This window comes from Paenibacillus sp. FSL K6-2862 (assembly GCF_038005125.1).
GTDB lineage: Bacteria > Bacillota > Bacilli > Paenibacillales > Paenibacillaceae > Paenibacillus > Paenibacillus illinoisensis_A.
Map to the genome: position 1 here is coordinate 5189209 of NZ_JBBOSN010000001.1, position 115343 is coordinate 5304551.

The 115343-nt window shown below is 48.1% G+C and carries 101 protein-coding genes, 9 tRNA genes, 3 rRNA genes and 2 other annotated features (2 of these 115 only partly in view); of the genes, 11 read left to right on the top strand and 102 right to left on the bottom strand.

Annotated features, from left to right (window positions below):
• From glcT to MHB82_RS23445, 8 genes are all read right to left on the bottom strand, one after another.
• Positions 1-193, bottom strand: the beginning of a protein-coding gene (gene glcT / locus MHB82_RS23410; RefSeq protein ID WP_095359764.1) for a glucose PTS transporter transcription antiterminator GlcT. The gene continues 662 nt to the left of window position 1, outside the view; 193 of the gene's 855 nt are visible here — the first part of the coding sequence; the start codon lies at positions 191-193; the stop codon falls past the left edge of the window.
• A gap of 166 nt (positions 194-359) precedes the next feature.
• Positions 360-1910 (bottom strand): flotillin family protein, encoded by a 1551-nt coding sequence (locus tag MHB82_RS23415; protein ID WP_341175990.1) that lies wholly within the window; start codon positions 1908-1910, stop codon positions 360-362.
• Positions 1911-1962: 52 nt separating this feature from the next.
• On the bottom strand, positions 1963-2499 hold the full coding sequence (locus tag MHB82_RS23420) for a protease (RefSeq protein ID WP_341175991.1): 537 nt from the start codon (positions 2497-2499) through the stop codon (positions 1963-1965).
• 214 nt (positions 2500-2713) lie between these two features.
• Positions 2714-3877 carry an iron-containing alcohol dehydrogenase gene (locus tag MHB82_RS23425; RefSeq protein WP_154896084.1) on the bottom strand — a complete coding sequence of 388 codons (1164 nt, stop codon included), beginning with the start codon at positions 3875-3877 and terminating at the stop codon, positions 2714-2716.
• Between the two features lie 91 nt (positions 3878-3968).
• Positions 3969-4556 carry an MSMEG_1061 family FMN-dependent PPOX-type flavoprotein gene (locus MHB82_RS23430; RefSeq protein WP_095359768.1) on the bottom strand — a complete coding sequence of 196 codons (588 nt, stop codon included), beginning with the start codon at positions 4554-4556 and terminating at the stop codon, positions 3969-3971.
• Between the two features lie 291 nt (positions 4557-4847).
• The gene (locus MHB82_RS23435) at positions 4848-6446 is read right to left on the bottom strand and encodes a UDP-glucose--hexose-1-phosphate uridylyltransferase (protein WP_341175992.1); all 1599 of its coding nucleotides are present in this window, start codon (positions 6444-6446) and stop codon (positions 4848-4850) included.
• 15 nt (positions 6447-6461) lie between these two features.
• A complete protein-coding gene (galE, locus tag MHB82_RS23440; protein ID WP_095359770.1) occupies positions 6462-7451 on the bottom strand; it encodes a UDP-glucose 4-epimerase GalE in 990 nt (329 codons plus the stop codon).
• A gap of 1 nt (position 7452) precedes the next feature.
• Positions 7453-8634, bottom strand: coding sequence for a galactokinase (locus MHB82_RS23445; RefSeq protein ID WP_341175993.1), 1182 nt, complete (start codon positions 8632-8634; stop codon positions 7453-7455).
• A gap of 153 nt (positions 8635-8787) precedes the next feature.
• Here MHB82_RS23445 and MHB82_RS23450 point away from each other — a divergent pair, with 153 nt between their 5' ends.
• Positions 8788-9750, top strand: coding sequence for an AraC family transcriptional regulator (locus tag MHB82_RS23450; RefSeq protein WP_255247930.1), 963 nt, complete (start codon positions 8788-8790; stop codon positions 9748-9750).
• Positions 9751-9909: 159 nt separating this feature from the next.
• Here MHB82_RS23450 and mgrA read toward each other — a convergent pair whose 3' ends face one another.
• The 6 genes from mgrA to MHB82_RS23480 form a co-directional block, all read right to left on the bottom strand.
• The gene (gene mgrA, locus MHB82_RS23455; RefSeq protein ID WP_095359772.1) at positions 9910-10917 is read right to left on the bottom strand and encodes an L-glyceraldehyde 3-phosphate reductase; all 1008 of its coding nucleotides are present in this window, start codon (positions 10915-10917) and stop codon (positions 9910-9912) included.
• Positions 10918-10998: 81 nt separating this feature from the next.
• Positions 10999-11739: an NAD-dependent protein deacylase gene (locus MHB82_RS23460; protein ID WP_341175994.1), complete on the bottom strand. Its 741-nt coding sequence runs from the start codon at positions 11737-11739 to the stop codon at positions 10999-11001.
• Between the two features lie 30 nt (positions 11740-11769).
• The gene (locus MHB82_RS23465; protein WP_110822894.1) at positions 11770-12546 is read right to left on the bottom strand and encodes an HAD family hydrolase; all 777 of its coding nucleotides are present in this window, start codon (positions 12544-12546) and stop codon (positions 11770-11772) included.
• Between the two features lie 28 nt (positions 12547-12574).
• Positions 12575-13339: an alpha/beta fold hydrolase gene (locus tag MHB82_RS23470; RefSeq protein ID WP_341175995.1), complete on the bottom strand. Its 765-nt coding sequence runs from the start codon at positions 13337-13339 to the stop codon at positions 12575-12577.
• An 89-nt stretch (positions 13340-13428) separates the two neighbouring features.
• Positions 13429-14094: a bifunctional 2-keto-4-hydroxyglutarate aldolase/2-keto-3-deoxy-6-phosphogluconate aldolase gene (locus tag MHB82_RS23475; protein ID WP_095359776.1), complete on the bottom strand. Its 666-nt coding sequence runs from the start codon at positions 14092-14094 to the stop codon at positions 13429-13431.
• 87 nt (positions 14095-14181) lie between these two features.
• A complete protein-coding gene (locus MHB82_RS23480) occupies positions 14182-15147 on the bottom strand; it encodes a sugar kinase (RefSeq protein WP_341175996.1) in 966 nt (321 codons plus the stop codon).
• Positions 15148-15369: 222 nt separating this feature from the next.
• Between MHB82_RS23480 and MHB82_RS23485 the strand changes: the two genes are divergently transcribed.
• The 3 genes from MHB82_RS23485 (at position 15370) to ilvD (ending at position 18780) form a co-directional block, all read left to right on the top strand.
• Complete coding sequence (locus tag MHB82_RS23485) at positions 15370-16410, top strand: acyltransferase family protein (RefSeq protein ID WP_341175997.1); 1041 nt, start codon at positions 15370-15372, stop codon at positions 16408-16410.
• A 121-nt stretch (positions 16411-16531) separates the two neighbouring features.
• A complete protein-coding gene (locus MHB82_RS23490; RefSeq protein WP_095289530.1) occupies positions 16532-16783 on the top strand; it encodes a KGG domain-containing protein in 252 nt (83 codons plus the stop codon).
• 311 nt (positions 16784-17094) lie between these two features.
• Positions 17095-18780, top strand: coding sequence for a dihydroxy-acid dehydratase (ilvD, locus tag MHB82_RS23495; protein ID WP_095289529.1), 1686 nt, complete (start codon positions 17095-17097; stop codon positions 18778-18780).
• A gap of 135 nt (positions 18781-18915) precedes the next feature.
• Here the strand turns inward: ilvD and MHB82_RS23500 are convergent, their stop codons facing one another.
• On the bottom strand, positions 18916-20340 hold the full coding sequence (locus MHB82_RS23500; RefSeq protein WP_341175998.1) for a polysaccharide deacetylase family protein: 1425 nt from the start codon (positions 20338-20340) through the stop codon (positions 18916-18918).
• A gap of 171 nt (positions 20341-20511) precedes the next feature.
• On the opposite strand from MHB82_RS23500, the gene MHB82_RS23505 reads away from it, so the two are divergent.
• Positions 20512-21708: an AI-2E family transporter gene (locus MHB82_RS23505; protein WP_341175999.1), complete on the top strand. Its 1197-nt coding sequence runs from the start codon at positions 20512-20514 to the stop codon at positions 21706-21708.
• Here MHB82_RS23505 and MHB82_RS23510 read toward each other — a convergent pair.
• The 16 genes from MHB82_RS23510 to MHB82_RS23585 form a co-directional block, all read right to left on the bottom strand.
• A complete protein-coding gene (locus MHB82_RS23510) occupies positions 21687-23495 on the bottom strand; it encodes a peptidoglycan D,D-transpeptidase FtsI family protein (RefSeq protein ID WP_341176000.1) in 1809 nt (602 codons plus the stop codon). The two genes, MHB82_RS23505 and MHB82_RS23510, sit on opposite strands and share 22 nt — an antisense overlap.
• Positions 23496-23627: 132 nt before the next feature.
• Positions 23628-25868, bottom strand: a complete 2241-nt coding sequence (locus MHB82_RS23515; RefSeq protein WP_255247932.1) for a methyl-accepting chemotaxis protein — start codon at positions 25866-25868, stop codon at positions 23628-23630.
• 228 nt (positions 25869-26096) lie between these two features.
• The gene (locus MHB82_RS23520; RefSeq protein ID WP_110822898.1) at positions 26097-27425 is read right to left on the bottom strand and encodes a peptidase U32 family protein; all 1329 of its coding nucleotides are present in this window, start codon (positions 27423-27425) and stop codon (positions 26097-26099) included.
• Between the two features lie 17 nt (positions 27426-27442).
• Complete coding sequence (locus tag MHB82_RS23525) at positions 27443-28372, bottom strand: peptidase U32 family protein (protein ID WP_341176001.1); 930 nt, start codon at positions 28370-28372, stop codon at positions 27443-27445.
• A 15-nt stretch (positions 28373-28387) separates the two neighbouring features.
• A complete protein-coding gene (gene mltG / locus MHB82_RS23530) occupies positions 28388-29428 on the bottom strand; it encodes an endolytic transglycosylase MltG (RefSeq protein ID WP_341176002.1) in 1041 nt (346 codons plus the stop codon).
• A 75-nt stretch (positions 29429-29503) separates the two neighbouring features.
• Positions 29504-29818, bottom strand: a complete 315-nt coding sequence (locus tag MHB82_RS23535; protein WP_095289524.1) for a DUF1292 domain-containing protein — start codon at positions 29816-29818, stop codon at positions 29504-29506.
• A complete protein-coding gene (locus MHB82_RS23540; protein WP_095289523.1) occupies positions 29819-30118 on the bottom strand; it encodes a DUF1292 domain-containing protein in 300 nt (99 codons plus the stop codon). It lies immediately after the preceding gene.
• A gap of 12 nt (positions 30119-30130) precedes the next feature.
• A complete protein-coding gene (gene ruvX, locus MHB82_RS23545) occupies positions 30131-30547 on the bottom strand; it encodes a Holliday junction resolvase RuvX (protein WP_095289522.1) in 417 nt (138 codons plus the stop codon).
• Positions 30548-30673: 126 nt separating this feature from the next.
• A complete protein-coding gene (locus MHB82_RS23550; protein ID WP_024633073.1) occupies positions 30674-30934 on the bottom strand; it encodes an IreB family regulatory phosphoprotein in 261 nt (86 codons plus the stop codon).
• Between the two features lie 132 nt (positions 30935-31066).
• A complete protein-coding gene (gene alaS / locus MHB82_RS23555; RefSeq protein ID WP_341176003.1) occupies positions 31067-33685 on the bottom strand; it encodes an alanine--tRNA ligase in 2619 nt (872 codons plus the stop codon).
• A 433-nt stretch (positions 33686-34118) separates the two neighbouring features.
• Positions 34119-35186 carry an AI-2E family transporter gene (locus MHB82_RS23560; protein WP_095289520.1) on the bottom strand — a complete coding sequence of 356 codons (1068 nt, stop codon included), beginning with the start codon at positions 35184-35186 and terminating at the stop codon, positions 34119-34121.
• Between the two features lie 275 nt (positions 35187-35461).
• Positions 35462-35671, bottom strand: coding sequence for a hypothetical protein (locus tag MHB82_RS23565; protein ID WP_095289519.1), 210 nt, complete (start codon positions 35669-35671; stop codon positions 35462-35464).
• Between the two features lie 10 nt (positions 35672-35681).
• Complete coding sequence (locus tag MHB82_RS23570; RefSeq protein WP_095289518.1) at positions 35682-36203, bottom strand: PRC-barrel domain-containing protein; 522 nt, start codon at positions 36201-36203, stop codon at positions 35682-35684.
• 165 nt (positions 36204-36368) lie between these two features.
• Positions 36369-37520, bottom strand: a complete 1152-nt coding sequence (locus tag MHB82_RS23575; protein WP_095359786.1) for a cysteine desulfurase family protein — start codon at positions 37518-37520, stop codon at positions 36369-36371.
• A 125-nt stretch (positions 37521-37645) separates the two neighbouring features.
• Positions 37646-38065: a cysteine metabolism transcriptional regulator CymR gene (cymR, locus tag MHB82_RS23580; RefSeq protein WP_076287765.1), complete on the bottom strand. Its 420-nt coding sequence runs from the start codon at positions 38063-38065 to the stop codon at positions 37646-37648.
• A 33-nt stretch (positions 38066-38098) separates the two neighbouring features.
• Positions 38099-38227, bottom strand: coding sequence for a hypothetical protein (locus tag MHB82_RS23585; RefSeq protein WP_341176004.1), 129 nt, complete (start codon positions 38225-38227; stop codon positions 38099-38101).
• Positions 38228-38381: 154 nt separating this feature from the next.
• On the opposite strand from MHB82_RS23585, the gene mnmA reads away from it, so the two are divergent.
• Positions 38382-39506: a tRNA 2-thiouridine(34) synthase MnmA gene (gene mnmA, locus MHB82_RS23590; protein ID WP_341176005.1), complete on the top strand. Its 1125-nt coding sequence runs from the start codon at positions 38382-38384 to the stop codon at positions 39504-39506.
• A 132-nt stretch (positions 39507-39638) separates the two neighbouring features.
• Here mnmA and crcB (MHB82_RS23595) read toward each other — a convergent pair whose 3' ends face one another.
• From crcB (MHB82_RS23595) to MHB82_RS23610, 4 genes are read right to left on the bottom strand one after another with little or no spacing between them, the layout of a single operon-like run.
• Positions 39639-39998: a fluoride efflux transporter CrcB gene (gene crcB / locus MHB82_RS23595; RefSeq protein ID WP_127538635.1), complete on the bottom strand. Its 360-nt coding sequence runs from the start codon at positions 39996-39998 to the stop codon at positions 39639-39641.
• Positions 39995-40393, bottom strand: a complete 399-nt coding sequence (crcB, locus tag MHB82_RS23600; RefSeq protein WP_341176006.1) for a fluoride efflux transporter CrcB — start codon at positions 40391-40393, stop codon at positions 39995-39997. Before crcB (MHB82_RS23600) ends, crcB (MHB82_RS23595) begins: the two co-directional genes overlap by 4 nt.
• Before the next feature lie 28 nt (positions 40394-40421).
• A complete protein-coding gene (locus MHB82_RS23605; RefSeq protein ID WP_341176007.1) occupies positions 40422-41729 on the bottom strand; it encodes a replication-associated recombination protein A in 1308 nt (435 codons plus the stop codon).
• Positions 41730-41780: 51 nt separating this feature from the next.
• Positions 41781-42659 carry a LysR family transcriptional regulator gene (locus MHB82_RS23610; RefSeq protein WP_341176688.1) on the bottom strand — a complete coding sequence of 293 codons (879 nt, stop codon included), beginning with the start codon at positions 42657-42659 and terminating at the stop codon, positions 41781-41783.
• 138 nt (positions 42660-42797) lie between these two features.
• Here MHB82_RS23610 and MHB82_RS23615 point away from each other — a divergent pair, with 138 nt between their 5' ends.
• Together MHB82_RS23615 and MHB82_RS23620 are read left to right on the top strand one after the other, a co-directional pair.
• Entirely contained in the window at positions 42798-43541 is a 744-nt protein-coding gene (locus MHB82_RS23615; RefSeq protein WP_341176008.1) for an SDR family NAD(P)-dependent oxidoreductase, read from the top strand.
• On the top strand, positions 43538-44476 hold the full coding sequence (locus tag MHB82_RS23620) for a DMT family transporter (protein ID WP_341176009.1): 939 nt from the start codon (positions 43538-43540) through the stop codon (positions 44474-44476). The genes MHB82_RS23615 and MHB82_RS23620 overlap by 4 nt, the downstream gene beginning before the upstream one ends.
• Positions 44477-44573: 97 nt before the next feature.
• Here MHB82_RS23620 and MHB82_RS23625 read toward each other — a convergent pair whose 3' ends face one another.
• From MHB82_RS23625 to MHB82_RS23675, 11 genes are all read right to left on the bottom strand, one after another.
• Positions 44574-46760: a HelD family protein gene (locus tag MHB82_RS23625; protein ID WP_341176010.1), complete on the bottom strand. Its 2187-nt coding sequence runs from the start codon at positions 46758-46760 to the stop codon at positions 44574-44576.
• 174 nt (positions 46761-46934) lie between these two features.
• Complete coding sequence (locus MHB82_RS23630) at positions 46935-48746, bottom strand: ABC transporter ATP-binding protein (protein ID WP_341176011.1); 1812 nt, start codon at positions 48744-48746, stop codon at positions 46935-46937.
• 70 nt (positions 48747-48816) lie between these two features.
• A complete protein-coding gene (locus MHB82_RS23635) occupies positions 48817-50115 on the bottom strand; it encodes an NCS2 family permease (RefSeq protein ID WP_095359794.1) in 1299 nt (432 codons plus the stop codon).
• 170 nt (positions 50116-50285) lie between these two features.
• Entirely contained in the window at positions 50286-51041 is a 756-nt protein-coding gene (locus MHB82_RS23640) for a tRNA threonylcarbamoyladenosine dehydratase (RefSeq protein WP_095359795.1), read from the bottom strand.
• Between the two features lie 18 nt (positions 51042-51059).
• A complete protein-coding gene (gene aspS, locus MHB82_RS23645; protein ID WP_095289507.1) occupies positions 51060-52838 on the bottom strand; it encodes an aspartate--tRNA ligase in 1779 nt (592 codons plus the stop codon).
• Between the two features lie 215 nt (positions 52839-53053).
• A complete protein-coding gene (gene hisS / locus MHB82_RS23650) occupies positions 53054-54307 on the bottom strand; it encodes a histidine--tRNA ligase (RefSeq protein WP_095359796.1) in 1254 nt (417 codons plus the stop codon).
• 723 nt (positions 54308-55030) lie between these two features.
• The gene (locus MHB82_RS23655; RefSeq protein ID WP_341176012.1) at positions 55031-55477 is read right to left on the bottom strand and encodes a hypothetical protein; all 447 of its coding nucleotides are present in this window, start codon (positions 55475-55477) and stop codon (positions 55031-55033) included.
• An 87-nt stretch (positions 55478-55564) separates the two neighbouring features.
• On the bottom strand, positions 55565-56071 hold the full coding sequence (locus MHB82_RS23660; protein WP_095289487.1) for a type 1 glutamine amidotransferase domain-containing protein: 507 nt from the start codon (positions 56069-56071) through the stop codon (positions 55565-55567).
• A 325-nt stretch (positions 56072-56396) separates the two neighbouring features.
• Positions 56397-56564, bottom strand: coding sequence for a hypothetical protein (locus tag MHB82_RS23665; protein ID WP_153979744.1), 168 nt, complete (start codon positions 56562-56564; stop codon positions 56397-56399).
• Positions 56565-56653: 89 nt separating this feature from the next.
• Complete coding sequence (gene dtd, locus MHB82_RS23670; RefSeq protein ID WP_341176013.1) at positions 56654-57100, bottom strand: D-aminoacyl-tRNA deacylase; 447 nt, start codon at positions 57098-57100, stop codon at positions 56654-56656.
• 12 nt (positions 57101-57112) lie between these two features.
• Positions 57113-59290, bottom strand: coding sequence for a RelA/SpoT family protein (locus tag MHB82_RS23675; RefSeq protein WP_110822934.1), 2178 nt, complete (start codon positions 59288-59290; stop codon positions 57113-57115).
• 372 nt (positions 59291-59662) lie between these two features.
• Between MHB82_RS23675 and uraA the strand changes: the two genes are divergently transcribed.
• Positions 59663-60979, top strand: a complete 1317-nt coding sequence (gene uraA / locus MHB82_RS23680; RefSeq protein ID WP_110822910.1) for a uracil permease — start codon at positions 59663-59665, stop codon at positions 60977-60979.
• Positions 60980-61166: 187 nt separating this feature from the next.
• Here the strand turns inward: uraA and MHB82_RS23685 are convergent, their stop codons facing one another.
• The 6 genes from MHB82_RS23685 to MHB82_RS23710 all read right to left on the bottom strand — a co-directional run bounded on the left by MHB82_RS23685 (position 61167) and on the right by MHB82_RS23710 (position 67683).
• A complete protein-coding gene (locus tag MHB82_RS23685; RefSeq protein ID WP_095289483.1) occupies positions 61167-61679 on the bottom strand; it encodes an adenine phosphoribosyltransferase in 513 nt (170 codons plus the stop codon).
• Positions 61680-61715: 36 nt separating this feature from the next.
• On the bottom strand, positions 61716-64124 hold the full coding sequence (recJ, locus tag MHB82_RS23690; protein WP_341176014.1) for a single-stranded-DNA-specific exonuclease RecJ: 2409 nt from the start codon (positions 64122-64124) through the stop codon (positions 61716-61718).
• Between the two features lie 40 nt (positions 64125-64164).
• A complete protein-coding gene (locus MHB82_RS23695; protein ID WP_095289481.1) occupies positions 64165-65130 on the bottom strand; it encodes a cation diffusion facilitator family transporter in 966 nt (321 codons plus the stop codon).
• Between the two features lie 73 nt (positions 65131-65203).
• On the bottom strand, positions 65204-66112 hold the full coding sequence (secF, locus tag MHB82_RS23700; RefSeq protein ID WP_095359802.1) for a protein translocase subunit SecF: 909 nt from the start codon (positions 66110-66112) through the stop codon (positions 65204-65206).
• The gene (gene secD / locus MHB82_RS23705; RefSeq protein ID WP_095359803.1) at positions 66102-67352 is read right to left on the bottom strand and encodes a protein translocase subunit SecD; all 1251 of its coding nucleotides are present in this window, start codon (positions 67350-67352) and stop codon (positions 66102-66104) included. The genes secF and secD overlap by 11 nt, the downstream gene beginning before the upstream one ends.
• A 91-nt stretch (positions 67353-67443) precedes the next feature.
• Positions 67444-67683, bottom strand: a complete 240-nt coding sequence (locus MHB82_RS23710) for a post-transcriptional regulator (protein ID WP_095289489.1) — start codon at positions 67681-67683, stop codon at positions 67444-67446.
• Positions 67684-67910: 227 nt separating this feature from the next.
• On the opposite strand from MHB82_RS23710, the gene spoVB reads away from it, so the two are divergent.
• Positions 67911-69521 carry a stage V sporulation protein B gene (gene spoVB / locus MHB82_RS23715; protein ID WP_341176015.1) on the top strand — a complete coding sequence of 537 codons (1611 nt, stop codon included), beginning with the start codon at positions 67911-67913 and terminating at the stop codon, positions 69519-69521.
• A gap of 15 nt (positions 69522-69536) precedes the next feature.
• Here the strand turns inward: spoVB and MHB82_RS23720 are convergent, their stop codons facing one another.
• Positions 69537-70277 carry a DUF421 domain-containing protein gene (locus tag MHB82_RS23720; protein WP_095359805.1) on the bottom strand — a complete coding sequence of 247 codons (741 nt, stop codon included), beginning with the start codon at positions 70275-70277 and terminating at the stop codon, positions 69537-69539.
• 185 nt (positions 70278-70462) lie between these two features.
• Between MHB82_RS23720 and MHB82_RS23725 the strand changes: the two genes are divergently transcribed.
• Entirely contained in the window at positions 70463-70855 is a 393-nt protein-coding gene (locus tag MHB82_RS23725; protein WP_095359806.1) for a TIGR04086 family membrane protein, read from the top strand.
• Between the two features lie 88 nt (positions 70856-70943).
• On the opposite strand, the gene yajC is transcribed toward MHB82_RS23725, so the two are convergent.
• From yajC to MHB82_RS23970, 49 genes are all read right to left on the bottom strand, one after another.
• Positions 70944-71255 carry a preprotein translocase subunit YajC gene (yajC, locus tag MHB82_RS23730; protein ID WP_095359807.1) on the bottom strand — a complete coding sequence of 104 codons (312 nt, stop codon included), beginning with the start codon at positions 71253-71255 and terminating at the stop codon, positions 70944-70946.
• 66 nt (positions 71256-71321) lie between these two features.
• The gene (gene tgt, locus MHB82_RS23735) at positions 71322-72458 is read right to left on the bottom strand and encodes a tRNA guanosine(34) transglycosylase Tgt (RefSeq protein ID WP_095289474.1); all 1137 of its coding nucleotides are present in this window, start codon (positions 72456-72458) and stop codon (positions 71322-71324) included.
• A gap of 54 nt (positions 72459-72512) precedes the next feature.
• A complete protein-coding gene (gene queA, locus MHB82_RS23740; RefSeq protein WP_341176016.1) occupies positions 72513-73541 on the bottom strand; it encodes a tRNA preQ1(34) S-adenosylmethionine ribosyltransferase-isomerase QueA in 1029 nt (342 codons plus the stop codon).
• A gap of 7 nt (positions 73542-73548) precedes the next feature.
• Entirely contained in the window at positions 73549-75633 is a 2085-nt protein-coding gene (locus MHB82_RS23745; RefSeq protein WP_341176017.1) for a SpoIID/LytB domain-containing protein, read from the bottom strand.
• Between the two features lie 93 nt (positions 75634-75726).
• A complete protein-coding gene (ruvB, locus tag MHB82_RS23750; protein WP_110822920.1) occupies positions 75727-76737 on the bottom strand; it encodes a Holliday junction branch migration DNA helicase RuvB in 1011 nt (336 codons plus the stop codon).
• 56 nt (positions 76738-76793) lie between these two features.
• Positions 76794-77408, bottom strand: a complete 615-nt coding sequence (gene ruvA / locus MHB82_RS23755; RefSeq protein WP_095359811.1) for a Holliday junction branch migration protein RuvA — start codon at positions 77406-77408, stop codon at positions 76794-76796.
• Positions 77405-77908 carry a crossover junction endodeoxyribonuclease RuvC gene (gene ruvC / locus MHB82_RS23760; RefSeq protein ID WP_056701196.1) on the bottom strand — a complete coding sequence of 168 codons (504 nt, stop codon included), beginning with the start codon at positions 77906-77908 and terminating at the stop codon, positions 77405-77407. Before ruvC ends, ruvA begins: the two co-directional genes overlap by 4 nt.
• Positions 77909-78145: 237 nt before the next feature.
• Complete coding sequence (locus tag MHB82_RS23765) at positions 78146-78838, bottom strand: BofC C-terminal domain-containing protein (protein ID WP_341176018.1); 693 nt, start codon at positions 78836-78838, stop codon at positions 78146-78148.
• 156 nt (positions 78839-78994) lie between these two features.
• Positions 78995-79068 (bottom strand) — tRNA-Pro (locus MHB82_RS23770).
• 8 nt (positions 79069-79076) lie between these two features.
• A tRNA-Leu gene (locus MHB82_RS23775) sits at positions 79077-79155 on the bottom strand.
• 15 nt (positions 79156-79170) lie between these two features.
• Positions 79171-79247 (bottom strand) — tRNA-Arg (locus MHB82_RS23780).
• A gap of 8 nt (positions 79248-79255) precedes the next feature.
• A tRNA-Gly gene (locus MHB82_RS23785) sits at positions 79256-79330 on the bottom strand.
• A 133-nt stretch (positions 79331-79463) separates the two neighbouring features.
• Positions 79464-79541, bottom strand: a tRNA-Asp gene (locus tag MHB82_RS23790).
• Positions 79542-79568: 27 nt separating this feature from the next.
• A tRNA-Met gene (locus tag MHB82_RS23795) sits at positions 79569-79642 on the bottom strand.
• 17 nt (positions 79643-79659) lie between these two features.
• A tRNA-Val gene (locus MHB82_RS23800) sits at positions 79660-79735 on the bottom strand.
• Between the two features lie 7 nt (positions 79736-79742).
• Positions 79743-79814: transfer RNA gene (locus MHB82_RS23805), tRNA-Glu, on the bottom strand.
• Positions 79815-79817: 3 nt separating this feature from the next.
• Positions 79818-79893 (bottom strand) — tRNA-Asn (locus MHB82_RS23810).
• A gap of 82 nt (positions 79894-79975) precedes the next feature.
• Positions 79976-80092, bottom strand: a 5S ribosomal RNA gene (gene rrf, locus MHB82_RS23815).
• Positions 80093-80167: 75 nt separating this feature from the next.
• A 23S ribosomal RNA gene (locus MHB82_RS23820) occupies positions 80168-83095 on the bottom strand.
• Between the two features lie 308 nt (positions 83096-83403).
• Positions 83404-84955: ribosomal RNA gene (locus MHB82_RS23825) — 16S ribosomal RNA — on the bottom strand.
• The 16S, 23S and 5S rRNA genes sit together here with 9 tRNA genes alongside, the layout of an rRNA operon.
• A gap of 520 nt (positions 84956-85475) precedes the next feature.
• On the bottom strand, positions 85476-87095 hold the full coding sequence (locus MHB82_RS23830) for a LysM peptidoglycan-binding domain-containing protein (RefSeq protein WP_341176019.1): 1620 nt from the start codon (positions 87093-87095) through the stop codon (positions 85476-85478).
• 193 nt (positions 87096-87288) lie between these two features.
• Positions 87289-88173, bottom strand: coding sequence for a branched-chain-amino-acid transaminase (ilvE, locus tag MHB82_RS23835; RefSeq protein WP_095293327.1), 885 nt, complete (start codon positions 88171-88173; stop codon positions 87289-87291).
• Positions 88174-88314: 141 nt separating this feature from the next.
• On the bottom strand, positions 88315-89196 hold the full coding sequence (pheA, locus tag MHB82_RS23840; protein ID WP_095361440.1) for a prephenate dehydratase: 882 nt from the start codon (positions 89194-89196) through the stop codon (positions 88315-88317).
• On the bottom strand, positions 89193-90161 hold the full coding sequence (gene thrB / locus MHB82_RS23845; RefSeq protein ID WP_341176020.1) for a homoserine kinase: 969 nt from the start codon (positions 90159-90161) through the stop codon (positions 89193-89195). Before thrB ends, pheA begins: the two co-directional genes overlap by 4 nt.
• Positions 90158-91228, bottom strand: a complete 1071-nt coding sequence (gene thrC, locus MHB82_RS23850; RefSeq protein ID WP_095361438.1) for a threonine synthase — start codon at positions 91226-91228, stop codon at positions 90158-90160. The genes thrB and thrC overlap by 4 nt, the downstream gene beginning before the upstream one ends.
• A 114-nt stretch (positions 91229-91342) precedes the next feature.
• Positions 91343-92629 carry a homoserine dehydrogenase gene (locus MHB82_RS23855; RefSeq protein ID WP_095293333.1) on the bottom strand — a complete coding sequence of 429 codons (1287 nt, stop codon included), beginning with the start codon at positions 92627-92629 and terminating at the stop codon, positions 91343-91345.
• A 107-nt stretch (positions 92630-92736) separates the two neighbouring features.
• Entirely contained in the window at positions 92737-93174 is a 438-nt protein-coding gene (locus MHB82_RS23860; protein WP_024633956.1) for an ACT domain-containing protein, read from the bottom strand.
• A 242-nt stretch (positions 93175-93416) separates the two neighbouring features.
• Positions 93417-94727, bottom strand: a complete 1311-nt coding sequence (obgE, locus tag MHB82_RS23865) for a GTPase ObgE (protein WP_095361436.1) — start codon at positions 94725-94727, stop codon at positions 93417-93419.
• 15 nt (positions 94728-94742) lie between these two features.
• The gene (locus MHB82_RS23870; RefSeq protein WP_095361435.1) at positions 94743-95480 is read right to left on the bottom strand and encodes a Spo0B domain-containing protein; all 738 of its coding nucleotides are present in this window, start codon (positions 95478-95480) and stop codon (positions 94743-94745) included.
• 162 nt (positions 95481-95642) lie between these two features.
• Positions 95643-95954, bottom strand: coding sequence for a 50S ribosomal protein L27 (rpmA, locus tag MHB82_RS23875; protein WP_095293321.1), 312 nt, complete (start codon positions 95952-95954; stop codon positions 95643-95645).
• 23 nt (positions 95955-95977) lie between these two features.
• Positions 95978-96307: a ribosomal-processing cysteine protease Prp gene (locus tag MHB82_RS23880; RefSeq protein ID WP_341176021.1), complete on the bottom strand. Its 330-nt coding sequence runs from the start codon at positions 96305-96307 to the stop codon at positions 95978-95980.
• Positions 96308-96320: 13 nt separating this feature from the next.
• Positions 96321-96632: a 50S ribosomal protein L21 gene (rplU, locus tag MHB82_RS23885; RefSeq protein WP_095293319.1), complete on the bottom strand. Its 312-nt coding sequence runs from the start codon at positions 96630-96632 to the stop codon at positions 96321-96323.
• Positions 96633-96646: 14 nt separating this feature from the next.
• Positions 96647-96731, bottom strand: a sequence feature (ribosomal protein L21 leader region).
• A gap of 56 nt (positions 96732-96787) precedes the next feature.
• Positions 96788-98038 carry an Rne/Rng family ribonuclease gene (locus MHB82_RS23890; protein WP_095361434.1) on the bottom strand — a complete coding sequence of 417 codons (1251 nt, stop codon included), beginning with the start codon at positions 98036-98038 and terminating at the stop codon, positions 96788-96790.
• 106 nt (positions 98039-98144) lie between these two features.
• The gene (locus MHB82_RS23895; RefSeq protein ID WP_110822801.1) at positions 98145-99005 is read right to left on the bottom strand and encodes a M50 family metallopeptidase; all 861 of its coding nucleotides are present in this window, start codon (positions 99003-99005) and stop codon (positions 98145-98147) included.
• Positions 98998-99876, bottom strand: a complete 879-nt coding sequence (locus tag MHB82_RS23900) for a M23 family metallopeptidase (protein ID WP_341176022.1) — start codon at positions 99874-99876, stop codon at positions 98998-99000. The genes MHB82_RS23895 and MHB82_RS23900 overlap by 8 nt, the downstream gene beginning before the upstream one ends.
• 236 nt (positions 99877-100112) lie before the next feature.
• Entirely contained in the window at positions 100113-100907 is a 795-nt protein-coding gene (gene minD / locus MHB82_RS23905; protein ID WP_024633965.1) for a septum site-determining protein MinD, read from the bottom strand.
• Between the two features lie 3 nt (positions 100908-100910).
• The gene (gene minC, locus MHB82_RS23910) at positions 100911-101573 is read right to left on the bottom strand and encodes a septum site-determining protein MinC (RefSeq protein ID WP_095293315.1); all 663 of its coding nucleotides are present in this window, start codon (positions 101571-101573) and stop codon (positions 100911-100913) included.
• Between the two features lie 74 nt (positions 101574-101647).
• A complete protein-coding gene (gene mreD / locus MHB82_RS23915) occupies positions 101648-102181 on the bottom strand; it encodes a rod shape-determining protein MreD (protein ID WP_095361431.1) in 534 nt (177 codons plus the stop codon).
• Positions 102181-103056 (bottom strand): rod shape-determining protein MreC, encoded by an 876-nt coding sequence (gene mreC, locus MHB82_RS23920; protein WP_095361430.1) that lies wholly within the window; start codon positions 103054-103056, stop codon positions 102181-102183. The genes mreD and mreC overlap by 1 nt, the downstream gene beginning before the upstream one ends.
• Positions 103057-103241: 185 nt before the next feature.
• Positions 103242-104276: a rod shape-determining protein gene (locus tag MHB82_RS23925; RefSeq protein WP_095293312.1), complete on the bottom strand. Its 1035-nt coding sequence runs from the start codon at positions 104274-104276 to the stop codon at positions 103242-103244.
• Between the two features lie 185 nt (positions 104277-104461).
• Complete coding sequence (gene radC / locus MHB82_RS23930; protein WP_095361429.1) at positions 104462-105151, bottom strand: RadC family protein; 690 nt, start codon at positions 105149-105151, stop codon at positions 104462-104464.
• Positions 105152-105186: 35 nt separating this feature from the next.
• A complete protein-coding gene (locus tag MHB82_RS23935) occupies positions 105187-105798 on the bottom strand; it encodes a Maf family protein (protein WP_095361428.1) in 612 nt (203 codons plus the stop codon).
• Positions 105799-105889: 91 nt separating this feature from the next.
• Positions 105890-106132: a DUF4321 domain-containing protein gene (locus tag MHB82_RS23940; protein WP_095293309.1), complete on the bottom strand. Its 243-nt coding sequence runs from the start codon at positions 106130-106132 to the stop codon at positions 105890-105892.
• 144 nt (positions 106133-106276) lie between these two features.
• Positions 106277-107464, bottom strand: a complete 1188-nt coding sequence (locus MHB82_RS23945; protein ID WP_341176023.1) for an SPOR domain-containing protein — start codon at positions 107462-107464, stop codon at positions 106277-106279.
• A gap of 118 nt (positions 107465-107582) precedes the next feature.
• On the bottom strand, positions 107583-108902 hold the full coding sequence (gene murC, locus MHB82_RS23950; RefSeq protein WP_255248065.1) for a UDP-N-acetylmuramate--L-alanine ligase: 1320 nt from the start codon (positions 108900-108902) through the stop codon (positions 107583-107585).
• Between the two features lie 56 nt (positions 108903-108958).
• Positions 108959-110335, bottom strand: coding sequence for a bifunctional folylpolyglutamate synthase/dihydrofolate synthase (locus tag MHB82_RS23955; protein ID WP_341176024.1), 1377 nt, complete (start codon positions 110333-110335; stop codon positions 108959-108961).
• 78 nt (positions 110336-110413) lie between these two features.
• Complete coding sequence (locus MHB82_RS23960) at positions 110414-113080, bottom strand: valine--tRNA ligase (RefSeq protein WP_341176025.1); 2667 nt, start codon at positions 113078-113080, stop codon at positions 110414-110416.
• A gap of 58 nt (positions 113081-113138) precedes the next feature.
• Positions 113139-113427: a binding site (T-box leader), on the bottom strand.
• 160 nt (positions 113428-113587) lie between these two features.
• A complete protein-coding gene (locus tag MHB82_RS23965; protein ID WP_341176026.1) occupies positions 113588-115123 on the bottom strand; it encodes a LysM peptidoglycan-binding domain-containing protein in 1536 nt (511 codons plus the stop codon).
• Between the two features lie 138 nt (positions 115124-115261).
• A protein-coding gene (locus MHB82_RS23970; protein WP_341176027.1) for an RluA family pseudouridine synthase crosses the window boundary here: on the bottom strand, positions 115262-115343 show its 3' end. The gene runs 824 nt beyond the window's last position; only the last 82 of its 906 coding nucleotides appear in the window; its start codon lies beyond the right edge, outside the window; the stop codon is at positions 115262-115264.

The window sequence follows — 115343 nt, forward strand, 5'->3', positions numbered from 1 at the left end:
GCTGTTTGTACTGCTCTTGTTCCTGCTGGTTTTTCAAAATGAACATTTTCTCCACAGCCATCAAGGGAATGATGTCACCGGTTTTCCGGTTGAAGCCAATGCCTTTACCGATGACGACGACTTCACCATGTTCAGGATGCTGTGCAATAATTACATTATTATTTAACGCTTTGTTTACATGCAGGCTGCTCACTGTTTGCACCTCTTTTTTCATACCATCTGGAATGTGATGTCGTCACATCCTCGTAATGAACGAAAAGACGTCCGATGCGGGCAAACCGCGCCGAACGTCTCGCTTAAAAAGTAACAAAAAATCACGTTAAGGTCAATAGAGCTTCACGCATCGTTCACACCTAGTCTTAATCCTCTGCCCCAGTTCTTTCCACAATCTTGTCAATCACAGATGGAGTCGTTGGTGTCTCGCTCTGCTGAACAGCAACAGGTGCTGGTGTTTTGGACTTGGTCAAACCTTTAATTAACTGCTCTACATCGATGCCCGATACGCTTTTCAGCATCTCAGGAGCTGTAGACATCAGTTCGGTCACATAGTTGCTTACACGTGCTGCACCCTCACCCTTACCTGTATCTACAACCGTCAATTTATCAATGGATGAGATCGGCTCTGCAATTTTACCAGCAAGTTCAGGCAGCATTTTGACGATGATATCGAGTACTGCAGCCTCGCCAAACTTCTGGAACGCTTCCGCCAATTTTTCCTTCGCTTCAGCTTCCGCCAGACCGCGCAGACGAATGACTTCTGCATCCGCAGTACCTTTGGCCCGCTCTGCATCGGCCATAGCCTGACCTTCAAGCCGTTTTTGTTCGGCTGTTGCTTTGGCTTGGGTTTCGATGGAGTATTGTACTGCATCGGCTTCGCGCATTCTTTTTGCTTTATCCGCTTCGGCCGCCTGCTCGACAGCATAACGATCTGCTTCCGCTTTTTTCTTCACTTCCGCATCATACTGCTTCTCACGTACGGTAATTTCTTTTTCTTTCAGGTCAATCTCACGTTCTTTACGCACGAGTTCAACTTTCATCTGTTCTTCAACAACCGTCTGTTTCGCACGTGCTTCTTGGATATGATACGCTTGGTCCGCTTCGGCCTTAGCTGTATCCTGGTCGCGCTTAAACGCTGCCACTTTCAATTCCTTCTCTTTGGCTGCTTCGGCGATATTGGTATCACGGAGCAATTCCGCCTTTTGTCCTTGCTCTTCCGCATTCGCTTTTTGAATACGTGCATCTCTCATTGCTTCGGCTTCCGCAATTTCGGCATCCCGCTTCACGGCAGCAATTCTCGGTTTACCGAGCGCGTCCAGATATCCTTGTTTGTCACGAACATCCTTGATGGTAAAAGATACAATCTGCAGACCCATCTTCTTCAGATCTCGTGCAGCCACACCTTGAACCTCTTGTGCGAATCGATCCCGGTTCCGATAAACTTCCTCCACAGTCATGGTTCCGAGAATGGCCCGCAAATGCCCTTCCAGAACTTCCTGTGCTTCGCCTCGTAACGCTTCAACGGGTTTACCAATAAATTGTTCGGCTGCTGTTGCTACATCTTCCACAGCACTACCAACTTTGATAATTGCAACACCGTCCGCAATAACCGGAACACCTTGTTCCGTATATACTTCAGGTGTGGATACATCCAGCTTGTGAGACAGCAAGGAGATAAATTCCGATTGCTGGAACACAGGCCAGATGAAAGCACCACCGCCACGTACAATTTTAATTTTCCGACCGGACTCATCTTCGGAAATATTTTTATTACCCAGGAATGAACCCGTAACAATCATCGCTTCATCGGGTCCAACCGTTTTATATCTCGCCCAGAAGGCCAAACCAAGAACCAGAATGACACCTACAACAATTGCAGGAATCAACAACACATCCATATTCAAATTATCCATCCACATCTCTCCCCTTATTACAATGATGACAAAACAACTTCTCTCGTTCTACTCAAACGTCTTTAAGTACATCTTCATCCCATTCCGCCACACGAAGCACACCTTCAGTTACGTCCACCACGACAACGCGCACTCCCACCGCAATAGGACGATGTTCGAAACTGGATGCCGTATGAATCGTGTTACCGGAAGCAACACGGATCATGACCTCACCGAAACCCCTTTCAGGTACTGGAATCGTAATTTCTCCGATTTTCCCGGACAATTCCTTCATGGAAAATGCAATGGAAACCTCACTATTCCGCATCGGCTTGATATAAGCAAAGAATACCAGCATGGCAGCAGCAATACCTATAAGCAGGGATAAGATAAGACCCGCAATGGCACTTACCGAGCTATAACGTGTCAACATGATGCCAGCCCCGCCAAAGGCTGTAATAGAACCAGCAAGTACAACAGGTTTGAGAAAATCGATGCCTGGCAGTTCAAAGGCTCCATCCAGCATCCCGTCAATCAAATCACCCAGCACCAGGCTGACGATCGCAAATATGGCTCCTCCGATTAGACATCCCCAATAGATGGACTCCATTCCCCGTTCCTCCTCTCTTCTGCCGTAACACCTAACTCACTGGGCATTCCTCATGTAAATAAATACGTAGCTACCCGCAAAAAGTTTCAAAATCTTTCCTCATTTGTATTCCAGACCCGATAATGGTTATTCTACATGATATTTCACGCAAAAAGACCGCAAATCTCCATATTGTGGAGATTTGCGGTCTTTATTAATAATTAAATGCAGTTTATTACAGCGATGCTTTGTAAATGGATACAACATCCTCACGCTGCAGCTTCTTGAAGTTACCAAATGGGCCAAACAGCATTGCCTTGTCAGCCATAACATCAATCTGGCTGTCGTCAATATCATAGTCAGCAAGACGACTAGGCGCGCCAATAGACGTCCAGAATTTACGCAAGGCTTCGATGCCTTCCTCGGCTACCTGTTGGTCCGATTTGCCTTCCGGATTGACTTCGAAGACATTAATCGCCAATCGTTTGAAACGATCCACGTTTACGTCCAGGTTGTGTTTCATCCAGTTCGGGAACAGAATGGCAAGGCCCCCGCCGTGCGGGATGTCATATACAGCTGATACTGCATGCTCGATGTTGTGGGTTGCCCAGTCACCAGCAAGGCCCATGTTCAGTACACCGTTCAAGGCCATCGTACCACAGTACAGAATGGTTTCGCGCAGCTCATAGTTTTCCAGATCCTCTACCAAACGAGGTGCTGCATCCATAACGGTACGCAGAATTGTCTCACAGAAGCCAAGTTGTACTGGCGTATTCTCATCCAGATGGAAATAATGCTCCAATACGTGAGACATCATATCAACCATGCCGTATACCGTCTGATCCAAAGGTACGGTATATGTATTAACCGGATCAAGGATAGAGAACGCAGGGAACGAATACGCACTGCCCCAGCCCAATTTTTCCTGGGTATCCTGATTGGTAATAACGGAACCCGAGTTCATCTCGGAACCGGTCGCTGCCATGGTCAGTACGGTACCAAGTGGAAGTGCATCTTGGGCAACTGCTTTACGCTGAGCAAAGTCCCACATGTCGCCATCATATTTCGCACCTACGGCAATCGCCTTGGCGCAATCGAGCACACTACCCCCACCTACGGCGAGAATCAGCTCGATGTCCTGAGTTTTACAGATGTCTACTCCTTTATGGACAGTCGAAAGACGCGGGTTCGGTTCCACGCCCGCCAGTTCTGTAACTTCTGCTCCGATTTCCTTAAGCAATCCGATCACTTGATCATACAGACCACTACGTTTAATGCTGCCGCCGCCATATACAAGCAAAACCCGTTTGCCGTATTTCGGCACTTCGGTTTTCAACGCTTCCAGTTGTCCTTTACCGAAGATCAGACGGGTAGGGTTATAAAATTGAAAAGATCTCATAATCTATGTCGCCTCCATTGGAGTTAGAATGTTTGTACAACTCCAATTATAGTACCCCGATTTTATAAAAACAAATCCATAGTCACTCACTTTATAACAAGCCGTTGATTTGCAGATGGGCACGGAACATATCCATGCTGGAAGGCAGACTCTCCTTGTCCACCCAGGTCTCGGAAGACCACAATCCCGCCTGCTTGAAGGCTCTCGGGCAATGGATAAAGCATTCATTCACGTCTACAATAACCGCTGCCCCTATCGTTTTTCCCGTCCAGTCCATACTGTTAATAAACTCCTCATCCTTCGTAATAGAAGCTGTTCCATTGATGCGTAATACTTCGTTCATACCGGGAATGAGGAAGAGCATACCCACCCCAGGATTGTTTAGGATGTTTAACAGCGAGTCAATGCGGCGATTGCCTGGACGCTCGGGATAGACCAGACGATGTGGATCAAGAACCTTCACGAAGCCTGCTTCGTCTCCACGGGGGGATGCATCACTTCTACCTTCCCCATCGGAACTGGACAGAAAAAATAGGGGTGACATGGATAAAAAATGTTCAACATGGGAGTCCACAAACGATATCGCTTTGTTTCTCACGTGCTCATGAGGCTCACCCACCATGTTTTGCAATTCTGCTGCGTCGGTGATTAGCGGTATGTTCAGTGGCTTCTTTTGCATTTATTCGTCCCCGTTTCCTAAACTTCAAGTATTTGTTCAAGCCTATGATAATCATTCTCATATTATACAATGAACGACCCACCTCTGCCATGGCTCTGTGTTTATTGCTCAAGATAGAAAGATACTTTGGTTACTTGAGCTACATGAGTACAAATAACCATCGAACCACATACACAAGTAATTGCAAGTTGAATGATTTATTGTATTGAATAAAAAGGATAGACGAGCATTGCTGCTCACCTATCCTTTACAAATGATTATTCATAGCATCATATTACTGGCCACTTGTACTTATTCGGTATATCCCATGCTTTCTACAAATCGACGGAAACCCTGACGTCCGGCTTCATCATATTTGTAAACTCCGGCATGCTCCAAAATCTCGGAAAACTTAAGGCCTACTTCCTGCTGAATGAGAGCAACGGCCTGTTCCTTGTCCAGGTTGGAACCGAAACGTTCTTTCAGTTCTTCCGCCCAGCGAAGATGCTGGTTCAAAACATGATCAGAAGCCTGGGCAGCTTCCGCAAGCCGAGTGTCCCCTGCGAGAATATCAGCGATTCCGTCCAATTCTTCTTTTAATCGCCCTGGAAGGATCGCAAGCCCCATGACTTCGATAAGTCCGATGTTCTCTTTTTTCAAATGATGCATTTCACGGTGCGGGTGGAAAATCCCCTCCGGATGCTCTTCATTCGTACGATTGTTGCGTAGAACCAGATCCATCTCGTAACCACCGTCCGCACTGCGACGAACAATTGGCGTTACGGTGTTGTGAGGTACCTGCTCTCCATTCACCTCGCTGAACGCCTGGATCTGAACGGAAGGATCACTGTACAGTTTCCACGCTTCATACACGGCGTTACCCGCTTCGAGCAGCTCCGCTGGATCATGTGAAGCGAGCCGAAGAACGGACATTGGCCATTTTACCAGACTCAGGGTAAGCCCAGGTGCATCCGCATGACGGAATACCGCTTCAGGTTTCGCATTTTGGATGGCAAATGTATGGCGTCCACCTTGGAAGTGGTCGTGAGTCAGGATCGAACCACCCACGATAGGCAGATCTGCATTGGAACCAATAAAATAATGCGGATACTCGCCTACGAAGGCAAGCAGCCTGCGCAACGTATCTTTTGTCAGCTTCATAGGCACATGATCATGATGGAAAATGATGCAATGCTCGTTATAGTACACATACGGCGAGTACTGGAAGAACCAAGGTTCACCGTTTAATTCCAGCGGAATAACGCGCAGGTTTTGACGGGCCGGGTGGTTTACCCGGCCAGCATAGCCTACATTTTCCCGGCATAATTGACACTTCGGATACACCGGTGGCGGAAGCAGTTTGGCCATGGCGATTTCCTTCGGACTTTTCTCCGGCTTGGACAGGTTAATCGTAATTTCCATATCGCCATATGGCGTTTCCTGTGTCCAATACACATTCTTCGAAATTCGGTCCATACGAATGTAGTTGGAGTGAATCGACAGCTCGTAAAACTTCGCTGTGGCTGCTTCAATACCTTCTGTTTGCTCTGTGTGGCGGAACGCGCGAACCACCTCGGATGGACGGGCCATCAGCTGACCCATAATTTTCGCATCCAGCAAATCACGGTACGTATCGGTATTCTCCGGAATGAGTCCAATTGCATAACCATAGTCAATCAACGTATCCAGCAAAGATTGCGGTCCATCCGGTACAATCTCGTTCAGCGCTCCATCGTACGGCTCCGAAAATCCGAACTGTTCCAGCAGAAGGTTGCGGCTATAATCATAATCCGCTTCTTCAATCAGCTTGTTCTGCAAGGCAAATGCAACCAGACGTTCAATGGCATGCAGTGCTTCCTGCTGCTCCGGTGTCCGGTCTGTGGTGCCTGCAGCATTATGGGTCTGTGACATATTGATGTTCGCCTCCTAGTTTTTTCCGTAGCCGTTAGGATGAGATTGGTGCCAGCTCCAGGCACTCTGAATGACATCTTCCAGATTGGTCCGTGTCGGATTCCAGCCCAGTACGGATCTTGCTTTGGCAGACGATGCGACCAGTACAGCCGGATCACCTGCACGGCGCGGCTCCTGTACAACCGGAATATCAAGTCCGGTCACTTTTTTCGCAGTTTCAATCACCTGTTTAACCGAGAAGCCTTGACCATTACCCAGGTTAAACACGTTGCTGTTTTCCCCTTTGCGGAGATAATCTACCGCGCGCAGATGCGCATCTGCCAAGTCACTCACGTGAATATAATCGCGGACACAGGTTCCATCTTCTGTCGCGTAGTCATCGCCAAACACGGCAATGTGCGGACGTTGTTTCAGTGCGGTTTGCAGTACGAGCGGGATCAAGTGGCTCTCCGGCTGATGGTCTTCACCAATTTTACCGCTATCATGTGCTCCAGCTGCATTGAAGTAACGCAGGGACACATATTTGATCTCCTGTACTTTATCGAACCAGGACATCATGCGTTCCATCATCAGTTTCGTTTCGCCATACACGTTCGTAGGTTCAGTGCGGTCGCTTTCTTCGATTGGCACTTTCTCAGGCTCGCCATAAGTGGCGGCTGTTGAAGAGAATACGATCCGGCGCACATTGGCTGCATTCATCGCTTCCAGCAGGCACAACGTACCGAACACGTTGTTGTCATAATACTTAACCGGATCCTTCATGCTCTCACCGACCAGCGAGTTGGCTGCAAAGTGGATGACTGCATCAATGGAGTTTTCAGCAAACAGTTTGGCCAGAAACGCCTTGTCACGCAGATCTCCTTCATACAGTTTGCCGCCAAGCAATGCTTCCCGATGCCCTGTCTGCAAATTATCCAGAACCACAACTTCCTCGCCGCGTTCCAACAAAGCCGCTACCGTATGCGAACCAATATATCCTGCCCCACCTGTCACCAAAATTGCCATTTTACTTCGCCTCCTTCAATTCTTTGACACCGTCGCCTACTCCGCACACATAGAAGTCTCCTTTAAGACTTGTACGTGCTTCATAAGCTGCCCCCACTTCGCGGACAAAGCGTTCTACATCATCCTCATGTACCAGTGACACCGTACAACCACCGAATCCGGCTCCCGTCATGCGTGCGCCAAGTGTGCCTGGAATGCGCTGCGCTTCCTCAACCATCACGTCCAATTCCTCACAGCTTACTTCATACAGATATCGGAGCGATTCATGGGAAGCATTCATCAGCTTGCCAAACGTTTCCAGATCGTTATTACGCAGTGCTTCCACCGATGCAAGCACACGCGCATTCTCTTCCACAACGTGCTCAGCACGCTGTCTTACCTTCTCATCCTTGATGTGATCCTGCAGGGTTACAAATTGCTCCGGCGTCAGTTGCGCCAGATAATCAAGTGCAGGCAGCTGTTCCTTCAAAATGGCAAGTGCCTGCTCGCATTGGGAGCGCCGCTCGTTATAGGCCGAGTCTACCAGACCGCGACGTTTGTTCGTATTGCCAATGACCAGCTTATAAGAGCCTGTACGGAAAGGTACTTTCTCATATTCAAGCGTATCACACATGAGCAGAATGGCATGATCTTCTGCTCCGTTAGCCACGGCAAACTGATCCATAATGCCGCAGTTGACGCCAACGAACTCGTTTTCTGCTTTTTGGGACAGAAGCGACAACTGTACTGTATCGATCACTGATACACCTTCCATGGACTGAATTGAGTATCCTGTAAGCACCTCCAGCGAAGCGGAAGAGGATAGCCCGGCACCGTTCGGAATTTCACCGTGGTACAGGAAGTCATATCCTTTCGTTACCTTCACGCCTTTACCTTGCAGTTCAACCATGACACCAACTGGATAATCTGTCCACTCCCCTGTTTTCTCCTTGCCGATCGAGGACGTGTCCAGCACGCCTTCATAGGACATATTGGTGGAAGCCAGCTGCAATTTGTCGTCCTTCCGTTCCCGGATAACAAGTGTTGTACCGAATTCAAGTGCTGCCGGAAGCACGTACCCACCATTGTAGTCGATATGTTCCCCGATCAGATTTACACGTCCAGGAGCATGGAATACACGGAGATCCGCTTCACTCTCTCCGTACTTCTCAATAAACTTTTGTTTCAATTCATGTATGTTCATTGCTGCTGCACCTCATCTCAATGTTGTTGTTTTGTTAAGGTTATTATACAAGAAAGCGGTACCTCTTGAAATGCAACCATGTGTGTTTCATATGGATAAATGTGACCTTCCGTCATATAATGGAAAGATCACCACAGAAAGAAGGAACGGCACATGATTGATCAACACAAGGAACATTCAGCAGTAGATCCGATAAAAAACACCCAGGAATCCTCGGGGAAAAGTGGAGCAAAAACGTACTCCGTTGCCTCCAATCCGGTCTATTATGAAAAGGGGCCGTTACATGTCCTTTTTGCAGGCGCAAGCCAGACCCTTCCGGGTCATGCTCTTGGTCCAAAACTATACGATTACTATCTGCTTCATTATGTAGAAAAGGGCGCTGGTACATTCCGCACGGAACTCCATACCTACGAATTATCCGCAGGAGATTGTTTCCTCATTCATCCCGGGCAACTGGTAAGTTACCAGTCCGACGCCCGACGCCCCTGGGAATATCGATGGATGGCCTATACAGGCAGCCAGGCTGGGAAACACACGGAAGAAGCGGGATTTCGTCCGGAAAAATCCGTATTTCATGCTGGCCCGTCCTGCGGAATTGCTGACTGGCTATCCGTCATGCAAAATGCATTTGCCGAGCGCAAGGAAAGCTCTCATTTTACATCCATCGGTACGTTATATATGATTCTAGCCGAAGCCCAAAATCACCTTTCTCAGGGACAAACCCTGATTCCAGGTGAATCTTCAATTAGACGGACGGTAAAACAGATGATCCAATACATGTCTACCCAATATGCTCACCCCGTCTCCATTGAACAGATGTCTGCCAGTCTTGGCTACAACCGCGCTTATCTATCCCGGATATTCAAGCAGGAAACCGGTCTATCTCCGGTCACGTATCTGCTCAAGCTCCGCATTGACAAGTCACGGCAGCTGCTGCGTGAACGTCCGGATCTGTCCATTGAGCAGGTATCTGCATCCGTAGGACTGCCAGATGCCCTTTATTTCTCCAAACAGTTCAAACGTTTCCACGGAGAAGCTCCGACTCTCTATCGGGAAAACATTCTCTCCAGACCTCCAGCTCCGAGGCCCGGCATAACAGAACCAAACAAGAAATAACCCTTCAAGAAAAGTGTAAGTGGTTCGAACAACGTCTGGTTACTTGGGCACCATGCATGATATGATTGCAAATTATTGAAAAAGAAAAGAAGATGCATCTGCCATTACGGCTAACATGCACCTTCTTTTTTCATTTATTATAGGTTCTCAGTCACATGCTTATTTGTCATGATGTTCGGGACTAAGAATGGATTCAATTCGCTCCAGCTCTTCCGATGAGAAGTCCAGCTGATTGAGCGCGGCCACATTCTCCTCGATCTGCGATGTACGGCTTGCACCGATCAATGCCGACGTTACCCTACCGCTTCGCAAAACCCAGGAGAGCGCGAACTGCGCCAGACTCTGACCACGAGCTGCAGCAATCTGATTGAGAGCACGAACTTTGCGCAGCGTCTCAGGTGAGATATTGTTCTCGTTCAAGAAAACGGACGGCCCTTTTGCACGAGAATCCTCCGGAATGCCATTCAGATATTTGTTCGTCAGTACCCCTTGGGCCAAAGGACAAAATGCAATGCTGCCTGCACCATACTCATCCAGGACATCCTGCAGCCCATCTTCAATCCAACGGTCCAGCATGGAATACTTCGGTTGGTGAATCAATAGAGGTGTACCCAGACCTTTCAGAATTTCGGCAGCCTCTCTCGTCTGCTCTGCCGGGTAATTGGAGATGCCCACATACAGTGCCTTACCCGAACGAACAATATGGTCCAGAGCCATCATCGTTTCTTCCAGCGGTGTTTCCGGATCATAACGATGTGAATAGAAAATATCGACATAATCCAGCCCCATGCGCTTCAGACTCTGATTCAGGCTGGATACCAGGTTCTTGCGGGAACCCCATTCGCCATACGGTCCGGGCCACATATAATATCCCGCTTTGGTGGATATCACCAGCTCATCCCGATAGGGCTTCAGATCCTGGGCCAGCACCTGACCAAACAGCTGCTCTGCTGAACCTGCGGGCGGACCGTAATTGTTGGCAAGATCGAAATGCGTAATGCCCAGATCAAAGGATCGAGTAATCATGTTTCGACCGTTCTCCGCATTGTTGATGCCGCCAAAATTATGCCAAAGTCCAAGTGAAATTGCCGGAAGTTTCAACCCAGAACGTCCAACCCGGTTATATTTCATCGTTTCATAGCGTGTATCGCTGGCTAAGTAGACCATCATGAATCCCTTCTTTCCCCAGGTTCCGCTTCCTGCACTATGTTCGAGCGCGGGATAAGGCGGTTATTTCAGACAAACCGTTTAACCAAGAAGCTGGTCCACCTTAATCATTACCTCGCCAATCGGGTCAGTAATCAGCAAATCTGCCTGCCGGTCATACGCCGTTGGCGTGGCATTCAGTAAGACGGTGTGTTTTCCCCGAAAATACGTAATTAGCTGTGCAGCAGGATGGACGGTCAGTGAGGTACCGCCGACCAGCAGCAGATCAGCAGAAGAGATTGCGTCCACAGACTGGTATAGCGTGTTCTGGTCCAATTCCTCTTCATAGAGCACAACGTCAGGCTTAATGACCCCATGACAAGCTGCACAGCGGGGAACCGCATCCTTCGACCGAATGATGTCATCCAGCGGGTAGAAACGCCCGCAATCCATGCAGGCATTCCGATGAACGGACCCATGCAATTCGAGTACGTTGGTGCTGCCTGCTTTTTGATGCAACCCGTCGATATTCTGGGTAATGACCGCCTTCAGCCGACCTTCCTGCTCCAAACGTGCAAGGAGCTTATGACAACCGTTAGGTTCGGCATCGGGATGAAGCATTTTGCCCCGATAGAAATCATAGAAAATATCGGCATGCTGATCGAAAAAGTGACGACTCAGCAGTTCCTCTGGCGGATAAGGGGAATCCTGCTCTGTCTGATATAGGCCCGCGGCAGAGCGGAAGTCGGGAATCCCGCTTTCGGTCGACGTTCCTGCCCCTCCGAAAAATACAATATTCGAACTTTCCTGAATCCAGGAAGCCAGCTGTTCCACCCCGTTCATCCTCTCTCCTCCTTAGCGGAATAATCCCGTTCAGGCACCATCCGGACTCACCCGGATTTCATGATAATCCCCAATAACGACATCCGCATCCTGTAAATGTACTGCTTCCTTCCCAAGGGGACAAAAACCAATGACATGCGGAACTCCTGCGTTCAGTCCCATCTGCATATCCCCGTTGCTATCCCCTATAACGATTGCCTGGTTAGGATGAATATGTAATTCACGACATGCCAGCTTGGCAGTTTCTCCATTCGGCTTGCCTAAGGTAACGCGGTCACAGCCTACGATCGACGTAAAAAAAGATCGTATCCCCATCCATTCCAGATGCTCTTCGGCTGCTGACGTGCTGTCCGAGGTTACCACCGCCACCTTGATCGAAGCTGCTTGGCAGCTCTGCAAAAAAGAAACCAGTCCAGGCATAGGTTCAGCCTGCCGTTTGGAACGCACTTCCTGCATGGCTGAATTGGAGAGCTCACGGACTGTTGTGATCGCATCATTCCAAGGCATGCCTGCCGCATACAACTGTCCGGCCAGGAGCCCGGTACTCTCATCAACAGTAGCGATGGCCAGCGGACCCTGCCTGTCATAATCAACAATGTGTCCTTCGCTATCGTGGACTGTACCGAGTACCCTGCCTCTTTCCACCGTGAAACCAGTCCCCATGCCTGATAACACGGCTTCCAATTGATTTAGTAAGGAATCGGCCCACGGCCCCCATAATTGCAAAAATTCAAGCAGTGTCCCATCCTTATCGAACAAAATACCCTGGCAGGGAAGCTGCAGCCCCTTTACTTGAAGTATAGCCATAACCTTGCCGCCCCTCCTGGCAGATGTATTATTGGACACCTTCGAGCCATTCGGTAACCGCCTTTACCGTTTGAGACAACTGCTCTTCGCCCGTAATTTCAGGTTCTCCGTCACCACTCTGTTGCCCGTAGTCACCGAACTGCGAGTGGTTCCCTCCTTCAATGGTGTAGTACACCGTGTCTTCCGGCAGATAGGCGCGGCCGTTTTGGTATTTGGTCGCATTAACGACTTCGTCATTGGTACCCAATATGGATAGCGCCTGAATCCCCAATGACTTCACGCTGCCTTTTTGATCCGGATAGGACGCCAGGAAAAAGATACCTTGAAGCGCGCCCGGATGGGATGCTGCATAACGCGCAGCCATGGATCCACCCAATGAGTGTCCACCCATGACGAATGATTCGTCCGGATAAGCATTACGAATATCATCTGCCAGATTTTGTTTCAGTACTGCCAGATTGACCGGCATTTTGGCAATGATGGTATGGTGTCCGGCTTCAGCCAACTCGTGAGCCAGAGGAGCGTAGCTTTCCGGCTTCACCAAACCACCCGGATAGAAAATAACACTAATCCCTTCAGGTTTGTCTGGCATAAAATCAATCCAGTTTTCCTGTTCACTCACCGTAACCTGATCCGCTGTTTCCATAGCCTTCTGGGCCATTTCCTGCGGTCCGTACGGGGTAAATAGCTTCCAGGCAACAAACCCGCAGCCAATGATAATGAGCGCCAGAAGTACGAGCAGAAATTTTCCGATGCCCCTCTTCTTGCGCCCTGTATTATACCGGTTCCTCAACTTCAATCACCTTTCTTCACTTACCGCAGGTGCTGCGGCTTTTTGGGAAAGGAGCAAGGCTGAACCTGCTCACATTCCCCGCCTTGCCTCTATTCCGCTTTCGCCTTACGGTAAGCATCCATATATTGTTCCGCCTTGCGGCGAACATGACTTAAATCCCCTGTTTTCATTGCTTCGGAAGTCAGGTCGGACCCGATCCCCACAGCTACGGCTCCTCCCTTGATCCAATCGCCCAGATTGGACAAGGATACCCCGCCGGTCGGCATAAAATTCGCTTGAGGCATAGGCCCCTTCATCGTCTTGATAATGGATGGATCATACAGATTGCCTGGGAACAGCTTCACGATGTCCACACCAAGCTCAAGCGCACGTTGAACATCGGCAATGGTCATCACGCCAGGCAGGATCGGAATTCGATAGAGATTGCAGATCTGTACGGTATCCGGATTCAGCGATGGTCCGACAACAAACTCAGCACCTGACATGATTGCTGCTCTTGCTGTCTGGGGCTCAAGCACTGTACCTGCGCCTATTATGGCGAACTTTTCGGGATCCTGTGTGTTCCAATGGTAGACACGGCTCAGTTTCTCGATGGCTTTGAGTGCACTCGGAACCGTCATCGTTATCTCAATCACTTTGATTCCACCGGCAATGGCTTGCTCGGCCATGGCAATGACCTGATCGGCAGAGTCGGCCCGAAGCACGGCGACTACCCCGTTATCCGTTATTTTTTGCAGCAGCTGAAGCTTCTTCATTTCATTCTCTCCCTTATCAATGTGGTTGTTTATTACAAGCCTTACAATTGAAGAACGAAGATGAGACTTACATGATATCAGCAGCGACTAGCGCTCAACATGGGTTACGTTGTTCAGCTTGGCCTCGACTTGATCCCACGTCGGAAGCGCCTCCCAATCACCTACGGCCTGTATGACCATGGAGCCAGTTAAGTTCCCGAGCCGGGTAGCTTCCTGCGGAGAGTATCCCTTAAGCAGGCCTGATAGGAAACCTGCACAAAATCCATCTCCCGCGCCAACCGTATCCAGCACATGATCCGCCTGGAAGTACGGAACTTCCGTTAGGGTACCATTCACCAATACATAGGTCAAATCCGGTCCGCCTTTTACGATGGAGACGGCATTCAGAGCTGACAAACGCTCGAATATCTTCTGCTCATCCTGTTCGTTATACAGAAGCTTCATCTCGTCCAGGCCTGGCAAAAAGTAGTCAGCCTGCTCTGCCAGACGAAGCAAAACCGGACGAGCCTGCTCTGCTGACCAGAGTTTAAGACGCAGATTCGGATCAAAACTTACTTTTACACCAGCCTGTTTGGCTATATGTATGGCAGCTTCTACCGTAGACAAACCCGAAGAGCTTATAGCGGCAGTAATACCTGTAACGTGCAAAATCGCAGCCCCGGCAATATAGTCCGGATCAAGATCCTCCGGAGTCATCGCACTTGCAGCGGATAGTTTCCTATAATAATGTACAGAGGATTTCCCGGAAGCGTTCTCACGAATCATCAGACCTGTCGGTTCCGCGTCACTCAAGCTTGCTCTGGATACATCAACACCTTCACCACGAATCGCTTTTAAGATCATGTTGCCGATGGGATCCTGACCCAAGCGCCCAAACCAACCACTTGTATGGCCCAGACGGGACACACCGATGGCCAGATTGCTCTCTGCGCCGCCAAACGACTTGTCCAATGAAGCCGCGTATTCAAGACCTCTTGTATCCTTGGCTGTCAGCAAACCCATACTTTCACCGAATGTAACAATTTCAGGACTTTGGCGGGTATTCGTTGACATCGTTTCTTAGCCTCCTTATATTTACAATTCCTCATCTTCTTTTCCCATTGTCATCCTCTATGCAACCGTTGTCAATCCCGCCCGTTCATTTTGTTGTCACAGCTCCGGGAAAGGATAGCGCTTTCCATTGTGAATTATATCACAATGATTACTTCATATCCGTATTACCCTTATGAAAGATACAGATGGCCTCGAGCGTGAGGTCAACAGGAGGGTTACAACATGAACAACCGTACTGGAATCCGTGGTGATCAGGAATCATTTTTTTATAACTTGCGCTTTATGCTTATTGTCTGTGTACTCGTTGGAAATGCTCTTGAACCACTCATTACACGCTTTGCGGGAGCAGAGGCTCTGTTCCTATGGATATATACATTTCATATGCCGTTATTCGTATGGGTTACCGGATATTTTGCCAGACATGCACCTCAGGGTGCATCCGGACGCAAAGTACTTAAACAAATTGCGCTTCAGTACGTTCTGTTTCAATCGTTATATGCTCTAATGGATGTTACGGTGTTCCACACCCCGCACATGAAACTGTCCTTTTTTGCTCCTTATCTGTTGCTGTGGTTTCTGGCCAGCCACTTCTGCTGGAGGCTTCTGCTCAGAGTTACCTTATCATGGAAGCCGATCCATCGGCTTATCGCCTCCATTCTGCTGGGAGTAGTGGCGGGTTACTTGCCTGTGGACGGATTTTGGCTCAGCTTCAGCCGAACGTTTGTGTTCCTCCCTTTCTTCATGATCGGTTATGACTATGGAGCGTCCATCCGTTCTTATGTGCAAACAGGCTGGGGACGTCATGCCGCCGCAATATTATCTGCTGGTCTTTTGATATGGATAGGTTTGGGAGGACTTCAGATCTCCATAGGTTGGTTAATGGGCAGCATGACTTATGCTGAACTCGGTCACCGTGAATGGTATGCCGGAATCTATCGTCTTGCAATTTATGCCCTCGAAATGATCTCGGGAGCTTTATTTCTGGCCTGGGTGCCTTCCCTTACATCCAGACTGACCGATATGGGACGGCGTACACTGTATGTATTTCTCCTGCACGGATTTTTCGTTCGCCTTATGATCTGGTCAGGCGTTTATAATTATATCGAAAGCGGATTATATATTCCCGTGATCGTTGCCATTGCCGTAATGTTTGCTGTACTATTGGCCCAGCCCGCAGTACGTCATGCCTTTCGGCCCGTAATCGAACCGGATATCTCCCGGTTTTCCCTGCATCGCCGTGAAATATTCAAACGTTCTGCGTGAATGCTCATCTGCCCCTTATTCATTACCTTCTGTCGTAACGGCTTGTTTCAGGCTGGAAGCAACGTGGTAAGTAGGGATACGCGCTACAAAAAACAACTTATCCCTTAAGGAGTGATTTGTAATGGCACGTTCACAGACAGCTGGACAAAAGATGAGTCGTGAGGAAGCAGGCCGATTGGGTGGCAGAGCCACCTCCAAAAATCATGACCGCAGCTTCTACCAAATGATAGGCAAAAAAGGTGGAGAAGCGACCTCCGATGCTCATGATTCCGATTTTTACAAGGAAATTGGCCGCAAAGGTGGCGAAGCAACCTCCGAAACGCATACCAAAGAATTCTATCGTGAGATCGGACGCAAAGGCGGAAGCAACTAGCCTATTGCACCGAATCTTACCCGAATAATAACGAAACGTTATATTGCTGTTAAGAAAGCCGAACTCCATGGAAATGAGAGACGGCTTCTTTCTATTGATTGTAGAAATATGACGACGGTTGTGATAGACTCTATAAAAAACCGGGTTGTTCACGGGTTTAAAGCAGCAAAGAACTTCATAAACTACGGGAAGCTCGAAGCCGACCACGTCGGTTATTTTTTAGAGTACGGATGAAATTAAACGACAGATGTACTGCCATTTATATTTCCATTCATGTTGCTCAATATTATATATTTGGGGGGAAATACACCATGTCAGCCAATAAGATGCGTTCCGATATGATCAAAAAAGGTTTTGACCGTGCACCACACCGGAGTCTGCTCCGCGCAGCGGGCGTTAAAGAAGAGGACTTCGGCAAGCCGTTTATCGCTGTATGTAACTCTTACATTGATATCGTGCCGGGCCACGTTCACCTGCAGGAATTTGGTAAAATCGTAAAGGATGCTATTCGTGAAGCGGGCGGCGTTCCATTCGAATTCAACACCATCGGAGTAGATGACGGAATTGCCATGGGACACATTGGTATGCGTTACTCACTGCCAAGCCGTGATATTATCGCGGATTCCGTGGAAACGGTTGTATCAGCACACTGGTTCGACGGCATGGTCTGTATCCCGAACTGTGATAAAATCACGCCAGGCATGATGATGGGTGCACTCCGCTGCAATATCCCAACTGTATTTGTAAGTGGTGGCCCAATGAAAGCAGGTCGTGACAGCAATGGTAAGGCCCTGTCCCTGACTTCCGTATTTGAAGGCGTAGGTGCATTCCAGGCTGGTAAAATCGACGATAAGAGCTTGCTCGAGCTTGAACAGTTCGGTTGCCCAACTTGTGGTTCTTGCTCCGGTATGTTCACAGCAAACTCGATGAACTGTCTGGCTGAAGCGATGGGACTGGCTATGCCAGGTAACGGTACCATTTTGGCTGTAGCTCCTGAGCGTCGTGAGTTTGTTAAACAATCCGCGAAACAATTGATGGAACTCATCAAATTGGATCTGAAACCACGCGATATCGTTACGGTTGAAGCGATCGACAACGCCTTCGCACTGGATATGGCTATGGGTGGTTCAACCAACACTGTACTGCACACTTTGGCTCTCGCTCATGAAGCAGGCATCGATTATCCAATCGAGCGCATCAATGAAGTGGCTAACCGTGTACCTCACCTGGCGAAGCTTGCACCTGCATCCGACCTGCATATCGAAGATGTACACAATGCCGGCGGCGTAAGTGCAGTTTTGAACGAATTGCTGAAGAAACCAGGTGCGATCCACGCTGATTGTATTACCGTAACAGGTAAAACGATCCGTGAGAACGTAGAGGGACAAGAGATTCAGGATACGAATGTCATCCACAAGCTGGATAACCCGCATTCCGAAAGAGGTGGCCTTGCCGTATTGTTTGGTAACCTTGCACCGGAAGGTGCGATTATCAAAGTCGGTGCGGTTGATGCTTCGGTTGGCGGTTACCACAAAGGTCCTGCAATCTGCTTCGATTCACAGGAAGAAGCACTCGAAGGCATCGCGAACGGCAAAGTAAAAGAAGGACACGTTGTCGTTATCCGATACGAAGGACCAAAAGGCGGACCAGGTATGCCTGAGATGCTCGCTCCAACTTCCCAGATCGTAGGTATGGGACTTGGTGCCAAAGTCGGTCTGATCACAGACGGACGTTTCTCTGGTGCATCCCGCGGTATCAGTATCGGCCACATCTCTCCGGAAGCAGCAGAAGGCGGTCCAATCGCTTTTGTTGAAGAAGGAGATATCATTGAGCTGGATCTGAACAACCGCATCATCGAGCTGCACATCAGCGATGAAGAGTTTGAACGTCGCCGCGCAGGTTGGAAAGGCTTCGAGCCGAAAGTAAAAACAGGCTTGCTGGCTCGCTATTCCAAACTCGTTACCAATGCAAGTAACGGTGGGGTTTTGAAAATTTAATTTTTCATTTGTTTTGCTATCTGAAGCAAAATACAAAATAAAAAGGGTTGCTCCTCTGCCAGTAATGGCAAGGGAGCAACCCTTTTTGCATTGATTTACATGCAATCGAATTAGATATGAATAATACCCCGTTTATTAAACGGTTGGTGTGTTGTTCAGCTCAGCACCGGCCAGGACATCCGCTTCAGTCTCCACCAGATCTGTTTGCATCTGTTCCGTCGTTGCAGCTACAAGGGCATGTTGTCCGTAACGCTCCATTAATACACCCAGCGGCATAGCAATCATTTTCGGGACCAATTGTTCGGATCGCTGTTTCAGACGCTTGGTTCCTGAAGGATGAATTACGCTGAGCAATAGACTGAGATACACCTTGGAAGCCGAACTGAAAGGCCCAGGCGGCAGATCCTTAACGGTGAATCCGAATTTCTCAGGTCCCCGATTAATCATACTTACACCGTACACTGCTTTGGCAGAACGGAGTTCCGGTTCCGATGCAATCTGCCGAGCCAGATCGGGAAGCTGCTGTTCCATGGCCCGAATCATACGAATGGCCAGATGCATACTTGAGCGCGAGGTTATCCCGAGCTCGAATAATTTTTTATTATCAAAATGAAGTTCAATAACCGGGTCGCCGTTTCGGATGACTTGCCCCTCGCTCATTTCAACCAACGCACCGTGGTATACACGGGATCGATAATGAAGCATCGGGTCTTCCGGCGAAGCCGTGCGCAGATGGTACACCCAGTGGAACAACTTCTCCCAGCCAAGCCATAAAGCAACCACAATTCGTTTCCATGGGGATAATACGGTCTGAGCTGGACTCGTTTTTTGAGATTCACTCACTGTAATGCCTCCTCCCATCAAGGTATCGATGCGTACACTTTGCAATCCCTGCCGCTCGGCCTCTTGCAGTACCACTTCCAAGGCCTGAAGCATCTGTTCAGGTGCATGTGCGTCAGCCCCGATCGTGGTACCCCGGTCATGCAGCAGCATGACTTCTCCGCCTCTGAGCTCTTTCAACATGCGTTCTGTCAGTTTCTTCGCTCCGACACGACTTCTCCAATCCTCGAACATGGAAGACCACAGGACAATCTGGCGATCCTTTCTGCTGAAAAAATCAAACAGGTTCATGATCCCCCAAGGCGGACGGTAAAAACAGGTTCTTACCCCCGTGACTTCCTCAATAATCTGGCCTGTTCGCTGTATCTGATTTTTAACCGTACGCGGCCGCATTAACCAGTTTGTTTTGTGGATGTAGTTATGGATTCCGATCAGATGTCCTTGCTCATGAATGTGCTGGATAAGCTCCGGGTGACTTGCCGCATGCTCCCCAACCACAAAAAAAGTCGCCTTGGCATCGTATTGCTTCAGTAATCGGAGCAACCTTGGCGTATATACCGGATCTGGACCATCATCGAATGTTAACGCAAACTGTGTATCGCTTTTACCACGCCTGAACACGCGCAACCCAAAGAGTCTGCTGATCAAACTTGGTATAAAGGCGTAAAAAGATGAAATGTACAATGCCCATAAAAATAGGCTCTGAAATAAATTTGTCATGCTCTGATTCCCCACTTCTCTTGCTGAATGACTTCTCCCATCCATGTACTATGGAAAATAAATCGCCTTTAATTTTATCACAATTTAAACTTTTCTTGAATCCTGTTTTCCAAAAAACAAGTCAATCGTGTACAATAAATGGAATGAATGACGGATGAAGGAGCCCTGCCCATGTTACCCCTTTATAGAAAATATGGACGTACTGTTTTTGACATCGCTTTACTTGTGTTAACTGTATATTTGGTCATGTATGGCTTTAGCCGATTGTATCAATTGGCTGCACCTGTGTTTCTTTCATTTATCGTATACTGGATGATTGAACCACTGGCCCGTTTTTTGCATCGCCGAGGACTGCCCAAAACACTGGGAGCGGCGATATCCGTTTTGCTTTTTCTTGCACTGATTGTTGCTGCCTTTTTTGGCGTGGGTCTGATTATTATCTCTCAAATATCCAATCTGCAGGATAACTTCCCTCGATACGTAGAGCTGCTGCAGAGCGAGTTCACCAATCTCGCCTACTTTCTTCAGGACAAGTGGAACGCACTTCCTCCTGGTATTATTGAGAAGATAAACGATTATTTTGCAACACTTACCGGTTTCCTGTCCAACTGGGTGACCAGTGGCGCACAATTCATTATTGGATTTCTCAGTTCATTTTCATCATTTATCACAAACTTTGGGATTGCAATCATTCTTGCCTTCTTTCTCAGTATCGAGATTGAATCCTGGCGCAAGTTTGCCCGTGCCAAGACACCGAAAACATTGAAGCTCGCTATGGCTTTTATGCGCAACCATGTCTTCAAAACCATTCGTTCGTACTTGAAGGCACAGATGATCATGATGCTAATCACCTTTGTATTGATCTATGTTGGACTGCTCATTCTTGGAACCAATAATGCCTTTACGATCGCTGCAGTCTGTGCGGTATTTGATCTCGTGCCTCTTCTTGGGGTTCCGGTTATATTTATCCCATGGATTGTCTATCTGTTTATCATAGGGAACAGCAGCTTGGCCATTGGTCTAGTCGTCGTTCTCGTGATTACTATGCTGACACGCCAGCTGCTTGAACCGAAAATATCCGGCAACTCGATCGGAGTGTCTTCCGCATACCTGATGCTTTCATTTATGCTGATCTCACTCTCCATATTCGGCCTTGCCGGAGTTGTACTATCACCAGTGCTGCTGATCCTGTTAAAAGAGTTGTTGCAGCAAGGCTATTTACAGCGATGGATACATCTGCCCAAGGATGAATTCGATTCTTCTCCTTTAGTCATGGATACGCCTGTGGGTGAAGCCGCGAGCGTGAACACGGAATCATCTACCGAAGCTTCAACACAGACTGCAGATCAGGAAGATTCGGCCAAGTAATCCATCACACGGCGAAAGATATCTGTAGCCTGGTGGTGGCCGCCTGGTGTTACATTCTGGACCAAAACTGCTACTGCATATCGAGGCTTCTCTACCGGGCCATACCCGATAAACCATTGATTATTACGTTTCCGTCCTTTCTGCTCCACCTGGGCGGTACCCGACTTCCCTGCAACGTGCCACCGTGCATGCTGCAGGGTTTTTCCGGTTCCATCCGTTACAACCTTACGCATCCATCTCAGAAGCTGATGAGAGGTTGCGGGAGAGATCTGACCGGCTTCCGAAGGCGAGTGCTGCGGGGGCATTTCAAGCATCACATCACCATCAGCATATCGGATACGCTGAACAAGCCGCGGCGCATGAACACGCCCATCATGAAGCAGGGTCACAATGAGATTCGCCGCCTGTAACGGGGATACGCGGGTATCTCGCTGACCAATGGCTGTCTGTACCCGGGCTCCTTCATCCTCAGATGAGACTGTTGTTGTACGTACCCGCCCAGCATCTTCGTGATCAAAATGACGCAGCACCGGCATTCCGGCCACATCCTTCTTCTCCCAGCCGATCGTCCGTGCCAAGCCCAAAGCATTGGCAGTTCGCTCCAACTGCTCCATACTGAGGCGGCGGGCTGTTTCGGCAAAAACAATATTACAGGACTCAGCGAAGCCCTGTTCCAGCTTCAGATCACCATGTCCATGTTCTTTCCAGCAGGATAACCCATACTTTCCCCATTCTCCGCCACAATGAAAGGTTTCTTTGGTTGAAACAGCTTGTGATTCCAGAGCTGCTGCTGCCGTAACCATTTTGAATATCGATCCGGGGACAGCACTCTGCACAGCCCGATTCGCCCAGGAGGAGTTGGCCGGATCCACATGCAGCGGATCATAAAATGGAACTGAGACCATTCCACGTACATCTGCATTTGCCGTATCCAATACAACGATCGCCCCCTCTTCCATACCCGCTTCCTCTGCAATCTGTTCTACTCCTTGCTGTATGTCTGAATCGACTGTGGTCTCTACCTTTAAAGGATAGTGACTATTTCTCGGGGCAATTACCCTTGGTTCGTATTCGGGAATAACCTCTCCTGTGCCAGTAACCATTCGAGTCAGCAAGGTTGGTCCCATGCCTATCAATAGGGGATCAAGCGTCCTTTCCAGTCCAGCTGCACCCGACTTCAGCGCAAAAGGTTGTTTCACTTCAACTGTATGTTGATCTCTCACGCTCAGAACTTCAGGTTGTTCAGCCAGGTAACCTAACCATTGCCTTCCTGTACGACCCTTGTCATAACGTGACATCACGGGGTATACGCTGGCTCCATCTCCTTCGAATTCCTGAAGTTTCGCTAGTTGGGCCTTGTCCAATACCATCGGTTGATGCGTGCCTGCTGTCCAGAAATGAGGGGTGTCTCCCTGCTCCCACTCTTTAATGAGGTGTGTTGTATCCGTATGTAGTATGGCTGCCAGCCGCTTCAATCTGATGTTTGTCGTATTCATCACGGATTGGACATGCCTATGTCCAGAGTGCGGAAAAAGCACAACTCCCCACTGCAGGCTTCCTGTCAGTGATTTTCCCTTACGGTCTGTGATTTGTCCTCGGCCTGAATCAAGCATAACGCCCCGTTCACGCTGCAAAACAGACATCTCACGAACCGTTCGCTGGAATCCCGGCATGACTCGATTTACCTGAACCATCTGAATCCACCCGAGACGAAGAATAAGGATTGCAAAAATAACGGTCAGGAAGACACAACCAATATAAATTCTTCTTTTTAGTTGTAAATGCATGCTTCCTTATCCCTCCTCTCCCTTTTTCTGAATAGTATGCTTCTTCGCATCTGGAATTATCCGGAAAACAACAACAAACCTGCTCCAGAAACGGAACAGGTTTGTTGAAGATTTCACGCTTTTAGTAATTGGTTACACCGTAAAGCGTGACAGCGTATTCTTCAGTTCAGTGGATACATTCTCCAGCTTGTCGGACAAGTTCACCAACTGGTTGCTGATATTCTGCTGCTCGCTGCTCAAGGAAGCCACTTCTTCAGAGGTTGCAGAGGATTCCTCGGCAACTGCGCTTACATTACTCATCGCCTCAGACAATGTACCTTGAGACTTGCTCAGATCCCCGATGGAGTCCGTTACCATACCCAGCTTCTCTACAAATGCTCCCATCTGCTCTTGAACCGAAGCAAAGATCACATTGGTATCTTTAACGGCATCCATTTGCTCCCGGAATAAAGGATTGACATTGGACAATGCGGCTACCGTCTCGTTCATCTCATGCATGATTTTATCAGTAATCTCGCCCACCATGTCAATGGACTGTCTGGATTGCTCGGCGAGTTGACGAACCTCACCAGCAACAACCATGAATCCGCGTCCGGCTGCACCAGCACGTGCCGCTTCAATGGTGGCATTCAGTGACAGAATATTCGTCTGTTTCGTAATATTCTGGAGCACATCCAGAACTTTCAGAACGGAAGATGTACTCTCTTTCAGGGAGTCCACCTTGTTCACCAGAGCACCGATCATCTCTTCGGTCTTCTGTGTCTTCGTCATTAACTGATTCAAGTGCTGCGTTCCTGTCTCACTGGACTGCTCGACATGACGGGCGGATTGCCCCATTTCCTCATTCGCGGCAACAACGCTCTGCATCTGACGTGAGATATTATCAGTCAATTCATTGCCACGCTCGGCTTCCGTAGCCAGGCTGCTGGCACCACCTGCAATCTCTTCCGTTGCCACTGCAATCTCCGATGCAGAAATAGCTGTCTTCTTGGATGCATTGCTTAGCTCGGAAGCGGTATCCAGCACCTCTTGTGCGGAACGATTCGTTTGCTCAACCAGCTTCGTGATCTGTTCCATCATCAGATTGAAGGCGGCTGACAATTGACCAATCTCATCTTTGGAGGTAAATGGTGTACGTACCTTCAGATTTCCTTTGGCACCTTCCTGCATGAGGTCTTTCAATCTGCCCAGCGGACGGGCAATCATGCGTACCATCCATACCCCAATCAATACTGCAATTGCTGCATCAACCAATGCCATCCACAACGTCAGTGTCAAAATGCCTTTAGCATCCTTAACCAGCATGGAAGTAGGTACCATTCCAATCAACTTCCAATCTGACGTTTCCATCGTGCTGTAAACTACAAGCATATCGGTTGATTTCCCATCAACCGCATACTCTGCATTGGTACTGCCTGTCTTTTCAGTCAAATCACCATAAAAAGCGAGTTCTGTCTCCTTACCTGTGCGGTCAGCAATCGTTGAGGCAACCACTTTTTTATCCGGAGCAATGAGCTGAATTACAGCTCCCTCTCCCAGATTAAGCGATTTCAACTGTTCCTCCAAAACTTCCAGTTTCAACTCAATGACCAAGACATAGGACTGATTCGTCCCCTGCAGGTTTTTCATGGACCGGGCAATTCGGAACGTTGGTGCACTTCCGTCTTCTTTAATTTCTGTTGGAAGCCAGCGATATCCGCCGGACTGTACAATTTCGTTATACCAAGCTTCGCTGCGAATATTACCCATGGAAGAGCTGCTGCTGCCCGTTCCCATGGTGGACTTGTTTTCATCCGTTGGTACCAAATAAATCGCTTCCATAGATTTATTTGTAAAAGCAACATTGGATAGCTGTTTATTGATGGAGCTTGAATTGATGAACATATCATACGCTGTCAGGTCCTTATTAGACATGTTTTGCAACAAGGATTGCATTTCCGGATCAAAGAAGATCTGGGTTGATGTATCCACAAAACGCTCCAGAATGATATCCATTTTTTCTTTGGTTTGATCAATTGTTTCCTGGTTTGCCCGGGAGGCATTTTCCTCAATGGTGTTTTTGGCTTTCGAGTAGGATAATAGACCCAAACTAATAACAAAAATCATAATCCCCGCAAAAAAGATTAAGAATAGTTTGACCCCTACCGATTTAACCGGATTAGCCTTCCTGACCTGAGTTAACGTTGTCCCTCCCATCTTATTCCACTGGATCTTTTTCCAATCCAGCTTAAATGGCTTCTTGTTCGATGGTTTTTCCGTCTTGCTTTTGAAGAAGCTCAATTTCTTAAACTTTTGCTCTCTCGGTTTTTTTTCCTTCACTGGTTTCTTCACCTTTTCCCCACTGTCCTTCTGCTTCTTTTGAACCAATCCCATTCACCTGCCATTTTGCTAGTTGTTTTCTTTCTCTCCCCTATAAATATGTAATATTCGACAGTTTTCCCCTTTCCCCTTTTGTTTTTAAAAAATATTTTGCAACTTTTTTCCTATTTTCCTATAAAAAAAAGCCCCCCATATACCGATATACGGAGGGCTAAATCGTTAGATTCATAACAACATATTGTTAATTCATAACACAATTTTGTTGTTGATAGGCCATTTAACCTATTTCTTTTTTCTCATCATATCAAAATAAGATACAGGCTGGTCTACCTTCATTTTGATCAACTGCAATGGGTGTCGTGCTGCATCCAATACATTGCCTTCTTCATCCTGAATTTCACTTACAACCTGTTTGAAAAAGGTGCCGTTTGGACCGAAAAATTCGATCTCTTGTCCAGGCTTGAAATGATTCCGCTGCTGAATGGTGGCCATTCCTGTAGCTGCATCGTAGTCCATAACCAATCCGGCGAAATCATAAGGTACAGCTTTTTCTTCCGGCTCGTAGATGTGATCCTCATGGTCCGGTGTATCGTAGAAAAATCCGGTGTTTAACGGACGGTTGGCAGCCTTATTCATCTCTTCGACCCATTCCGGCTTCAACACATAGTTTTCCGGATCAGCCATGTAAGCATCGATCGCTTGACGATATACGTTCACGACAGTAGCCACATAGTGGATCGACTTCATGCGACCTTCAATTTTGAAGCTATCCACGCCCACATCAATCAATTCGGGAATATGGCCGATCATGCACAGATCTTTGGATCCCATGGAGAACGAATTATCCTGTTCCTGAAACAGGGGCAGCTGGTTCTCACCCAGCTTGAAAGGTGCCGGAGCCTGCATCTGCATTTCTTCCTCGCTTACCCACACCGCGTCTTCTCTGGCATCCTCAAACAAATCATACTTCCAGCGGCAGGATTGGCAGCAGCCCCCACGGTTGGAATCCCGATCTGTAAAGTGATTGGAGAGTACACAGCGTCCGGAATAGGAGGAACACATTGCTCCATGAATGAAGGCTTCAATCTCGATATCGACATTCGCCTTAATCTCTTCGATCTCCTCGAAGCTGGTTTCGCGCCCCAGAACCACACGCGGAAGCCCCTCGTCTTTCCAAAACTTCACGGCTTGCCAGTTCAGTGTGGACTGCTGTGTACTTAGGTGCACCTCAAGGCCGGGTACTGCACGCTGAGCGACTTCAATAATTGCTGGGTCCGCCACGATCACGGCCGCGATACCCGCATTGTACAAGTTTTGCAAATATGCCTCAATGCCCTCAATGTCTTCATTGTGTGCATAGATATTGGTAGCCACAAATACTTTGGCGCCGTATTTACTCGCAAATTCCACACCTTCACGCATTTCTTCAAAGCTGAAGTTGTCCGCATTGGAACGAAGTCCATAGGCCTGTCCGCCAATATACACAGCGTCAGCGCCGTAATGAATCGCAAATTTGAGCTTTTCCAGATTACCCGCCGGAGCAAGAAGCTCCGGTTTATCCAGACGGTTACGTTTACCCGAGAACTTCCGCTGTACCGCCACTGTTTCCATTTCGTTCACCTCGTCTATTAATACACCTGTTCTTTGTAGAAAAAGCCAAATGACAGCTCCCGTTCAGGATCCTGCAATTGGCGGACCTCATCCAGCCACTCATCCGAAAAAGCATATGCATCCGCATCTGCTGCATAACAATCAATAGCCTTCCGGTATGCCCGGACAACAGCCTCATTATAAACTAGCGGTTTGAGAATACCTTCAATCTTGAAGCTATGAACACCTGCCTCCATCAACAGATGTAGATCCTCCAAAATGCAAATATCTTCAGAGCTCATAATGTGCGTACCATTGACATCTTCATAAATCGGGAATTTCTCATCCCGGCGTTCTGCCTCAATCAGAAATAACCCGCGTTCTTTACCAAGGTGTCCCTCTACCGGGCGCCCCTGATGAGCCATATAGCTTTGAACCAGACTGCGTTTGGAATGATAAATATTCGTCATGCCATGCACCTGGACCTGAGCTTCAACTTTTAGAAAAGGAACCATCTCCGTCAGCTCATCCATATTCAGCTCTCTGGCGAGTACAACACGACTGGCACCTTTATTGCCCCAATAGTTGGCGGTTGCATAGTTCGTTGAAGTCATCTCCGCATTCCAGTGCAGCTGAATATGGGGAGCATACTCCTTAATCGCAGCCAGCACGGATGGATCGTTAAATTCTACGGCATGAACCCCAATGCTGCCCAGAGCCTCAACATACTCAGGGAGCTCCTTCAACAGCTCGTTGGACATCAAGTTATTCATGGATACATAGACACGAGCCTGATGTTTGGCAGCAAGGGCAACCACTTCTGCTGTCTCTTCCACAGTGAAACTGCCAGGTAAACGCATGCCGAAGCGATCATCCCCAATTAATAAGGCATCTGCTCCGGCCTGTAGCAGTACTTCTGCTTCATTTACATTTGCTGCCGTAACCAGCAGTTCATGTTTCTTACTCATATACATCCCCTCCGCTTATTGCGCAGCCTTACTTTTGGCTATATTTTGCTGATGTTCCTTATACGTTTTGGCAAACAGGTGCCCGGATGAACCATCCTTCTTCGTAACATAGAACAGGTAGTCTGAAGCTTCCGGTGCCAGAGCAGCCTCAATGGATTCCAAACTCGGGCTTGCAATCGGCCCTGGCGGCAGTCCCTTGTTGAGATACGAATTGTATGGACTCTTCACCTTCAAGTCTTTGAACAATAATCGTGCCTTGGGCTTGTCCAGCAAATATTGAACGGTCGCATCAATCTCCAGCTTCATGTCCTGCTTGATCCGGTTATCAATAACGCCTGCAACCAGCGCACGTTCCTCATCCACCACAACTTCTCGCTCCACAAGGGAAGCGATCGTAAGCAGCTCATGCAAAGAGAGATTTCGTGCATTCAGTTTGGATTCCAGATCCGGTATGGTATTGATTTTGGTCTGAAATTCTTCAAGCATTCGCTGCATGACGTCATGGGTGGAGCTGCCCTTTTTGAGCTCATAGGTTTCAGGGAACAAGTATCCCTCCAAGACGTAACGAAGTTCTTCGTCCACAGGAATGTCCTTAATGATATCGACATCGAAGGAAGACGGATCATTCGCCAGCTTGATGAATTCCTCACGATCTACAACACCTTCTGCAGCTAATTTATCCGCCATTTGCAGCACGGTATATCCTTCAGGAATCGTAAATTTCACCATTTCTTCGGGTACCACTTCACCGCTGTTCAGCTTGCTAATAATCTCATCGTATGACACGCCAGGATTCATCGAATATGTACCTGCCATAAAACTCGATCCTTGTTTCTTCCATTTCAAGTATCCCTTAAAGGCTAAACCACTTCGAATCAGCCCCTCTTGTTCCAGCTGATCGGCAATTTGGGATGTCCCTGATCCGCTTTTGATCTCGAATACGACTGGATCTGCCGAAGTTGCAACGGGACGCATCATGTTCCAGACCGCAGCACCCGCTCCTCCAGCTGCAATCACAATGATCAGCAGAACGACTAGTATGACTTTCCCTTTCAAAAAAGACACAACTCCTTTACACAACCAAAAAGAGCGGACTTCTCCGCCCTTCCGGTTTCTTCAATTTGAAGCTGGTTAATCTTCGTCAATAGGGAGGGTACACTCGTCGTACAATTCCGAGATGTTCTCCCATTCATCGTCATCATCAATCGTAACTAACTCCGGCATGATCTGGTCTTCGCTTCCCGGCAATACCCGCAGAAGTTCAACCTCGTCATAAGGACGCAATGAACTGCGGAGTACCGCGTACTGTTGACCATGCACTTCAAATTCAGCCAACAAATCATACGGTTGCGATTTACCGTTCTCTTCCTCGAGCTCAACATGAGCACCGAATGCCAGACGCAGTGAATCTGTCCATTTCAGGTCTTTGCGGCTATATTCCGTCATTTAGTTCGCTTCCTCTTCATCTTCAGCTAAAAATGTATTAAACGTCTCCTCGACAATATCCCATTCGGCATCATCTTGGATGACGAAAAGTTTAATATCGTCGCCATCTTCTTCGTAACGGAATGCATATACATCCGTTTCGCCATCTTCAGGTTCAACTGGAGCAACCATCATATACTTGGCCTCCGACCCATCCACTTCAAACTTCATGATGACTTCAAATTCTTCTTCATTGCCCTCGTCATCCGCGATGTAAATAATCTCCGATTCTTCTTCCATACCCAGTCGATCTTCAGCCATTGTTGATCCCCCTCACCTTTTACTGTTCGCATCCAAATAATTTTGCAAAATCAAGCTTGCGGCCATTTTGTCCACAACCTGCTTGCGTTTTTTCCGACTGACATCCGCTTCAATCAGCGTTCGTTCTGCTGCCATGGTTGTCAGCCGTTCATCCCAAAGGTGAACAGGTAAATTCAGTTCGCCCCGCAGGCGTTCGGCAAAAGCAATGCAAATTTCACCACGCGGCCCTACGGTGCCGTTCATGTTTTTGGGGAGCCCGACAACGATCTCGCTGATTTCGTGCTCACGCACAAGTTCAGCAATGCGACCGAACTCACCTTCATCCCGGCGGCGTTCAAGCACTTCTAATCCCTGGGCAGTCCAACCGAAGGCGTCACTGACGGCAACTCCGATTCTTCGGTCCCCATAGTCCAAACCTAATATTTTCATCCATGCTCTCCCATCCTCAAGCCCGTGCGGGAAGATAAGTTTCTTCCCTCCTCAAGCTTCAGGCTGTCTTCTGTCGGTTCATTTCCCGCTGCAGGCATGGCTGCATCACAGCGGAAGCGGTATACATTACCGGTGATTGGCCAGATAAGAGCGTACAAGCTCTTCAATCAGCTCGTCGCGCTCCTTCTTCCGGACCAGACTGCGTGCGTTGTTATGACGAGGAATGTATGCAGGGTCTCCCGAAATCAGATACCCGACAATCTGGTTGATTGGATTATACTCCTTATCCACCAGTGCATCATACACCGTAAGAAGAATCTCTTTCGAGGATGCTTCCTGCTCGTCAGCTTTCACATTAAATTTAACCGTCTTATCCATGGAGTCCATTGATGACACCTCGCTCCTGCATGAACATGGGGACCATGTCCTGCCGAATTGATTTCTGCTTATATAATAACATATTCTGACTGCCACGAGTAAACAAAGGAGAACGCAATTGTGTTTTTTGCTTGTCCGTTATTAACCAATGAGTGAAACGGCCAGTTTCAGCGCTTCATCCAGCTTGGACGCATCCTTGCCTCCGGCTTGTGCCATGTCTGGACGTCCGCCGCCGCCACCGCCGCATACTGCTGCAACTTCCTTGACGATTTTACCGGCATGAAGACCTTGCTTCACTTTCTCAGCAGGAACAGCAACCACGAAGTTCACTTTGCCATCTGCAGGAGCACCCAGAACGAGCACAGCATCAGGCAGCTTCACTTTCAATTCGTCGGCAACGGTACGCAGAGCATCCATGTTCGGCGCGTCCACGCGGGCTGCGAGTACTTGTGTATCTCCTACCTGTACCACTTGATCCGTCAACGAGCCTGCTTCCATGGCACTCAGCTTACTTTGCAGCGATTCTGTTTCTCTCGCAGCTTCTTTTAGCTGTTGGTTCAGACCTTCGATCCGTTTAGGCACATCTGCAACATTGGCTTTGAGCAGGGCTGCGGATTGCTTGAGCAGCTCCAGTTGACTTTCAACGAAGAGGTACGCACCACGACCTGTTACAGCCTCGATCCGGCGTACACCGGAACCAATGCCGCTCTCGCTGACAAGTTTAAACATGCCAATCTCCGATGTATTGTTTACGTGACAGCCGCCACAAAGTTCCAAACTGTAGTCACCGATTTGTACGACACGTACAATATCTCCATATTTTTCACCGAACAATGCCATAGCGCCCATTTCTTTGGCTTCATCAATGGCCTTCAATTCAATGTTTACATTCAGGCGATTCCAGATCTGCTCATTCACCTGACGTTCAATCTCTGTCAATTCTTCCGGCGTAATGCTGCCGAAGTGAGAGAAGTCAAACCGCAGGCGCTGTGGCTCCACAAGGGAACCTGCCTGATTGACATGCGTGCCCAGCACATCCTTAAGCGCTTTGTGCAGCAAATGGGTAGCTGTATGGTTTTTGATAATATCTCCGCGCTTGGACGCATCCACTTCCGCTTGAATCACATCACCTACACGCAATTCGCCCGACTCTACGCTTACCATGTGTACGTGCTGTCCTTGCGGAGCTTTGAACAGCCCTTGTACTTTGGCAGTAACGCCTGCTCCGCGCAGCAAGCCCTGATCGCTGACTTGTCCGCCACTCTCTGCATAGAACGGAGTTTTGCCCAGGATCACCTGACAGGTTTGTCCCTCGCTTACTGAGTCGACAAGGGCATCGCCTGCAACGATGGCAACCACTTTTGCTTCCGTCAACAGGTCAGTATAACCAACAAACTCGCTTTTAACCTCCAGATCAGCAAGTGGTCCGCCTTGAACCTTCATGCTTTCGCTTTCCTGACGGCCTGCACGTGCACGATCACGTTGTTCTTGCATGGATGCATCGAAACCTTCACGATCAACAGTCAAGCCATGCTCTGCAGCATAATCTTCTGTAAGGTCAAACGGGAAGCCATATGTGTCATACAATTTGAATGCTTCCGGACCACTGATCACCGTACGACCTTCGGATTTAGCAGCAGAACTGATGTCGGCCAAAATCGCCAATCCGTCACTAAGTGTTTCGTGGAACCGTTCTTCTTCGGTTTTGATAACCTTGGCGATAAATTCTTGCTTGTCTACCACCTCTGGGTAGTATACGCCCATGACTTCACCGACTGTTGTTGTCAGTTCATAGAGGAATGGACGGTCCAATCCGAGAACCTTTCCGTAGCGTACAGCACGGCGCAGCAAGCGGCGGATAACGTATCCACGTCCTTCATTACTTGGCAGAACGCCATCGCCTACTGCAAAAGCAACGGTACGGATATGGTCAGCAATAACTTTCAGCGCTACATCAATTTCAACGCTGTCGTTGTATTTCACACCGGCAAGTGCCGCTGTTCTTTGAATCATCGGTTGGAACAGGTCTGTGTCAAAGTTGGAATCCACGTTCTGCAGAATGGACGCAAAACGTTCCAAACCAGCACCTGTATCAATGTTTTTGTTAGGAAGCGGTGTATAGCTGCCGTCCTTGTTGTGATTGAACTGGGAGAATACCAGGTTCCATACTTCAAGATAACGTTCGTTTTCCCCGCCTGGGTACATTTCCGGATCGTTCATGTCATTGCCGTAGGCTTCACCGCGGTCATAAAATATTTCGGTACAAGGTCCGCATGGACCTTCACCGATATCCCAGAAGTTCTCATCCAGTTTGATGATGCGTTCTGCCGGCAATCCCACTTTTTCGTTCCACAGTTTGAAAGCCTCTTCGTCTTCCGGATAAACCGTTACCGACAGACGCTCTGGATCGAATCCGATCCATTCCTTGCTCGTTAGGAATTCCCATGCCCAAGTAATGGTTTCTTCTTTGAAGTAATCTCCAATGGAGAAGTTACCCAGCATTTCGAAGAACGTATGGTGACGGCGTGTTTTGCCGACATTCTCGATATCGTTGGTACGAATACATTTTTGGGAGTTCGCAAGACGCGGATTCTCCGGTTTCTCACGTCCGTCAAAATACGGCTTAAGCGGCGCCATCCCCGCATTGATCCACAAAAGGGATGGATCGTTGTGAGGTACGAGCGATGCGCTTGGCTCGATTTTGTGACCTTTACTTGCAAAAAACTCTATCCATTTGGAACGGATTTCACTGGCTTTCATACGGACTGCCCCCAATTAATTATAATGGTCCGGTGCGATTTGCCCCGGTTGGTAAACATTGCTTTTGTAAAAACAAACACAAAAAACGCCCCTGAAATATCAGGGACGATGTTATCGCGGTACCACCCTGGTTATTGCTACCTGTCCCTTGTTACGGGTCAATCAGCAATCTCCTCGTTGATGCGAATAACGGTCGCGCCCGGCAGGGTTGTCCTGCACTCCGAAATCAGCTTTCCGCCGCTTCAACTTTCAAGACTCTTCCAGCCATCGGTCAGATCTGAATCTGATCCGAAGAAGTCTATTCTCTGAGGAAAGGAACCCCCGGCGTACTTCATTTCATCATCGATTTCATTTTTTTAAAACATGTGACTTCATTATATCGGTACGCCATGCGAGTGTCAATGTACCCCCAGGACACCTCACCCTTGGGCCCTTAATCCGTCCTTCGCTTGATGTAGTAGGCAAAAAAGTGCTGCACGATGACTTTCAGAACCGCAAAAACTGGCACCGCCAAAATAAGACCTACAATACCAGCCAGTTCTCCACCTACTAGCAGTGCAAAAATAATCGACAACGGATGTAGATGCAGGGTCCGCCCTACAACTTGCGGGGAGATGACGTTGCTCTCCAGTACCTGACATAACGTGTTTACGATGACCACTAGGAGGACCATTTTAACAGATACGGTTGAAGCCATGACTACAGCTGGCGCCGCACCAAGGAAAGGCCCTAGGTATGGCACAATATTAAATACGGCCACAATGCTTGCCAGCAGCAGCGCGTAAGGCATATCAATAATCACATAACCGATATAGGCGAAGATGCCAACAATCACACAGACGATGAACTGACCCCGAATATAATTACCGAGTGCCGTATCAATCTCCTTCATGACCGAAACGATGGCTTTGCGGCGAGATCGCGGCAGATATGCAACGACCGTGCGTTCGAACACCTCAAAGTCTTTTAACATATAGAAAATGAGAAACGGCACAATAAATACGTTAAACAGCACATTGATCGTGGCTCCGATATTGTCCATCAGCATCGTTATGCCTTGGGTAAGACGATCTTCCATCTGGAAGAACCAGCTGTTCATGCCTGTGCGTACACTTGGTGGCATCAATTTATGATCCATGCTGTTCATTAGGCTCTGCGCGCGCATCGACAATTCAGGCATATGCTCGTTCAGTTCTTCAAGCTGTTCAATCAGTACCGGAATGACATTCATGAGTATGACGCCGATACAAGTGAGAAAAAAAGCATAGATCAGCAAAACAGCGATGGAGCGTGGCACCTTCCGTCCGCCCAACATACTTACAATGGGATTAAGCACATAGGAAATAATGAGGGCCACGATAAACGGTGCCAGAACGGTTTTCAGGAATCCGTATATATGAAGCAGCAAGGGTCTTAACAGCCATATAAAATATAGAATAATCAAGCCGAGCAGCAGCCAGATGGCATAACGGAACAGCTTGTTTTTGGTTAATTGCTCCACTTGCATCTCTCCCCTTTGGACTGGCTCTGAGAGTCAGTATATGTAGGAAAGGGAATATTTATTAACCCGGCACAGATGTGGAAAAGAAGAAAACGAAAAAGCGCCCCCTTCACTAAGGAAGGAGACGCATGTTGAGACCTGCCCCAGCATACATTAATGCAGGCTGGACAGACTGCTATGTAACTGTCATCTATACACATCTGTCGTCGCTTTGCGACATGGTCCGTGACGTTCATTGTCACAAAACCGCATATAGAGGAAGTTTCACTCGCATTTTAAGAAGATGCGTGCAAGTGCGGGAAGTCCTGTGGCAGCTCTTCCCCGAAGAATAGATCGTCAAGCGAGCTGAGCGTTCCATCTTCTTCAACTTGATATACAGACATTTTCTCACCGTTTACGTTCAGTTCAATAAAGCAACCCCAGCAATAGAACTGGTGGGAACCAATTTTCCCGATATCTTTGGAACTACAATTTGGACATTTCATATACATTCACCTATCCATTAACAGAATGAATGGCATTTTCCAAGCGCTGTTCACTCAGTGGAGGTACCATAATGGCACTTTCCCCGATAGACATATCGCTTGTACATGGCAGCCATTTACGGCCCTCGATCAGATCGGACACAAAACCGTCCGTAATTTCAATCCCTATTATTGTATTTCCCAACTCTTGGTCAAAATAAACATCGGAGACTCGTCCAAGCAGCAAACCTTCCTCGGTCAGCACGGACATCTCTTTCAATTTAGACTGGCCAAGAAGATACGTGTGTTTTATGTCGTCGGCTCCCGTCTTGCGGACAGCCTGTTGATTGCGGATCATGACGGCATCTTCGCCGTAGGCAACAATGTCTTGCCACTGCACGATTTTGACATGATTGGTAAACAGGCCTTTGTTCTCAAGTTCAATGCCTTCAATTTTCCAATCGTCACTAACAATGAAATCCTGGATCTTACCGACCTGTTTTCCGTCCTCGACATCAAAAACGGCTAGTCCGATCATTTCCTGAAGCTTCATCGCAGGGTCCTCCTCATCTTCTTATCATTAAATAGGCGCGGCGCTATTGCTAGGTATGCCCAAAGTTGATGAGTGGCAATCAGACGCCGATCATCAAAACCGCTTCTATCTAACCGATGAAATGGAACTTCTTCCCTCCTTTTGTTCCATGTGCAAAAGAGCCCCTTAGGGTCTATTACGCAATCGTTCAAGAATGGTTCCAATTTTTTCGGCGGTTTTCATGATTTCTTCCGTAGTATTACCCAATCCCCAGCTAAAACGAATCGCTGAATGCAAAAATGCCTCCGGCAGCATCATTGCTTTGAGTACATGAGATACCTCGAGAGAGCCTGATGTACATGCAGAACCGCTCGCAACCGCGATGCCTTCCATATCCAGATTCATTAACATGGTTTCTGTAGATACCTCAGGAAAACTGATATTCAGAATGTTGGGCAGCGTATATTCGGGATGACCGTTCACATGAAAATGGGCTTTGCCCACATGGATTTCCAGCTGTTTTAACAGTAGCTTCCGTAATTCCAGATCATGCTGACGATGCGTCTCTGCTTGCGCTGTCGCAATGTTGAGAGCCTCTGCAAATCCGGCAATTCCTGCGATATTCTCCGTACCTGCTCGGCGCTGACGCTCTTGCAGCCCTCCATGGGATTTGGCTTCCAGTACGATGCCACGACGCACATAAAGTGCCCCTACACCTTGGGGCCCATTAATTTTATGCGCAGAGAAACTGATCAAGTCAACCGGTAGATCTTTACAAGAGATGTTTTGGGTGCCCAGAGCCTGCACTGCGTCGGTATGAAATAAAATCTGATGCTTCCGTGCCAGCTCCCCTATTTCGCGGATGGGCTGAATCGTTCCTACCTCGTTATTGGCAAACATCATCGTAATCAGTACCGTATCCGGCCGAATAGCCTCTTGAAGCTCATCCAAACTTATTCTTCCATGCTCATCTACAGGCAGATAGGTAACTTCATAACCTTGACGTTCAAGCTCCTGGCAGCTGTGAAGAACCGCATGATGTTCGATCACCGTTGTAATCACGTGTTTCCCCTGCTCTTTTCGTGCAGAAACGGCACCAAAGATTGCCAGATTATCACTTTCCGTGCCACCACTCGTAAATACGAGTTCATCCGGGAAACAGTCCAAGGAAGCCGCAATACTGTCCCTTGCTCCGCTAACCGTCCGCTTCGCATCCCGTCCAAAAGAATGTATGCTCGAAGCATTGCCATATTGGCCAGTCATGACTTTCATCATCGCTTCCGCTACCTGTGGATGCATGGGAGTGGATGCAGCGTGGTCCAAATAAATTCTGTTCATTGAATTCACCCCGTTATATGTTGAAATTCCATTTGATTTATTAGTATAAAATGTTGCTTTGCATGGCTAAAGCCCCCATAATGGGGGCTTTAGTGTATGGCTGAATGTTCCATAATCAACCTTGATTAGATGTAGAACATGTAGCTGTCTTTTTGTTCCTGATCTTGGAATGTAATCAGGTCTTTGAGCGTTGTAGAATCCAGCACCTCTGCAATGCTGTCACGAATGCGCAGCCACAGATCCCGTTTGGCTGGGTCATCTTCCTCGGTGAAGTCTACTGGGGAGATCGGCCCCTCCAGAACACGAATCACGTCACCTGCAGTTACTGTCGCAGGATCTCCTGCCAAAATATATCCACCATATGCTCCACGGATACTCTTGACGAGTCCGGCATTGCGTAACGGTGCGATTAGCTGCTCCAGATAATGTTCCGAGAGCTGGTTGCGCTCCGCGATGCTTTTAAGGGATGTAGGGCCTTCGCCAGTTCTGGCTGCCAGCTCCATCATGATAGTTAGCCCATAACGGCCTTTTGTCGATATTTTCAAAGGAGTCACCTCTTTCAATTTTCAGAAAAACAATTACACTATATACTTGGCGTGATGCAAGACCGTATTATTCATGATCCGCCACAGCGGGATATGAATAATACAGATCTCAAGCACGTAATCCTCCGTATTCCGATCATAACCCTCAGCTAATGTTAACATATCTGCAAGCTTTATGGAAAAGAAAGATTGACGATATTCCAAATTGTGCGCCTGGAGTGGACACTATCCAAAATTGGCCGGGTGTATCGTAACTTGAGTCCGGTTATGCTAGAATAGAAACGAAACACATTTATATATAGAAATGGTGATAACGATGTCCAAAACAATTGAGAATACTCGGGTCGTCGTTGGCATGTCCGGAGGTGTCGATTCTTCCGTTACCGCCTTGCTGCTGAAGGAGCAGGGATACGATGTCATCGGCATTTTTATGAAAAACTGGGATGACACGGACGAGTTCGGCCACTGTACCGCTGAAGAAGATTCAGAGGACGTTCGCCGGGTTTGTGAACAGATCGGCATTCCTTATTACACTGTCAACTTCGAGAAAGAGTACTTTGATAAAGTATTTACCTATTTCCTTGATGAATATAAGTCAGGTCGGACTCCAAATCCAGATGTCATGTGCAATCGCGAGATCAAGTTTGGCGAATTCCTGAACAAGGCGCTTGATTTGGGCGCAGACTACGTTGCCACAGGGCACTATGCTCGCCTTATCGAAGAAGACGGCACGTTCAAACTGCTGCGTGGCATGGATAGCAACAAGGACCAAACCTACTTCCTTAATGCACTAAGCCAGAACCAGCTGTCCAAAGCGATGTTCCCGATCGGCCATCTTCCTAAACCGGAAGTACGGAAGATTGCTGAAGCGGCAGGTCTGTACACGGCTAAGAAAAAAGACAGCACAGGCGTATGCTTTATTGGCGAGCGCAACTTCAAGGAATTCCTGAGCAACTACCTTCCTGCGAAAGGCGGAGACATGGTTGATATTGTAACGGGTGAAGTAAAAGGCCGTCATGACGGACTGATGTATTACACCCTCGGACAGCGCCAAGGTCTGGGTATTGGCGGTTCCGGCAATGGTGAACCATGGTTCGTGGCCGATAAGGATCTGGAGAAAAATCAGCTGCTTGTGGTTCAAGGCGATGCGCACGCGAGTCTGTACTCAACAGGTTTGACGGCAACTGGCGTTAACTGGATTGCTGGTGCTGACCAAGTGCCTAACGTACCTTTCCGCTGCACCGCCAAATTCCGTTATCGTCAGCCGGACCAAGGCGTCACTCTGACTTGGCAGGAAGACGGAAGCGTCGATGTACAGTTCGATCAACAACAAAAAGCGATTACCCCGGGACAAGCTGTTGTATTCTATGATGGTGATGTTTGTCTCGGCGGTGGCACGATTGATCAGGTTCAAAAAGTACCTGTACCAGCTTTGCAATAATCAGGAAAGCCTCCAATATGTATAGATGATGTGGAATACCCTGTATTCCCATCATAAAAGCCATCTTTCATGTATACCATGAAGGATGGCTTTTTTCCTGCTTTTTCCTGTAAAAACATTTAAAATTTTTAGTTATGCCGTGAACCAAACGCCAGCAAAGGAGGCAGCTACACCCAGTAAAACGGAACTTACTACATATAGAATAGCTGATGGATAACGTTTCATGGTGAGCAATTGAATCGTTTCATACCCGAAGGTCGAGAACGTTGTATAGGCTCCACAAAATCCGGTGCCCCAAACAACCCAAAGTCCATCCGAGATCATCTCCGATTGATGCCATCCATATAACAAGCCCAGCAGCAGAGAACCACTGATATTAATGATCCAGGTCCCCCATGGGATAGCTGTACCCAATTTTCCTGAGATCCATCGCCCCAGACTGTAACGAAGTATGGCCCCTAAAGTACCTGCAAGTCCAATCCAGATCATCATGCTGCACCATCCTGTGACGATTTACCCCGCATAAACTGTCCAAGCCGGATTCCCAACGTACAGAGCAGCAAACCCGCGAGCAAACTCGCCACGATATAAATTACGGCCTTCGTCCACATGCCGTTCTCGGATAGGCGGACAATATCCAGCGTAAACGTAGAAAACGTAGTAAATGCACCTGTAAATCCGGTACCTATCGCAAGACGAAGTTGTGGTGTTATTTTGTCCGGGACGGCGATGGTAAAGAACCAGCCTAAAAACAGGCTGCCAATCGCGTTAATCAGCAGCACTGCCCAAGGAAAGCCCACATTGGCAGTTGGTATCCCCAATTGAATGGCATATCGGGTCAGTGTACCCAGAAATCCGCCAGCGCCTATATACAGAAGCTCTTTCATGTTGTATGCATCCCCCGGGTCATCAATCTTACAGCTCTTTTCTCCGCTGTTGGTTCAGCCTGATTTTCGACTCATTGCCTTGCTCTGTTGCTTCATAGAATACTCTTCGCGAGAGCTGTTTGGGCAGATATTCCTGCTTCACATAGTGCCCAGGATAATTATGGGGGTATTGATAACCTTCATGTCCCAGCTTCACTGCTCCTGAGTAATGGGTATCCCTTAAATGGAGCGGTACCTCAGCCGACTTCACCTCATCGATGGCGCTCATCGCCTTCGAAATGGCTGTGTATACCGCATTCGACTTCGGACTCTCCACTGCGAATAAAATGGCCTGTGCAATATTCAGCTTCGCTTCGGGCCATCCGTTGTTACGGTAGGCATCCAGAGCACCTATAGCCTGGGTCATCGCTTGTGGATTCGCCAGACCGATATCTTCGCTGCTCGCGGCAATCAGACGCCTGATAAATGTCATCGGGTCCATGCCCAGCTTCTCTACGGCGTACAAAAACCAGAACAACGCAGCATCACTGGAACCGCGAATGCTCTTGTGAAAAGCAGACAGCACATCATATTGTGTGGACTCATCGGCCTTCACAATTGGACGGCGGATCGATTCCTCCGCAACAGCAAGCGTAATATGAATGGACCCATCCTTCTCAGGCGGCGTGGTCAACGCAGCCAGTTCCAGCGCATTTAGAGCACGCCGAATGTCTCCATTGGCCATGGTGGCAATATGATCCAGAGCTTCGTCATCTGCCTGTAGTTCCATGAATCCGAGCCCTTTATCGGAATCCGCCAACGCACGGCGCATCGCAATAAGCGAATGTGCCTTGTTCAGCGACTCGAGCTGAAAGAGGGTTGAACGGCTCATCAAGGCACCATTCACATAGTGAAATGGATTCTCTGTCGTCGCACCGATAAATATGATGGTGCCCTTCTCCACTGCTGGCAGCAATGCATCCTGACGGGAACTGTTGAAGCGGTGTACCTCATCCAAGAACAATATGGTTTTGGTTCCGTATAGCTGCTTGTTTGTGTGTGCCTGCTCGATAACTTCACGAACGTCCTTCACCGAGGCGTCTACTGCGTTCAGACGAACAAACTCTCCCTGTGTATGCTTGGAGATGATGTGGGCAAGCGTCGTCTTCCCGCAGCCGGGAGGACCGTATAACAAGATGGACGAGATCTGGTCCGCTTCAATCGCACGCCGCAGCAGCTTACCTGGTCCAATAATATGTTCTTGTCCAATATATTCATCAAGATGCTCTGGTCGCATGCGATCAGCAAGCAGTCTTGCCTGGGGCTTGGAGTCCTGTTGAAACGAAAATAAATCCACTGCTCATCACTTCCTTAACGGATTACCTATCCTAGATTGGATCTAAACATCTCAATATTCTCTACTCTCTATCATATCATAATCCCGCGGCAGCATAGCCATAAATGCACCGAGCGCACTACTGACAAACGCATCCTTGCGTGTAATAAAACGAGTCATCATCCGGCTCATGCCCGCGGGAAGCGAATGCTTGCGAAGTAAGCCGCTACTCATCTGCTGACGAATAACAATCTCCGGCAACAATGAGATGCCCATCCCCGATGATACGCCACTGATAATGGCTTCCAATGTGCCAAATTCCATGATTATAGGGCGATTTACCCCGCAGGATAGCAACCACTCCTCTAACGTCTGGCGGTAGGAACATCCCATGCTGTAAACAAGGATCGGTTTACGAGTAAGCTCATCTTCTGGCATTACACCAGATGAAACCACAAACAGTTCTTCATCGAATACATCCAGAGATGTGATCTCGGGATGATCGCAGGCACAACCAATAAATGCACCTTCCAATTCATACCCGATAACTTGGTCTATAAGCTCTTGCGAATTCCCAGTAGTCAGTGACAAGGACACGTCGGGATATCGCCTATAATATTCTGCAAAAAGTTCGGGCAATCGCACCGCTGCTGCAGTCTGCGTAGAGCCTATTCGCAATGGACCCGATGGCGCACTTGTCGCCTGAAGCGCTTTGGAAGCATCGTTCAGCAGACCAATGATTTTATCTGCATAACTCATTAGCATCTCTCCCGCTGGAGATAACGTCATTCCCCGGTTGTGACGAATGAACAGCTTAGTGCCCACCTCTGCTTCCAGATGTCTGATCCGGGCCGTGACGTTGGATTGCACATATCCCAGCTTCGAAGCAGCTTTCGTCAAGTTTCCTTCCTGTGCCACACATTGAAATATTCGAAGATCTCCGCTCTCCATCTTATCCCCCACTTCTGACATCATTCAAAATGATGGCCAGTTCACTAACAATCATTATACTCCATGCGCAAACAGGACTACAATTCATGTAGATTCCAAACCAGTTCACCTGCTGGATGATGATAAGGAGTGTTCAACATGACATACTGGAACAACAGAGTAGCCTTAATTACAGGCGGCGGAACAGGCATTGGACGTGCGGTAAGTCTGCTGCTGGCTCAAAAGGGAGCATTGGTCGCTGTCAACTACTCCCGGTCGTGGGAGGCGGCAGAAGAAACAGTTCAACAGATCGTGGATGAAGGAGGTCAGGCATTCACTGTTCAAGCCAACGTTGCTAGTGATATGGAAGTCCGGCAGATGGTGGCCACAGTTACCGAAACGTATGGCCCCATAACTGCCCTTGTGAACAATGCCGGAATCACCCGGCACATTCCTCTGCAGGATCTGGAATCCGTTACGGAGGATATTTGGAACGAACTGTATGATGTGAACGTGAAGGGCATGTTTTATTGCGCTCGTGCAGTGACAGAGGGAATGCAGCAAGCAGGCGGCGGCTCCGTTGTGAACCTGGGCAGTATTGCGGGCAGCACAGGTTCCGGCTCATCCCTCCCTTATGCAGTTTCCAAAGCGGCAGTTCACGGCCTGACCTTATCTCTTGCCCACGCACTCTCACCGCTGATTCGGGTGAATGCCATCGTCCCTGGCGCCGTTGCAACCCGTTGGTGGGCCGGAAACGAGGAACGAATGAATCGTCTCGGTGGCTCGCTGTTATTACAGAGAATTTCCTCGCCTGAGGATATTGCGCACATGATATGCGCTGCGCTTGAACAGCCATCCATGACCGGACAGCTGATTACCGTAGATGGCGGTCAGACGTTATGAGCCCCGGTACTCAAGCTGACAGCCCCGCGATGAAACCATTGAAATATACAATATGGATCTTGTTAACGACATTCATTATGGGTACTTCTTTTCCGGTTGGCAAAATCGGCATGTTGTATACTCCACCGTTCCTGCTCATGGGCATGCGTTACGTACTGGCAGGGGGCCTGATGGCCTGGTTTCTGCGGAAACGCCCTCTACCTGCAGGATGGCAAGCCTGGCTAAGAATCATTTTAATTGGTCTGTTCCAATCTGCCGGAGTGATGGGATGCGCCTATTACAGCATGAACTGGATTACATCCGGTGAATCTGCCATTCTTACCTTTACCAATCCGTTGCTGGTCATTATCATCAGTGCTTTATTGTATCGGTTAACGTATCGCTTCAGCCAGTGGATGGGGGTTATCCTCGGCCTTGCTGGCGTCCTGTTAACCTTTGGCTCGCATATGAGTTTTAGCCCCGGAACCTGGATTGGAATTGGTGGTGCGGTTTCCTTCGCAGTCTCCACATTACTTATTAAACGCTGGGGTGATCGTTACGACACCTTTGTGCTTACCGCGTACCAGATGCTCGCGGGAGGCGCAGTACTGCTTTTGCTTAGCACATGGACTGAACAGCCTTATTTTATTGTGAACCCCACCTCGGTTGCAGTGCTGTTCTGGTTGACCCTTGTATGCTCCATAATCCAGTTCTCACTCTGGTTCTATTTGCTGCAGCATAGTGACCCCGCCCAAACCAGTTCCTATCTGTTTCTGACACCGTTCTTTGGAGTATTGTCAAGCTGGATTTTGCTGCAGGAACAGGTCCAGTGGTTCGTTGGTGCTGGGGGCATACTCATTGGTGTTGGTATTTTTCTGGTCAATCGTCGTTCATCTGCACAGAATACGAAGGAACGCTCATCTGAAATCCGCAAGCATTCTTCTCCAGTGAGTTGAGATTGCCACACACCAGCAGAAAAAGGCATGCGCTCATGGGATTCCCCATAAACGACATGCCTTTTATATTCTTGATATTACATTGTTCTACCCATGTTTATTCGGTGTCACTATCCGGCCAACCCTGAATGGTTACCGATTCGCCTTCCGAATGGTGTGTTGCTGCCGCATAAGACGGTAGGTCACCATCATGGAACAGCCACAACTCGTGCAATGCCCTTGTACAGCCCACATACAGCAGCTTGGCATCGCCCGCATTAGACAAATAATGCTGCTCATCCGCGTCTGCCACAATAACCGCATCAAACTCTAGTCCCTTGGACAGATAGACAGGTAAAACGGAATGTCCGCCTGTATATTGCTTTTTGCCGCCATCAATCAGGTTCAGGTCCCAGCCCGCATCCAGAAGTTCACGATGAAGCTCAACCGCTTCATGCAGGGTACGCGTCAGAATGGATACTGTGCGGTAGTCTTTCACCGTTAACAGCTTCAAAGCCCGCTCAAGACTCTTCGTTCTTCCTTCACCCTCATAGGCTAATGTTCGAACCGGATCTCCGCTCCGGAAGACAGGAATCGCCGTAATCCCGCTTTGGACCCCACGTTCCAGTATCGTATTGGCATAATCAATAATTTCCATGGTGGAACGATAGCTCCGGGTCAAGGCAAAATATGCATTCTGCTCGTCGGGGAACAGGGTACTCATCTCTTCCCATGAATGAACCCCGCGATACTCATGAATACCTTGGGACAAGTCACCCAGTATGGTAAAGGAATGTCCTTTGACAAACAGATCGAGCAGAGCGACGTGAAATGGCGAGAAATCCTGCGCTTCATCAATCACGACATGATCGAATCGTTCCGCTCCTTCAATATCATGAATAAGTGTGTGAATATACACGAGCGCAGGCAGATCCTCTTCACGGATTACATCCTGCTTCAGATCTGCTGTCGTCTTCTTCATCACACCTTTGGGAATAAGACTGCTTAGTGAAGCAGGCACTGAGCCACCCTTAGCGGCCTTAAACAGCTGTTTATACAGCGTAAGCGGTTCATATTGGGGCCACTTTTTGGCGTATGCTTTTTCACGCGTCGCTGCTTTCTTTTTGCGTTCTTTGCGTACGCTCTCGGGACAAGGCTTCTTGAGCTCCATTTCGATCCAGCGGTGGATACGCGCCATCACCCGCTCCTTACGTTTAGCCAGTGGGTAGTGTTTGTATTCTTCGCTAAACCAGCTTTCGATCTCTGCCTTGCTAAGTATCGCACCGTCCCAGGGACTGAAGTCCAGATCGGGTACTGATTCCTCCTCCATGCCTGACAGCCATTCCTGAATGAGTTTCATGAAGCGTATCGAGCCCTTATAGCGACCAGGTACGTCATCATTCAATTCGGGGCGTGCTTCCGGCGTTTCAAACCAGGTATTCAGTGTCTCCGACGTATCTGCCAGAGGCATCTCCAATCCCAGCAGATTCATCGCCCAATCCGGGAATGTACGCTGCTGAATATCTCCAACGCCGAGTTCCGGGAGTACATCCGAAATGTAATCGAGGAACATGTGGTTGGGTGCGAAGATAACCATCTTCTCCGCAGATACCTGCTCTTTGTACTGATACAGCAAAAAGGCCAGCCGGTGCAGGGCAACGGTTGTTTTTCCCGAACCCGCCACACCCTGGATGATCAATGCCGTATTCCTTGCAGCACGAATGATCTGATCCTGTTCTGCCTGAATGGTGGATACGATGTCACGAAGCTTGTTATCCTTGTTCTCTCCCAGCCGATAGACGAGAAACTCATCCGATACGGCCGGCTGGTCGCTATCCCGGTTATATGTATCCGCAACGCGCTCCAATATCCGCTGCCGGATGACCACGTTGCGTTTCAGATAGACCAGGCCTTCAATCAAACCTTCGGGTGCATCGTAGGTTGCGGAGGCTTCCCCTCCCGTAAATGAGTAAAACAGGCTCGCGACCGGAGCACGCCAATCGATGACGAGCGGATGCTCTCCCACCTCTTCGCGGTCTACGCCGACTTTGCCAATGTACAGCGGCTTCCGTTCCCCGCTGCCCTGTTCTTCGAAATCCAAGCGTCCGAAATAGGGTTGCTGCGCGCTCTTGGACAAGGCGGTGCGGCGCTCTTCGCGTCCGGCTTCCAGCACTTGTTCGGTGAAATCGTGGCCAGTATATACCGGTGTATTCTTCAGCCGTTCCAGCTGACGATCCACTTCCTCCATCGTTCGCTCTAACCTGTACTCTTCTTCTTGATAGGCACTTTGAAAGCTGTCTGACATGTTTCAGTTACCTCCTAAGAATATGTTTTTTTGCATAGCCAATCTGACGACACAAAAGGATACCCACTATATCATATTGAATGGCAAAAAGCTACAGCTAACAGGACGAAAAGACAAATGAACCGCTGTTCCCGTCTCTTTAAGACGATGAGCAACGGTTCACATCGTTATCAATTAATACTCCTCAGGCTCTGACTTCCCATCTTGTGCAACAAACTGTTTCTGAGCCAGTTCACGATATACCGGATGTGTGCTGATTAGCTCTGCATGTGTACCCGTCCCGGTGACATGGCCCTGCTCCAGTACAACAATCTGATCCGAATCCACGACTGTGGACAAACGATGCGCAATTACAACGGTTGTCCGTCCCTCCATCAAATTCGAAAGGGCTTGCTGCACTTCATGTTCCGAAGTACTGTCCAGACTGGACGTTGCCTCATCAAGCATGAGGATATCCGGACTGCGCAGCAGTGCCCTGGCTATGGCAATGCGCTGACGCTGACCGCCCGAAAGCTTGATTCCGCGTTCCCCCACCTCTGTCTCGTAACCCTGGGGCAAGTTATCAATAAATGCGGACGAATATGCCATGTCTGCGGCATGCCGGATCTCGTCCATACTTGCTTCTCGTCCAAGCCCATAGGTAATGTTGTCCTTGATGGTACCTGCCATTAGCGGACTCTCCTGTGAAACATAACCGATCTTGCTGCGCCAGGAGGCGAGCGAATAATCCCTTATATCTTGTCCTCCGTAAGTTATGTTACCCGAACCGGGAAGGTAAAACTGCTCTAGCAGTGAGAATAAGGTTGATTTGCCGCTGCCGCTGGGACCGACGATCGCCGTCACTTTACGCGCTGGAACGGTTAGATGGATACCGTGCAGCACTTCTTCTCCTGTGACATAGGCGAAATGCAGGTTGTTGAATGCAATGGTCTCGTTGCCTTTTGGAGCTAACTTCACACGGTGTTGTGGTTCTTCTTCATGTGCAAGAATAGCCTGAATGCGTTCGGTTGCACCTACCACTTTTTGCAAACGCGAATACAGTGTCGTGAACTGCCCCATCGGCATAATAACCTGAAACAGCAGCAGGATGAAGGCCACCAGTTCCCCGGGTGATAACATCCCGGATGCTACCCGCATACCGCCAACCCCTAGAATAACAACCAATACAGCGGTCATGACAAAGGTAAAGAGCGGTCCGATCAACGCCAGAATTCTTGCCTCCTGCAAACCAAAAGCGAACATTTTGCCAATTCGGGAATGTCCCGCTTCCGCCTCCTGTTTTTCGGTGCCATATGCTTTTACCAATCGAATCTCACCAATAACCTGGCTCAGCACGGAAGTGAGGCCAGCCATCTCATCCTGCTGCTTTTTGGAAATTTTGTACATTTTACGTCCAACGGGCAGCAGAATCAGCAGCGTTAACGGTACCAAGCTCAGAATGATGAGTGACATGACCCAATCCAGATAGAATAGCAGAGCCACCCCGCCCACCACCGCAACGATATTGGATACAAAGGAGACCAAATAATCGGCAATCAGCGTCATGATCTGGCTTGTATCATTAGTGATGCGGCTCATCGTATCTCCTGTACGATTACGATCAAAATACGGCATTGGCAGGGATAACACTTTGTTCCACAGCTTCGTTCGCAGCGTTGCAACCACGCGTTGTCCTGCATAATTCAACATATAGATGCTGATGCCTGAAGCAATCGCCTGAATGACAAAAGCGCCAAGCAGCAGAAAAATGACGGATTTATTAAGTGCAGACATCGTTAGTCCATCGATCAGCCCTTTGGTCATCAGTGGGACAATTAACCCGGCCGTAGTCTGAATGAGGGTCAGAATCAATGCGACGATCAAAATGAGTTTGGGAGGTTCTGTGGAAGCAATCAGCTTCACGAAATCTTTAAATCCTTTTTTCCCAAGCTTCGGTTCAACCCGGTCCGTCTGTTTCGTCTGTTCCGTCTGTTCCTTCTCTTCCATTCCCCGTTCCTCCATTCTCCACCTGTTCACTAGCCATCACACGAATGATTTATCCGTACGTCCCAACTGATTACAATACCCCATGCAGTACAAAGTTGGCCAAAAACAAAATGGCAATGCCATACATGACCACGGGCACCTGTTTCCCCTGACCTGCGGCCAGCTTCGCCAGTGGATAAGCAATGAAACCAAACGCCATGCCGTCCACAATGCTATACGTAAAGGGAATCATCACCATAATAAGAAATGCCGGGAATGCCTCTGTAAAGTCACCAAAATCCATATCCTTCACACCTTGCACCATTAAACCGCCAATGATGATCAAAATGGGGGCAATTGCACTGTCCGGAATATACCCGAGCAGCGGAATGAAGAAAAAAGTCGCCCCGAACAGCACGGCTGTAACAAGTGGTGTCAAGCCCGTGCGTCCGCCTGCTGCAATCCCGGCAGTGGTCTCTGCCGCAGCTACAGGAGGACTGCTCCCGAATATACCTGCCAATACCGTACTGATCGACAGAGCGCGCAGGCTGCCTTTGAAACGTTGCGGGCGACCAATCATTTGCGTCTGAGCAGTAATCAATCCGATATTTTCGAATACCACAATCAGCAGCAGCAAAAAGACAGCAATCCAGAACGCAACATCAGCCAGCTTCATCAGGGACAATTCGCCAAACAACCCGCCGTATTGACGCAGCGCTTCCATCGCGGACACCGGTTCACCCGGGTTCACTGCACCTAGCACATAGGCAAGTCCAGTCCCGATCAGAATACTGATGAGAAGTCCGCCCTGAATATTACGTATGAATAGAATCACGGCAAGTACTAGTGTTACGCAGGCCGTAATAACATTAGGATCATTGAAGTGCCCGATCGCTACAAACGTGGTCTGATGAGCAATAACAATTCCGCTTTTTTGCAAACCAATAAAGGTCAAAAACAGGCCAATTCCCACCGTTATCCCATGCTGCAGGTTCTTCGGTATGGCTTCACTGATCAATTTATATAGTGATGTAAATGCAACGATTGCAAAAAGTATACCTGTAACGGCCACCACGGCCAGTGCTTCCTGCCAGCTCAGCTTCATGGAATGTACGAGTGTGTACGTGAAAAATGCATTGATCCCCATTCCGGGTACAACCACAATAGGTGACTTACCTCCGAATGCCATCAGCAAGCAACCTGCAATAGACGTCAGCAGTGTGCCTACCATCGCTGCCTGTAAAGGCATGCCGGCATCTGCCAGAATTGTAGCATTGACCATCACGATATAAACGACAGCAAAATAGGAGATGGCTCCCGCCACAATCTCTTTTTTCCACTGGTCCCCCGGCTCCACACCGAGACGTCTGGTCATCCAACCTTGTTTCATCCGTTCTGTTCCCCTCTCTCTATGTACACTGCCATTTCTCTATATATTTATCATCATTTCGCGCAGCACCACATATCATACACGGTTTTGAGATTGAAGTACATCACGTGATGACCATAAAAAAAGCGCAGGCGCCTTGTAGGCACCTACGCTTTTCGCTCAACAGGTTACTATTGTTTCTTTGCTGCATTTTCAATCAATTCCTTGACTGCCACACTGACCATGATCAGTCCGGCTACCGGAGGAACAAACGCGTTGCTCGCTGGTGGCTGTTTCGCCTTGCGAATTTCCGGTGCGTTCTCAGGAACGATCTTTTGAGTAACATCTTCACGCGGCTTTAATGGCTCCTCGGTAGAAAAGACCACTTTGACCCCTTTTTTGATGCCTTCTTTGCGCAGTTTTGTGCGAACCACACGGGCAATCGGGTCCATGGACGTTTTGGAAATATCCGCAACCTGGAATTTCGTAGGGTCCATTTTGTTCGCCGCACCCATGCTGGAGATCACCGGAATCTTACGTTTGAGGCATTCCTTGATGAGATGGATTTTGTAGATGATCGTGTCGGATGCATCCAGGACATAATCCAGTTCATATTTAAACAGTTCCTCATACGTTTCTTCCGTGTAAAACATGTTCAAGGCGATGGCATCAATCTCAGGGTTAATGAGCTTGACCCGGTCCACCATCAGATCGGCTTTTTTCTGACCAACGGTCGTGGTCAACGCGTGAATCTGGCGGTTAACGTTGGTGATGTCCACCACATCCTTATCGATCAGGATGATGCGTCCAACCCCGCTGCGAGCAAGGGCTTCAACGGCTATACCGCCCACGCCGCCAATACCAAGCACGGCAACTGTACTATTTTTCAAAGCATCCAGACCTTCAGGTCCGATTGCCAGCTCTGTTCTTGAAAATTGATGGAGCATTGAGAATCGATGCCTCCTTTATTTCTTTTCCGCCACCGGTTTACGGGCTACACGGATATGAAGTTGTTCCAACTGGGCTCCGTCCACTTCAGAAGGTGCGTTCATGAGCAGATCGGTTGCACTTGCCGTTTTCGGGAAGGCAATGGTTTCACGCAGGTTTGTACGTCCTGCCAGCAGCATAACGAGACGGTCAAGACCAAAGGCGATACCGCCATGTGGTGGAGTTCCGTATTCGAATGCTTCAAGCAGATAACCGAATTTCTCATTGGATACTTCAGGAGAAAGTCCAAGGGCTGCAAACATTTTCTCTTGCACGTCACGTTTGTAGATACGCATTGAACCGCCACCTACTTCATAACCATTCAGAACAAGGTCATAAGCTTGAGCACGAATCGCACCCGGATCTGTATCGAACAGAGCCACATCTTCGTCTTTTGGACGAGTGAACGGGTGATGTTCTGCCACGTAACGTTTCGCATCTTCATCATATCCGAGCAATGGGAAGTCCACAACCCAGGCAAATTTGAATTTGCTGTCATCGATCAGACCAAGTTGACGGCCAATTTTCAAACGCAGTGCACCCAGAACGTCTGCAACCACTTTTTTGTTGTCCGCAGAGAAGAGCAGCAAGTCGCCTTCTTCAGCGCCCGTGCGTTCTTTCACCGCTTCAATCTCTTCCGGTGTAAAGAATTTCACGATTGGGCCTTTGAATTCGCCGTCTTTCACTTGAATCCACGCCAGACCTTTGGCACCGTAACGTGCTGCGAATGGTCCGAGATCGTCGATTTCTTTGCGGCTCCATGTGCCACAGCCTTTGGCATTCAGAACTTTCACTTCTCCACCTTTTTCAATGACAGAAGCAAATACTTTAACACCACTGTTTGCTACGATATCGTTCATTTCCACCAGTTCCATGCCAAAGCGCAGATCCGGTTTGTCTGAACCGTATTTACCCATCGCATCTGCATACGTAATCCGTTGGAATGGCAGCTCAAGCTCAATGCCTTTCGTTTCACGCAGCAATTTGGCCATCAGCTCTTCCATCATTGGCAGCAGGTCATCCTGTTCCAAGAAGGAAGTCTCGATGTCGACTTGTGTGAACTCAGGTTGACGGTCTGCACGCAGATCCTCATCCCGGAAACAGCGGGCGATTTGATAATAACGCTCAAGTCCGCCGACCATCAGCAATTGTTTGTAAATTTGCGGAGACTGCGGCAGGGCGAAGAATTCACCTTCATGCACACGGCTTGGTACGAGATAGTCACGCGCACCTTCCGGGGAGCTCTTCGTAAGAATCGGTGTTTCCACTTCAACAAACTCTTCTCCATCCAGGTAGTCACGGAATACTTTGGACGCTTTGGAACGCAATTTCAATGTTTCGTACATTTCCGGACGACGCAGGTCCAGATAACGATATTTCAAGCGAAGGGACTCATCGACTTCTACACCATCTTCAATGAAGAATGGCGGTGTTTTTGCCGCGTTCAGCACTTCGATTTCCGTAATCTGAACTTCAATTTCACCTGTAGGCAGGTTTTTGTTCACGGTCTCTTCATCACGTTTAACCACTTTGCCCGATACGGCAATAACATATTCACTACGTACCCGGTCAGCAATTTGCAGAGCTTCGCCGGAGTATGCAGGGTTAAATACCACTTGTACAATACCGCTGCGGTCACGCAGATCGATAAACAGTACGCCCCCCAGGTCACGGCGGGTCTGTACCCAGCCGTTCAATGTTACGGTTTCGCCGATGTGTGCGGTCGTTAATGCGCCGCAATGATGACTTCTTTTCATAACCAAACTCCTCATTATGTGAATTTCCGTTCTGTGCAAGTAGGCCAAGACCATTACTTTAACAGCGCGGTTGCGTGAAGACGATATATTGAAAGGCGTTGTACTTACGGGAGCTGTAACATTCTTGGACAAAATCCACATCGAATGGCTTCCAGGCCCCGTAAGGCTGCCGAATCATATAAAAATGAATTTAACTTACTCTGGCTTGTGCGATCTTATTTAGCTCCCTGAATGGTTGCAATCAGCTCTTCCAGTTTTACGGTTTGCTGTTCACCTGTATCCATTGCCTTGAGGGCAATCTCCCCGCGTTCCAGCTCATCATCGCCAAGAATCGCCGTATAACGGGCTTTGTAACGATCTGCTGATTTCATTTGAGCCTTCATCTTGCGCCCCAGATAATCACGTTCACCCGAAAGACCGGACTGACGAAGTTTGAACAACAGACGGTTTACTTCCCGATCTGCTGCTTCTCCAAGAGCAACAAAGTACACATCAAGTGGAGTGAGGGCACTTACATTAATGTTTTGGTGTTCCAGTATCAGTTGAATGCGTTCCAGACCGATACCAAAACCAATCCCCGGTTGATCCGGTCCGCCGATGTCTCCAACGAGGCCGTTATATCTGCCACCGCCGCCTACGGTATCAATAGCACCAATCCCCTGTGCCTTCAATTCAAATGCTGTCATGGTGTAATAATCCAGTCCGCGCACAAGACGCGTGTTCACTTCATAATCTACGCCGAAATCATCCAGGAAACCTTGAACTTTGGCAAAGTGGTTCGTTGCTTCTTCATCCAGGCTATCCAGAATGGAAGGTGCACCGACAAATTTGTCCTGATCTACCTTACAATCGAGGACGCGAAGCGGGTTGCGTTCCATGCGATTTTGGCAATCCTTGCACAAGGTGTCCTTCATCGGTCTCAGGAAGCCCAGCAGCTCTTCACGATAGGCAGCACGGCTTGCCGCATTACCCACCGAGTTCACTTCAACTTTGACATCCTTCAACCCCAGCTCCACACAGAACTGATAACCAAGAGCGATAACCTCTGCATCGATTGCCGGATCTACTGCTCCGAATGCCTCCACCCCGAACTGGTGGAACTGACGCTGGCGTCCTGCTTGCGGACGCTCATAGCGGAACATGGGACCTACATAATAAAGCTTCGTTACGTCTGGCTCCCCATAGAGCTTATTCTCTACAAAAGCACGTACAACGCCAGCGGTTCCTTCCGGACGAAGCGTCATGCTGCGATCGCCCTTGTCCTTGAACGTGTACATTTCTTTTTCAACGATGTCGGTTGTTTCGCCTACCCCTCGCTCAAACAGTGAAGTCTGTTCAAAAATGGGTGTGCGGATCTCCCGATAATTAAAACGGCGGCACAGATCCTTAATTTTCTCTTCGACAAACTGCCACTTCTCCACTACGCCAGGCAGCAGGTCCTGTGTTCCCGTTGGTTTCTGAAAAGCCATCTTTCATCCCTCCAGCTCTATTTTCTCTATATAACAAAAAAATCCCTCGCCCTGTCGCTGTATACAGCAAACAAAGGGACGAGAGATTGTGTTTATACATTCACCCGTGGTACCACCCACATTCCGGAACTCCTGACACTTTCGCCGTTCAGGTGATCATCTGATTATGCAGGACTGCCTTGCTGCAATCCGATCAGACCATCGTTCCGCTCTACGTGTAACGCACGTCCTGCGCAGGCCGGCTAATGGCTATCAGAATCATCTCTGATGTGTTCGCCGTCTGTTCTCGGGGAAGTCATTCGTCCGCTCATCAAGAGAATCCTTACAGCCAAGGGATTCCTCTCTGTTCATGTGGGCACGGAGTACTTGGTCCCGTCATCAAATCAGTAATATAATTCAAGAAAACGAATGATATTGACTAAAGTCAACATATTATTTTCTGATTGTAATGAACCGCAGTACTAAAGTCAAGGGCTAACATCAAAAGACAGCAAAAAAAAGCCTGCACACGGTGTGCAGGCTCAAAGGATATATAAAAAAAGGGGGTCATGCTTGTTATTATAAACGCCCTATGTTAAAGCCTTATGTAACTAATATTACAGTAATATTACAAAAATGATAGCGCTTTAATGATATAAAAGTAAACTAATACAAAAGAGCCCTTGTGATCGCGCTGACACGAAATAAAGTCAGATTTCACAGGGCTCTTCCATGATCTACACGTTAATTCAATTCTTCCACATAGGCATTGTTGGACCGAAGCTTATGAATAATTTCATCATAATCCTCGTCCTGGACTTTGGCAGACAAAACATAATGCAGATCATCATAATCGTCCGAGGAGACGTCTGCCGCTCTGAACAGGTCACCGTCTTCATTCACATTGTCGCGTACATCCCGGTCAGCATTACGATCCACATTACTAACCACTGGAACTACATTCTCACTTGCCGGAACTCCAGGCGCTGTACCTACACCCATGGCTCCATTTGTACCTGCGCCACCCGCCGTATTATAAGGCACCAGCGGTAGCAAGATGCGTTTGTCTCTGCCAATCGCACTGTCCAGCTGTCCTACCTCCAAATGCTCGGTCCGAAACGTCTGAAGTGAAGTTCTAGCACCCTCCGCCTCATCTTCGGTTCGAAAATATGCCTGAATATGCTTTGCCATGTCAAACCCTCCTTTGTCGGAATAAATTACATCATGTATTTTGCAGATTAACTTGATAAACAAGTTAAATCGTTTACCCGTGACCGATTATATGACTTTCAACAGTTCACGAACAAATGCAGGCTCATCAGCTGGTGTTCTCGACGTAATGTAATTGCCGTCCACTACAGCCTCATGATCCTTAAATTCAGCACCCGCATTGACCATATCATCCTTAAGTGGAGGATAGGACGTAATGGTTCGCCCTTTGAGGAGATCAGCGCTGGCCAGAATTTGCGGGCCATGGCAGATGGCTGCGATTGGCTTCTTCGCACTGTTAATCTCCGTTACAAACTTCAGAATGTTCGCATCCGTGCGCAGATTTTCAGGAGAAGATCCCCCTGGAATGACCACAGCGTCGTAATCTGATGCCGACACTTCTGCAATCGCCTTGTCTGAAGTATAGGAGGCCTTGCCGCCTTTACCTTTGAGCGTTTCTCCTGCCTTCAAACCGATGATTTCCACATCGTGTCCGGCTTTTTTCACCTCATCATATGGGACCTGCATTTCCGAATCTTCAAAATCGTTCGCCAATAAAAAAGCAACTTTACTCATAACGTACGTTCTCCTTTCCGTGTTCGAAAAATCTTTTCATATTCGGGTTTTGCAGAATTTTGTAATCTACAAATTCAGTAAATCCATGTACAAACCCTGAACCTCGGCACAATCATGTGCCTCGTGTTGTTATTACCCTAACTGCAGCTGTTTATAACAGCTTAAGCAATCGATCATTGAGTTTATTTCCAACACGGAAACGAAAACATCACATAAAAAAGCCCTGATCCGAGTATCGAATCAAGGCTTTCGGCTTTGCTGCTATACGAGTAAGCTTTCAACATATAAAAATGACTGCCTGCTTACAGCTTTTCTTTCATCATAACTAGGCACGCGGCAGGTGACTCTGTTCCCCCTTGTCCGAATCCTGGGTAGACCAGATCGTAGCCACGCATTCAGAAGCTGCGCGAGCTAATTTCAGTGACTCATACAGATTCCCTGGAATAAGCAGTGGTTCCATACGGGAACGTGTTATCTTGGCAGATTGACGCATAGTGAGAGATACTCCTTTGATCAGCTTATGCTAGTACTAGAACTATCCCTCATTATGGCCTGATCCCGGGTGAATTATGCACGTGCTTCCTAACGGAGAGGGCTCTCCAGCATTAAAGTCACGGGCCCCCAGTTGGTGAAGGACACATCCATCATGGCTCCGAATCTCCCCTTTTCCACCTGAATGCCTTTATCCCTCAATAGTTGATTAAAGGTCTCATATAACACCTCAGCGGCTTCTGGCCGGGCTGCAGCCGCAAAACTCGGGCGTTTCCCTTTGCGACAGTCGCCATATAGAGTAAATTGCGAGACCGAAAGGACTGCGCCACCCACATCCATCAGGCTAAGATTCATCTTTTCCTGATCATCCTCGAAAATGCGAAGTCCTGCCACCTTGTCTGCAAGATAAACTGCATCTTTCTCCGTGTCTTCATGAGTAATACCTACGAGCAGCATGACCCCGGATTCAATTCGTCCCGTTATTTCGTCACCAACTGTAACCTGAGCCTCTTTGCAACGTTGTACAAGCACTCTCATCTGACCGGCTCCTTACTGCATAATCCGATGCACGGAATAGACATCTTTTACCCGTTTGATCCGTTCGACGACAGAATGCAGATGCTCTGTATTGCGGATCAGGATTGTAACGTGCACCAATGCTAATTTATTTTTGTCTGTCCGTCCGGTGACGGCAGATATATTTGTTTTACTTTCGGAAACGGCCTGAAGCACTTCATTGAGCAGTCCATTGCGATCATGTCCGGTAATCTCAATATCGACACTGTAGTTGGCCTCAATATTTTCTTCCCATTCCACCTCAATGACGCGTGCTGCTTCCTCTCCATCCCCGCTTGAAGGAATGTTCGGACAGTCGCTGCGGTGCACGGATACCCCACGACCGCGCGTAACGTAACCGATAATGTCATCACCCGGGACAGGATTACAACAGCGTGCAAAGCGAACGAGCAAGTTATCGATGCCTTTGACACGAATGCCGTTGGTAGGACGATTCTTGCGTTCAGGTGCAGGCTTCAGCTCCCGCATTTCGGAATTCAATTCGAGCAGGCTCGACTCTTCCTGTTCCTTGCGCAATTTCTCGGTTGCTTTGGTCACGATCTGTGCAGCAGTAATACCACCGAATCCAACCGCTGCAAGCATATCATCAATATCGTTAAACGCATATTTTTTGCATGCTTCCATCAATTTGTCATCCGTCATCCACGCAGAAGGATCAAGCCCCATACGTTTCAGCTCGCGCTCACAGCTTTCGCGGCCTTTTTCAACGTTTTCTTCGCGGCGTTCCTTCTTGAACCACTGCTTGATCTTGGCCCTCGCATGGGATGATTTCGCAATTTTGAGCCAATCCTGACTTGGACCATATGAATGTTTGGACGTAAGTATCTCAATGATATCTCCAGTCTTCAGATGGTAGTCAAGTGGCACGATGCGACCGTTGACTTTGGCACCAATCGTACGGTTACCCACTTCGGTATGAATTCTGTACGCAAAATCGAGCGGCACGGAACCTGTAGGCAACTCAATGACTTCACCTTTTGGCGTAAATACAAATACCAAATCAGAGAAGAAATCCATCTTAAGGGATTCGACAAATTCAGATGCATCCTGCGCTTCATTTTGAAGCTCAAGAATTTCCCGGAAAAACGTAATTTTATCTTCAAAATTATTTCCGGTTGCTGCACCTTCCTTATAGGCCCAGTGGGCCGCAATCCCGAATTCGGCAGTACGGTGCATATCCCATGTCCGAATCTGAACTTCAGTCGGTTCCCCATTCGGGCCAACCACCGTTGTATGGAGCGATTGGTACATGTTAGCCTTAGGCATTGCAATGTAATCCTTGAAACGACCAGGCATTGGTTTCCATAATGTGTGTATAATGCCGAGGGTAGCATAACAATCTTTGATATTATCCACAATAATACGAATCGCAAGCAGATCGTAGATTTCGTTAAACTGCTTGTTCTTCGTTGTCATTTTTTTGAACACACTGTAAATGTGTTTCGGACGACCAGACAGATCTGCCTGAATTCCCATCTCATCAAGCTTGGTCGTGATTCCATCCATCACCGTATCGATATACTGCTCACGTTCTGCACGCTTCTTGTGCATCAGATTTGCAATACGGTAGTATTGCTGCGGATTCAAATAACGGAGAGCAATGTCCTCCATTTCCCATTTGATCGCAGAGATACCCAAACGGTTGGCAATGGGACAGAAAATCTCCAGCGTCTCATAAGAAATCCTGCGCTGGCTTTCTTCCGATTGGAATTTGAGTGTCCGCATATTGTGCAGGCGGTCAGCCAATTTGATAACGATGACACGGATGTCCTGCGCCATGGCGATGAACATTTTACGATAGTTTTCGTTCTGCTGCTCTTCCTTGGAGCGGAACTGAATACGTTCCAGCTTCGTCAAGCCGTCAACAAGCATGGCACACGTATTGCCGAAGTGATTGCGGATTTCTTCAAGCGATACCGTAGTATCTTCTACAACATCATGAAGAAGCGCTGCAATAATGGAGATGGTGTCCATCTGCATGTTCACAACAATGTCGGCAACCGCAAGCGGATGCAGGATATACGGTTCTCCCGATTTACGCGTCTGTCCATGGTGGGCCTGATCAGCAAATTCGTAAGCTTCACGTATGCGCACCAGATCGGGTTCTTTGATATAAGCTCCGGCCTTCTCGAGTAATTGCTCTATGCCCATTCTGATCTGTTCCGTGTCCTTTCTATACAAAATGGAACCCGTGACAAATGCATCAACACAGGTTCCCCGTAAAAGTAATTTCCTATAATTATGACGCTTCGCCCGTTTCCCGTCAACTGCTGGCGAATAAGAGCGTATATCCAATTTTTTAAAAGAATTTATGACTGGCCCATCCATATCTCCATAATCCGCTTAACGGGATTAAACCGTGCCTTTATCTTAAATATTATGGCCATTTATATTCGAAATAGAATCAATATTTGCTAAAAAACGTACATTCGAAGCCAAATCGCAAAAAATGTTATTGCTTAATTAAGAGAAACTCTGTAATCTATTGAAGATTTGTGTTTCGGAAAAGGAGATGAATGTTCATTGCAACGCGAAATTCAGGTTAATCAGAAGATGCCACTAGGATCTGGCTCCCTGCTCAGTCTGCAGCATTTGTTTGCCATGTTTGGCAGCACGGTGCTTGTACCCAACCTGTTCGGGGTTGATCCAAGCATGATCCTGTTGATGAACGGTATCGGAACATTGCTTTACATATTAATGTGCAAAGGCAAAATACCAGCATACCTGGGTTCCAGTTTTGCTTTTATTGCGCCCGTTACAGTTGTTATAGAATCGCATCCGGGTAACGGCTACTCCATGGCTCTCGGAGCATTTATTATAACAGGCATTGTATTCTGTCTTGTCGCTCTTATCATCAAATATGCCGGGACAGGCTGGATTAATGTTGTGTTCCCTCCAGCAGTCATGGGAGCCATCGTAGCCCTGATCGGTTTGGAACTCGTGCCCGTTGCAGCCGGCATGGCTGGGCTGATCAATTCTGACCCTGTGAACAACCCCAACTGGGTTCCTCAGGCCAAGCCCATTATTTTATCCATGGTAACTCTCGGTATCACTGTTATCGGAGCCGTAACCTTCCGTGGATTCCCCAAAATCATTCACATTCTGATCGGTATTGTATCCGGATATGTCCTTGGGTACTTTATGGATGCAGTCGAAACGGAAAAGATTGCGAGTGCTAATTTGATTTCCATGCCAACAGTTACGACGCCTACGTTTGACTGGTCCGTTATCTTCACTATTTTGCCCGTAGCTCTCGTTGTTATTGTAGAGCACATCGGACATTTGCTTGTAACCAGCAGCATTGTAGGCAAGGATCTCTCCAAAGACCCTGGTCTCCATCGTTCCCTGCTCGGAAACGGAGTTTCCACTATACTTTCCGGTTTTGTTGGATCTACGCCGAATACAACCTATGGTGAAAATATCGGTGTTATGGCACTTACAAGAGTCTATTCCACCTACGTTATTGGTGGAGCAGCCATCATTGCGATCGTGCTCTCCTTCTCAGGAACATTCTCGGCGCTTGTTGCTAACATTCCGGTACCTGTTATGGGTGGAGTATCTCTGCTTCTGTTCGGGGTCATTGCCGCATCCGGTCTGCGTATCCTCGTTGAGCAAAAGGTGGACTTTGCGAAGCCAACCAACCTGCTCCTGACAACGCTTGTGCTTGTCATCGGACTCAGCGGAACTCAAGTATCCATTTACGGAGTACAATTGAAAGGAATGGCACTGGCTACCATTGTCGGTATCCTGCTGAGCCTGTTGTTCAAATTGTTCGAAGTACTCGGATGGTCTAATGACCAATCGGAAAAACAACCCCTGACTGAGAAAACCCCCGACTAATGTCCTTGGTCGGATCGTAATCATCCGCATTCGGGATTACCTACAAAAATAGATACCAAAAAGCCTGCTTTCTCAATTCTTAGGAAATGAGAAAACAGGCTTTTTAATAATCATTAATGCTGTATATTATTTCCCGGGAAACGGGAGATGCACTTTAAAATGATAAGACAGCACGCATGCAGGGATCTTAGTAGTTCATCAACGTAAATACATCGATCTCCGGCAATTTGGCACGTCCATTCAGGTCAGACAGCTCAATCAGGAATGCTGCACCTACAACTTTGCCTCCCAATTGTTCAATCAGGTTAACGGAAGTTGCAATCGTTCCACCCGTTGCCAGCAAATCGTCAGCAATCAGGACATTTTGTCCTTTTTCGATTGCATCGGTATGCATCGCAAGTGTATCCTTGCCATATTCGAGATCATAACCTACTTCAATCGTCTCTCCAGGCAGTTTTCCACTTTTGCGAATCGGAGCAAAGCCGACACCAAGAGCGTATGCCAGAGGGGCGCCCACAACGAAACCACGTGCTTCAGGTCCAGCAATGACATCAATTTTGAGATCAGAAACCATTACTTTCAGCTCATTGATTGCCTTGCGGTACATTTCTCCATCCTTCAACAATGTCGTAATGTCCTTGAAGCTGATTCCCGGTTGTGGAAAGTCAGGAATGACACGAATATACTCTTTAAAATCCAAAATAATCTCCTCCTAAAATAAATACACAACTTCCATCTAAGATACGCCCTTCATCCGGGATATCATCCATTGTGTCAGCTGCGGTGTAGATGCATCCAGCAGTACCTGTTCTGTCTCGGCCATATTTTCCAGTGCCTGATAATGACGGGACGAGGCCAGATCGCGTTTGGGCGGGTTATCCACAAACGATATTTTGCCATCCTTGCGGGTGATGAACGATAACTCTTCAAACACATCCAGCATCATGGTAATCATACGCGGCGAACATCCACACTGACGACTGAGCACAGGAGTCATCTCTTGTTCCTCTACCGGTTCAGCTCTCCATTTCGACACCAGCATATAAATACGCTTAAAGAGGTCTCTGGAAGGCATCTGAAGGCGATCTCGGCGGTTGCCTGATCCGTGCAGAAGGATGATATTCTCGGCTCCGCTGAACATGGTCAGCATGGCATCAAGTTGTTCCGGGGTTTCCGGCGTATCAAACACAAATAACGTCCGGACCTGTTCCTGTCCATAATGCTGTGCAGCAGCATTATGCGGAAATAACCCGACCTTTCTATCATATACCCAAAGGCACGGTTCATACAATGAATTTCCCTCAGAAACATCGATATCCTTCCGGACAATCGCACCTATTGAGCCAGATGTATACCTTAAATGCACTTCAAGTGAACCAAGAAACTGTTTCATCGCGTTTAGTGGATCAGCATTCCCACGCAGATCGAAGACTTGCGCGTGTGGAACATGAATGTCCTGAAGCATCAATTGCGGTTTGCGCATCCCGTTCCATTCATTGATGGACAATTCGCCCATTACATCAATAAGAGTTCCCACAGGTAAAAATTCGGCTAAAGCTCCCTTGCCAAAGGCAACCGTTTCGAGCTGCTGCCCGTCTTGTTCGAGAACCAGTTTCAGATGCCGTTTCTCCCGGCCCATCGTTCGTGTTTCTTTTACCATGACATTCCTCAAAACAAAACGAGGCGAAGGATTGCTCATGCCGAAAGGTTGAAGTCTGTCGATTTCCTGAATGACTTTCAGCGGCACGTCACTAATTCTACACTCGTCGTCTGCCAGTCGCTCAGGCATAAAATCCGCTTCCGTCAGAACGGAGGCTGCAAACTCATTCAACCCTGACTCCAGCTCTTCCAGCTGATCCCGATGAAGGGTCATGCCTGCAGCTGCCGGATGTCCACCATAGTGGTCCATTGTATGTTTACAAGCGGTGAGTGCCTCATAGATATCCAGGCCATCAATGGAGCGGGCAGAGCCTTTGCATACACCCGTCTCGGGGTCTATTCCCAAGATGAGCGTCGGACGATAATAGCGTTCCAGTATTTTGGAGGCTACGATGCCCACAACCCCCACATTCCAGCCTTCACCCGCGAGAACAATCACATCGGGAACTTTGCCGGAACGAAGCTGAATTTTTTGCTCCAACTGCGCGCTGGCTTCCTGGACAATGCCCTCAACGACCTGCTGCCGTTCCCGATTTAACAAATCGAGTTGACCTGCAAGCATATGAGCCTCATCCAGATTCTCGGTTGTAAGAAGCGAAACAGCTCTTCCTGCATGATCCAAACGACCACTGGCATTAATGCGGGGAGCCATTGCAAAGGCAATATTAACCGAGGTGACCTGGCTTTGATCCACGCCGCTAATTTCAAGCAGCGCACTTACACCTGGAAGACGTGATCCCCGCATGGACTCAACGCCATAACTGACAATAACCCGGTTCTCTCCTTCAAGCGGCATGAGATCGGCGACGGTGCCAATGGCAGCAATCTCCATCCATTCACCAGGCACCTCACCGATCAGGGCTTGGGCCAGTTTCAAGGCTACTCCCGCGCCGGCCAAGCCTTTGAAAGGATAGGGACAATCGGGAAGTTTGGGATTAATCAAAGCAAACGCTTCTGGAAGAGTCTCAGGCGGTTCATGGTGATCCGTTACGATGACTTCCATTCCAAGTGTTGCCGCATATGCAATTTGTTCCACCGCACTGATTCCTGTATCGACCGTAATAATTAGAGTAACCCCTTGCTGATGGGCCCAGTCCAGCGCATGATTGTGCAATCCATAGCCTTCATTGGACCGATGAGGGATGTAGATATCATAGGATGCCCCAAGATGCCGCATTAAATGGATCATTAACGAAGTACTGGACACACCATCTGCATCGTAATCTCCATAAATTAAAATATGTTCACCACGCTCCAGCGCAAGCCGGATACGGGGGACAGCTTCATTCATGCCCCGTAGCAGATAAGGATCATGCATCTGCCCCAGATCCGGATGAAGAAACCGCTCTGCCTCAGTTTCATTATGGACTCCCCGGCTAACCAGCAAACGTCCAACAAGTGCTGAAACGGAAAGCGCCTGCGAGAGTCCCGCAGCCGCCTCCAAATCGATATTCGGTGTGTTCCACCGGTATTGCGAATAAAGCAATGATAACGCTCCTTTCCTGATCTACGGGACCCGCGCTTCATTACTGAATTAATGTCGCTTCATGATCGGGCAGTTCATGATTGGATTTGTATGGATATCCCGGATCATAAGGGATAGCCTGGATCTGTACTTCTTTTACATGACTAAACCGGGTTAACAGCAAGGTCTTGGCCCGATTAGCTATTTCCTGTGCTTCCAGCACCGAAATTCTCGGATTCACACTAATGACCAGTTCAACGGTTACAGCATGTTCCTGTTCCCGAGCAGTCAGATGCTCAATCGTAATAACACCATAAACCCGTTGTACCGTTTCCTTGAAATCCATGGCCTCTTCCTGTTCCAGTTCCTGAACAAGCGAGCCATAGACGGTGTCTACAATCATACGGTAACCCTTATGAAGCACGAAGCAGGAAGCAATAAGTGCAGCCGCTGGGTCCATATACAGCAGAACATGAATCCCCATCGTTTCACCAGCCATAGAACCTGCAATGCCTACGAGTACGGTGAGAGAACAATAGAGCGCACGGCGATGTTCCTGAGCATAGGACAGTGCCTGCGACTGATTCCGCCTGCGGTAATATCGATATTGAAATTGAAAAATAGCTTCTTTCACAGCAAGTGCAGCAAAAGCTGCAATAAGTGCATGATCGTATTTTGCCGATTCGCCAGGCTCATCCCCGGTCAATCCGGTCAGAGCAGAGATTGCAATCTGAAGGCCTCCCATAAGGATCAGGACGGACAGTAGCACCGTAATCCCGGGCCTCGCCATGCGCGAATGCTCTCTGGCCTTTTCCCTGCGAGCTTTGTTCCTATCCTGTACAGACTTCGAGGGGAAGAGACCTGCCAGTGAGGAAGCAGCTTCCGAGGCAGAATACAGACCATCGGCAAGCAGCGATTTGCTGTTCGCCATATAACCGACGCCAGCCTTAATCACTGCAAGTGTCATATTCCCGGCAATACCACTCCACGTTGCCGCTTGAGCAGCTGGAATACGTTCTCTGGTCATGGAAATTCCCCCTTAATCCTGTACGTAAAGTTGCAAAACCGCGCCTGACAGACGCGGCTTGCAAATAAGATGTTTAGTTGGATGCTTTGGCTGCCGTTTTCGGCTTGTCCACTTGTTTTCCTTTGAGAACCAGCCACAGCGGTGCAGCGATGAAGATGGATGAATATGCACCGAACAGTGTCCCGATTACCATCGCAAGCGAGAACATGCGAATGGACTCTCCACCGAAGATGAACAAACAGATGGATGCCGCAAACACTGTAAATGTCGTGTTCAATGAGCGTGTCATCGTTTGAGACAAACTGCGGTTAACCACTTCACGCAAGTCGGCTTTTGTTGTTTTCTTGGCGAAACGCAGGTTTTCCCGAATACGGTCAAAAATAACAATGGTATCATTAATGGAGAAACCGACAATCGTCAGTACAGCGGTAATAAAAGTCAGATCCACTTCCAAACGGAAGATGGAGAACACACTAATGACGACAAATGCATCATGGAAGAGCGCAATAACGGCTGCCAGTCCAAAACGCCACTCAAAACGGATTGCAACATAGATCATGATCCCGATACTTGCGATGAGGACCGCATAGATTGCATTACGTTCGAGTTCTTTGGCCATTTCCGGGTCAACGGTATTGACTTCATAAGAAGCCTCCGGGTCCAGCTTGGTGAACTCCTCTTTGAACTTGCTCTCTTGTGTCTCATCCAATACGTTGGAGAAACGAACGTTAACTCGGTCGGCACCTGGTGTAATATTTACATCGCCTTCATTGACACCAATGTCTTGGATTATCGGAGTAATTTGTTCTGAAGTAATGGCCTTGGAAACGGTAATGTCCACATTCGAACCTGAGCGGAAATCAACCGCATAATTTAATCCAAGGGAGAACAAACTGATAATCCCTGCCAAAGTCAAAATAATGGAGAACGTGTAGGCAAATTTACTGCCTTTAATGTAATCATAGTTCCAATTAAAGCGCACGAATTTCACTCTCCTTCACTCCGAAGTACTTAGGCTTCTTCAACACGTTAGCCCGCACAAGCAGGGTCAACAGGAAGCGGGAGAAGAAAATATTCGTGATAATGCTGGTGACGATGTCAAAAATCAGCACGAGCGCGAAACCTTTGACTGCACCTGTACCCAGGAAAAACATAACGGCCGCAGCAATGATGGTTGTGATATTGGAATCGATAATGGTACGGAAGGAATGTTTGCTTCCCGCCTTGACTGACGACAGAATCGATTTACCACTCCGCATTTCTTCCTTAATCCGCTCGTACGTGATGATGTTGGCATCAACCGCCATCCCTATACCCAGGATAAATGCAGCAATACCCGGAAGGGTAAGTACAAATTCGCCCATATAGAAGATTGCGAGTACCAGCCACGTATGTGTAATCAAGGCAAAGCTTGCGATGATTCCCGGAATGCGATACAGACCAATCATGAACACTAAAATAATAACGGAACCGATCAAGCCCGCTTTAATCGTTTGGTCGAGAGACAATTTACCCAGCGTTGCTCCAACGCTTTGCGAGTATTTCTCTGTAAGTTTCAGAGGAAGTGCACCCAGGTTAATGGTGTCACGCAGTTGATTCGCTTCCTCACGTGTGTAATTACCAGTAATCTGTGCCGAACCGTCCGTCAATTGCTGTTGTACGGTTGGGGCAGAGAGCAACTGATCATCCAGATAGATGGCAAGAGGTTGTCCGATGAGACGTTTGGTAACTTCCGAGAACTTCGCTTTATCTTTGACCTGGATATCAATCATTGGTTCATTCAGTTGATTGAAAGTCACTTTTGCGCCGTTCTCAACAAATTCGTTTCCTCGAAGCTCAATCTTCGTATACTCGCCTTCCTTGTCATTCTCTCCTTTACTACGGAAAGTCAGGACGGCAGGTTCTTTCATTTTGGCTCTAACTTCTTCCTCGTCTGTAACACCAGCCAATTTCAAACGAATCCGGTTGGTTCCTTCTGTGGTTACTTCCGGCTCGCTTGTTCCGAGCGCATTGGCACGGCTCTCCAGACTTCTTGCAGTTTGTACCAAAGAGGCTTTGGTAACTTGCTGCCCTTGTTCCAGCGGCTCTGCTTCATATAAGATCTCGTAGCCTCCCTTTAAATCGAGGCCCAAGCGAATATTCTTGAGCAGGCCCGGACTTGTGCCCAACATGACTCCTGTGGTCACAAGCACGACCAGAATGAAACTGACAATTCTCTTCATGCCGTTCCTAGATCCCCCTTCATTCTCAATATTCCTATTATAGCGATGCCGTAAAAAGCAGTCAATTTCCAACACAAAAAGATCCCTTTCGTTAGAAAGAGGATCCCCGGTATGCAGAAACGGTCATAAAGTTCATAAAGCTTGTTGCTTTCAGTGACAAAATGTCGTTCACCAGTTGGTGAAGCGGTGGAATGCCCTGTTTTTCATATTTATGACTAACGCAATTCCAGACATCTTTGCTGGTCACATATTCGTACCCGACAAGCCTTAATTCCTCCGCCTTGCTGCGACATAACATCTCAATGGATTCTTCCAGTTCCATATCGTTCATTTCTTCCAAGCGGGGAGCGCCTCCCTTCTTACGCACAAGCCTTTATGCGGCATCAATATTACATGATTCGACTTCATACATTCATATTCCTGCTTGCCCAATCTGGATCTTTTTGTTAATGAAGTCCAAGTTGTCATGAGAAGACAGTGGACTGGCATAGGATGAAGGACAACGGCTTTGTCCCGTTTACGAGACCTGTTACTTTCAACCGGGAAAGAGGGGTAGTTTTGAAGAAACAGACATTTATTCAGGGAGCCATGATCCTGCTAGCCGCAGGCATTATTAATCGTATTCTCGGTTTTATCCCCCGTATTGTGCTGCCTCGCGTGATCGGAGCAGAAGGGGTTGGTTTGTATCAGCTGAGCTATCCTTTCTTCATCGTACTCGTCACTTTAATTACCGGAGGCATCCCGCTCGCCGTTGCCAAACTCGTTGCCGAAGCAGATACAGGGGCCAACCGCTATTCTCCCCAGCGCATATTACAGATTAGTCTAAGCTTCACCTTGACCTTGGGCGTAGTTTTCATGTTTCTGTGCATTGTCTTTGCCCCGTGGGTTACACGTTATGTTCTGACGGATGAGAGGGTGTATCATACGTTTGTAAGCATGAGTCCGATGATTGCGATTATAGCCGTATCCGCAGTGTATCGTGGGTATTTTCAGGGCAAGCAGAATATGATTCCCACTGCCGCTTCCTCCATTACGGAAACCATTGTACGCATTATTTGCGTGATCTGGTTTTCCTGGCTGCTTCTCCCACAAGGTATTGCCCAGGCAGCAGCAGGGGCCATGCTCGGGGCACTCGTCGGTGAGTTTGTCGGCATGCTTGTACTTCTATGGAATTATAACAGACATAAAAAGGATCCTGTGCGCTCCAATCATCTAATCCCACCAAATGCTAATATGCCTTCACCCGCACTACCCGTTGATTCAAATGCATCACAAACAGGATTGATCAGACGCCTCCTGGCCATCTCTGTACCCGTAACAGCAGGCCGCCTAGTAGGCTCACTCTCCTACCTTGCTGAAACCATTGTCACCGCTCAGAGTCTGGCTCTTGCAGGCATATCCCGTGGACTGGCGACCGCTCAATATGGTGCGTTACAAGGCATGATCATTCCGCTCCTGCTCCTGCCGGGTGCGCTCACTTCATCACTTGCCACATCACTTGTTCCCTCCCTGTCTGAAGCATCCGCACAGGGGGATCGAGCGCTCATCCATAAACGAATGCACCAGGCACTGCGGCTTGCCCTCGTTACAGGTGCCCCTTTTTCTGTTTTTATGTATGTGCTTGCCGAACCGATGTGTTTAGTACTGTATAATGATGCATCGATTGGAAGCATGCTTAAACTTATGGCTCCTTTTGCCCTGTTTATCTACATTCAGGCACCTCTTCAAGCTGCTCTGCAGGCACTCGATCGTCCAGGAAAGGCTCTTCTCAATACATTTATCGGTGCGGTCATTAAAATCGCTTTGATTTTGCTGCTAGCATCCAAACCTGAATACGGCATTTTCGGTGCAGTGATTGCCATCTGTGTGAACTCGACTGTCGTTACTCTTTTACATGCCAGAAGTGTACGTAATTTGCTTCAATTCCGGTTTAAATTGATGGACTGGGTCAAAACAGCCACCGGCATGGTGATTATGGGAGCAGCAACACTAATGGTATATGAACATACAGCTGTCTTGCTACCTTTTTGGCTGAGAATGATCCTTGCTCCTTGTGCTGGTCTCATTGTTTATTTTATCGTCATGGGTATGACCCGTATGATTGATTTTCATGATCTCTCCCGGATGCCGATCATCGGTTCTTGGTTCCAACGGCGTTCTCGTAAGTAAGGCACTTCGCTGTCGCTATTTTTTATCATCCTTCAAACTTACGAATACTTTGCCATTGTGGTCGATGGAGCATATAAATACTTCCTTAAAATCAAGCACACCCTTTTGTTGAATCTGATTTTTCAGCCAAAAACGTGTTTTCTGGATCAGCTCCAAATTTTGATCTTGGACCTTTCCGTCCATAATTAACGGCAGGGGGAGACCCTCATATTTAATATTTTGAAAGCCATCGATCTTGTCCTGCCTGGGCTTTTTCATATTATTTTGCGATGAACTATATCCTTGGCCCGAAGAAGAGTTATCCATGGGGATAACCGTTAATTTCCCGGTCGTTTCCAAAATGGCAAATTCGACTTCACCAATACTATCGATATTCTGTTCACGCAACTGCAGCAGCAGGTCATCCAGATTATACCGCTGTTTGCGCATTTCATCCCGATGCAGTGTCCCCTTGGAAATGAGTACCGTCGGTTTGCCATCAATCATGAGTCGTAAACGACGGCTCTTGAGACTTAGAAAAGCCATGCCAATCTGGACAACAAGTACAGTCACCATCGGCACAATGCCGTGAGACAACGGTTTATCTGTATCCTCAATAACAAATGCTGCTATCTCGGCAAGCATAATGGACACAACCAGATCGAACATGGACAGCTTGCCTATTTCCCTTTTCCCCATAACCCGAATGGCTCCATAGACGATAAAATACATGAGAATCGTTCGAAAAATATGTGCACCTATATCCGAAAAATTCATAACATGGTCCCTCCTTCACATCTGATTTACAAAAACAGATACCTGAAGCGTAATCCCTATTTTGACCGGAACCAGATAGGCTCATGCGAATCTTGATTGTTCATTTAATGGAAAATACAGTTCATAACTACAGAGGCTTGACCATACAATGTATTAATTTCAAACTTGTACAAGGGGGTTGCTTCATGCAGCTGATTCGCCGAGTGATTTCGTTTCGAATGTCCAACCCGATTTTGTCGGGCCTCTGCCATGCATTTGTGTGGATGTTACTGGGAGCGTTGATCCTCTCTCTCTTTCTCTGGATGAGCAGCATGCGTGAGCAAGAACTTTCGCTTTACACGTATGTCGTTCATGGCTTGTCTTTGCTGGTTGGAGGATTTGTAGCGGGAAAACGGTCTGGCGAAAAAGGCTGGTACCATGGAGGTCTAACCGGTATCATTTATGGACTGATCGTATTGCTTATTGGTTTCCTCGCTTTGGATGCTTCATTCAATTGGAAAGACAGTCTGCAGCTTGCAAGTGCATTTCTGATTTCTGCACTGGGAGGAATTTTCGGGGTGAATACACACAGATCGTAGAAAGTTTGAATCTTATGACCATTCAGAGAAAAAGAAAAAGAGAACCGGACCTCCAAAGGAGATCCGGTTCTCTGCAACAAACTACAATCTATTCAACAGCGGTTTCACGACTCACTGCACTGCTGATTGCATTACGGTCGAATGTAAGCTTAGTTACATCGTTTACACGAAGTACAACAACATCATCCGTAATTTCAGCGATTGTACCGTGAAGGCCACCGATCGTTACAATTTTATCGCCTTTTTTCAACTGGTTCAGCATTGCATTACGCTGCTTTTGCTTTTTGTTCTGTGGACGAATCATCAAGAAGTAGAAAATCGCAACCATGAGTACCAAAGGTACAATCAAAGAAACAATTCCACCGCCTTGCGTTGCTGTTAAAGGCATTCCCTGAAACATTCAAAACTCCCCCTTATCGACTATACTTTCAAGTACTGCTTGTTTCTCCGGTTCTGCAAAACCTGATCAGAAACCTTTGTCATTGTCGTGAAGACCATATTGATCGAAAAATTCATCACGGAAATCAAGCAAACGATCTTCCATTATGGCTTTGCGCACATTGCGCATCAAATTCTGCAAGAAATGAAGATTATGAATGGTCGTCAAACGCAAGCCAAATGTTTCATCCGCTTTGATCAAATGACGCAGGTAAGCTCTGGAGTAGTTACGACAAGTATAGCAATCGCATTCAGGATCCAGTGGACCAAAATCTGTTGCAAACTTGGCGTTACGAACAACGAGTCGTCCCTGGCTTGTCATTGTTGTTCCGTTACGGGCAATCCGGGTAGGCAGTACACAGTCGAACATGTCCACTCCACGAATCGATCCCTCAATCAATGCATCGGGCGAACCTACTCCCATCAAGTAACGTGGTTTATTGGAAGGTAACAGCGGTACTGTGTAATCCAATACGCCATACATCAAATGTTTCGGCTCTCCAACACTCAGTCCACCAATAGCATACCCCGGGAAATCCATGGAAGTCAAATCTGCGGCGCTCTGACGACGCAAATCCTCGTGCATGCCTCCCTGTACGATAGCAAACAGGCCTTGATCATGCGGACGAGCATGACTTTCGAGGCAGCGTTCCGCCCAGCGGCTCGTTCTTTCGAGTGATTTTTTTACATATTCATATTCAGCCGGATACGGAGGACATTCATCAAATGCCATCATAATATCGGAACCGAGTGCATTCTGAACTTCCATCGCAACCTCAGGTGAAAGGAACTTCTTGTCGCCATTCAGGTGGGAACGGAAATGAACGCCTTCTTCCGTAATCTTACGCATCTCGCTAAGGGAAAACACCTGAAACCCGCCGCTGTCCGTCAAAATCGGCCGATCCCAGTTCATGAACTTGTGCAGACCGCCAGCCTGGCGAACAATCTCGTGTCCTGGTCTGAGGAACAGGTGATAGGTATTGCTCAGAATAATCTGTGCATCCATCTCCTTCAACTCTTCAGGACTCATTGTTTTTACAGTCGCCTGTGTACCAACAGGCATAAAGGTTGGTGTCTCGATAATACCATGCGGTGTATGTACACGTCCCAGACGCGCACCGGATTGTTTACATGTTTTGATATGTTCATACGTTATTGCTGCCATTGGTTTTAATCATCCTCTAAAATTAATCGTTAGCCTCAGTATGCCCTTTGTGAATCAATAGATTAACATGGCATCGCCAAAACTGAAAAAGCGGTATTTCTCTTGAATCGCCTGCTCATATGCATTCATGATATGTTCTCTGCCTGCTAGTGCACTAACTAACATAACAAGTGTCGATTTCGGCAAATGAAAGTTTGTAAGCATGCCATCAATAACTTTGAAGGTATAACCTGGGTAGATAAAGATTTTGGTCCAGCCGCTGCTTTCCTGAAGCTCTCCATCTTCAAACTTGCTGCCAACCGTTTCAAGCGTTCGACAGCTCGTCGTTCCTACTGCAAATACACGGTTACCGCGTTTCTTCGTTTCATTGATAAGGTCCGCCGTTTCCTGAGACATGGAGTAATACTCTTCGTGCATCTCATGATCTTCCACAACATCAACAGACATTGGGCGGAACGTTCCGAGTCCAACATGAAGCGTAATGAAAGTAACATTAACTCCTTTGGCACGGATCTGATCCAGCAGCTCATCCGTAAAATGCAGCCCGGCTGTTGGAGCCGCTGCTGATCCTTCGTGCTTTGCATACACCGTCTGGTATCTTTCACGATCATCCAGAGTCTCTTTGATATAAGGAGGCAATGGCATCTCGCCCAAGCGATCCAGGATCTCCTGGAAGATTCCATTATAGGAGAATGTGAGTGTACGTGCACCCATTTCGCCTTCTTCATCAATGACAGCCTTAAGTTCATCACCGAATACAATAACTGAACCGGCTTTCAGCCTCTTCCCTGGTTTGACAAGAGCTTCCCAGCGGTCACCTTCCACATTTTTCAGCAGGAGTACCTCTGCTTTGGCTCCGGTATCTTCTTTTGTACCAAACAGTCTCGCTGGCAGTACCCGTGTGTCATTTAATACCAAAGTGTCGCCAGGCTCTAGAAAATTGATGATATCCGGGAACGAGCGATGGTTAACCTCACCGTTCTCCTTGTTTAATGTCAGCAGGCGCGATGCCGTACGATCAAGCAAAGGCGTCTGTGCAATCAACTGCTCTGGTAATTCAAAATCATATAAGTTCACATTCATTTTCAATTCATTCCTTAACAATAGTCGCATTTTGATAATAGTGTTTCAATATTGTCTGGTAATCATACCCTTCATCTGCCATACCTTTGGCTCCCCATTGAGACAAGCCCAATCCGTGACCATTACCTTGGCCGATAAACATGAAGGTTTGACCCTCGGTTACTGCTCTGGCTTGACCATCCCCGCTCATAACGATAAGAGCATTACCGGATGATGTTCCCGTTCCAGAAGCGGACAACACAGCAGCACCTTTTGATCCGGTTTTGCTTGAGGTTTGCCCGTCAGCGCCTAATACAGTATAACTTCCGGTCCCTGCAATATCAAATAAAGTACTCGGTAATCCTCCAAGTGCAGAACGATATGTATCTGCATATTTGACTGTCAAAGGTTGTCCATTCGCACTCACTTCAAGAGCTCTTCCTGAAGGTCCACGCTTTGTGACTTCCAAGGTAGAGATGGATGCCGGAGCAGTGGTCGTTATTTTCCCTTGTAACGCTTTGACCAAGGCAGCAGAGGTAAATGGTCCTCTTACCCACGCGTAATCATTGGATTGAGCCACTTTCGCCAAAACAACAGCCTCCGTGCCCGGGTTCATTTTGGCCACCGGTTCAACCGTGGATTGAATCAGTGGAATGGGACGTACATTGGTGTTTTGGGCAGTGACTGTGACTTTGGACAATCCTGCTTCTGTTTTAGTCGTCAATTCTTTTACATTATCCTCACGGATATATCCACTAACCCCTGAGCTTAGCAGTACATGGTACCATGTGTGTAAACCTGCCTGAGCTGACGCATCTCCAGGGCTGTCCACATTACTGAATACGCCTGCGCCCCCGTTCCATACTTCAGATGGGTGAGCCGTTTGGCCCCCAGCATTGGAAGAGAATACAGCTTCAACGATTTTACCACCGCTTTTGATGACTTCTCCTGCTGTTGCATCTACGGCACTTGTTACTTTATCGTTCTCCGAGCCTATTCCGTTATACGCTTGGCTGAGTGTCGTATCCACAACATTGGCAATTTTGAATCGCTCTCCCTGTTGGAGCGCGTAAGAGCGAGCTGCGACGGCCTGAACTTTCAGAGCCTCTGCCGGCCAGGATGAATATACTTCAGCTCCTACTACCGAGTATAGATACTGCTCAAGCGGAACAACGTTAACCAGAGCCAAATCTCCGCCTACGATACTAACTTCCATGTCCCCCCGGTATGTCCGTGCGGAACGCTCCAACACTTTAATCCCACTTTCATCACCCTGCACATAAGCTTTTGCTTCACTACCTGCAATCGTGTAATGTGGAGCAGTTTTCAGCGTATCTGTGCTGAGTCCCGCATCCTGTCGAATCATGAGCACATTGCTGTCAGATACTGACGTCAAGCTCACTCCCGGTGCCTTGACTTCCACCGTTTTTTTCAATGCTGCTAGTTCGGCGTCCGTTACCGCTTCCCCGACCCATACTGAATATCCTTGAGCCCCACCACTTAACTGCAATACGGTAATGGCATTGATACCAGCGGCTAAGAGCGATTCCTGTGCAGCCTCAGCTTCCTGAAGCGAGCTGTAGCTCCCTGCTGACAAATGTTTGTTTCCAGTTACCACTGGTTTTTGACCCCCGAGCCCTGCTGCTGCCACCTTTTGTACTCGTGCAACGGCTTGTGTAGCCAAAGCTTCTGTCGCATAATTTCCTGTGTATAGTTGATACGAGGCCTTACCGCTCAGCGTCGTTGTGAACAGCAATGGTTTATCACTGGTCGCCTGCAGCAATTTTGCTGCTGCTGCAGCAGTCTTGAAGTCTCCGGTTTCCAGCACTTTCACGCGGAAGCCATCTGCACTGAAGCGAATTTGACCAGCAGGAAGTGTAACTCCTGCCCCACCCTCTGATCCAATGCTCCACTTACCGGTTGATTCAAGTGTAATGAGAGGTGTTGTTGACTTATATGTGCTACCCAGATTCGCAAACATGGCTACCCGAATCATCTGCCCGCTACTCTCTGCAGCAAAAGCGGGCACTTGCAGACATCCCACTGTTAAGAGAGCAGCAGCCAGTACCTTTAACCGCCGACTCCACTTCTTCTTTTGTAATGCTTTCCCCACGTTCAAACTCCTCTCCATGCTGTTTCTACACGTTATATCGGGAAGTTTATATAAAAACTTCAATTTGTTTTTTAAGAACTTCAGAAACCCGGTTTACTTTCCGTCCTTAGGTGGTATAGGCAAACCAAGATGATGATAAGCCAGATCCGTAACAACCCTGCCTCTTGGTGTACGCTGAATCATACCGATTTGCAGAAGATAAGGCTCATAGACATCCTCAATCGTCTGACTTTCTTCACCAATCGTTGCTGCAATCGTGTCCAGTCCAACGGGTCCTCCGCGGAAACTGTTAATCATGGATGTAAGCATCTTATGATCAATCTCGTCCAAGCCGCGTGGATCAATCTGAAGCCGTTTCAACGCTTCTTCAGCCAGTGCCTGGGTAATGATTCCGTCGCCCCTTACCTGGGCAAAGTCACGTACCCGTTTTAGCAAACGATTGGCAATTCGCGGTGTCCCGCGTGAACGGAGAGCAATCTCTTCTGCAGCATCGCCAACAATTTCAACGCCCAAAATTTCTGTAGATCGTGAGACGATATAAGCCAGCTCATCCACGGTATAAAACTCCAACCGACTGATTACACCAAACCGGTCTCGAAGTGGTGCTGACAGCAATCCAGCGCGTGTTGTAGCCCCAATCAGGGTGAATGGTGGAAGATCCAATCGCACGGAACGGGCACTTGGGCCTTTTCCGATCATAATATCAAGGGCAGAGTCCTCCATAGCTGGATACATTACTTCTTCAACGGTACGATGCAGACGATGAATTTCGTCAATAAACAGGACATCGCCTTCCTGCAGATTCGTCAACAGCGCAGCCAGATCACCCGGTCGTTCAATTGCCGGTCCCGATGTGGTACGCAAGTTTACACCCAATTCGTTGGCAACGATATTGGCAAGAGTCGTTTTACCAAGTCCAGGCGGACCGTAAAGCAACACATGATCCAATGCTTCATTGCGTAATTTGGCAGCTTCAATATATACTTTCAAGTTTTCCTTGACCTTGTTTTGCCCGATATATTCATTCAGATACCGGGGACGAAGACTCAGTTCAACATTCTGATCCTCCATCATCAGGTTGGCGGAAATAATCCGGTCATCCATGTTCATCCCTACCTTTTTTTGTGCGGGCTACTGCTATAATATATATGCAAATTTAACTATCCCGTAAACAGCATTTGCAGCGCACGTTTCATCAACACATCAACAGAATCAGCCGATGTAACATCCTTCTTCAATTTCAGCCATACTTTATCGAGCTCACTGTCTGTATAACCGAGAGCCTTCAAACCGTCACGAGCCTCATCCCAGGCAGAACCGCTTCCCGCTTCCTCAGAAGGTGGGGCAAACAAGCCTGTAGCATAAGCCGCTGCACCAAAGCCATCCAGCTTGTCTTTCAGATCCAAAATCATGCGTTGTGCTGTCTTTTTGCCGATACCCGGCAACTTCGTCAGGAACGTCAGGTTCTCCTGGTAGATCGCTGTAACGACATGCTCTGGCGTACCGCCTGCCAAAATACCCAGGGCCACCTTTGGTCCGATACCGGATACTTCGATTAGTTTGCGGAACAAACGCTGTTCTTCCCGTGTAACAAATCCAAATAGCAGCATCGCGTCTTCACGCACATGATGATGGGTATACACCGTGATCTCGCCTTCCTGCTTCGCAAACGCAAACGGATTTGGACAGAATACACGGTATCCCACGCCATGAACATCCAGCACAATATAGTCATTCTCGACATGTACAAACTGTCCTCTTAGAAAATCAATCATTTTCGCAATACCTCATTCAACTTGGAATTTAATGTATATGAGTGCGCGTGACATACAGCCACAGCTAGAGCATCCGCTACGTCATCTGGCTTCGGTATAGCCTGCAAACGCAAGAACATTTTGACCATTTCCTGCACCTGCCGTTTCTCTGCCTTACCGTATCCTACAATGGCCTGTTTAATCTGCATTGGGGTATACTCCGCTATAGGCAGTCCCTTCTGAGCAGCAGCAAGTACCATAACGCCTCTTGCCTGACTGACAGACATCGCTGTAGTTACATTCCTGTTAAAGAAAAGTTTCTCCAGTGCTACTGCATCTGGTTTGTATTTATCAATCAACTGCACCATGCCTTCATACACGTGAAGCAGCCGTTCTTCTTCAGGTGTATGGGCTTCAGTCTGAATGCAGCCATATTGTACGGGTACCACTTTACTACCGATCTTATCCACAAATCCAAAACCGACAATCGCAATCCCCGGGTCTATTCCCAAAAAACGCAAAACCATCTCTCCCTTACAATAAAGCGAACATATGTATCGTTCATTTCATTATAACAAAAGATAGACCCTGCGACAGGAAAAACTTTGTCTAATCTCAGGAGTGCATGGTTCGGCATCATACTGGCTTTTCTGCACGAATGCTTGTACTTGTCGACTCGTTATTTTCTACGACAAAAAGGACATCTTTCGATGTCCCATGATTGACTTCTCGGTATGACCACTTTGGATGTTATCCATTCATCCGCCATTTCGAAGCTCTTCTTTATGTGGTCCATCAATGGCATAATCACTAAAAGTCGAAATCACGCTATTATATTCATCCTTGTCTTGTACACGGATACCTTGCTGTAGCTGCTCCAGTATCCCTTCAGGCAAAGAACTCTCGAGCGATCCCACGTCCATTTGAAAAAAAGTACGGATTACTTTTTCTTCTGCAGGTCGACCTTCGTAAAGATTAAGATTTCCCACCGCATCCACGCTGATATATGCCTGTTCCTTGCATAGTGGTGAAAGATCATCTACTTGTTTCTTGATTTGCAATGTATCCGTAGTCACTACCTCAGCCTCCCACTCCGGATGCTGTTGAAGTAACACTTTTAATTGAGGTATGGCCATCTTCCCCAATTGTTCTGTTTCAATTCCGCAAATATAATGCGTCTCCATAACCACAGAAGTTAAACGATCCGTCTCGGATCCAAGTTGTCTCAATATGCTTTGTACCTCTTCTTCGGAACGTTCTTCCGCGACTGGAGCCATGGCTGTAGCGGCTTCACTGAAGTTAGTGGTTAACAACCGCTCAATGTGAGATGAAATCGACAACCCGCTGTATGCCAGGATAGTAATAGCCACCAATGAGGCAGCCATCCATGTTGTTCGTTTCCAACGCCGCCATCGTCTTTTAAGCTGTTTTCTGAAGTTAAACGTGTTCACATGAACCCCTTCTATCACTTTTTTAAACCTAGTGTGACCGAAAGGATTATGCTTTATGCAAAATTAACCCAATGTGAAAAAGCCAAAGTACTTTCCTCATTATTTTAGAAAATATAAAAGTGGACTATCTATAGTAAGATAGTCCACTTCTTAAGATCGGGATGACACGATTTGAACATGCGACCCCCTGGTCCCAAACCAGGTGCTCTACCAAGCTGAGCTACATCCCGTTATGTTATACCGGCGAGAGGACTCGAACCTCCACGGTTTCCCACTCGATTTTGAGTCGAGCGCGTCTGCCATTCCGCCACGCCGGCAAATAAGTTTTATAATGGCGCGCCCTGAGAGATTCGAACTCCCGGCCTTTTGATTCGTAGTCAAACGCTCTATCCAGCTGAGCTAAGGGCGCAAAATAATTGGAGCGGACGACGGGAATCGAACCCGCGACCCTCGCCTTGGCAAGGCGATGCTCTACCGCTGAGCCACGTCCGCATGCGGTATTAAATATTAAATGGCGGAACCGACGGGATACTCTCACTTCGTTCGAGACTGCGAAGCTAATGCTCTCGAAGTGTATGCTCCGACGAACCCAAAACGGATTCTCATCCCTGAAGCATAATCAAGATGGCGGAACCGACGGGATTCGAACCCGCGATCTCCTGCGTGACAGGCAGGCATGTTAGGCCAACTACACCACGGTTCCAGATCACTTTCTCTTAGGAAAGTATAATTGCGGGGGCAGGATTTGAACCTGCGGCCTTCGGGTTATGAGCCCGACGAGCTACCGGGCTGCTCCACCCCGCGTCGTTATAAAAGTGATATGGTGGAGGCTGAGGGGCTCGAACCCCCGACCCTCTGCTTGTAAGGCAGATGCTCTCCCAGCTGAGCTAAGCCTCCATATCTATGACCCGTAGGGGATTCGAACCCCTGTTACCTCCGTGAAAGGGAGGTGTCTTAACCCCTTGACCAACGGGCCTTATGGCTCCCCGAACAGGACTCGAACCTGTGACAACTCGATTAACAGTCGAGTGCTCTACCAACTGAGCTATCAGGGAATAAAATGTATTCATGTTACAAACGCAACATCATACAACGTTAACATGCAAAGCCTGTTTCCTATGTAAGATGAAAGAGTTCGCTTGGCAGCGTCCTACTCTCCCAGGACCCTTCGGTCCAAGTACCATCGGCGCTAGAGGGCTTAACGGTCGTGTTCGGGATGGGTACGTGTGGAACCCCTCCGCTATCGCCACCAAACGATGCTGCTATACACTCAGAGATTATTCTCTGAAAACTAGATCCGAAACGAAACTTGCAATCAAAACCTGCAATTTGGATAAGCCCTCGACCGATTAGTACTGGTCAGCTCCATGCATTACTGCACTTCCACCCCCAGCCTATCTACCTCGTCGTCTTCAAGGGGTCTTACATACTGGGAAATCTCATCTTGAGGGGGGCTTCACGCTTAGATGCTTTCAGCGCTTATCCCGTCCGTACATAGCTACCCAGCGGTGCTCCTGGCGGAACAACTGGTACACCAGCGGTACGTCCATCCCGGTCCTCTCGTACTAAGGACAGCTCCTCTCAAATTTCCTACGCCCACGACAGATAGGGACCGAACTGTCTCACGACGTTCTGAACCCAGCTCGCGTACCGCTTTAATGGGCGAACAGCCCAACCCTTGGGACCTACTTCAGCCCCAGGATGCGATGAGCCGACATCGAGGTGCCAAACCTCCCCGTCGATGTGGACTCTTGGGGGAGATAAGCCTGTTATCCCCAGGGTAGCTTTTATCCGTTGAGCGATGGCCCTTCCATGCGGTACCACCGGATCACTAAGCCCGACTTTCGTCCCTGCTCGACTTGTAGGTCTCGCAGTCAAGCTCCCTTATGCCTTTGCACTCTTCGAATGATTTCCAACCATTCTGAGGGAACCTTTGGGCGCCTCCGTTACTCTTTAGGAGGCGACCGCCCCAGTCAAACTGCCCACCTGACACTGTCCCCGTACCCGCTAAGGGCACCAGGTTAGAACCTAGATACGATCAGGGTGGTATCCCAACGGTGCCTCCACACAAGCTGGCGCTCATGCTTCAAAGGCTCCCACCTATCCTGTACAGATCGTACCCAAATTCAATATCAAGCTGCAGTAAAGCTCCATGGGGTCTTTCCGTCTTGTCGCGGGTAACCTGCATCTTCACAGGTATTAAAATTTCACCGGATCTCTCGTTGAGACAGCGCCCAAGTCGTTACGCCATTCGTGCGGGTCAGAATTTACCTGACAAGGAATTTCGCTACCTTAGGACCGTTATAGTTACGGCCGCCGTTTACTGGGGCTTCGGTTCACAGCTTCGGGATTACTCCCTAACCGCTCCCCTTAACCTTCCAGCACCGGGCAGGCGTCAGCCCGTATACTTCGCCTTACGGCTTCGCACAGACCTGTGTTTTTGCTAAACAGTCGCTTGGGCCTTTTCACTGCGGCCCCCTCGTGCTATTCACACTACCGGGGCACCCCTTCTCCCGAAGTTACGGGGTCATTTTGCCGAGTTCCTTAACGAGAGTTCTTCCGCGCGCCTTAGAATTCTCTTCTCGCCTACCTGTGTCGGTTTGCGGTACGGGCACCTTCATCTGGCTAGAGGCTTTTCTTGGCAGTGTGAGATCATGACCTTCGCTACTGTAATTTTCACTCCCCATCACAGCTCAGCCTTAGGATGTGCGGATTTGCCTACACATCAGCCTTACTGCTTGGACAGACATCCATCAGTCTGCGTCACTACCCTACTGCGTCCCCCCATCGCTCGTAACGATTTACGGTGGTACAGGAATTTCGACCTGTTGTCCTTCGACTACGCCTTTCGGCCTCGCCTTAGGTCCCGACTTACCCTGAGCGGACGAGCCTTCCTCAGGAACCCTTAGGCTTTCGGCGGATCAGATTCTCACTGATCTTTTCGTTACTCATACCGGCATTCTCACTTGTATAATGTCCAGCGCTCCTTACGGTACACCTTCAACCCTTATACAACGCTCCCCTACCCCTGATGCAAAGCATCAAGCCATAGCTTCGGTGGTGTGTTTAGCCCCGTTACATTTTCGGCGCAGAGTCACTCGACCAGTGAGCTATTACGCACTCTTTCAATGGTGGCTGCTTCTAAGCCAACATCCTGGTTGTCTGTGCAACTCCACATCCTTTCCCACTTAACACACACTTGGGGACCTTAGCTGATGGTCTGGGCTGTTTCCCTTTTGACAATGGATCTTAGCACTCACTGTCTGACTCCCGGAAGTAAGTCTATGGCATTCGGAGTTTGACTGAGCTTGGTAACCCTTGCGGGCCCCGCACCCAATCAGTGCTCTACCTCCACGACTCTGTTTTCCGAGGCTAGCCCTAAAGCTATTTCGGGGAGAACCAGCTATCTCCGAGTTCGATTGGAATTTCTCCGCTACCCCCACCTCATCCCCGCACTTTTCAACGTGCGTGGGTTCGGGCCTCCAGTGCGTGTTACCGCACCTTCACCCTGGACAGGGGTAGATCACCCGGTTTCGGGTCTACGTCCACGTACTATGTCGCCCTATTCAGACTCGCTTTCGCTGCGGCTCCGGCTCTTCACCTTAACCTTGCACGGGAACGTAACTCGCCGGTTCATTCTACAAAAGGCACGCCATCACCCCTAAAATGGGCTCTGACTTCTTGTAAGCACACGGTTTCAGGTTCTATTTCACTCCCCTTCCGGGGTGCTTTTCACCTTTCCCTCACGGTACTGCTTCACTATCGGTCGCTAGGAAGTATTTAGCCTTGGCAGATGGTCCTGCCGGATTCATACGGGGTTTCACGTGCCCCGCACTACTCGGGATCCGTCTCGGAGAGAGCAGACTTTCAATTACAGGGCTTTTACCTTCTTTGGCGGGCCTTTCCAGACCTCTTCGTTTAACCGGCTCCTTTGTAACTCCATGTGAGACGTCCCACAACCCCAGAGAGCAAGCTCTCTGGTTTGGGCTTCTCCGCGTTCGCTCGCCGCTACTGACGGAATCACTATTGTTTTCTCTTCCTCAAGGTACTTAGATGTTTCAGTTCCCCTGGTATGCCTCTACATAACCTATGTATTCAGTTATGAGTAACTGGATATTACCCCAGCTGGGTTTCCCCATTCGGACATCCCCGGATCAAAGCTTGCTTACAGCTCCCCGAGGCAGTATCGTTGTTCGCCACGTCCTTCATCGGCTCCTAGCGCCTAGGCATCCTCCGTGTGCTCTTAGTAGCTTAACCAATTGCTCCGGTTTCGACTTCTCACTTCCCTTGGTTTGCTTGTGCAAATCCAAAAGCCGTTCCCATTCGATACCATCGCAAAGCAGTTTTCGCTAATATTTGAAACTTGTTTAACACAAGTTCAGCTAAAAGGAATGTTCTAATTCGCAATTTTCGTTTCGATATCTAGTTTTCAAAGAACAAGCTCCATGCAAAAGCAAGCTGTTTGAGAGTTTGAGCTCTCAAAACTGAGCAACGAGTGAGCAACTAGCCGACCTGGCTAGATTTTGTATTTGAATGTCTTCGTTACAGAAGACGATTCTCCATAGAAAGGAGGTGATCCAGCCGCACCTTCCGATACGGCTACCTTGTTACGACTTCACCCCAATCATCTATCCCACCTTCGGCGGCTGGCTCCTTGCGGTTACCCCACCGACTTCGGGTGTTATAAACTCTCGTGGTGTGACGGGCGGTGTGTACAAGACCCGGGAACGTATTCACCGCGGCATGCTGATCCGCGATTACTAGCAATTCCGACTTCATGCAGGCGAGTTGCAGCCTGCAATCCGAACTGAGACCGGCTTTTTAGGATTCGTTCCACCTCGCGGCTTCACAGCCCGTTGTACCGGCCATTGTAGTACGTGTGTAGCCCAGGTCATAAGGGGCATGATGATTTGACGTCATCCCCACCTTCCTCCGGTTTGTCACCGGCAGTCACCTTAGAGTGCCCACCCGAAGTGCTGGCAACTAAGATCAAGGGTTGCGCTCGTTGCGGGACTTAACCCAACATCTCACGACACGAGCTGACGACAACCATGCACCACCTGTCTCCTCTGTCCCGAAGGAAAGCCCTATCTCTAGGACGGTCAGAGGGATGTCAAGACCTGGTAAGGTTCTTCGCGTTGCTTCGAATTAAACCACATACTCCACTGCTTGTGCGGGTCCCCGTCAATTCCTTTGAGTTTCAGTCTTGCGACCGTACTCCCCAGGCGGAATGCTTAATGTGTTAACTTCGGCACCAAGGGTATCGAAACCCCTAACACCTAGCATTCATCGTTTACGGCGTGGACTACCAGGGTATCTAATCCTGTTTGCTCCCCACGCTTTCGCGCCTCAGCGTCAGTTACAGCCCAGAGAGTCGCCTTCGCCACTGGTGTTCCTCCACATCTCTACGCATTTCACCGCTACACGTGGAATTCCACTCTCCTCTTCTGCACTCAAGTCACCCAGTTTCCAGTGCGATCCGGGGTTGAGCCCCGGGATTAAACACCAGACTTAAATGACCGCCTGCGCGCGCTTTACGCCCAATAATTCCGGACAACGCTTGCCCCCTACGTATTACCGCGGCTGCTGGCACGTAGTTAGCCGGGGCTTTCTTCTCAGGTACCGTCACTCCTTGAGCAGTTACTCTCAAGGACGTTCTTCCCTGGCAACAGAGCTTTACGATCCGAAAACCTTCATCACTCACGCGGCATTGCTCCGTCAGGCTTTCGCCCATTGCGGAAGATTCCCTACTGCTGCCTCCCGTAGGAGTCTGGGCCGTGTCTCAGTCCCAGTGTGGCCGATCACCCTCTCAGGTCGGCTACGCATCGTCGCCTTGGTGAGCCGTTACCTCACCAACTAGCTAATGCGCCGCAGGCCCATCCTCAAGTGACAGATTGCTCCGTCTTTCCAGCTCCCTTCAGGCGAAGGAAGCAAGTATTCGGTATTAGCTACCGTTTCCGGTAGTTGTCCCAAGCTTGAGGGCAGGTTGCCTACGTGTTACTCACCCGTCCGCCGCTAACCATCAGAGAAGCAAGCTTCTCTTCAAGTCCGCTCGACTTGCATGTATTAGGCATGCCGCCAGCGTTCGTCCTGAGCCAGGATCAAACTCTCCAATAAAGTATTGAAAAGAGCGATTAGCTCATTTTGAATCTGACGAGATTAAAAATCTCATTTGTTGTTCCAGTTTTCATACAGCCAATTGGCATGTACCAAAAACCTTCACGTTCATCCTGCAAGCAGGATGATTACTCACTCGTTGTTCAGTTTTCAAAGATCAAACTTGTTAATGTATTTCTCTATCGCGTCAACGCTGTGTTTCAGCGGCGACTTAAATAATATAACATATCGGTCAGATCAATGCAACACTTTTTTCTTTTTTTTATTTCATAGATTTTATATACGTAATAAATCTACCAAAATCCATTGAAATAATATAGATAGGGATAAAATAAAACGTATAGATATATTATCACACATATAACTTATTGACAATTAATTTACAACTTTTCGTTTACTTCTTGTTCACATTCCTTCGTTTCCTCATTCTTCTCCTCTAAATTTAAAGCAAGAGGCCAGCCTTTCAACATAGGCCGGCCTCCTTTTTAACAATAAGGATCTGTGATCCTGTCTGTATTAACTAAGACTGTATCCAGGGATTACGACGTTTTTTGGTTGAATTACGTTTCTCCGACTCTGAGTTACGTCTTCCATTTGCAGAAGAAACAGATACTTTGGATGTTCTTTTACCACTTGATTTGCTTGTTCTGCGTTTTGCCGTGCCGGTTTTTGCAGAAGCTTGCTTGGTTTTGCCTCCTGCATCCGTTACTTCTTCTCCCGATACATTGGACTGGCTTAAATCCGCTTCTTCACGTCCACCTTTTTTAGTTCCAACATTGCCTTGAGCTGGGTACAGTTCCCCAAAAGCTCCGAGAGGAGATGGGGGCACCATGTTTTGTGAAGGATACGGATTCTGATATGCATACTCTACGGGCTGGTTTGGTACACTGTTTGGCCCCATATGCGTCTGTACACCGTACGGGTCATATGAACCATACATTCCCCAAGCAGGATCCTGATAATTGTATCCAGGGTGACCGTAATGCGGGTGATGCATATGTCCGCCACATCCACAAGGTGGATAAGGAAGTGTTGAGTAAGGGGAAATAAACGGCTGCTGGTTCATATGTGTATCAGCAACAAATGGAGGGAACGGGCTGTTGACTTGTGCAGCGGGTGCGACTGGATAAAAATTTTCCTGCTGATGTTCAGGAGCCAAATTTGGCGTATAGTTATTGTGGTTCTGCTCTGTCCATTGACCTTGGTAAGAAGGGCTCACCGAATAAGGAGTAGCTTCAGGTAACCCTGGGAACCCAGAATTGTGATTAAACCCAGCAATATGTGATGATTCAGGAGCAGCATAAACCTCTTGCACAGGGACAGGGATTTGAGCATATGGATGCTCAGCCGGCGCATGATGCATTTTTTTTCCACAGCCACAAGGAGATTTGCTCGCAGGTGAAACGTCAGACGGCGACTTCGTATTAGGGATGACTGGTAGCGGCATAATTTCAGGAGAAAGATTAGGCATAGTGTATGTTGGCACTTCAGGCAAAGGCTGTACTTCGGCAACTGGGGCGACCTGTTCTTTTTTCTCAGGTGCCTTCTCCGGTTTAACCTCAGGGAGCTCAGGTAACTGCGGCAGCACTTCCAATTCAGGCATCACATTTGGGATGACAGGATTTGCTGGTAAAGGTGCTGGTGTAGGAGTAGGAGCTGGCGTCTCTTCTACTGCCTTAGGTATTTCCGGTGCTGGTGCTGGTGGTGCTGGCTCTTCTTTGACACCTGTATATTCCTTGCCTTCAGGTGAAAGCTTTTCATGAGCAGCAACATTACCCGTACTGCTTCCTGTAACCGTATTTCCCTGAACAGGTTGGGACGGGATATAGACTGTCTCTCCTACAAGCAGGGCGTTCGGGTTTTTCAACTGAGGGTTTGCGTTGATCATATCCTTCAAAGAGACTCCCCAAGCCTGAGACAGCTTCCATAAAGAATCACCCTGCTGGACTTTGTGACTGTGCAGTATTCCTTCTGGTTTTGGTGTTACTGGATCTGCAGGAATTTTAACTTTCATACCGATATCCAGCTTGTCGGGATCAGTAATTTGCGGATTAGCCGCAATTATTTTGTCCAGGCCCACATTATATTTTTGGGACAGTAAATATAGCGTGTCGCCTTTTTTCACCATGTGTATTTTCACGGGGAACTAACCTCCTAGACGTGTTACTTGGGCAGTGCATTCGCCCATACCGTTACTACATCCTATGCAGAAACTGGGCTAATGACATCATCTAAACAAAAAAAATCCTCCCCGCCTCCAAAACCCGCACCCTAAGTGGGATGCTGATCTTATTGGACAAGAAGGATATTCCACTTCAATTTGTTTAGAAGGGTTAAGCTTCCCAAACCTTATAACCGTCTTTATCTACAATTTGACGGAACGCTTCGAGCAATCTCAATGTGACTGGGCCTGCTACACCCGAACCAATTGTTCTTCCATCAACCTCATATGCAGCGATGACTTCTGCGGCTGTCCCCGTGAAAAAGACTTCGTCAGCGATATACACATCATGCAGGGTAAACGGAACTTCTTTTAACTCCAGATCGAGTTCACCACACAGGTCAATAATTGCCTGACGCGTAATACCTTCCAGAGCTCCGAGGTAACAAGGCGGTGTGTAGACTACCCCATTTTTGATAATGAAAATGTTGTCACTTGATCCTTCGGTAACATATCCTTGGGAATTCAGCATGATTGCTTCGCCAACACCTGCATAGTTGGACTGGATTTTAACAAGTATGTTATTCAGATAATTTAATGATTTGATTTTGGGATTCAGTGCATCCGGGATATTCCGGCGTTGAGATACAGATACGGCCTTTAACCCTGTAAGATATGCTTCCTCAGGATAAATCGCCAGCTGCTCCACAATAATAATAACAGACGCTTTCGGGCAGCGCAGCGGATCCAGACCCAGATTACCAGGTCCACGAGATACGATTAAACGGATATAGCCGTTACGCATATCATTGCGGCGAACTGTTTCTGCCATTACTTCTAGCATTTCATCATAGGATAAAGGAATGTTCAAACTGATCGATTTTGCCGAATCGTATAAACGGTCCAAATGCGCTTTGCATCTGAAAATATTGCCGTTATAAATACGGATACCTTCGAAAATTCCGTCCCCATACAAAAAGCCGTGATCATACACGGAAACGGTTGCGTTCTCCTTGGTTACATATTGACCATCCAGATAAATCCACTGTTCTGACATGGATGACTGCACCTCCGTTTAATTTCCAATCATTAATTCCCGAATCTTGAATTCTTCCATAACATTGTACAACATGTGGCAAGTTTTTAAGTTCACGTTTACCTATCTCAGTGCCAATCCTCAACAGATCCTACCCATTTATCAGGTGGTTTTCAAAGAAGGATATGTATAACAGGGATAGCTGCCCAGAACACGAACCTGACAATTCAATGCCTCGATCTCAGCCATGGCTGCTGTGAGCAATACGGATTCTACGGTTTCCTCAACATCGATATAAAAATAGTAACTGCCCAGCCTTTTCTTCGTAGGACGAGACTCCAGCCTAGTCAAATTCAGCTTTCTCCAGGCGAATGCGGACAATACCTGATGCAGAGCACCAGGTGCATCTTCAGGCAGTGTAACCAGCAAACTTGTTTTCACATGATCTGGCTCACGTTGAATCTGTACTGGCTCATGACCAATAAGTACAAAACGGGTGTAATTGTTATCATGATCAGTCACCCGTTCAGCCATGATATCCAATCCATGCTTTTGTGCAGCAAGGCGGGTGCCAATAGCGGCCCAGCCCTTTCCGGGATTCTTTTTTACCAACTCGACCGCTTCTGCCGTACTATTGACGCCCTCAAGTTCAGCATTCGGCGAATGAAGACGGATAAAGTTCTGGCACTGCGGAATAGCTACCGGATGGGACATGATCTTGGTGATTTTGCTGAAGTCGTATGCCCCGTTCCCGTCAGCGAACTCGGAACCATGTCCAATCACATTTTGTATGGAGGGATACACCCACTCCGCTTGCATTGGAATATCCACTTCGTTAACCAGCCAGTCCATATGCAAACTAACGGAGCCTTCAATTGTATTTTCAATAGGAATGACGCTATATTGTGACTTGCCACTATCCGTGGCGCGAAACACATCAGAAATCAGCTTGGAATGAAGCAGCTCGAGCGGTTCCCCATTAAACAGAAATTCTACAGCCTCATGGGAGACGGAGCCTTCAGGTAATACGGCAATTCGTTTCATGCTTTAACTTCCCCTTTAATTCTGTCCAAAAAAGGACGTTCATCTTGATCAGGCAGTACGGTTACACCGTCCAGGTCCGGATCCAGCCATAGCGGCGTTGCATTAATGCCTTCCTTGCCCATGGTCTCCATCAAATACTGTTCCAGCTCGGCTTTGCGGGGATCATGCCGATCCACCAATGTCAGAACAGTTGGTCCGGCTCCACTTAGTGCAGCTCCCAAAGCACCATGCTCTACAGCATGTTCCAATATTTCAGTCATGCCGGGTACCAAAGATGCCCGGTATGGTTGGTGAATACGATCCAGCATCGCCCTTTGTATCATATCCAGTCGCCCGCTTGCCAGCGCTGCAACCAGCAGGGAAGACCTGCTGATATTATGCACGACATCCGACTTGTCAAATTGCTGTGGAACGACATTTCTTGCTTTGGAAGTCGATAGTTCGAAGTCTGGCACAATGACCAACGTCTGTAAATCCTGATGCGGCTCAATACGGATGTGATCCACACGAATGCCATCCCAAGCAGCCGCAATAATACCCCCATATAGAGAAGCCCCCACATTATCCGGGTGCTTTTCAAGCGAAGTAGCCATATCCATTAGCTTATCGTCCGATAGCGGAGAACCAATTAATGCGTTCGCGGCAGCCAAAGCACCAACAATGGCAGATGCGCTGCTTCCCAGTCCGCGGGTAAGAGGAATATCCGAAAACATGGAAATCTCCAGTTCAGGAACAGACACGCCTGCTTCATTGAATACCATCTGTGCGACTTCGTAGATTAGATTGGATCTATCCGTTGGCAAACCATTCAGATGATCTCCATACAGATGAAACACCGTCTGTTCGGACGGCTTCATCTCAATCCAGGCATACAAAGACAATGCCATGCCCAGGGTATCGAACCCTGGACCCAGATTGGCTGTACTTGCAGGTACTTTTACTGTAACTCGTTGCTGCAAACTCATACGGATTGCTGCTCCAGCTGTGCAATAGCCGCCATAACCGCTTCTTCCGAATCATCTACTACAAGCGGCTCTGTTGCTACCGTTTTGATCGCGATGTTCGGATCTTTCAAACCATGACCCGTCAAGACACATACAACCGTCTCTCCGCCTTTAAAGTATCCTTCCTGCTTCAATTTATATACTCCTGCAACCGAAGCAGCCGATGCCGGTTCAGCGAAGATCCCTTCCCGTGCTGCAATTGTACGATATGCTGTCAAAATTTCCTCGTCCGTTACATAATTGATCTGTCCACCGGACTCTTCAGCCGCACTCACAGCGGTCTTCCAGCTAGCCGGGTTACCAATGCGGATCGCAGTGGCCACAGTTTCAGGCTCAAGAATCGGCTCTCCCTTAACGATTGCCATCGCGCCTTCTGCTTCGAACCCAACCATCCTCGGCAAGGAATCCGATTTTCCCGCCTCTTTGTATTCTTTGAAGCCTTTCCAGTAAGCAGAGATATTCCCTGCATTGCCGACTGGAATTGCCAGTACGTCAGGTGCTTGACCCAGTTGATCAACCACTTCAAATGCAGCTGTTTTTTGACCTTCGATGCGATAAGGATTCACAGAGTTCACCAGTGTGATAGGGTGCTTCGCTGTAATCTCACGTACAATTTCCAGTGCACGGTCGAAGTTACCGTTAATCGCAATCACTTTGGCCCCGTAGATCATGGCCTGTGCCAACTTGCCCAGTGCGATGTTATTGTTAGGAATCAATACGATACAGTTCAGACCACCACGTGCTGCATATGCTGCAGCAGCTGCAGAAGTATTACCTGTGGAGGCACACATGATGGTACGGCTGCCCTCTTCCATTGCTTTCGCAACAGCCATTACCATACCGCGGTCTTTGAAAGAACCACTTGGATTCAAGCCTTCGTATTTAAAATATAGATTCAGTCCAAGTTCCTTGGACAGATTTTCGGCGTGAATGAGTGGGGTGTTTCCTTCCTGAAGCGTAAGCATAGGTGTATTTTCATTAACCGGAAGGTACTCTTTGTACGTTTGCAGCAATCCTTGATATCTCATTGTAGTAAGCTCCTTTATGATTAAGTATTACGAATATGAAGACCTGAATTTATAGTATTAAAAGATTGTACATTCAATTTAACCAAGCAACGGTACAGGATTAGAAAAATAACCTTACCCCTCAACCCGATATACACTCTTGATGCGGCGTATGACGCTAAGAGATTCAAAGTGTTTCAACACTTTATCCATGCTTGCCTTGCTTGCATTGTGAGTAACGATGATGATCTCGGCATCCGGGTTATGCTCGTTCGGCTGTTGAACAACCGAAGCCAGGCTGACTTCATACTCGGCAAAAATCTGCGTAATTTGCGCCAAAACGCCCGCTTTGTCGTCCACGTGCAGCAAAATGAAGTTCTTAGACATAATCTGTTCATCGCTTTGCAGACGCTTCTGCTTGTAAGGAACGATGGCTTTAAGTCCGTTTACGCCAAGCTTCAAATTTTTGATCACAGCTACCAGATCTGCAACAACGGAAGTGGCTGTCGGAAGTTCACCTGCACCCGCACCATAGAACATCGTTTCGCCTACTGCTTCCCCATGTACATACACCGCATTAAACACGCCATTAACGGAGGCAATCGGGTGACTCTGTCTTACCATGGTAGGCTGAACACTGATATTGATCTCATCATCACGGCAATCCGCAATTCCAAGCAGTTTCATCTCATACCCAAGTCTTCTGGCATACGTAATGTCCTCACGGGTTACGGACGAAATACCACTAACCGCCACATCTTGGAGCTCCACATTGGTGCGGAAACCCAGTGTTCCCAGTATTGCCATTTTGCGCGCGGCATCCAGTCCCTCCACATCCGAAGTTGGATCGGCTTCTGCATAACCCAGAGCCTGTGCCTCTGCAAGAACCTCTTCATAAGAAGCGCCTTCCTGGCTCATTTTGGTCAAAATAAAGTTCGTTGTTCCGTTCACAATACCCATAATACGGGTAATCCGGTCAGAGGAGAAACCTTCAATCAGGGTGCGGATAATGGGAATCCCACCGGCCACACTGGCTTCATAGAAGACATCACATTTCTTCTCCTGTGCCTTCGCCAATATCTCGGAGCCATGGAGAGCCATCAGGTCCTTATTTGCCGTGACAATATGTTTCCCCCGCTCCAGCGCTTCAAGAATGTACTCCTTCGTCTGTTCGATACCACCCATAACCTCCACGATCACATCGATATCCGGGTGGCGAATCACTTCCCACGGATCTTCTGTCAGTTTGGCTCGATCCACTGCAATGACGCGATCCTTAACCGTATTTTTTACAGAAATCTTCTCGATAACAATTGGTGAGCCGACCTGACTGCTCAGATCCTCTTGGTTCCCTTCCACGATGCGAACAACCCCGGTACCTACTGTTCCGAGCCCCAATAATCCTACTTTTACCGGTTTCACTAACGATCTACCCCCTAATGTCTTTTATGTCTGCCACCTCTGTACACTCTTTATGTACAATGAAGCAGTTTTTTTCATATATCCGGACGTTATGAGATAAAATCCAGTTAGCCCTGACCTACAATCCGTGTGCGCCGAACCCCCGGCATATCCTGCATCCGATCCAACATTTCACCGATTTCTCCGTGAAGATGTGACGTCTCTACCGATATAACGACATTGGCTCTTCCTTGAAGCGGGATACTCTGATTAATCGTGAGTACGTTGGCTCCATATCCAGCCACATGTCCCAACACGCGAGACAATATACCAGACTGATGCTCCAGATCAATCGATATAGTGACGATTCTTTCCCGTTCCAATTGGTTGATGAGGTGAATTCCATCCTTATACTTGTAAAAAGCACTTCGGCTTAATCCGACCTGCTCTACCGCTTCATGCACTGTTTTGACATCCCCCGAAGCAAGCAGCTCTTTAACCTGCATCGTCTTCACCACGGCTTCCGGCAAAATGTCTTCCCGTACTAAGTAATAGCGTTCATTCACAGAACGTCCTCTCCTCAAAGACTCATGTTTTCATATAGTGGACATTATATCGGATCTATACTAAAAGGGCAATACGTTACATGTCTATTTTTTTCAAAACGGTTTCTCAAAGTATACAAGGTTCTCCCTGCCTCATGTTAGGTAAAAACAAAAAAACGCAGAGCAGCGGGTCATTTCCCACTTCTCTGCGTTTACATGTACTTTATATTTGCCAGCCATACATTAAAGTTTACATACCAAACTTAATAGTAGCTGCTGCCTTCTACGAATTCAAATTCGAAATCGCCAATACGCACAATCGTGCCTTCTACAGCACCACGTTTACGGAGCTCTTCATCCACACCCATATAACGCAATGTACGCGCAAGTTTAAGGATGGCCTCATGCGAGTTCAGCTGCATCCGTTTCATCATGCGATCAATCTTGGCACTCTCAACAACAAAGATCTCATTCTCCCGCACAATACGGAAACCTTCGTCCTCTTTCTTATCCAGACTGTACACTTTGCGTTCAGATATGTCTGCTACTTCTTCCACCACGACTTCGTCCGGAATCTGATCAAGCAGATCAGCCGCACGATACAGGAGTTCCTGAATTCCTCTGCGAGTCAGGGAAGAGATTGGCATGATTTCAATATCCGGCTGAACTTCACGAACCTTTTGCATAAATTGCTCCAGATTCTCTTCCGATTCCGGCATATCCATTTTGTTCGCTGCTACAATCTGAGGTCTCTCCGCGAGTACCGGATTGTACAACTTCAGCTCTTCGTTGATTTTGACCCAGTCCTCAAACGGATCACGTCCTTCCGAGCCAGACATATCCACAACGTGAATAATGATGCGGGTACGTTCGACATGGCGCAAAAACTCATGTCCAAGTCCGATGCCTTCATGAGCACCTTCAATCAGTCCTGGCAAGTCGGCCATAACGAAGCTGCGTCCTTCACCTACACCCACTACGCCCAGGTTAGGTGTAATGGTCGTAAAGTGATAGGCTCCGATCTTCGGCTTCGCCGCTGATACAACGGACAACAGGGTAGATTTCCCGACACTCGGAAAACCAACCAAACCCACATCCGCCATAACTTTAAGCTCTAGCACAATATAGCGTTCTTCGCCCTCTTCACCATTTTCGGCAAGTTCAGGAGCTGGGTTATTGGGTGTGGCAAACCGGATATTCCCCCGGCCGCCCCGGCCACCACGCGCAACGACAACCTGTTGACCATGACGCGTCAGGTCTGCCAATACTTCTCCACTGTCTTCATCCAAAATCACAGTCCCAGGTGGGATACGCACAATCATGTTCTCAGCGTTCGCACCATGCTGACTTTTATTGCGTCCCTTCTCACCACGAGGGGCCTTGAAGTGACGCTGGTAACGGAAATCCATCAATGTACGCAAACCTTCATCCACACGGAAAATGATGTCAGCTCCTCTGCCTCCATCACCCCCGGCAGGTCCGCCGTTTGGTACATACTTCTCACGACGGAACGAAATAATTCCGTCCCCTCCGTCTCCGGCTTTCACATAAATCTTCGCTTTATCTACAAACATGGCTACCCCTTCTTCCTATATTCCACACGGCATTCTAAATTGTATAAACGTGTCTTCAGACGGAAGCTGCTCCGTTCTGACTTTTTTTCCTTTTAGTACGGCATTAAGCTGCCGTAATGTTTCCGGATCGGGTGTTTGATCCCCGTCCAGCCGAACAACCACATCTCCATGGTCTTGTCCGAAGTTCAAGGTCAGTTTGCGAACCTCTCCCCAAGACGACCGGCCGCCACCGTATTGATAGGCTCTGATTGCATCTGCAATTGCGCCCGTAAGCGACTCGCCATCCTCGGGAGAGATCAGAGCACTAAGCTGCAATTCTTCCTCGACTTCCACATGCAATTCCAGAGCGGCGCCACTGGCACGGAAAGACTGGAGATAAAAAACGAGTGAGGGAATGCCTAATTTGGAAATCCGACTTTCCTCGGTTACCCGTTCTTTTATTCTTTCCACACATTGCACGGATTTATCAAGTTTGCCCAGCCGAAGATATCCATATAACACCTGAAGATCATTCATCCAATCATGCCGATGATGATTTAGTGATGCAATTGCTGTCTTTTCCATAGATTGTATGATGGTTCTGCGTTCCGCTTCCGCCTGTCTCTTCATTACATTCATTGAAACAAAGATTACGGCCACGGACCACAATGCGCATACAGCACTCGAAATGGCTGCCGGATACAGCATAACGAAAACCAAAGGAATCAGAAGTGAACATGCCGCAATCCACGGCACTCTTTTCCAAGATTTCATGGCTTCTCCCCGTTCTACAAAACTCGGTTGGTTTTAAACCCCACCGTAACCAAGTATAACATGTCTTTTCTGCCAGTTCATTATCGAAAACATCTATACCAACCCTAAATACAAAGAGCCTCCGGCAAAATTGCCGAAGGCTCCTTAGGCGGAATGCCGATATTATGCTTTTACTGCAGCTGCTACTGGAGCAACGTCCACAGGGTAAATGCTTACTTTTTTGCGATCGCGTCCCCAACGTTCGAATTTCACAACGCCGTCCACTTTCGCAAACAAAGTGTCATCTTTACCGATACCCACGTTCGTACCTGGGTGGATTTTTGTTCCGCGTTGGCGAACAAGAATGCTACCACCAGTTACTGTTTGACCGTCAGCACGCTTAACGCCAAGGCGTTGCGCTCTACTGTCACGACCGTTCTTCGTGGAACCTACACCTTTTTTCGATGCGAATAACTGAAGATTTAATTTCAACATGATTGGTTGTCCTCCTTCTTTACTTATTTGAGTTGCTCTATCTTAATATACTTCCCGTATGACTCTGCAATATCAGTGAGCATAAGAACCATAGATTCGAGCAGCAATTGCACCTGGGACCAAGTTCCGTCTCTCTCCAGCACTGGCAAAGAAGCGCTTAAAAAGCCATTCTTCATTTGGGCATCCATCTCGACACCAGTCAATGCTTCGATCGAATTCACTGTACCCACTGTAACAGCGGATACCCCGGCACATACGATATCTTCTCCCCGCTTGGCATAATTAGCATGCCCTTTGATGGAAAAGCGATCGATGCTCTCGTCATCGTTACGAAAGATTTGAACGATAATCACTTATCGCACCCTCTTACGCTTGGATTTTCTCGATAGTTACTTTAGTGTACGGTTGACGGTGACCTTGCTTCACATGGTAGTTCTTTTTCGGTTTGTATTTGTATACAACAACCTTTTGACCTTTGCCATGTTTCTCCACTTTAGCCGTTACAGTAGCTCCGGAAACCAATGGTGTACCTGCTGTCAAACCTTGATCGTTAGATACAGCCAGGACACGGTCGAACGTTACGCTTTCGCCATCGTTCGCAGTCAATTTCTCGATGAACAGAACATCGCCCTCTTGGACTTTGTACTGTTTGCCGCCTGTTTCAATAATTGCGTACATTTGCCTTGCACCTCCTCATGTCTCAGACTCGCCCGGTCTCAGGTGACAGCCTCCTTGCGGAGCTGTTCTTGTACCCGGCCAGTGCGGTTACAGCATGTGCAAGACCAATAGGCTAAACACATACCTGATGATTATACCATCATCCCAAGTAAAAATCAATGCAATGGTGAAATATATCTTTTACCTGTCCCGTGACAAGAAGAACAGGGCTCCACATAAGGAAGTGTACTTTCTTCCCGGACTTTTTTACGTGTAAGTTCAAGCAGACCAAGCTTGGTCCAGCCCATGACAAAAGCCTTGGTTCGATCTTTTTTGAGTTCAGCCTCCAGCGCTGCAGCAACTTCCTGCCGATTGGTTGCTTCCTCCATATCGATAAAGTCCACAATGATCATGCCACCAATGTCCCGCAAACGCATTAAACGTGCAATTTCGACGGCTGCCTGCATGTTGGTTTCTGTTACGGTTTCTTCCAGACTATCCCCGCCGCCTCCGGTGAATTTGCCTGTATTAACGTCCACCACGGTAAGTGCCTCTGTATGATCAATGACGATGTAACCGCCGCCGGGGAGCCATACTTTGCGTGCAAAATCCTTATTGAGCTGCTCTTGAACACCATACGCAGCAAAGATGGACTCTGCGCCCCGGTAAACCTGTACCTTCGGCTGATGACCCGGACAGATCTCCTCCAGCAAAGCCCTCACCTCCCGGGCTTGTCCTTCACTATCTGTAATAACCTCATCGCTGCCTGGAGTATACACATCCCGAATAATTCGCTGAACCATACTGTGATCCCGATGCAACAGGCTCGGTGAAGGCAAACTGTCTGCTTTTTCGCATATCAAACGCCACTGCTCACGCAACGATTCCAAGTCAGCCTCTATGGCCTCCCGCTGCTCTTCTGCGGATACGGTTCGAATGATCAGCCCTTCCTCCCCACGTCTGAGCTGATCTCCCAATGCCTTAAGACGGGAGCGATCCCCTTCGCGGGCAATCTTCTTCGAGACGGCTATGTAGTCCGCTATCGGCATGTAGACAAGCCATCGGCCCGGTAGTGAGTAATGTGTCGTCACCCGGGCTCCTTTGCTTCCTACCGGCTCTTTCAGAACCTGAACGATGACATCCTGACCTGGACGAAGCAATTCGGAGATTGAAGGTTTCACCTTGGGTTGTTTCTCCAAATGAGGGTGCAGGACATCATCCACATATAGAAAGGCATTTTTTTTCTGACCTATATCCACAAAAGCAGCCTGCATACCCGGTAGCACGTTGACGACTCGTCCTTTGAAAAACGAACCAAGCAGTCCGCGTTCGCGTGTACGTTCTGCTGTAAATTCCACAGCTTTGCCTTCTTCCAGAAGCGCCATTTGCATGAGGTTGTGTTCATTATGTACGATCATTTGTTTCATGGCTTGACCTCTAGAAGACAATTCAATTCATCCACATCCATTCTGTGTCTTTGCAATTCTCAATGTATATGTATTACCCCAAATCTGGACGAGTTCACCAACCTTATTACAGTTTATCTGTGTTCTGCTTGAAATAGGAACCGATAATTCGCTGTTCAGGCAAAACGGCCATAATTCGTCCCTGTCTGTTCATCACATATACCATATGATATTTCTCTCTCTTTAATAGACGCAGAATAGTGTCCAAAGGTTTCGCCGGAAATGAGATTATCGGCTGTGCCAAACTGCCTGTAGACGCATGATAGGCAAAAGCGCCTTCCCGATTCATCAAAAAGCGGATAAAGCGATAAGGTACGTTTCGATAATCGGTCACGTTGGAATAGAACAGAAAGAGACCAATGAGCAAGATATTCAGCGGGAGCCCGTAGTCTCCAGTGATCCATTTGCTGATGGCAAACAGAATAACCCCTGTACTGCATAAGATGCTAATCCGATAAGTCCACATTAATGTTGTATAGTAGGGAGCAATTAAACTGACGAGTGCCTGTACTATTTTACCGCCATCCAGCGGAAGTACGGGCAGCAGATTAAACAGGGCAATCAGCAGATTCCCTTGGATAATGTACGCCAAGAATACTGGATCTCCCAGGTTGGCGTACTGCAGCAGCATGGTGATCCCGACCATCACAATGTTTTGCAGAGGACCGGCCAGCGCAATGATGATTTCCCGCCCAGCCGTAAGCCGGCCCCCGTCTTCAATAACAGCCACACCGCCAAAAGGAAGCATCTGAATTGACAGGACACGGCAGCCCAGAAGGGCTGCCGCCGCAGCATGTCCACATTCATGAATAAATACGATTGCAAACAGTGTGATGAGTTCTATAAAATGTCCTGTAGCCAAGGAGGCCAGCATAATAATGACAAAAAACGGATGAAGCGAAATGCGTACACCCCACAACCTAATCAAGGGCAACCACTTCCGCAGGATCTACATACTCTTCGCCCTCTTTTACAGCGAAATATAGCGTGGCAGGTTGTTCTCCGCCTGTGGACTTGAGGCTGCCAACGACATTTCCGGCCTCCACCCAGTCATTTACTTCGACTTCACTCTCGTTCAATCGTCCATATATCGCAGTCAAGTTGCCTGTATGCTGGATGACTACAGTTATCCCATTCTCTGCATCGCCAAGAACTTGCAGAACTCGTCCTGCATCCGAACTGACGACCTGTACAAATCCAGTTCCTTCTGCTTCCGGGACGATCTCTATGCCCTTCATGCTCAGTGCAAAGGGTTGGACGATTGTCCCAGAGAGCGGTTTACCCAGCAATGATCTGACCCCCGAACCATTAACTGCATCTGTGGTATGGCCCAGCACAGGCAGGAAAGACGGTGTCCCGCCAAAGTGCCGTTCATACCAGAGCGCTGCCGAGGCAAAGTCCATGTCCCGATGCAGCGCATCTGCAATAACCGTTTTGGGTGAAGATGCCCATGACGCATTGAGTTGAAACAGTCCCCATACGGCTCCAAAAACCAATGCACTGACTACTGTTCTACGCACCAACGATTTCACCAAGTTAAAACGTGTATGGCCACCTGAACCGTAATGTCCGTTCTCTTTTTTCCACAGCCATTCGGGATCCCTTTCCTGTTCTGTCAGTAGTGATCCAACATGTCTTGTCTGATCCTGTATATCAAAAGAAGAAGTAGGTCTTGGGCTCTCGGCAATCTTCTTGCTCGGCCCCGAATTCGCTTCCTGCATAATCTCCATCGCAGCACCATCCAGCAACCGCCGTATCCGTTCTTCTCTTCTTTGCTTGATTCGAAGTTTCGTATTCATGGAATATCCTCCCGCCGAGGCTTGTTTAATACATCCTATGAAGAGCTCTTTCATAATATGAACAAGCTTCCGGGTCAAAGCAAAATAACTCCACCCAGGTAAGATCAACCTGCCGAGTGGAGTTTAATCTGGAGAAAAAAGATAGGGATTTCTGTGCTGAAAACATTAAAAAAGCCGGGCTGCAAAAGCCGCGGCGGTAAGTATTTATATCTATAAGGACGATTGTATTAACCCATTTAACCCATACCAAAAAACTTTTTAAAGCGTGAGAATGCGCCCTTTTTCTGCTCTAACTGCATCAGTGGAACCGTATCTCCCAGAATGCGACGAGCAATGTTCCGATAGGCAATCGCTGCAAGCGAGTCTGGATTCATGACTGTAGGTTCTCCAGAGTTAGCCGCTTTGATGACAAGTTCATCATCTGGCACAATGCCAATCAGATCAATGTTGAGGACTTGCAAAATACCATCAATATCAAGCATATCGCCCGATTTGACCATGTTGTTCCGAATACGGTTTACAACCAGCTTCGGTGATTGAATATGCGAGCTTTCAAGTAGGCCGATGACCCGATCCGCATCACGTACAGCCGCATTCTCAGGTGTAGTCACCACGATGGCCTGATCTGCTCCAGCGACCGCATTTTTGAATCCCTGTTCAATCCCGGCAGGACAATCGATAATGACATATTCAAAATCTTTTTTCAATTCCAAAATGATGTCCTTAACCTGTTCCGGTGATACAGAGTTTTTATCTCTTGTTTGCGCTGCAGGCAGCATATACAATTCTTCGAAGCGTTTGTCTTTCACCAACGCCTGATTCAGACGGCAACGCCCGTCTGCCACGTCACACAGATCATAAATGATCCGGTTCTCGAGTCCCATCACGACATCCAGATTGCGAAGGCCGATATCGGTATCTACCAGACAAACTTTTTTTCCGAGCAGCGCCAGCGCTGTTCCGATGTTTGCTGAGGTGGTTGTTTTACCAACGCCGCCTTTACCCGAAGTGATCACGATCGCCTCTCCCATGAGCTACACTCCTTTAAACACATTAAAATCTCGGCGCAACCGAACGATATTGCTCATCTTGTCGATCTGCATCTGATTGTCCTGTAAATAAGCAAATTCCATCCCGGTATCCCGGCTCTCCCATTCGTCAGGGGGACGGCTGATGATATCAGCGATTCGAAGCTGCGTCGGTGCAAATACCGATGCGGCAATGATTGACTCGTCGTCCCCGCCGATCCCAGCGTGAGCCATGCCTCTGAGTGAACCCAAAACATATATATCTCCGGTACACGTCACCGTGCCCCCCGGATTGATATCCCCAAGAAACAGGAGATTCCCTTCGTGATGAAGCACTTGACCTGAACGCACCATGCCACACATCGTAACAATTGGCGGTGGCCCTTTAACCTCTGGTTTAAGGGCTGGTGAATCGATGGAGCGAATGAGCAGATTACCTTTTTGCTTCAATATGTCTAATATCGCTTCTTTTTGGTCCTCTGTCACTTCGCGGCTGCCCAGTTTGATATCCACATGAACAATCGGTCCGGTCAAAATATTTTGATGGCTGTGTTCCAGCTTATAGCGGAGCTCATAGAGCAATTCCTCGAATTCACATTGATCGTCCAACAGGAAAACCAAGCCGTCTCGGATGCCTTTAATCGTTACGTGATTCGATTTTACCGTCATAAGCCTGTCCCTCCCATCTCATTACATTTCGTGCCCGGGCCTCGAAGTTCCTGCTTTTCACTCTATAAAATGTATCAGGATGCCTCCTGCACCTTGCTCTTTCTTTTGCCGATACGCTCCAGCTGCTTCCGCAGCGGAGTATAAATGATCAGAGCAAACACAAAATGAATGAACAGATTGGGAATCATATATTCAAGCAAAGCCCAGTCAAAGGTCACGTGATTGAGGCGGAAGAGCTTATATAAAAAGAACAACATGGTGTCGTTAAGCAGACTTCCCAAAATGACGACAGTAACCATAACTGGTAGAGGTGCACGCGGTGCCTGAAATATAAGTCCCATCATATAAGCAGATAACCCCATTGCAAATCCATAAGGTCCGATCATCTCTCCATAAAATACAACGTCATGAAGCAGTCCAAAAAAGATGCCGAGCACCAGAGCAGTGTGGCGATGATGATATACAGCGATAAACAGAATGACGATATAGACCAAATTGGCCGAAATGCGCAGCTGCCATCCGGAAGGAATAAGCAGTGGCAAAATCGTTCCTTCCGCGATGAACAAAACGAACAGCAACAGGAACAAGACTTGCTTGCGTGTCACCATTACTCCTTCACCTCGGGAGGAATAACCACCATCAGCTCTTTCCAATCCAGGAAGCTCGCGTAGGGTTCTATCGTTGCTGTACGCGTGAGTCCGTATTCGCCAACTTCAATTTTCTTGACTTCCCCGATTCGCATGTACTTCGGAAAATTATTGATAATACCCGATGAGATAATTTCGTCGCCTTTTTTGATATCAGACTCTTCCGAAATTTTGGTCATCTTAAACATGCCTGTCTTGGGATCAAAACTCTCGATCATGCCAAAAACGGTATCTTCCTTGCCCACCGCCGTTGCTGCTATGGCATTGGAATTGGGATCGTTGGCATCCATCGAGGTTAGCAAATTCACCGTGGAGGTATAGGCACTAACGTGACTGATCACCCCAACCAGACCATCCTGGGAAGTGACAGCCATGCCTGGCTTAATATCCGCATTCTCCCCGATATCAATATTGATTGTTCTGCTATTAGGATCGGAATTGGCACTGATGACCTGAGCAATACGATATTCGTAGTTATACCGATTTCTCTGTTCAGCCGTAAATTTTAGCAAATCCTTATAACGATCGTTGGTTTTCTCCATCTCGTTATACTTCAATCGATCCCGGGTATAGTGCCCCATCGCGATTCGCAACTCTTCATTCTCTTGATAAACCGCACGCATGTTCGCTACATCTTTGAAAAAGCCCGCTACAGCAGAAGCGGGCTTGTAAAATACGTATTGTACAAATCCGACTGAATCCTTCAGGAATTTTTCCGGCCAGGATAGAGCGGTTCGCGGACCGAGCGTAAAGCCCATTAACGCGATAAATGTAACAAGGCCCACCAGCAAAACAAAAAGTCTTTTGTTGCCCAGCAGCTTAAACAGTTCGAACACCCTCTAACATCCATATTCTCTTCCGAGCTATGCCCGGCGGGGAGACGTGCAGACTGATAGTCCCTTCGAGAATATTCGCTGATCTCCCCGGGTATGCGGGTAATAGCTCTCCCGACCGAAGTCGGGTCCTCTTCGTTGGCGACTGACGCTTAACTCAAACGTGACATTAAGCGATCAGTGCCGGATTAACGTTTGGAACGAACTGCCGAACTGCTTCTGCTTTTGAACAAATGGATGTTCTCCAGAGCTTTACCTGTTCCGATTGCTACACAATCGAGTGGATTTTCTGCTACGATGACCGGCATACCTGTCTCACCAGCCAGCAGCTTGTCCAGATTGCGGAGCAACGCGCCGCCGCCAGTCAACACGATACCGCGGTCCATAATATCTGCCGCAAGCTCAGGAGGACATTTTTCCAAAGTTACTTTCACAGCTTCTACAATAGCATTTACCGTATCTGCCAGAGCTTCGCTGATTTCATCCGATGTAATCGTGATGGTCTTAGGCAGACCTGTTACGAGATCGCGTCCACGAATTTCCATCGTTTCCACTTGTTCCAATGGCATAGCTGAACCGATTTCCATTTTCAATTGTTCAGATGTACGTTCACCAATCATCAGATTGTACTGACGTTTAATATACTGAATGATCGATTCGTCCATCTCATCACCAGCTACACGAACGGAGCGGCTTGTTACGATTCCGCCGAGGGAAATGACCGCCACTTCAGTCGTTCCTCCACCGATGTCCACAACCATGCTGCCTGTTGGCTCCCATACCGGAAGATCTGCACCAATAGCTGCTGCAAATGGCTCTTCAATCGTGTATGCTTCACGCGCACCGGCCTGTTTTGTTGCATCTTCAACCGCACGTTGTTCTACCGCTGTAATTCCGGATGGTACGCATACCATAACGTTCGGGTGACGTTGGAACATCGAGCGCTGTTTTTGCGCTTGGCGAATAAAGTATTTGATCATCGTTGCCGTCGTATCAAAATCAGCAATAACGCCGTCCTTCATCGGACGAATCGCACGAATGTTACCAGGAGTACGTCCGATCATTTTTTTGGCAGATTCCCCAACAGCCTCAATGCTCTTGGTATCTGTCCGCAGAGCAACCACCGAAGGCTCCCGCACTACAATACCTTTTCCACGTACATAAACCAGCGTATTCGCTGTCCCCAAATCAATACCCAAATCTTTCGTAAAACCACCAAACATGACGTAATCTCCTTTTCTGCCTCATATTGCCGCCCTATTAACGATCAGAGCGTTTCATTTTCATTCCCTCTGCCATCCAGCAGGGTTCATCATTCATTGAAATGTATTGCATCTGCAAAGTGAACCTATCTTCTACGGACAACGCCGTCAATATTCATAGGAAAACATCAACGCCAACCATTATATTATACTAAGCCCTTCTCCTTCAAACTTACGTATGTTCCATCGCCGATAATGATGTGGTCCAGCACATCTATGCCCACGATTGAACCTGCTTCGATCAGTCTCTTGGTTATTTGAATATCCTCAGGACTAGGCGTAGGATCACCGCTAGGATGATTGTGTGCGCATACGATCGAGGCACTGCTGCATTTGATGGCAGCACGGAACACTTCACGTGGATGTACAATTGAAGCATTAAGGCTACCCATGGAGAGTGTTTCCTGGGCAATAATATGATTTTTGCTATTCAGGAAAAGACACACAAAGTGTTCCTTCTGTAAGTAACGCAGCTGCTCGAGTAAAATATCAGCTGCGTCACGAGGTGTACGGATTGAAGGAGACTGTACCCGTCTGCTCTGCGCAATCCGGTGACCAAGTTCAATACCAGCCTTGAGCTGAACAGCCTTGGCCATACCAATTCCTTTCATGGCAGTCAACTCGTTCAGACTCATATCCATTAGTGAACGAATGCCACCTGCTTCAGTGAGAATGCGCTGTGCCATGTGCACTGCCGATTCCTGCCTCGTACCTGTCCGAAGTAAAATAGCCAGCAGTTCTGCATGGCTTAAGGCGCCCGCCCCATATTCCATCATGCGTTCTCTCGGGCGTTCTTCATGGGGGATGTCGCGCATCATGTACTGAGGCGACTCCATATATTCCCTCTTTTCACATCAATCATTTCCCACAATCAGGCGCGCGGCAGCACATGAACTCCGAATCCATCCAACATGTCGCTGAGCAGGGAAAGAGGTAAGCCCACGACATTAAAGTAACATCCTTCAATGCGGTCTACCAGTGAAGCGCCAATTCCTTGAATTGCATACGACCCTGCTTTGTCCATAGGCTCGCCTGTCTGAACATATGCCCCGATCGTTGCCTCGGACAGTTCCTTCATCGTTACCTCTGTCTGCCGATAGTGCACAACAGACTGTCCATTTCCAGCATCAATACATGCAACACCAGTGAATACACGATGTGTACGTCCCTGAAGTCTGGCGAGCATACGTTCAGCATCCTGTTGATCCACAGGTTTGCCCAGAATGTCTCCATCCAGCACAACGACAGTGTCACTGCCAACAATAATAGCGTCCTGTTCCTGACCTTCAAGCCCACGATAGACAGCCATTGCTTTGCGCATGGCAAGCTCCTGAACCGTCTGTTCAGGAGTCCATTCCGGCGGCGTGTCTTCATCTGCGTGACTCGGTATTACTTTGAAAGCTAGTTGAAGTGAAGCGATCAGATCCTTGCGCCGCGGCGAAGTGGAGGCCAGAATAATAGGGCGCGATTGTAATTTATTCAAAATAAACGGCTCCTTATGCTACGGCGACATCTGTCGTATCACCATAGTAGATGTCATTCGCTTAGTTTCGTCGTCAAAAATCGTCATTCTCCTACAGTCTGCGATACAGCCATACAGCCGCAATAATACCAATCAAACTGAGGAGGCTCATTTGAAATTGAAATGAAATGTCATAACTGATAATATCCAGATCAGCCTGCGGTGACCAACGTATGGTCGTGGCTTTGGTTAGAATGGCTACAGCCTTGACTGGCTGCAGTGCCTTGGCGATCCACGCTCCGGCCATCCAGCCGAGCAGAAGAAACAGTATTAACATGCCGAAGTTTTTTTTCATCGGTTATCTTCCCTCGCCATTTTTTGACACCCACATTATTATACGGGGTTTTGTACGTCAATACAAACACAAATCCGGCAAGGGGAACTATTTCCAGTTCCTTGCCGGACAGGGATTTCGGGGCTGTGTTAGGGGAAGGAAAACTTATTGCTTTATCCCTTCAAGCCATTTTTTCTGCTGCAGAACATAATCCATCAGATCCGCTTGTACCGCCCACATGTGTACATCGGAGGGATTTTTGTTATACTCGGCAACTGCCGTAATTGCACTGTTCATCGATTTTTCCATGGCTGAAACGATCGGCGCTGCTTCTTGTCCGAGACCTGCTGAGAGTTTACCCACACCTGTTATCCAGGCCTCGTGCTGATTCTGTAATGCAGTCATCGTTTCCGGGGCAACAGGCTCTGGATTTGCCTGACCAAGCTGCCCGATGGACAATGTGGATAGTTGTTCCACCAATGCATTGCTGCTGCTGAAGAAGAGCTGAACATCTTCCTCATTCATACCGAGAGCTGCAGAGTCCACTGCAGGATATGCGATCTCTTTGACGTACAATTCCACGCCCTCCGCCTTAAGACGGGAGCTCAGCAGTTTGGCTTCCTCACGGTCGGAAGAGATGCCCGCATACACCCGATTCCCATCGTCCGGATCCGTTCCTGCAGCGATTCCAGACTGGGAGAGTTCAAGCTTGGCTTGTTCAGCACGTTCAGGCGAACTAAAAACACCGTACTGAAGTGCATAGTAACTGCCTCCGCTAAGTGCTGACTGTGCTTGTTGGTCCGTCCCGGAAGCACTCTGTACTCCCGTCACACTCGATACTGGTTGATTGGTTTGGGGAAGTACGTCCGGACCTGTTCCTTCCCGATTAAAAAAAGAGAGAATAACCATACCGAAAAGGGCACCGGTGACCAGTGCTCCCGTAACCGAACCAATCATCTTCCAGCCCCTCGGAGGGCGATTTCGCTTGTAGGAGTAATGATCGCGATCCGCCATCCAGTCATGACCCACATAATTGCTGTCTTCAGGAAGCTCTTTCTCATTTTCGTCAGGATACACTGTATGATCCGAATAAACATACTGCGACTGTACAGGATCCAGATTCCGGTCCTTTCTCTGATCCTGCTCCAGTATACTTGTCCCGGTCAGGGTGGTCTCTCCCCAATCTCCAGGGATATCCTCCGGTGTCCATGAAGGCGCGACATCGATCCGCGGAGCACTGTGTGATATCTCATCAGATAAGGATGGAAAGGTTCCAATCACCTTCTCATCCTTATGATTCGGCTTGTCCGACTCGTTCTCCCCGAAACGAAACGTCATTCTAGCATTGCTCACCCCGTACCCTCTCCTTTGTCCCATTTATATCAGCTATATGCCCAGAGACAATGAAAGATTCCTAGAAATTCAAAAACCCGCCTGCTTCTTTTCGAAGACAAGCGGGTCATAAAGTGGACTATTTCAGTCCTTTGGCCAGTGTGTCGCCAACCTTCCAGATATCCCCTGCTCCCATTGTGAGGACAAGATCTCCTGGCTGCAGACGATTCTGCAAATCTGCTACCACTTCTTCCTTGGTAGGCAAATAACGAGCAGCAGCATTACTGTTCTGAACAATCAGTTCAACCAGCTTAGCGGAGTGAACACCTTCAATCTGTTTTTCTCCCGCTGGAGAATAGATGTCGGTAATAAGTACCTCATCTGCTTCCGCGAAAGCACGACTAAATGCATCCAGCAGGAAGAAGGTACGCGTATATCTCTGCGGTTGGAACACCGCGATGATACGTTTCCCTGTCGCTTTCGCTGCACTGATGGTTGCCTCAATTTCAGTCGGATGATGAGCATAGTCATCGATGACCAGAATATCCCGTGCTTCACCCAGCACCTGGAATCTGCGTTTGGCACCATGGAACTGAATAATGGCTGCCGTGATCTTCTCAAACGGAATGCCTGCTTCCAGACAGGTAATGACCGTAGCCATGGCGTTGTAGACATTATGTTTGCCTGGAACAGAGAGCTCTACCGTACCCAGTGCGTTACCCTGATGGCTCATGGTGAAGGAGATCCTGCGGTCCCCCAGTACGATATCCGATGCCATATAATCGGCCTTCTGATCAATGCCGTATGTCGTGATTCGGGATTTCAGCTCAGGTAAAATGCTTTGAACGTTCTCATCGTCCGCACAGACAATGGCTGTTCCTTCCGGACGAATTTGACTCAAGAACTGTACATACGCTTTTTTGAGCTCCTCGAAGTCGCTGTTGTAATTCTCCAAATGATCGGCTTCGATATTGGTCACAATACCTAGCCATGGATGATACTGCAAAAACGATCCATCACTCTCATCTGCTTCAGCCACGACCCAGTCGCCCTGGCCCGCCTTGGCATTGGTTCCCAAATTCATGATTTCTCCGCCAATGATATACGTCGGGTCAGTATCGCATTTGTCCATGACAAGTGCAATCATTGAGGAAGTCGTCGTTTTGCCATGGGCACCTGCAACCGCAACACCTTTGCGCTCATTGAGCAGGCGCGCCAGCATCTGTGCACGGTGAAGAATCGGAATATTAAGCTGCTCGGCTGCGACTCGCTCCACATTATCCGCCGGAGCTGCTGTAGAGTAGACCACGAGATCTGCTCCATTTACGTGTTCAGCCGTATGTCCGATATATATTTTCGCTCCCTTGGCTGCCAGCTTCTCAGTCAACTCCTGTGAAGCGACATCCGATCCGGTAACGGTGTATCCCATCTCCAGCATAACTCGTGCGATGGCACTCATGCCATATCCGCCAATCCCTATAAAATGAACGTGTTCTGATGTATTTAACAAAACTTTCACCAACCTTTTTCAGAATCGGTTTGATGCAAAAGGGCTGCCCTCACATCTGCAATGAGATACAGTGTGCCGGACACCACCCCCAGATCTTCCGCTTCCGTCCGTGACTTCAATAGATCAAGTGCCTTCGCCCAATCGGGCTCGACGATGATTTCCAGATTCTCTTTCGCAATGGCGGGACGTAACCGCTCGACGATCTGCAGCAACTCGGCTGCATCCATTTTGCGTCGGAAATCTGGCTCGGTCAGGATCAGCGTATCCACTAGTGGCAGTATATGCTGCAAATACGCTTCGTGATGCTTATTCGCCAGCATGCCCATCATCAAATTTAACTTGTTGTGAGGATATACGTCGACAATGCTCTTGGCCAGTGACTCTGCCCCTTCCGGATTATGCGCACCATCCAGTACAATTCGGGGTTCGTGAACGACCTTCTCGAATCGGCCAGCCCAAAAGGCATTCTCCAATCCAAGGGCAATATCTCTGTCATCCAGAATGAATGCCATGTACTGTCTGAGCAATTCAAGCACCATAAGAGCACCCGCAGCATTATCCATCTGATAGATGCCCTGCATTCGAATGCGAGCATCGAGCTCGCGGAACGGTCCTGCAAAATGAAAGGATTGACCATTCTCATCACTATGGAGTCTATGGTAAGAAAATTGTTCTCCAGACAAATACACAGTTGATCGGACTTGCTGGGCCTTTTCCCGAATCACCTTAACAGCCTCTGGCTGCGTAACACAGGTAACAACAGGTACGCCTGGTTTAATAATGCCTGCTTTTTCTCCCGCGATCGCTTCAATGGTATCACCCAGGACATCCGTATGATCCATACCAATATTCGTAATGACCGAAACCACGGGTGTAACGATATTCGTTACGTCCATCCTTCCCCCCAGTCCAGTCTCCCATACTACTACATCCGGATAACACTCTTCTGCATAGTACAAGAGTGCCAGGGCTGTAGACACTTCGAACATCGTAGGTGATCCAAGAACAGTAGACGCCATATCTGTGACCAGCGGATGGAGTCGATTCGCTAACTTCAGCAGTGTCTCTTCCGGAATATCCTCCCCGTTGTATTGAAAACGATTCGTGAATTTCGTGATATACGGAGACGTAAACGTTCCTACATCGTACCCCGCCTGAAGCAGCACCGACGTCAAAAAAGCGCAAGTCGAACCTTTTCCGTTCGTTCCCGCGACATGAATAAATTTGAGACGCTGATGAGGATTACCGAGCAATGACATGAGCTCCGTGATTCTTTCCAATCCGGGTCTGATGCCAAAAGGAATAAGGCCATTGATCCAGTCCACAGCCTCGTCATAGGTATGCAGAGGGGCATCTACGCCCGTGCCATTAAGTTCCGTCATATGTTTCACCTTCGGTCCCGAGTTTGATTGAAAAAAGCGGCCGGATGGCATGCTTGCTCTCCATCCGACCCAGAAACATTAACCTTTCAGTTCCTTGATCCGGGCGATGACTTTATCCCGTTTATCCGAATAATCCGCTTGTTTGGCGCGTTCTTCCTCAATAACCTTGGCTGGTGCCTTGGCTACGAAGCCTTCATTCGCAAGCTTTTTCTCTACACGGAGTACTTCGCCTTCAAGGTTCTGCAACTCTTTCTCCAGGCGAGCCACTTCCTGCTCAATATCAATCAGTCCAGCCAGCGGCAAGTAAAGTTCAGCTCCCGTAATTACAGCACTCATGGCCTTATCCGGTGAACTCAGATCAAGTCCGCTGTCGAACTCGGATGTATTGCAGAATCGTTGAATGTAATGGCTGTTGCGTTCGATAATGCTGAATGTCTCGGCGCTGTTCGCTTTTACCATCAATTCAATCTTCTTGCTCATCGGCACGTTTACTTCTGCACGAATGTTACGTACGGCACGAATGGTATCCATGAGCAGGTTCATCTCGGCAACGGCTTCCGGATTCTCCAGCGCAGGATCATACACTGGCCAAGATGCAAGTGTAATCGTCTCGCCTTCATGAGGCAGATGCTGCCAGATCTCTTCCGAGATGTAAGGCATAAACGGGTGAATCAGGCGCATGGTGTGGTCCAGGACATAAGCGAGTACCGATTGTGTTTTTTTCTTGGCAATCGGATCTTCACCGTAGAAGGACAACTTGGAAAATTCAATATACCAGTCGCAGAGGTCATCCCAGATAAAGTTGTACAGCAATCGTCCTGTTTCACCAAATTCGTATGCTTCGATTAGACGCGTAATATCGCGGGAAGTTTCGTTCAGACGGTGAAGAATCCAATAATCGGCTGTTCCAAGCTCTCCGCTGATGTCGCGATCTTCGTAAGTAAAGCCTTCCAGATTCATCAGTGCGAAACGTGATGCATTCCAGATTTTGTTAGCAAAGTTACGTGCCTGTTCTACCCGTTCCCAGCGGAAACGAAGATCCTGGCCAGGCGTGCTGCTGGTGGAGATCATATAACGCATCGCGTCTGCACCGTATTTCTCAATAACATCCAGCGGATCCACACCGTTACCGAGTGATTTGGACATTTTGCGGCCATCCGCATCACGAACCAGACCATGCATCAGAACATCTTTGAATGGAATTTCGTCCGTGAACTCCAGAGCTGTGAAGATCATCCGTGCAACCCAGAAATAAATGATGTCATATCCGGTTACAAGTACACTTGTCGGATAGTAACGTTTCAGATCTTCAGTATCTTCAGGCCAGCCGAGCGTGGAGAAAGGCCACAATGCCGAACTGAACCACGTATCCAGAACATCTTCATCCTGTCTCAGCTTACGACCCGCGTACTCTGGCAGTGTTGTTGGATCTTCAGCCGATACAATAATTTCACCAGTCTCATCGTCGTACCAGGCAGGAATACGATGTCCCCACCACAACTGACGTGAGATACACCAGTCACGAACATTTTCGATCCAGTTCAAATACGTTTTCTCAAAACGATCCGGAACGAAGTTTACGCCTTCCCCGTTTTGCTGTTTTTGAATGGCTCTTTCGGCGAGAGGCTTCATCTCAACAAACCATTGTGTGGACAAATAAGGCTCAACCACAGCTCCCGTCCGTTCGCTGTGTCCAACCTGGTGTGTGTGATCCTCAATGTTGATCAAAACACCCAGTTCCTGCAAATCTGCAACGATCTGTTTGCGGCAGTCACTGCGATCCATACCCTGATATTTGCCTGCTTCCGCATTCATGGTACCTGTCTCATCCATTACTATGATCTGAGGCAGATTGTGGCGAAGACCCACTTCAAAGTCATTCGGATCATGTGCAGGCGTAATTTTTACAGCACCGCTTCCGAATTCCTTATCTACATAATCATCTGCAATAACCGGAATCTCCCGGCCAATGATTGGCAGGATCAGCGTTTTGCCAATCATGTCTGTATAACGTTCATCTTTTGGATGAACCGCAACTGCAGTATCACCGAGCATCGTCTCCGGACGAGTCGTTGCTACCGTAACATAACCGCTTCCGTCCTTAAGTGGGTATTTCAGATGATACAGGTGTCCCTGAACCTCTTTGTACTCAACCTCAATGTCAGACAATGCAGTACGGTTCACCGGATCCCAGTTAATAATGCGTTTGCCTCTGTAAATCAGGCCTTTTTCATATAGTTGAACAAACACTTTGCGCACCGCTTGGGAAAGCCCTTCATCGAGCGTGAAGCGTTCACGTGAATAATCCAGGGAGAGTCCCATTTTACCCCACTGCTGACGGATCGTTGTCGCGTATTGGTCTTTCCAATCCCAGACTTTATCCAGGAACTTCTCGCGTCCAAGATCATAGCGGGTCAAACCTTCTTCACGCAGCTTTTGCTCTACTTTGGTTTGAGTCGCAATACCTGCATGGTCGGAACCTGGGAGCCACAAAGCGTCATATCCTTGCATCCGTTTGGTTCGGATCAGAATATCCTGGAGTGTAAAATCCAGTGCATGCCCGATATGAAGCATACCGGTTACATTCGGGGGTGGAATTACAATGGTAAACGGTTCAGCATCCTTGCGCTGACCAGCCTTGAAATATCCACGTTCTGTCCAGATAGAATACCATTTCTGCTCCGCAGCTTTCGGATCATACGTAGTCGGCATTTCTGTTGCCGCTGATTTTTTTTCTTCAGACATGTGTCATTCCTCCGTTACTTAATCATCATCGCCAAAAAACAAAAAAACCTTTCATCCATCAAAGGACGAAAGGTTAGCTTTCGCGGTACCACCTTTGTTTCACGCAGCCAGAAAGAAACAGCATGCCTTTCTGAGGCTATCGTGACACTTCAAGCAGATAACGGCTGCTACCGGCCCATCCTACTTCAGGAACAAACAAATCACAATGACATGTTTCATCGTTCCTCATATTCAAACAGGCAACTCCCGGGCGACTTCGATCAGTAGGTTCCTGCGGAATTTCTCAGCGCTGCAATCCCGCTCTCTGAAAGGCCTTGCTGTCTACTACTCCCATTCGACGTTGTTCTTTAAAAAACCTAAACACATCATACCCTGACCGTGCCCGATAGTCAACCTGACAACAGCGGAAACGGGCGGCAGCCCTGCATCGTAAGCCAAAAAGCAGCAAAAACCCGCAATCCTTATTGGATTGCAGGTTGATATGGACGTTATTTTACAAGTCAGAGGTCAGGGGATGTATAGAATCTGCCCTTCTTCAACGACTTGTTCAGTTAAACGATTGTACAACTGGAGCTCCCGGGTACTCAATTGATAGCGGTCAGCAATGCTATCCAAGGTCTCTTCCCGCTGGACGATGCACAGTTTAACTTTGCGGAATGGTGTCTGATCCACAATCGTGCCCAAAAACAGGTTCTTCCACTGAACATCATCTGCCTGGTAGGCTTCTTCCTGTACGGAGCCAGCGACCGACTCGTCCTCCCGATCCGTTTCTGTATCCCGCACCGACCTACCCGAGGACAACAGTGACGAGATCCCCACCCCTTCTTCCTGTCTTGGTGAAGACTCCCTCTTGCTGCCAAACGCTACTTTGAGCTCTGGCTTGTCTTCTGTCTCAGCCACAGGTTCAGGAATGAACGAAACAGGCTCTGAAGATTCATCTGCATCCACTGCTCCCGGTGCAGAAGGTCTTTCCCCCTCGGCAGATTCCAGTTCAGACGCTGCAAACACATCCTGCCAATTCTCTGCTGGCTTCTCAGCCTCCGTCTGATCCTCCTGCGGTGAACCTGACCTGGAAGATTCGAAGTTCCAGACATTCGAAACAGCCAAGTCTTCCGATGGTTGTTGGTTCAGCTCCGTGTTTGTATGTAAGGTCTCCACGGAAGGCTCGGCCCAGACAGATGGTGATTCCTCAGCCAGAGGTAGCAATGGCTCTGACTCCGGATAAGAAGCCAACCGGTCTGCAGTCTCCGCCATAAAAGATGAGACGGGTGAAGGTGAGGCGGGTACTTCATTATCGGCTGCTTCATTCTCTTGGGTGATTAATGAAGGAGCGTTATCTTCAGCAGGTCTTTTCTGATATTCTTCTTCTTGATTCTCGAGCGTATCAGCATAGATCTGTTGCGGCGCGGGGGTTAACTGTTCTTCCGACTGCACGTCTTCTTCATAACGGATGCTTTCATCAGCGGCTTGCTGTGGATTCCCAGGGATTTCTGCTGCGTATAGAGAATCGGCCGTTAGAGGCAGACCTTCCTCTTCACTGCGCTGCAGCAGATATTCCTGAGCAAAAGTGTTCAACCCGGCATCTGCATCCTCTGCCTCCGGAGCGCGGTTAACCTGCTGCGGATCAGGCGAGTGTACCACAGTAAACTCTTCCGCTGACCAGGCCTGCGGCTCTTCAACAGGAAAGCCCTCAATGCCACGCAGTGACAACACACCTGTAATATTCAAGCTTCGGCTGGATAATAAATCCACATCAAAGTTTTCAATCTCAATCGAGATATCCTCAAGCGATCTTACCCGATTCAAGGGAACCGTGATCTCAACCGGAATAAAATGTTTCAGTTCCTCCGATATCTCGTTCTCTCCCCGATACGCACCTGTAAGTAAAAGATGGCCTCGCAACGTTGCATGATCATCCTGACCGATGACTTGAATACGCGGGTATAACTCAATTTCCTCCAGTTCCTCAATGGCAGGGACTCCCTCGGACAAATGAACGCGCTCATAAATATCGAACCGTAAACCATAAGGTTGATTCAACAAAGGTGGCGTCCTCCTTTCGGCATATGTTCACCATGATCCTTCTCATGGGACTGATCCATGGTCCAAATCCTTCGTTACCCCATCTATATGCCATCGATGAGATGAGCATGCCACCTTTGTTCAAAGCTTGCCTTTTTATTAGGTTGTTCGTTCCCGCTCGGCTAGCTGTTCCAAATCAGAAGGCCACGGATCTCGAACTTCAATCAGCGCTCCCGTGAGC

Bases quoted from the DNA above. Each gene is read 5' to 3' on its own strand.
- MHB82_RS23955 (WP_341176024.1), bottom strand. From the start codon at position 110,335: ATGACGGAACTTAATGGCACGGGCGTAGATGCCCCTCTGCATACCTAT.
- minD (WP_024633965.1), bottom strand. From the start codon at position 100,907: ATGGGAGAGGCGATCGTGATCACTTCGGGTAAAGGCGGCGTTGGTAAA.
- dtd (WP_341176013.1), bottom strand. From the start codon at position 57,100: ATGAGAGTGCTTGTACAACGTTGCAAAGAGGCTCAGGTTACAGTTGGT.
- MHB82_RS23565 (WP_095289519.1), bottom strand. From the start codon at position 35,671: ATGAAATGTCCAAATTGTAGTTCCAAAGATATCGGGAAAATTGGTTCC.
- ruvA (WP_095359811.1), bottom strand. From the start codon at position 77,408: ATGATTGATTTTCTAAGAGGACAGTTTGTACATGTCGAGAATGACTAT.
- MHB82_RS23445 (WP_341175993.1), bottom strand. From the start codon at position 8,634: ATGAACATACATGAATTGAAACAAAAGTTTATTGAGAAGTACGGAGAG.
- MHB82_RS23655 (WP_341176012.1), bottom strand. From the start codon at position 55,477: ATGGCAAAGCATATTCAGGCATATTTTCGAACCGAAGATGAGGCGGAG.
- MHB82_RS23675 (WP_110822934.1), bottom strand. From the start codon at position 59,290: ATGGGCATAGAGCAATTACTCGAGAAGGCCGGAGCTTATATCAAAGAA.
- MHB82_RS23585 (WP_341176004.1), bottom strand. From the start codon at position 38,227: ATGTTAACATTAGCTGAGGGTTATGATCGGAATACGGAGGATTACGTG.
- MHB82_RS23940 (WP_095293309.1), bottom strand. From the start codon at position 106,132: ATGAAAAAAAACTTCGGCATGTTAATACTGTTTCTTCTGCTCGGCTGG.
- MHB82_RS23540 (WP_095289523.1), bottom strand. From the start codon at position 30,118: ATGGCTGAAGATCGACTGGGTATGGAAGAAGAATCGGAGATTATTTAC.
- secD (WP_095359803.1), bottom strand. From the start codon at position 67,352: ATGAAGAGAATTGTCAGTTTCATTCTGGTCGTGCTTGTGACCACAGGA.
- mnmA (WP_341176005.1), top strand. From the start codon at position 38,382: ATGTCCAAAACAATTGAGAATACTCGGGTCGTCGTTGGCATGTCCGGA.
- tgt (WP_095289474.1), bottom strand. From the start codon at position 72,458: ATGGCAGCAATAACGTATGAACATATCAAAACATGTAAACAATCCGGT.
- galE (WP_095359770.1), bottom strand. From the start codon at position 7,451: ATGGCAATTTTGGTGACAGGTGGGGCAGGATATATTGGTTCGCATACG.
- radC (WP_095361429.1), bottom strand. From the start codon at position 105,151: ATGGAGTCGCCTCAGTACATGATGCGCGACATCCCCCATGAAGAACGC.
- MHB82_RS23550 (WP_024633073.1), bottom strand. From the start codon at position 30,934: ATGGACTCCATGGATAAGACGGTTAAATTTAATGTGAAAGCTGACGAG.
- MHB82_RS23630 (WP_341176011.1), bottom strand. From the start codon at position 48,746: ATGGAAGAGAAGGAACAGACGGAACAGACGAAACAGACGGACCGGGTT.
- MHB82_RS23720 (WP_095359805.1), bottom strand. From the start codon at position 70,277: ATGAATTTTTCGGATATAGGTGCACATATTTTTCGAACGATTCTCATG.
- MHB82_RS23625 (WP_341176010.1), bottom strand. From the start codon at position 46,760: ATGTCAGACAGCTTTCAAAGTGCCTATCAAGAAGAAGAGTACAGGTTA.
- crcB (WP_127538635.1), bottom strand. From the start codon at position 39,998: ATGATGATCTGGATTGGACTTGCAGGTACTTTAGGGGCCATACTTCGT.
- MHB82_RS23640 (WP_095359795.1), bottom strand. From the start codon at position 51,041: ATGCTCCATCAATTTTCAAGAACAGAGCTGGCAATCGGACCTGAAGGT.
- MHB82_RS23925 (WP_095293312.1), bottom strand. From the start codon at position 104,276: ATGTTTGGTGGTTTTACGAAAGATTTGGGTATTGATTTGGGGACAGCG.
- MHB82_RS23425 (WP_154896084.1), bottom strand. From the start codon at position 3,877: ATGAGATCTTTTCAATTTTATAACCCTACCCGTCTGATCTTCGGTAAA.
- MHB82_RS23695 (WP_095289481.1), bottom strand. From the start codon at position 65,130: ATGACCAGAGAACGTATTCCAGCTGCTCAAGCGGCAACGTGGAGTGGT.
- MHB82_RS23570 (WP_095289518.1), bottom strand. From the start codon at position 36,203: ATGAAGCTTCAGGAAATGATCGGACTAGCCGTTTTTGATGTCGAGGAC.
- MHB82_RS23450 (WP_255247930.1), top strand. From the start codon at position 8,788: ATGATTGATCAACACAAGGAACATTCAGCAGTAGATCCGATAAAAAAC.
- queA (WP_341176016.1), bottom strand. From the start codon at position 73,541: ATGAATGTGAACTTATATGATTTTGAATTACCAGAGCAGTTGATTGCA.
- alaS (WP_341176003.1), bottom strand. From the start codon at position 33,685: ATGAAAGCCAGTGAAATCCGTTCCAAATGGATAGAGTTTTTTGCAAGT.
- obgE (WP_095361436.1), bottom strand. From the start codon at position 94,727: ATGTTTGTAGATAAAGCGAAGATTTATGTGAAAGCCGGAGACGGAGGG.
- MHB82_RS23490 (WP_095289530.1), top strand. From the start codon at position 16,532: ATGGCACGTTCACAGACAGCTGGACAAAAGATGAGTCGTGAGGAAGCA.
- murC (WP_255248065.1), bottom strand. From the start codon at position 108,902: ATGAGTGCCATCGCACGAGTTATGCTGGAGATGGGATACACCGTTACC.
- MHB82_RS23890 (WP_095361434.1), bottom strand. From the start codon at position 98,038: ATGAAACAAATGATCGTACATAATGAACACAACCTCATGCAAATGGCG.
- MHB82_RS23525 (WP_341176001.1), bottom strand. From the start codon at position 28,372: ATGAGTAAGAAACATGAACTGCTGGTTACGGCAGCAAATGTAAATGAA.
- MHB82_RS23610 (WP_341176688.1), bottom strand. From the start codon at position 42,659: ATGGAGAGCGGAGATCTTCGAATATTTCAATGTGTGGCACAGGAAGGA.
- rplU (WP_095293319.1), bottom strand. From the start codon at position 96,632: ATGTACGCAATTATTGAAACAGGCGGCAAACAGTACAAAGTCCAAGAG.
- MHB82_RS23900 (WP_341176022.1), bottom strand. From the start codon at position 99,876: ATGAATACGAAACTTCGAATCAAGCAAAGAAGAGAAGAACGGATACGG.
- MHB82_RS23480 (WP_341175996.1), bottom strand. From the start codon at position 15,147: ATGTCAACGAATACCCGCCAAAGTCCTGAAATTGTTACATTCGGTGAA.
- thrB (WP_341176020.1), bottom strand. From the start codon at position 90,161: ATGAGTTTGCAGCAACGAGTTACAGTAAAAGTACCTGCAAGTACAGCC.
- ilvD (WP_095289529.1), top strand. From the start codon at position 17,095: ATGTCAGCCAATAAGATGCGTTCCGATATGATCAAAAAAGGTTTTGAC.
- ilvE (WP_095293327.1), bottom strand. From the start codon at position 88,173: ATGTCAGAACAGTGGATTTATCTGGATGGTCAATATGTAACCAAGGAG.
- MHB82_RS23870 (WP_095361435.1), bottom strand. From the start codon at position 95,480: ATGAAATCTTGGAAAAGAGTGCCGTGGATTGCGGCATGTTCACTTCTG.
- MHB82_RS23575 (WP_095359786.1), bottom strand. From the start codon at position 37,520: ATGAACAGAATTTATTTGGACCACGCTGCATCCACTCCCATGCATCCA.
- MHB82_RS23615 (WP_341176008.1), top strand. From the start codon at position 42,798: ATGACATACTGGAACAACAGAGTAGCCTTAATTACAGGCGGCGGAACA.
- MHB82_RS23725 (WP_095359806.1), top strand. From the start codon at position 70,463: ATGCAGCTGATTCGCCGAGTGATTTCGTTTCGAATGTCCAACCCGATT.
- MHB82_RS23475 (WP_095359776.1), bottom strand. From the start codon at position 14,094: ATGAAGAAGCTTCAGCTGCTGCAAAAAATAACGGATAACGGGGTAGTC.
- ruvB (WP_110822920.1), bottom strand. From the start codon at position 76,737: ATGGATGACCGGATTATTTCCGCCAACCTGATGATGGAGGATCAGAAT.
- ruvX (WP_095289522.1), bottom strand. From the start codon at position 30,547: ATGAAAATATTAGGTTTGGACTATGGGGACCGAAGAATCGGAGTTGCC.
- MHB82_RS23485 (WP_341175997.1), top strand. From the start codon at position 15,370: ATGAACAACCGTACTGGAATCCGTGGTGATCAGGAATCATTTTTTTAT.
- MHB82_RS23420 (WP_341175991.1), bottom strand. From the start codon at position 2,499: ATGGAGTCCATCTATTGGGGATGTCTAATCGGAGGAGCCATATTTGCG.
- hisS (WP_095359796.1), bottom strand. From the start codon at position 54,307: ATGGCTTTTCAGAAACCAACGGGAACACAGGACCTGCTGCCTGGCGTA.
- mreD (WP_095361431.1), bottom strand. From the start codon at position 102,181: ATGGTGACACGCAAGCAAGTCTTGTTCCTGTTGCTGTTCGTTTTGTTC.
- MHB82_RS23535 (WP_095289524.1), bottom strand. From the start codon at position 29,818: ATGACGGAATATAGCCGCAAAGACCTGAAATGGACAGATTCACTGCGT.
- MHB82_RS23430 (WP_095359768.1), bottom strand. From the start codon at position 4,556: ATGCAAAAGAAGCCACTGAACATACCGCTAATCACCGACGCAGCAGAA.
- yajC (WP_095359807.1), bottom strand. From the start codon at position 71,255: ATGTTTCAGGGAATGCCTTTAACAGCAACGCAAGGCGGTGGAATTGTT.
- MHB82_RS23515 (WP_255247932.1), bottom strand. From the start codon at position 25,868: ATGGGATTGGTTCAAAAGAAGCAGAAGGACAGTGGGGAAAAGGTGAAG.
- MHB82_RS23505 (WP_341175999.1), top strand. From the start codon at position 20,512: ATGTTACCCCTTTATAGAAAATATGGACGTACTGTTTTTGACATCGCT.
- MHB82_RS23620 (WP_341176009.1), top strand. From the start codon at position 43,538: ATGAGCCCCGGTACTCAAGCTGACAGCCCCGCGATGAAACCATTGAAA.
- MHB82_RS23960 (WP_341176025.1), bottom strand. From the start codon at position 113,080: ATGTCTGAAGAAAAAAAATCAGCGGCAACAGAAATGCCGACTACGTAT.
- rpmA (WP_095293321.1), bottom strand. From the start codon at position 95,954: ATGTTGAAATTAAATCTTCAGTTATTCGCATCGAAAAAAGGTGTAGGT.
- MHB82_RS23500 (WP_341175998.1), bottom strand. From the start codon at position 20,340: ATGACAAATTTATTTCAGAGCCTATTTTTATGGGCATTGTACATTTCA.
- MHB82_RS23635 (WP_095359794.1), bottom strand. From the start codon at position 50,115: ATGAAACAAGGTTGGATGACCAGACGTCTCGGTGTGGAGCCGGGGGAC.
- MHB82_RS23460 (WP_341175994.1), bottom strand. From the start codon at position 11,739: ATGAACGGGGTGGAACAGCTGGCTTCCTGGATTCAGGAAAGTTCGAAT.
- mgrA (WP_095359772.1), bottom strand. From the start codon at position 10,917: ATGGTCTACTTAGCCAGCGATACACGCTATGAAACGATGAAATATAAC.
- MHB82_RS23520 (WP_110822898.1), bottom strand. From the start codon at position 27,425: ATGGAAACAGTGGCGGTACAGCGGAAGTTCTCGGGTAAACGTAACCGT.
- thrC (WP_095361438.1), bottom strand. From the start codon at position 91,228: ATGAGATATCAAGGATTGCTGCAAACGTACAAAGAGTACCTTCCGGTT.
- minC (WP_095293315.1), bottom strand. From the start codon at position 101,573: ATGACGGTAAAATCGAATCACGTAACGATTAAAGGCATCCGAGACGGC.
- MHB82_RS23660 (WP_095289487.1), bottom strand. From the start codon at position 56,071: ATGAGTAAAGTTGCTTTTTTATTGGCGAACGATTTTGAAGATTCGGAA.
- aspS (WP_095289507.1), bottom strand. From the start codon at position 52,838: ATGAAAAGAAGTCATCATTGCGGCGCATTAACGACCGCACACATCGGC.
- MHB82_RS23415 (WP_341175990.1), bottom strand. From the start codon at position 1,910: ATGGATAATTTGAATATGGATGTGTTGTTGATTCCTGCAATTGTTGTA.
- pheA (WP_095361440.1), bottom strand. From the start codon at position 89,196: ATGAAACGAATTGCCGTATTACCTGAAGGCTCCGTCTCCCATGAGGCT.
- MHB82_RS23665 (WP_153979744.1), bottom strand. From the start codon at position 56,564: ATGCGTCAATCTGCCAAGATAACACGTTCCCGTATGGAACCACTGCTT.
- MHB82_RS23435 (WP_341175992.1), bottom strand. From the start codon at position 6,446: ATGTCACAGACCCATAATGCTGCAGGCACCACAGACCGGACACCGGAG.
- MHB82_RS23710 (WP_095289489.1), bottom strand. From the start codon at position 67,683: ATGAACGATATGGAACTGGAAGAATCCATTGAGATGTTATGTCGCAGC.
- MHB82_RS23465 (WP_110822894.1), bottom strand. From the start codon at position 12,546: ATGGCTATACTTCAAGTAAAGGGGCTGCAGCTTCCCTGCCAGGGTATT.
- crcB (WP_341176006.1), bottom strand. From the start codon at position 40,393: ATGAAAGAGCTTCTGTATATAGGCGCTGGCGGATTTCTGGGTACACTG.
- MHB82_RS23510 (WP_341176000.1), bottom strand. From the start codon at position 23,495: ATGCATTTACAACTAAAAAGAAGAATTTATATTGGTTGTGTCTTCCTG.